We start from the raw sequence: 115,343 nt of genomic DNA, 5'->3' as shown, positions 1-115,343 counted from the left end.
AAGAATAAAACAGGAGATATTATTTGTGAGCTAAACGGGGACCCAAGTTTAAGGATAGCCATTGAATGCAAATTTGATAAGAGTATAAGGCTTGGGGATATTGAGTCCAAGGATATTTTTACAAAAAAGATGGACACAGCTTGGAGTCAGTTATTAGAAGCCCAAGTTAACAGGGACTCTAAGGTTGGCATAATTGTTTTTGATATATCGTTAATTGATAATAGCATTCTGAAAGCATATGAAAATGTTGGTTATATTAAGGGTATTGGTTTCGTTGCAGTGATCAATTCTCAGTCCGGTGACTATTCGAACCTTGCGATCGCATATATGTTGGCTCGGGATATTGCGTTGAATGCCAAAGGCGTGGAATTGGATACGAAATTTCTTTCTATGATTATCAATCGCATTATCAAGGACATTAATGATATCTTGAACGTTAAAAGACTTGTAGAGGCGAATATAGCAAACAATAAAGAGATTTTGAAACAGTTAGAAAGAAGTATGATGCTTATGGAATTCAATCAGGCATATTTAACCAAGTTTCTTAAAGATGGAAAATTAAGTAAGAAGGATATGCTCGATTTCTACTTAGGCGAAGATGTTAGAGACAAATACCGTGCTTTAGAAAAAGAGATAGATAATATTCAATAATATAAAGGGCAAAGATATCTAAATTCTCGGTAATAGACGATCGATTTCTTTTCGTCGTTCTTTCTCGGTTTTCAGGCGAGAGATTTGCAATAGTCTTCGACCGGTGAAGATTTTTAGGATTTCCGGATTGTCGCATGATCTCATGTTTTCGACGAAATCGGCCGGTAACTGATTGATTATTTTCAATAAGTGTGCTAACTTGGATTCTGAAATTTTTAACTCTTTACGGGTTTGTGCCCAAGTTATTCTGGAAGTACCGTTATTAATGAAGGCTTGAAGTTTGAGGCCTTCGTAGATAACATTTTGATAAATTCGCTTTGCCCGCTGAGGTTTCTCAGGCAAAGGATCGCCAAAACGGATTAATTGTTTCTTGCTCCTGCGAGTGTAAATTCTCACAACCATATGTATCACTTGGAGTTGTGAAGTTCGTCTGGCGTCCAGTTCGGGCAGTTTTATTTATCTAACTCTCTGTGATTTAATAAATTACAGAGAGTTTTGTTCTGAGGAAAGAGATGAAAAGGATATTTATGTTAGGAGCTGGATTTTCTGTCCCGGCAGGTCTGCCTGCTATCAGCAATCTCTTCGCAGAATTAAGAAGATTTTACTGTGAGGATTTAAGAGACAGAAATTTGCCATGCCTTCAAGAATTTGAAAAAGAATATGCCGTCGTGGATGCGATGCTTTATCCATCTGGAGAACCAGAGACTAATTTTGAAAAATTCATTAGTTTGTTAGACGCCGGTTTAAAAGAAGGAATACTGGTAGAACAATATTCCTTTGTTAGGAAAGGCTGGTTATTGATTCTTGCCTTCTATCTTAATGAAAAAGTTGAAAATAAGCAGAGAACGGATTTTTATAATTCATTTGTTGCAAGATTGAATCCTGCTCAAGATCTAATTTTTACATTTAACTGGGACTGTCTCTTAGAATCAGTGTTGGACGAGCTAGGCATCGGTTGGCAGTATAGGAATACACAAGGATATTCTGGCAGAGAATTAACGATTTATAAGTTGCATGGCTCCGTTAATTGGTTTTTCTTCCCTCCACATTTAAGGCCGAGAGGCGATTTTTATAAACAAATGCAAAATGACGATATTAGCAAGGGTCGTATATATTATTGTGCGTTACGAGGATTGAGAGATACCATCGAACAGTTTGAGTTACAAACAAACGCAATTCCCTTCATTGTTCCACCCACTTACTTTAAAGTTTTTGAGGGGATTCATGATCTTTGGTCTAAAGCCTTCGAAGAATTAAAGAAGGCAGATGAAATTAATATAATAGGTTATTCTTTCCCCGAATTAGACTTCTTCGCCGAGCTCACTATTAGGATGGGCATATCAAGCAATAGGACTACTCATCTGGAGGAAGGCCAGTATATTCGGCCAATTAAAGTTAAAGTATTTGATCAATCGCAGCAAGTTGCTGATAACATAGGGAAAAAGGTTAGTTGTAGGGGGCTAACTTTTGAGCCAAAGCAAATGGATTTTCTTGGGGTAGCCTCTTGGGATGGCTCGATAACTTAGAACACAGAAGAATATTCTGGCTGGAGCAGCCAGTTGCGAAACTCGTCCAATAGGGGCAGCCAAATTTTTACTCTGTAAAAATTTGGCGTCCTTCGCAAGGCCAAAAAATCTCAGCGGATTTTTTGGCCGAGAGTGCGAAGGGCAGCCAAATTTTGAGCCTCGGGTTTATCCCGGGGCTCAAATTTTTTAAAGGGACCCGCTTGGAAAAAAGGGTTGTTAAGGGGAAAGACCGTTTCCCCTTAAGAGGCGCTGAGAAGATCGAGGGAGGGGTGACAGGAGCGAATCCGCGCAAGCGGATGAGCCCGCCAGAGGGGGGACCGTTAGGTTCCCCATGGGGAGCGAGGTGGAAACCGAGCGACCCAAGCGGGGCAGCCATTCTTGCCCCCTGCGATCCAATCCATCGCAGGGGTTTTGTTTTGTCTTGACGGGGTGCCAGAGAGGTGTTATTATTGGCATATGCCAATAACTAACGGGACGGGATATGCCCAGACCTTGCCGTTGTAGACGAATAAGATGCAGCCCTGATACGAGCTACTTCAAGCCCCGCGGCATTCCGGTGGATGACTTAGAGGAGGTCCACCTGACCTTAGACGAGCTGGAGGCAATAAGGCTTGCAGATTTTGAAGAGCTGTATCAGGAAGACGCAGCCAAGAAAATGAACATCTCCCGCCAGACTTTCGGCAACATCATCCAGGCGGCCCATAGAAAGATCGCGGATGTTCTTATCCATGCCAAGGCATTAAAGATAGAGGGCGGCGTCGTCAAGATCGACAAAGGAGGACGGCGATGAACAAGTCGGTTAAAGGGTCAAAGACGGAAAAAAACCTTCTGGCGGCATTTGCCGGAGAATCCCAGGCCAGGAACAGGTATACGTATTTTGCTTCGGCCGCCAGAAAAGAAGGCTATGAACAGATCGCCAATATTTTTATCAAGACGGCGGAAAACGAAAAAGAGCACGCCAAGGTATTTTTTAAATACCTGGAAGGCGGAGACGTAGAGATCACGGCGTCCTATCCCGCCGGGGCGATCAGGGACACCAGGAATAACCTGCAGGAGGCCGCGGCCGGCGAAAACCTGGAATGGACGACGCTTTATGCGGATTTCGCCAAGACGGCCAAAGACGAAGGCTTTCCGGAGATAGCGCGTTCTTTTGAGCAGATCTCAAAAGTAGAAAAATTCCACGAGGCAAGGTACAGGAAGCTTATCAACAACATCGCCCATGGCGAAGTCTTCAGGAGACAGATGGTGGTCAAGTGGCATTGCATCAATTGCGGTTATGTCTTTGAGGGCCCCGAAGCCCCCAGGGAGTGCCCTGCGTGCAAACACCCGCAGGCGTTTTATGAAATTCTAAGCGAAAATTACTGAACAAGGGAGATGAAATGAAAATCTGCATACCGACAGGAAGCAGGGAAGGGTTGTATGCCAAGGTGCATGGTCATTTTGGCAGCGCGCCGTTTTTTACGATTTACGATACGGAAAACAAGAGTGTCCGCGTCGTCGATAATACGAATGCCCATCACTCCCATGGGATGTGTCATCCGATCGGCGTCCTGGGGACCTCGTCGATAGACGCCGTTGTGTGCCTGGGAATGGGGGCAAGGGCCGTGCAGAAGCTCAACGAAGCCGGCCTCAAGGCGTTTCGCGCGAACGCCGAAACGGTCGCAGAGATCATAGAAAAGTTTAAGGCGCAAGAGCTGGAAGAGGTAACTGTTGAGAATGCCTGCGCGCAGCACGGCTGCCACCCGCATGAATAGGATCGTTATGATTAACGAAGAACGCTGTATCGGCTGCGGGGCTTGTGTATCGCTTTGCCCGAAGAAAATCCTATATATCGATACAAAAGGCGGAAAATGCAAGGTCGCCGATGAATCGAAATGCGACCGCCTGCGCGGTTGTGTCAAGATTTGTCCGGTTCAAGCCATGAAGATCGCTTAAACCAGGAGGTTTGGATGAAGATCGGAATTATCATCTCAACCAACGATGCGGAGACCTGCTGGAATGCCCTTCGGTATGCGAATTTCTGTCTTGGACAGAAGGACGAAGTTAAGATTTTTTTGACAGGAAAGGGCGTCGAATACCAGAAGATAAGCACCGAGAAATTTAATACGATCGATCAAGCCGAGAAATTCTTGGAATCCGGAGGCAAGATTCTTGCCTGCGGCACATGCATCAAATCCCGCGATCAGGAAGGCTCGGAGATGTGTCCGATCAACACTATGAGAGACATGTATGAGATCATCAAGGAAAGCGACAAAGTTGTGACGTTCTGAAAAGAACACGACAATGAAAAAGATCATAATCAGGCCGATTGGTATAATTCGAACGCCCTATAAGACGCACAAAGGCATGCCCATCCAGGGAAAATTCAAGCCAAAAATTAAAGGAAAGGCAATTCTTTTGCAAAAATACGTGGAAGGATTAAAAGACCTAGAGGGTTTTTCTCATGCGATTCTCCTTTGGCATATCCACAAGTCTAAAGAAGAAAGGCTGCTGACAAAACCATTCATGGAAGACGTTATCCATGGAGTCTTCTCTACGAGAAACCCCCACCGGCCGAACCATATCGGGTTTTCCATCGTCAAAATAGAAAAGATAAGAAATAACGTCATGACGTTCTCTGAAGTGGATATGCTGGATGGAACGCCCTTGCTTGACATCAAGCCCTACATGGCAGAAGTGGATACAAGGGAAAATGTTAGGACCGGCTGGGCACAGAAACATCTGACAAAGGGCAGGCTGCCTACAAAGGCCATTCATGGTAAGCTGGTCGATCAACGCGTTTGAGCGACAGTCGCACGCGAAGGGCGCTTGAGCTTCCTAACCCCCTGCAATGAAATACGTTGTAGGGGGTTTTGTTTTGGGGTAAAATAAAAAAATCGTATTCCTTAGGGGCCAACTGTTGCCTTCAGCGAAAAAACATATGCCTTCTCTGGTCAGCGTCATCATTCCTACATATAACCGGGCCGCCGTCGTTACGCGCGCGATCAAAAGTGTCTTGGCGCAGGAATACGAGCCCCTGGAGATCATCGTGGTCGACGATGCATCCGCTGACGAGACACACCAGGTGGTCGATGGGCTGCGGGATGCGCGGATCCGCTATATTGCCCGCAGCGAAAATAAGGGCGCCGCCGCCGCGCGCAACACAGGCATCCAGGCGGCCCAGGGCACGTTTATCGCCTTTCTCGATTCCGACGACGAATATCTCCCGGGGAAGCTGGGCGCGCAGGTGCGCGCCTTTGAAGCGCTGAGTGCGGCGACCGGTCTTGTCTTTGTGAATTATTGCGAGATCGGCCGCAACAAAAGCGCCAGATTTCCCCCAGAAATCAAATCCGGATACGTCCATGTCGGCCGGCATTTTCCCGCTTCGATCTATTGTAATCCTCCCAGCGCCTGGATGGTGCGCAAGAGTTGTTTTGATAGCGCAGGACTTTTTGATGAGGGGCTCTGGACCTTGGAAGACCTCGATATGTTCGCGCGGCTGGTGCGCAAGGTCCCGGCGTATTTCCTGGCCGACATCCTGCTGCGCAAACATGTATACACCTGCCAGAAGGGCAAAGTCCCGGACAAATACGCCGAGCAGACAGGGGAACGCATCCTTCAAAAGTGGCTGCCGGAGATGCGGCGCGACAGGCGCTTTCTTTTTAAATTCTACACCATGATGGCCAAGGACATGGCGCGCGCCGGCAAGACACAGAAGGCTTGCCGTTTTCTGCGCCAGGCGTACTTTCTTAATCCGCTGAGATTTGATATGTTGGGGAGGATGGTGAAGCTGATCCGCCGAAAATAAGCACTATCGTTACCTTTTGTCAGAATTTCCCGGTCGCCGCGGACGGGCGAGGCTTGCCCGCGGGCGCCAGGAAGAAAGACATACTGAAGCGCGCCCGGACGGGCGCGCGAGAACAGCCTCGTTCTTGACAAAATAATTCCTTTTTTTATAATTAAAAGGATGATTACTTCAAAAAATCTTTCCATGCATTACGGCTCGACCATCGCCCTCGATGACGTCTCTTTCGACGTCAACGAGAAAGAGATCGTGGGTCTACTGGGGCCCAATGGCGCCGGCAAAACCACGCTCATGCGGATCCTGACGACCTTTATTTATCCCACCCGCGGGACGGCTGTTGTGGACGGCCACGATGTGACGCAAGACCCTTTGGCTGTCCGCAAGATCATCGGCTATCTGCCGGAGACCCCTCCTTTGTATATGGACATGCGCGTCGATGAGTTCATTGATTTTGTCGGCCGTTCGCGCGGGTTGTCCGGCCACGAATTGAAGAAGAGGATAGACTGGGTCGTTGAAGCGACAAAAATAGCCGGTGTCTGGAAGCATGTGGTCTGCGAGCTTTCCCTGGGATACCGCCAAAGGGTGGGCCTGGCGCAGGCATTGGTTCATGACCCCCGCGTGGTGATCCTCGATGAACCGACATCGGGCCTGGACCCGATGCAGATCATCGGCATTCGTCAGCTTATCAAAGAGCTGGCCAAGACGAAGACAATCATTTTTTCCACCCATATCCTTCAGGAGGCGTCGGCCGTGGCGGACAGGCTTATCATCATCGATCGCGGCAAAGTCATCGCCAACAATACCCCCGCTGAATTGAAGAAGATCAAGGGCAAGGAGAGCCTCGTCTATGTGACGCTCACGGCGCCCAAGAACGAGGCGTTTGTGGTTCTAAGGTCTATCCCCGGCGTCAGAGACATTAAGGTTGCCGGGGAGTCTGGCTCACATGTGAGATTTTTGTGCACGACCTCCTCGTTTGACGAGGTCGGCATCTTTGTCAATCAGGCGGTTAAGCAAAGAGGATGGGTTTTGAAAGAGCTCGCATTGCAGGAGCCTTCCTTAGAGGAGGTTTTCCTGAGTCTTTTTAAGACGGCGGACAAATGAACATCGCAAATATCGGGACCACTTTCAGAAGGGAAACGGGCGCTTATTTCAATTCCGCGATCGCCTACATCTACCTCGTTGTGTTTGTGGCGATCAACAACGGTTTGTTCATGACGCAGTTTTTCCTCTTGGGCAAGGCGGATATGAGGTTGTTTTTCAACAATTTGCCGTTCACCCTCTTTATTTTTATCCCGGTGATCACGATGCGCCTATGGGCCGAGGACCGCAAAGAGAATACCTTCGAGCTCCTCATGACTTTTCCGATGAACCCCCTGGAGCTGGTGATCGGGAAATTTTTGGCAAGTCTCGTTTTTTACGCCGTCGCATTGCTGAGTTCCTTCGCCATTCCCGTCGTGCTGTTGATGACCGGAAAACCCGACATGGGCGTGGTCTTCAGCGGCTATCTGGGGGCGCTTTTTGTCGGAGGGCTCTTTCTTTCGATCGGCATTTTTATTTCCGGGCTGACAAAGGAACAGATCGTGGCGTTCGTCCTGACGGTCTTGAGCTGTTTTATGGTCTATTTTCTCGGCACGGATCTTTTCGCTTCGTTGATCGACGGATGGATCGCGGGCGCGGGAACGTTCATCATGAATACCCTTGGCGCCGCCTCTCACCTCGATGGTTTCCATAAAGGCGTTATCGACATCAAGGACATCATTTACTTTGCCGTGGGTTGCGGCATCTTCATTTTCCTTAACAGCTTGTTCTTCGAGGGCCGGTATCGTCCGAAATCACGGCTTGTTTTCGGCACCGCCGTCGTCGTCGGCCTGGCCATCATGGTTGTCTTCAATTGGCTGGTCCATGATCTCCAATGGGGCCGTTTTGACGTGACGGAAGGGAAGATTTATACCGTTTCCCCGGCCTCCAAGAGAATCCTTGATCAGCTGAAAGCACCCGTGGAGATCAGGGTTTATCTGACGCCGCCGGCCAAAATGCCGACCATGATGAAGACGATGGAGGAGGAGATCGCCGGAAGGCTCAAAGAGCTCAAGCTTGTTTCCGACAATAAGCTGGATTACAAGATTATCCATATCGACGCGGCCAAGTTGATCGAGCAAGCCAAGGGGCCGGACGAGAAGGTCGCCGCTGTGGCAAATAAGCAAGAGGAAGGTTCCTTGGAGCGTTCTTTGGAAGAAAAGGGCATTGTGCCGTTCCAGGTGGAGAGCATTGACAGGGATGAGGTGGGCGTCAAGCTCGTCTATGCCGCCATGACCATCGATTATAAGGAAAAAGGCGAGGAACTCCTGCCGCGCATCGTCCCGCAAACGCTGCCGGACCTCGAATATCTTCTCTTGTCGCGCATCGTCAAGATGACATTCGACCACAAGCCGAAGATTGTGCTGTTCTCGCCCTTGAGGGGGGCCGACGTAACCCCGGAAATGAACCAGCTCTTGTTCAAGCTCGGCAAGGCCTCGCCGCAGTACGAAGACGATTACAAGAACATCGCGCCATTGGTCAGCAATAACGGCTATGATTATCAACGCGTCGCCTTGACCGAGGGAGATCCTCTGCCGCCGGATGCGACCGAACTTTTGGTGATCAATCCCGGTTCCCTCAATGCCCGCCAGTTGTATGAGATCAATAAATATCTCTACCAGGGGGGATCGGTCATTGTCGCCGCCCAAGGATATGATTATGCTTTCCAGATGGTGCCGCCGCGGGGTGTCCAAGTCCAGCCGTTCAAGCTCAGCCTCGATATCAATAATCTTCTTGGTAAATGGGGGATAAAGATCAACGAAGATATGCTGATGGACGAGAGCAGCGATATCGTCAATGTTTCGACGGAGCAGCGGGTCGGCCCGTTTGCAGTTTCGATACCCGTCAAGGTGCCGAACCAGATCCTGGTGCGGCAGGACACGATGAATTCCAAGCTGCCTTTGATGCGCCGTCAGCCCGCTTTCCTTTATATGTGGGGATCGGCTTTGGATGTGGCCGACGAAGTGGTCAAATCGTTAAATTTGAGCCCCACCGTCTTGTTTACCTCCAGCGCCGAGAGCTGGAAGGTCCCTTATACCGGCGGATTACTGAAGCCGGATGCCCTTGGATTTTTAAAAGCGGACACCGGGGGAAAATTCGTTCTAGGCATGATTTTACAGGGTCAGTTTACGAATACATTTGCAGACCAGGGTGTGCCGCCGTGGCCCAGCAAGATCGATGTGTCGTCGAATGCTTCTCAGGCAGAGGCGGTGCCGCCTCAGAAGGCAGAAGAAAAGCTTGAGCCCAGGCCTGGTAAGCTTGTTGTCGTGGGTTGCTCCAAGATGTTCTCGGACAGTCTGATCGGCAATCCCGCCAACCTGAGTCTTTTTGCCAATCTGGTGGATAGCCTTGCGTTGGGAGAAGATGTGGTCCAGATCCGTTCCAAGACCGAAGTGAGCCGCGATATCAAGAAGCTTTCCGATGCGCAGAAGCTGGGGCTAAGGTTCATGGCCGTCGTTCTTGTGCCGATCCTGTGGATCGGCTTTGCATCTCTGAGACTTTTCCTGCGCCGCAAAGAAAAGCAGTTCTATCTCATGGCGCACAGCCGTTAGCCCGCAACAGATGCCGGATCCTATGAAGTTTAAAAAACTGATCATCCTGTTTGTTGTTTTAGGGGCCCTTGTTCTCCTGGCCGTTGTGAAAAAGACGGTTGTCAAGCCGCGGGCCATCCCTTTTGAAAAAGCCGAAGAAGCTACGCTCTCCGAGTTGACGCCGAGGATCACGGCAGATTTTATCTCCAAGGTCATTGTGTATCAGGGGAGAAGCGAGGCCAAAAAGGTCGTTTTTTCCAGGAACGCGGCCAAGGAATGGATCGTTGAAAACAAATTTTCCGCACCGGCCAGAAAGAACGTTCCCGAAGAGCTGATCAAATATCTTTCCGGGCTCAAGGGGGAGTTGCGCACGGATTCCAAGGCTGTGTTTTCTGACTTCCAGATCGCCGATAACGAAGGTCTGCACATCGTTCTTGTGAACACGGCCGACAAAGAGGCCGTTCATCTGGTCGTAGGTCTCACAAAGGCGGCATGGAACGAGAGTTTTGTCAGGGTATTGGGTGCCCAGAAGGTTTTTCTTGTTGAAAAGAATTTTTTGATGGTCCTCGGTTTGTCGTCGGATCCAAAGGCCGAGCTTCGCGCCCGATCGTACCTGGATCTTAAAATATTTCCCGGCGATCTCGCCGCGGCAGCAGACCGCCTCGAGATCAAGGCGGCGCCGGCGGCGCGTCCCTTTGTCCTGAAAAAATCAGGAGAGGGCCCGTCCGCGGCCGCCGGTTGGCAGCTCGATCCGCCGGATCCCCGCGCTCCGGTCGACCAGGCCAGGATGGACGAGTTTTTGCGCACAATCTCCGATCTCCAGGCCCGGGATGTCATGGACCCTAACGTCACGACCTACGGTTTCGATAAGCCGACGTCCACGATCATTGTGAACGCCAAGAAGAAAGAGGTCGCGGTCTCATATCGGCTGGAGATTGGCAATTTCGATGCAGCGCAAAAATCATATTATGCCAGGCTTGTGCCTGGGAATATCGTTTACCGCCTCCCTGAAGAGACCGCGATGTTTTTAAAGAAAGACAGATCGTTTTTCCTGCAACAAGCGTCCAAAGGAAAACAGAGGGGCGCCGCCGCGGGTTCTTGACGAGGCGGACAGTGAGGCCGGCTGGTCCATTCCGGAAGCCGTCCCAGTCTTTTTGGCCCTCTGCCATGAAAATGTGGCAGAGGGTTTTTTGGTGTGGCCAGCCTTGAAAAATCGATATCCCCCTGTCTCTTCAGAAAGAATGGGCGTTCGCTCCGCGCACGGCGGGATTCGGCGGACGTGGTCAAAATAAACAATGATGTATATGAATATGCGATAGGATGCTAAAATAGAGCCGATCGTCCCGGCAATAACCAACGGGCATCTGTCCGGTTTAAAACAAGGGCATTGAATGAACAAAAAATATCTCATCGCGATCATTGGCGCCGCCCTTTTGATAAAAGCCTTTTTGCTTTATTTTTCCATCGTCCATGTTCCCCACGCCAGGCTTGTGCGCGATTCTTACCAGTATTTAGATACAGGAAGGGCGATCGTATCGGAGGGGGTGTTTGCCAGCCACGGAGCAGACGGGAAGCTGGAGCCCAATTTTTTTATAGCCCCCGGCTATCCGTTTTTTCTCGGCGTTCTGCACTGGTTGTGGGGGATCCCCTTGGCCGGCGTGATAGCGATCCAGGTGTTTCTGACGGTTCTTGCCGCCCTCATTACATATAAGACAGCCATGGAGATAGATCATCGGCTGGGCTTCTTGGCTTTAGCGATCTTTCTCTATTCGCCGGCCGTCACCATGTTTTCTTTGCTGATCTTGACGGAATCGCTGTTTTTGCTTCTTATCACGTCGGTGATGTTTTGCTTTATTAAATACCTGAAGACCGGCAGGATGAAATTTCTGGTGCTCACCGGCTTGGCGTTTGCCGCTGCTGTGTATGTCAGGCCGGGCCCTTATTTTCTTGGGATGGTCATGGCGGCCTTCATCGCATATGCAAACGTCACCGGCAACAGGAAAAGGGCGGCCGGTCACGCCCTTGTTTTGCTGGTGGTGGCCTATGGTTTGCTGGGGTTGTGGCAGACAAGGAATTACTTGATTTTTCATAAGGCCGTATTCAGCAGCATCATCTCCATGGAGACTGTTACCGGCGGGGCCTTTGGAGGTTTGTTTCACAGCTATTCAAGAAACCAGGATCCTTCCACGCTGGGGGCGCCGCCCCTCCTTTATTATATCAATGTGAGCTGGCGCTGCGCCCTGTCTCTCTTCACGAGGCCGGGAACTTTCAAATACCTCCATTGTCCTCTCTTGGCCGTGATAGGAAAAATATTCAGTTATATCGTGATGGTCTTCTGGATGGGCGGTTTTCTTTACGGCGTAACGAAAATAAGGCGCAACGTCTATTATCAATTTTTGCTGCTGATCGTCATCTGTTTTGCCTGCGGGACCATTATCGTCGAGATGTGGAACGTCGGGGAAAGATACAGGGTGCCCATGATGCCGTTCATTGCCATCATTGCGGCATATGGATGGGCCTCGCTCTTTTCGTTAAAAAACGGTCGGGGAGAGTTTCTGAAGACCAAAGAACTCTAGGGGGCGTCTCCGCTCTGACGGAAGGGGAGCAAGAAGGTGCCGGCCGGTGTTATCAATTGGGGGAGATATGCGGTGGTGGAGACTTGCGGCGTTATTGGTGCTGGGAGGGTTTGGCGGGGCAGGTTTTTCCTTCGGCGAAACCGGTCTTTCCGTCACGACGGATAAAAAAGAGTACAGGCCGCAAGAGATCGTTACGATCCGCTTAACGAACGGATCGCCGGAGAGTATCTTTTCTCACCTGGGAAGCCAGACTCCTGTTTTTGCCATTGAGGGTGTTGAGATGAAAAATGTCCAGGGGGGCTGGGATAGCTTGTCGGCTTGGTGTCGTCCTCCATTTTGCGTCTATGATATGGATGCCCCGGCAGAACTTAGGCCCCAGGAGAGTGTGTTCTGGGCGTGGGACCCTTGGATCTATACAGGCGGCGCCCATGAAAGAGTCCGGCCGGCGGCCGGAACATATCGCCTTCGCATTTCCTACCGTGCGCCGGCAACCCCTCCGATAAATCAGGGGCCGTGGCTGAGCGTCGTGTCTAATGAATTTACGGTCAGATAAAATGGCAAAGAACAAGAAAATATTCTTGCGTTCCACCTATCCGGAATGCACCCGAAATTTATTCGATACCACGCGTTTTTATAATTATTTCCGGGAGAATGGGTTTCAGCTCGTCAGAAATCCTTCGTTTGCAGACGTCATTGTCTTGACGACATGCGGTTTTGACCGTATCAAAGAAGACAGGACGATGCGGATGATCCGGCAATATTACGAGAAGTATCCCAAAAAAGAGATGATCGTCTGCGGCTGCCTGGCTTCGACCAGGCGCGGACTTGGGGCGATGTTTGCGCGCGCGCTGATCGTCCCCGTCGAGCAATACGGACTTTTCGATAACATCTTTCATCCCCGGATTTCCTTGGATGTCATCAGGACCAATGCATTGACCAGGAGGTTTTTCGCCCGCGGACGCGCCGTTGTCAGAAGTTATTGCATCCATATCTGTGAAGGCTGCCTCAACAACTGCACGTATTGCGATTATAAAGAGATCAGGAGTTGTGTCAAGAGCAAGCCGCCGGCTGAAGTGATCTCGGAATTCCACGACGGGCTTAAAGCGGGTTACAAGAGGATCGTCCTTCTGGCCGATGACTGCGGCAGTTACGGCGTCGACAAGAATACCGATTTCGCGAAATTGTTGAACCTGCTCGCCGCTTTCCGGAACAAAGACTTCCGGTTGAGCATTAATTTTTTCGAGCCCCAGCGTCTGGCCAGGCTTTATCCGGCCATTGACAAGGAGATCATCCGCCAGAAGGTGGCCGAGATGTGCATTCCTCTTCAGTCGTGTTCTCCCGGGATCTTGAAGCGGATGAACCGCCATTATGACGTGAAGGACGTCTTGAAGATCATCGACGATATCAGGCGGTTAAATCCTGCGATACACCTGATCACACACATCATCTATGGCTTTCCCGGGGAGACCCGCCAGGACCTTGCCGCATCGTTTCAGCTCGCCGATCATTTCGACGAAGTGAATTATTTCTGCTATCTGGACAAGCCGGAGATGAGGGCTTTTCGGCTGGATCGCAAAGTTCCTCGCCGGGAAATATGGTCACGCACACGCATGATCCAGGATGAAATGAAGAAGCTGAGGCGGGCCGGCAGGCCGTGTCCGCTTAAGATGGCCTACACGGACCGGGAGATCAGGATGCTGTGGCCCGCGCACAGCTGAAATTTTTGTATTTTGTCCTTTCCGGGAACGGCGGGGCTGCGTTTTGAAAGCGGCCGCCGCCCGCGGCTCAAGGCGTCTGACATGAAGATATATCTTGTGCCCATAGGTTCGGTTCACGGGCAATGCCTGGATTATCTGGCAGAGGTTTTGTCCCGCTTGTTTTCGGCGGACGTTGCGGTGACGCAAAGCTGTCCTTTGCCGCAAGGAGGCTTTGACGAAGACAGGGGGCAGTATGACGCCGCGGCGGTTTTTCGCGGGCTTGCGGCGTGCGCCCCTATTTGTAAAAAGGAACAGAGGGTCTTGGGGATCATCGACGCCGACGTTTATGCGCAAGGCCTTGATTTTGTTTTCGGCCTGACAGATCCCCGCACCGGTTACGCGCTGATCGCCTTGACGCGCCTGAGGCCGGAATTTTACAGCGCAGCCGGGAATAACGCTTTGTTTTGCGAGAGGGGCGTCAAGGAGGCCGTGCATGAAGTCGGGCATAGTTTCGGACTTGCGCATTGCCCGCAGGCGTCCTGCATCATGCATTTTTCTAAAACCATCGCAGATACCGACAGAAAGGATTTAAAATTCTGTCCCGCCTGCCAACAGAAGATCCCGCAGAAAATATCCGCCCGAAAACTCCCCATCTTTGAAGCCCCCGCCAAGACGCGCCGTAAATTCTATTGACAAAAAAGTCGCGGCGACTAAAATATTCATGTTTGTTTTCCCTGCGGCCGCGCATCCCCTGCATGACAGATGGGGCGGGATGGAGACGGCCCGTGGACAGGAATCCAAGCCGGACGGAGTGCGACGTACAGGTAAGTTGTTAAGCCGTTTATCGTATAGATTGGGACCATAGGCACCGGCCTCGTATTTTTCCCTGCCGCGTTTTCAAAAAGACCCCCTGTCTTGTCAGGAACATGCATGTTTTTCTTGAGTCAAAATAGCCGATGGTGTTTTGACCCGCTGGCCTTGTTTTTTCTCGGCGTCATCGTCGTGGTCAGCCTCCCGTCTCTTCTCTTCTCGGCAGGATATCTGCGCAGGCAATTTTCCAGGCGTCGGACTGCGCTTGCCACAGGCCTGACGGCCCTTTTTGTCATTTCCATGGCGGCGGTCGTCGCCAGCGCCAATCTTATCCTTTTCCTGTTCGCTTGGGAATTCATGTCGCTCGTGTCGTATTTCCTCGTCGTCTTCGAACATGAGCATGAGGCGTCCGTCAAGGCGGGCACAATCTATCTGGTCATGACCCATGTCGGCACCGCGTTTCTTTTGGCGGCCTTTCTTCTGATGCACGCCCAGGCCGGGACGTGGGATTTCGAGGGGATCCGTACCGCAGCCCCCGCATTCCCGGTTGGTTTAAAGAATATTCTTTTCGGTCTTTTTCTTGCCGGCTTCGGCATGAAGGCCGGCATCGTTCCTCTGCATATCTGGCTGCCGTATGCCCATCCACAGGCCCCGGCATCGGTCTCGAGCATCATGTCCGGCGCCATGATCAAGGTGGCCGTCTACGGCATCCTGCGTTTTATCGCCGGGATGCTGGGCGTGCCGCCGGTGTGGTGGGGCAGTGCGATCCTTGTGGCGGCAGGCATCTCGTGTCTCGTGGGCGTCATCTATGCCTTGATGGAACACGACATCAAAAAGCTTCTGGCGTATCATAGCGTCGAGAATATCGGTATCATCCTTTTGGGCATTGGCGCCGGCATGATCTTTTGGCATTGGGGCTGGTGGGTTTTGGCATGTGCGGCCTTTGCCGCAGGCCTCTACCATACGGTCAACCACGCGGTTTTCAAAGGGCTCTTGTTTTTGTGTTCCGGAAGCATCCATGTGGCAACAGGCACCAAAGATATCGAGAAGCTGGGTGGATTGATCAAGCGCATGCCGCAGACGGCCGCGTCGTTTCTCGTCGGAGCCATGGCCATCTCGGCGCTCCCCCCTTTGAGCGGTTTTGTCAGCGAGTGGTTGATCTTCCAGGTCTTTTTTGCCGGGTTGCGCGATGCGGCCTCGGGCGGAAAGCTGTTTTTTGCCGGCATGATGGCGTGTCTGGCGTTGACAAGCGCCCTGGCCGCCGCCTGTTTTGTCAAGGCCTTCGGCGTGGCGTTTTTGGCCATGCCCAGGAGCCGCGCCGCCGCAGAGGCCGGGGAAGTTTCCTTGAGCATGAGGAGTGCCATGATTTTTTTGGCGGCGTTGACCGTCGCCCTAGGGATAGGCGCCGGCCTCGTCTGGAAAATGCTCTGTGCCGTGGCGGCGAGTTTTTTAAAACCGCCGCCGGCCGTCTGGGACGGGCTTTTGTCCGGTTCCTGGGGGCTGATCCGGTTCCCGGGCACGGATGCCTGTCTGCGTACGCCCATGATTATGCTGGCGTTGAGTGCAGGCATAGCTGCGGTTTATGCGTTCGTCCGTCTGGTCTCGCGTAAACATTCCGTCACGGTCGGCAGGACGTGGGGCTGCGGTTATTACCGCCTGGATCACCGCACGGAATACACGGCCACGGCATTTTCAAAGCCGTTTCGGATCGCCTTCGGCTTTTTCCTTCTGCCCTACCGCAAGACCGAGAAGATACGGGATTCTTTTTATCACGTCAAGGAATTCAGCTACGAGACGTCCACAACGCCAGTTTTTAAGAGATATCTATATGATCCCGTGGTTGGCGGTCTCTTCAGGCTGGCGCAGTACGTCCGCGGATTTCAGATGGGCAGTATCCATTGGTACCTGGCTTATGTTTTCGTGACGATCCTGGTGCTGGTCGTTATTTTCGGGAGGCCCTGACAGTAATGAAGATACCCTTGCTTTTATTGCAGGCAGGCATCGCGGTTCTCGCTGCGCCGTTGGTCAGCGGTTTCGTCCGCCGGGTGAAGAATGCCCTGCGGATGCGCCAGGGGGCTGCGCTCGTGCAGCCCTACCGCAACATCGCCAAATACATGAGAAAAGAGGAGGTCGTTTCCGAAACGGCATCGTGGATTTTTCGCTGGACACCTTCCGTGGTCCTGGGTTCGACGCTGGCCGCGCTCATGTTTGTTCCTGTTTTCTCGTTTTCCCTGTCTGCGGCGGGTATGGGCGATGTCTTGTCGCTCTTTTTCCTTTTTTCTCTGGGGCGTTTTTTTCTGGCGTTGGCTGGCCTGGATGCGGGCAGCGCCTTCGGGGGGATGGGGTCTTCGCGCGAGATGTTTATCGCCAGCTTTGTGGAACCTGCGGCTGTTCTGGCCGTCGCCGTTGTCGCCGCGCACAGCTCTTCTTCCGCCGCCGAGCCGTTGGTGCGTTCCATGGGCATGTCTTTTTCCGGCATGATCGCAGCCGCCTCGCTTTTCATGGTCGTGCTTGCGGAAACATCGCGGATTCCCGTCGACAACCAGGAGACGCATCTGGAATTGACGATGATCCACGAAGCGATGCTCCTGGAATATTCAGGACCGTCGCTGGCCATGCTGGAGACGGCCGCGCACGCCAAACAGTTGATCTGGTTTTCGCTCCTGGGGGCCATCCTCTGGCCGTGGCCGATAGGGAGTTCTTCGGGGTTGTCTGCTGTCGCCTGTGCGGCATTTTTTGTTTTAAAGATAATCCTTTGCGCCATCGTCGTGGGTTTGACGGAGATCGGCCTCGCAAAGATGAGGCTGTTCAGGGTTACTGATTTTTTGGGGCTTGCTTTCCTGTTTTCCGTCCTGGCCTTGGTGGTCTCAGGCCTGGGATATTAACAGAGGTATGACACAATGACGCTTTTTTTGCTAACGGGAATCATGATCTTGACGTACGCGATGCTTGTCTGTCACAGGATCCCGGCGTTGATCCAGAATTTCCGCCTGCAATCCTTATTTCTTTTCCTGGTCACGCTTGATTTTGCCGTGCGGCAAAAGGAAGCAGGCGTCTTCGTCGTCGCCGGGCTCTTGCTTCTGGTGAAGGTGATCCTGATTCCGTCATTTTTGAATCATCTTGTCAAAAAGATCAGGGTGGATGAACGCTTGGGGTTGTTCCTGAATCCTCTTTTGTCGTTGATCGCCGCCTTGTTCTTGACGTGGGGGGCTGCGGTTTTTTGCGCATGGTTGGTGAGCGACAGTCCGGCCGTCGTCTTTGCGGCCTTTGTCGTTTCCATCACGGTCGTTTTGGTCGGGTTTTTCATCATGGTCTTCCGGATGAAGGCCCTCACACAGATTGTCGGGCTTCTGGTGATGGAGAACGGTATATTCCTTTTGGCGAGCTCCATCGCCGGCGGGATGCCGTTTTTCGTCGAGATCGTCATCGCCTTTGACGTTTTTGTCTGCGCGATCATCACGGGGATTTTTATGTACCGCATCAACAAGGTTTTTACGCACATAGAGGTCCACCGTTTAACGGATTTAAAGGGATAGGGGCCGATGTTGCTTTTTTCGATCGTCATTATTCCGGTGCTGGCCGCTGTTCTCTCGGCCCTTTTGCCTGCGCGTCTGCGCGGTATGGCCAATCTTGCGGCGCATGGCGTCCTCCTCGCCTTGGCAGGTATATTGGCTTATCGCATCTCCCCGGGAAGCGGCATTGTTGCTTTCGGCGGCGTCCTGCGGGCCGATGCCTTGAGCGCTTTTTTCATTCTCCTGATCAGTTTGATCAACTTGGCGGCCCTTGTGTATTCCCGGCCTTATCTGCAGGAAGACATCGATGGAGGCGCCCTGTCCGTCAGGCAGGCCCGCGGCTACGATATTCTTTTCAATGTCTTTGCCGCCACCATGCTTTTGGTGCCCCTTTTGGACAATCTGGGACATATGTGGGTGGCCGTGGAGCTGACAACACTGGCATCGGCATTCCTCGTCGGGTTTTACAATACGAAGGCATCCGTTGAAGCCGCATGGAAATATGTCATCATCTGTTCGGTAGGGATCACGCTCGCTCTCCTGGGGACGGTCCTGGTCTATTATGCCGTGGCCGCCCAGGCGGGCACAAAGACCCTCGACTGGTCCGTCATCATGGGCCGCGCAGCAGGCCTTAATCCCCGGATTATGAGCGTGGCCTTTTTGTTCATCTTGGTCGGATATGGCACAAAAGCGGGCCTGGCGCCGATGCACACCTGGCTGCCTGACGCCCACAGCCAGGCCTTGACCCCGGTCAGCGCCTTGCTTTCGGGCGTGCTTCTGAAGACCTCTCTCTATGCGATCATCCGGTTCGCCATGATCACCAACAAGGCGATGGGGCCGGAATTTACGTCGCGTCTTTTCATTTTCTTCGGGCTCTTCTCGGTCGCTGTCGCCGGAATTTTCTTGCTGGCCCAAAAGGACTTCAAGCGCCTTTTGGCGTACAGCAGTATCGAGCATGTCGGCATCATCGTTTTCGCCCTGGGCGTGGGGACGCCCTTGGCAGTTTTCGGCTCCATGTTCCATGCCTTGAACCATGCGGTGACCAAATCGCTGGTTTTCTTTGCGGCAGGCAACGCCGTCAAGAAATACAAGACGCATCATCTTCACATGATCCACGGTCTGGTCCAGACGCTTCCCTTTACGGCGGCGGCGGCCCTTGTCGGGCTCCTCAGCCTCGTTGGGATGCCGCCATTTGGGATTTTTATGAGCAAGCTCATGATCCTCTCGGCCTGCTTCCAGAAGGGGCTCTACGGCCCGGCGGTCCTGCTTTTGCTTTTTCTGGCGGTTGTTTTCGGCGCCCTGATGTTCCATTTGAGCGCATCGATATTCGGACATAAGCCCAAAGGGATAGAGTCCGGCGGTGAGGCCCTAAGCATGAAACTGGTCTTTGTGTCCTTGGCGCTTCTTCTGGTTCTTTTGGGCGTCATGATGCCGACACCGTTGCAGGCATTGCTTGTTGCTGCATCCCGCCTTGTCACGGGAGGGGGGCTATGAAGACATTCATGGGCGTGATAGAGGAATTAAGGGCACAGGGCGTCATGATCGTTGAGACCTTCGAGCTTCATCCCGATGAGGTTGTTATCCGTCTCAAGCTTGAGGATTTTCATCGCGCCTGCCTTTTTGCGCACAAGACGTTTTCATCGGCGGTCATGGCCATGTTTGCGGCCGACGAAAGAGTTGCCAAGAATGCGTTCGAGATTTATTGCGTTTTTCTGGCCCGCGACTTCCAGAAATGGTGTATCTTTACCGCCGATATCCCGCAGGACAGGCCGTTGTTCCCATCCCTGGCACGGGATATTCACTCGGCGAGTTTTTTTGAGCGCGAGATCCAGGAGATGTTCGGTCTGGAGCCGCAGGGGCATCCTGATAAGAGACGCCTGCATCTGCATGACGAGGTCTGGCCGAAGGGGTTGTTCCCCCTGAGAAAAGATTTTGTTCTTCCGGCGCATGTCGCGCCGGATGGTGTCTACGGCTTCAATCGCGTCGCCGGCGAAGGGATTTTTGAGGTGCCTGTCGGTCCGGTCCACGCCGGCATCATCGGTCCGGGCCACTTCCGTTTCAGCGCCGCCGGCGAGCCGATCGTCAATCTGGAGATCCGCCTGGGTTTTACGCATCGCGGTGTCGAAAAAGTTTTTGAGCATAAGACGTTTGACGATGCGGTCGGGCTGGCCGAGTGCGTGGCCGGCGACACCGCTTTCGGCCATAGCTGGGCGTTTTGTCAGGCTGTCGAAAAAGCATCGGCCCTGAAAGTTCCTGCCCGGGCGCTGTACGAACGGGCGATCTGCCTTGAGCTGGAGAGACTTTATAATCATTTCGCCGATATCGGCGGTATCGCCGTGGATGTGGGATTCAGCTTTGCGGCGCAATTCGCCTCTGTTCTCAAGGAGAAGATCCTGCGGTTGAACCAACGTTTAACCGGCAGCCGCTATCTTAAAGGTGTCAACCGCATCGGAGGGGTTCGCCGCGCGTTTTCGCGCCAGGATATCCAGGCGCTGTTGTGCGAGATTTTGTCTGTTTGCGACGATCATGGGGAACTTAAGCAGATGCTGTTGGCAAGCGTCTCGTTCATGGATCGCGTTGACGATACCGGCGTTCTGCGTCAAAAGACGGCACGGGACTTAGGGATTGTGGGCCTGGCGGCCCGCGCCTCCGGGATCGCCGTCGACCTGCGCAAGACCTTTCCGGATGTCTATGCGGGGTCCGATTTCCGCATGATCACGCAGGAAAGAGGAGATGTTCTTTCTCGTCTCCGAGTCAGGATGGAGGAGGTTGATGAGTCGGCGCGCCTGATCATCTATTTTGCCGACAGGCTGGCGGACATAGAGGGGGCCTTGGCCGCGAATTTTTCTCTTGCCGCGCCGGCATGCGCCCTCGGCGCCGTGGAGGCATGGAGAGGGCCTGTTCTTTATTGGGTCAAGGTGGCCGACGGACAGATTGATCGCTGCAAGATTGTCGACCCCTCATTCCATAATTGGCCCGGTTTGTCGTTTGCCGTCCTGGGGAATATCATCCCTGATTTTCCCGTCTGCAACAAAAGTTTCGATTTGTCTTATGCAGGTAACGATCTTTAATAGGACATCTTTCATCAACAATGAACCTTTTGATTCAATAAGATTTTTTTGTCGGCCATGTCGTTTTTTGGATTTGGTAACGGCTACGGTGATGACCCAGGGGCACGATGTTAACACTACGCCTCAAGACAGTTTCGAATTTCTAAGTTCCAATGACAAATAAAATCCAAATTCCTAGGGACAAAAATACGGAAAGGTTTCGGTTTTGAGAATTCGGCATTTATTAGGCATTTGGATTTAGGAATTCGTCATTATATATACTTTAAACGGGCCTTATGACCGTTACCCAGAGACATAGTTGGTCCTGTGCCGTCTCACCGGCAGGCAATGAGGTAAATAAGAAATGTGGACGATAATAAAAAACAGTATTTTGAAAGGCCTTTTGACCGAAAGAAAGACCTTGCCGGACATTCCTTCCTGTTCCGAGGTTGAGGATATCGGCCAAGAGCTTAAGAAAACCATCCTTTCCCTCTACGGCCGCTCTCTGCATCTGCGCGAGGTGGACACAGGCTCTTGCGGGGCCTGCGAGTCAGAGATGACGGCATTGAGTAATCCTGTCTATGATATCCAGCGTTTCGGGATTGATTTTGTCGCCTCTCCGCGCCACGCCGACGCCCTTGTGGTGACAGGCGCGCTCTCGCGTAACATGGCGCTGGCCCTCAAAAGAACCTATGAGGCAATGCCCGGCCCGAAATTCGTGATTACCGTTGGAGACTGCGCTTTGGACGGAGGGGGGTTCGGCGCCTCCTATTACCGGCATCCTGAGGGCATCCGGGGCCTCATCGGCGCCGTCGTCCTGCATATCCCCGGCTGTCCGCCATCTCCCGCACAGATCCTTTCCGCCATCCTGGCCTTCCTTAAGAAAGCTTAGCCCGGGGAGCCCGGCCTTTTAGGGCCAGGCCCTAAGGGCCCAGTCTTCATCCTGTCCCGATACAAACAGAGTGCCCTAAAAAATTCATTGACAGCAAGCCCTCGGCCTTGTAGAATACTAAAAATACCAAATCAGTATTATAGGTTTACTCCGTTAGAAAATATCGTTCTCTAGCGGAGTTCTCTCCGGGAGGTTCCCATGATCCACGCATCCTCATTAAAGGAAAAAATTTTAGACGCGGCGCAGGCGCGCATGATCCGGTTTGGTTACCGCAAGGTGACGATGGACGAGATCGCCCAGGATCTGCGGGCGAGCAAAAACACGATCTACAAGATATTTGTCGGCAAGGAAGAGATCGCCAAGGGGCTGGTCAAGCGTCTGCAGGAAGACATCAACAGGGGCCTCGATGATCTGGAGCGGCGGGAGAAAGATCCCTTGAGGGTATTCTCCGGCAGCATCCTGCTTTTGCGCAGGACCCTCGGGCCCTGGTTCGAACATTTTTTCAAGGAGATCGCGCTCGAGCTCCCCGATCTATGGAAAGAGTTCCTGCGTTACAGGAATGAAAAGATCCTGGAAATCCGGTCTCTTGTGGAAAAAGGGATCAAGAGGGGGGTTTTGCGTAAAGTTCCGGCTTCGGTGGCTGTCCAGGCGTATCTGGGGTCTGTCAAGGCCATCATCAGTCCGAGATTTTTGGAACAGGAGCGCTTGAGTTTTGATGAGGCCCTCCAGGCTGTTTTGGATATATGGGCGCATGGCATCTTAAAGAAAGGAAGATAGGTCATGAGGAAAGGTCTTGTTTTGTTGGCCGTTTTGTTCGGGCTCATCGCGGGGATTGCTCCTTCTTTTGCCCAGGAGACGTCGTCGGCGGGGCAATTTCTGCAGTGGCGGACAGCCTGGAATGCCGAAGACAGGTTCCGTTATGAATACAAGCATGATTTTGATTTCGACAAAAGCAAAAAAGATACGGGCAGCCAGTTTTATCAGCGTTTGCGCGTCGGTTTTGATGCGGCGCTGACGGATGAATACCTTGACCCCAAGGTGGATATTTATATCGAAATGCTGGATGCCCAGACAGGCGCCTACCAGATCAAGGCGAATTCCGGCCAGGTGGATGATTTTGACCTGCACCAGGCCTTTGTGAATTTTATCGACATAGGAGGCTCTGGCGTTGATGTCAAGGCCGGCCGCCAGGAATTCAAATACGGCAAGGGCCGCCTGGTCGCCGCGCCCACATGGGCCAACCGCATCAGGTCTTTTGACGGCGGCGTCATCCGTTATCACAATGACGCTTTTTATGCCGACATCCTTTACGGTCAGGATGTCAAATACAACGATAATAACCTTAATGTCTCAAGCCATGTTGAGTCTCTGACCGGTGTTTACGGGGGCTATAAGGCGCAAAAGACGAATGTGACGACAGAAGGGTATTTTTTGTCCCAGGATGTGACGTCTTCTTCGCCCAGGACGCGCCGCTATACGATAGGCTTTCGTCTCACCGGCCGCGCGCTTGGTCTGGATTATGACATGGAAGCGCCGTATCAGTTCGGCAGGACGCAAAACCGGGACATCAGCGCGTATGCATTCCACCTGGATGTCTCCAAGACTTTTGGAGAGATCGCCTGGAAGCCGCAGGTGGCTGTCAGCTACGACGAGGCCTCGGGCGACAAAAAAGTAGGCGACGGCACGACGAATACTTTTAATCCTCTTTACCAGTCTACCCACGATCCCTACGGTCTTCTGGATTTCTTCCGGTGGCAGAACGTGCGCAATCCCGAGCTTAGCCTGACGCTTTCTCCGACGAGCAAGTTGAAGCTCAAGCCCCAGGTCGATCTTTTTTGGCTTCAGAACACCAATGACTCCTGGTATAACTCCAGCGGCGTGGTCGTGCGGACCAAGACGAGCGGCGACCGCAGCTCTTATGTCGGCACGGAAGCCTCCTTGCGCGTATTTTACGATTTCAGCAAGAACGTGAAGGCCGAATGTGGTTACGCCCACTTTTTTTGCGGCGGTTATGTCAAGGACACAGGATCCCACGACGATGTCGATTGGGTTTATTCACAGATAACGTTAAAGATATAATCGGTTACAGAAAATAAGCGAGGTTGGTCGTGAAGATTTTGTTTGTGACGCCGCAACTGGGTTCGTGGGCGACGCACGGACACCATGTCGCCCCCAATCAGATGCATGCCCAGTGGGCGGCTTATGTGCGCGAACACGGTGCCGCAGAGGTGGAAGTTTTGGATTGCAAGGTCTTGAGCATTCCCTTCGAACATATGCTGGAGATCGTCAAGGATAAGAATCCTGATGTCGTCGTGTTGGGCGATATCCTGCATTCTTACGGCGGGTTTGCCGTCCAGAAATATTTCAATGAAGCAGCGGCGGGAATAAAGAAAAAACTCCCGTCGGTCAAGATTGTCGTGGGAGGACTCTGGTATTCCTCTTTGAGCACGGAGACGCTCGAACAGAATCCGGCGATAGATTTCGTCGTGATGGGCGAGGGAGAGATTACCTTTTGCGAACTGGCAGAAGCCCTGCAAAAAGGACAGGCCCGTTTCGAGGATATCCCGGGGCTGGCCTCAAGGAAAGACGGAAAGGTCGTCTGGGGACCGGTGCGCGAGCTCATAGAAGACTTGGATATTCTGCCGTTGCCTGCTTACGATTTGTTCCCGATGGATAAATACGTGGGCCATACCTACTGGAAACCATTCGTCGAGGTCGTCACATCCCGCGGCTGCACGCATGGGTGCGCGTTTTGCTATGAATGGAGCGAGCACGACCCCCGTGCCATCAAAAACTTTAACCGCTGGCGCGCCAAATCCGCCAAGCGCGTCGTTGATGAAGTGGAGCTATTGGAAAAGAAGTTCGGAACGAAGGTGATGGTGATCCAGGAGGATAATTTCAACATCAACGGCAGGAGGGTGCGGGAATTTTGCGAAGAAAAGATCAAAAGGGGGCTCAGCATGAAGTGGGTGAGCCTCGGCTGCGCGAGCGATTGGGTCAGGCTCGAGCAGGATGTGCCTCTCATGAAAAAGGCCGGTATGTTCATGGGGGTCTTCGGTATTGAAGTGGCCAATGACGACGAACTGCGCCGTCTGGACAAAGGCATCACGGTCGGCCAGATTTATAAGACCATCAATATCCTGCGCAAGAACGACATCGCGATCGTCGGGGATATCATGATCGGCTTCGATTACGATACCGAAGAGATCGTCAAAGAACGCTTTGCATTCGCCGAAAAGGTGGATCCGGACGTGATGTGGGTGGGGTATCTGACCCCTCCGCCGGGTTCCCCCCTCTGGAGAGATGCTGTCCGGCGTGGCTGGGTTGAACTCAACAAGATGGATATGCTCAAATGGGATTTCCTGCATCCGGTCGTTCCGACGGAACATTTATCCATAGAAGATTTGGGCCGCCTGGGCGCATGGGGCATGAGGGAGTTTTATGCACGGCCGGGCCGCATGCAGAGGATCTTCGGCAGTCACTTCGACGAGCTGGCGAAGTTATGTTTTAAGGATGTCATGGCCGGTGTCGGCAAGTGGGAAGCCGGCGCCGTCAAAGGAGAGAAGCATATTTAAACCGTGTTTAGCGGTGACTGCGCCGCCGGGGCATTCGAAGGATCTGTCGGTTGACCCGCGCGGCGGAATTCCGTCTCAGAAACCGAGTGTTTCCATGTCGTTTATCTCCGGCTATAAGAGATTTCTCCGCGCCGCAGGGCGTCATGCATTATTGCAGGGTCGTCGGGTTGTCCGCCGGCTTCCCGACCCCGCCTTCAAGATCTTCATTCCTTTTTTCGCCGCTCTGGGGTGGCTGCTCATCGAAAGAAAAAAGCGTGTTATCCTGGAGAATCTGCATATCGCCTTTGGCGCCGAAAAGACCGAAAAGGAGATCAAAGATATTTTCAGCCGCTATTTTGATAATGTCGGCTTCGGCATGGTTGAGCTTATTTATTTTCTCGACCGGCCGCAAAAAATCGTGGAGAGCGTGGCCATTGAAGGCAGGGAGAACCTGGATGAGGCGCTTTGCCGGGGGCACGGGGTTATATTGCTCAGCGCCCATTTCGGGAATTTTATATTGATGTACCTGCGGATGGCTCTGGCCGGGTATAAGACCAATTGTATTATGCGCCGGCTGAAAGACGAACAATTCGAAGGTCATGTTTCCGATTATCTCGATCAAAACGGCATCCGGAAGATTAATTCTCTTCCTTACGGCCGATGCGTGGCGCATTCGCTCAGGAGCTTGCGTAATAATCAGGTCTTATTTATGCTCTTGGATCAAAATTACGGAGCGGGTGGCAGGGTCTTTGTTGATTTTTTCGGTCGTCAGGCGGCAACGGCCACAGGGCCGGTCGTTTTTTCCTATCGGTCGGGAGCGCCGATTTTGCCAGTTTTTATCGTGCGTGATGGGGCAAGGGGCAGGCACAAGATCCTTATCGATGCGCCCATTGAGCTTGAGGTTGCCCCGGATGAACCGTCAGGATTGGTGCGCAATACCTCTCAGTTGACGAAAATTATCGAGGGCTATATCCGCCGCTATCCTTCCGAGTGGGGCGGATGGATGCACCGCCGCTGGAAAAGTAGGCCGGCTTTTGCGTGAGACAATTTCTGCGGGGAGTCGGCGCCGTTAAATCCCGTTTGCCGGAATTCCCTGCCCGCTTGGGCGGGCGAGGCCCAGCCCGTGGGGCTCCAGAGGAAAAAGCACATATAGTTTCCAGAAGAGAGGAGAATCATGAAAAAGTGGATCACGGCAATTTTTCTGCTTCTTATTTTTCCTGTTTCTGTTTTCGCCAAAGACCTGACGGTCGCCGTAGCGGCAAACCTGCAGGTGCTGATGGATGAGCTGGTGACGACGTTTGAAAAGGAATCCGGTTCCAGCGTGGATGTCGTTATCGGGTCTTCCGGAAACCTGACGGCGCAGATCGAGAACGGCGCCCCCTTCGATGTCTTTATGTCGGCGGACATGTCATATCCCGAGGTCCTTTTTAAAAAAGGCCTGGCTTTGGAGAAACCGAAGGTGTATGTGTACGGACTTCTCGTATTCTGGACATCAAAGTCCCTGGATTTGTCTCGTCCTCTCGGCGAGGTCCTGGAGGATCCTTCGTTGAAGAAGATTGCGCTTGCCAATCCCAAAACAGCGCCTTACGGCCGGCAAGCCGTCAACACCATGAAAGCGCTGAATGTGTATCTTGGCACCCGGCCCAAATTGGTCTATGCCGAGAATATCTCTCAGGCCAACCAATTTATCCTCTCGGGGGCTGCAGACGGAGGTTTTACCTCGAAATCTTCGGTGGTGGATGATTCGGTCAAAGATAAAGGGCGCTGGGTGGAGATCGACGCGTCTTTGTACGAGCCGATCGCCCAAGGCGCCGTGGTCCTGGCGTATGCCGCCAAACACAACCCTCGTGCCGCAGAGGCGTTTTATCGTTTCCTTTTTTCCGAAAGCGCGGCCGATATTTTCAAGAAGTACGGCTATCGTCTCCCTTCTTAGGGGCGAAAACAAGAGAAAATGACCTACGATCTTACGCCGCTCTGGCTTTCTTTAAAACTGGCGACAGTGACGACGATCGTGTTGATCCTCGTCGGCATCCCTTTGGCTTATAGCCTGGCCTTCAGCCGCGGCCGCACCAAGCCGTTCTGGGAAGCCCTTGTGAGCATGCCCCTTGTCTTGCCGCCGACGGTATTGGGGTTCTATATCCTGGTATTGTTGAGCCCCGGGCATGCCTTCGGTGCATTTTTGGAACGCGTCCTGGATGTGAGAGTTGTGTTTTCTTTTACAGGCCTTGTGATCGGTTCGGTGATTTTCAGCCTTCCTTTCATGGTTAATCCCGTCAAGGCGGGTTTCCAGAATTTTCCCCATGCCTTGATCGAAGCGGCCTATACACTCGGTAAATCCCGCCGTCAGACGCTTGTGTCGGTCATCATCCCTAACACCAAAGCTTCTTTATTGACGGGGATCGTGATGAGTTTTGCGCATACGATGGGGGAGTTTGGCGTTGTGCTCATGATCGGCGGCGGCATCCCCCACCAGACACGCGTCGCATCCATCGCGATCTACAATGAAGTGGAGGCCATGAATTACAGCGCGGCCAATTTTTATTCGGTGATCCTGGTTGTTTTCTCGCTTGCGGCCCTTGTGTTGTTCCATGTCCTGTACCGGCGGCATGGGGAGGTTGTGTGAAGATCTTCCTCAAAAAAACGCTGATGGCGCCCGAAGGTCCTTTTGACCTGAGCATCGACGTTGAGGTCAGGGATGGGGAGTGTGTTTCTTTGTTTGGCCGCTCCGGTTGCGGCAAGACCTCGATCTTGAGGATGATCGCCGGGCTCCAGGCGCCGCAGGAAGGCCTCGTGAAGGCGGATGGCGAAGTCTGGTTTGATAGCTCGGCTGGGATTAATCTGCCGCCGCAAAAAAGAGCGGCTGGTTTTGTCTTTCAGGAATACAGCCTGTTTCCCAACATGACGGTGGAAGAGAATCTGAAGTTTGCCCTGCGCCGCGGCGAGGAGGCCGTCCGTGTCCAAGAATATCTCGGCCTTGTGGGATTGAAGGGTTTGGAACGGCGCTATCCGTCGAAGCTGTCCGGCGGCCAGAAACAAAGGGTGGCGCTGGCGCGGGCGCTCTTGCGTCACCCCAAGGTCCTTTTGCTTGATGAGCCGTTGTCGGCGCTTGATGTCCAGACACGGTGGCGGCTGCAGGACGAGGTGTTGAGGCTCTATGAGAAGACCGGCATCACCATGATCCTTGTCAGCCACGACCCTTTTGAAGTGATGAAACTTTCCGGCCGTGTGTTTATGCTGGAGGCGGGCCGTATTGTTAAATCGGGAGGGCCGCAAGATGTGTTCTGCGGCTCGGAATGGGAGGTGTTTTTTCAGTCGGCCAAAAACGGTCCTCGGGCGGTGCGCGGGTTTTGATTGACAAACGACCCCCTTAAGGTAGAATAAGATTCGATTGGAGGGGACGAAAAACAAAGTCTGACTGGAGAATGAGAGATCATTCTCTTTTTTTGTGTGGCCGCGGCACAAGGTGCTGCGGCCTCTTCTCTAAGGGTGAGGGGGGGTGAGTTGGCATGAAGAGGCTCGTTGCTGTTTTTATGATGTTTTTTCTGATGCTGGGGGTTTGCGGTGCGCCGCGTCTGGCCTTGGCGCAGGACAATGAGACGGCCGCCGCCAATGAAGTTTACGGCACGGTCACTTTTGTCGATCCTCAAGCTCAGAAGTTGATCGTCGTGTCGGCCTCCGATGAAGGACAGAAAGAAACGGCCCTGATTGTAGACGATTCCACCATGATCGAGAAGGACGGCAAGGCAGCTACTCTGGTTGATGTCGCGACAGGGGATGACGTCACGGCCAGCTACAAGGCGGCTGATAACGGCCAGAACGTTGCGGCAAGTATTTCCGCATCATCTCAGCAATGAACTGCAACAAAAAGGGTGGCGCGTGGCTTCGCCGGGGCCGGCAGAATCCGGCCCCGGCAGGGGCAAGCGCCCTGTCTTCACAAGAATCATGAGAACAATACTCCTTTTATTGGCTTCGAACGTCTTCATGACCATCGCTTGGTACGGTCACTTGAAATATAAACAGGCGCCTTTGTTTTTAGTGATCGTGGCCAGTTGGCTGATCGCTTTTCTCGAATACTGCTTTCAGGTCCCGGCCAACCGCATCGGCCACGGCGAATTTTCAGCCGCCCAGCTCAAGACGATCCAGGAGGTCATCACCCTCCTTGTCTTTTCGGTTTTTTCCGTTGTCTACCTCAGGGAATCCCTGCGCTGGAATCACGCGGTAGGCTTTCTTCTGATCGTGGCCGCCGTCCTTTTTATTTTTAAAAGATAGGCCTTCCGTTCCTCAATCACTTCCCGGTGTCATGCGCGCCGGGGACCAAGGAGGGGTGTCATGAAAAGATCACTTTCTGTCGAAAAAGCCATCCGTATTCTGGCAGGGACGCTTGTCCTTGTTTCCGTCGCCCTGGCAGTTTTCGTGAACCGCTGGTGGCTGCTTTTGGCCGTTTTTGTCGGCTGCAATCTCATCCAGTCGGCTTTCACGGATTTCTGTCCCGCCGAGAAAGCCTTTTTACGGCTCGGCCTCAAAAAAGAACCGAACACCTGATATTCCCCGATAACCCTTGACAGCCGAGTCGCCCTCTGTTATAGTAACACGAAAATATAAATCGTAACACAATTTTACGGCCGGTGGGAGACGTGAAAAATTTTGTCGTTTTTGCGGTTTTCGGGATCCTTGCCGCCTGCGCGCGGCCCGCCTGGGCGGACGAGGAATCGCTGCGCGCTGTCATCGCTGATCTTCAGGCAAGAGTGGAGGCCCTGGAAAAGAAGGCGGCGGCGCAAGAGGCCCGCATCCAGGATCAGCACAAGTGTTTTCTGGAGCAAGAGAAGACAATAAACAACCAGGAGAAGAATCTGCGGGATTACAAGGCGACTGTTGAGGCGCTCGACCAGAGATTGCACCGCCAGGAGCCTTCGGCCATCGAGATCGGCCGCGGTCTTGAGATTGGCGCCGGGGCGACGGTGATCGTGCAGGGGACCAATAATGCCAATGCCGGCGCAGGGGAGGACCGGGCCGACGCTTCCTATTCGGCTGACGTGACGCTGGCCAAGGAATTTGAGTCTGTCAATGGCAGGGCATTTGTCCACCTGGAAGCAGGAACGGGCGACGGCCTGGAAGACAACCTGGCGTTATATTCCAATGTGAACCGGGATGCGGACAACAATAACGACGTCCATCTGACAGAGGCCTGGTATGAGCAGGGCAGCTGCCACGATCGCTTTGCCATTACCTTTGGCAAGCTTGATCCGACGGTCTATTTTGATACCAACGAAGCGGCCAACGACGAAACAACCCAATTCTTGGGCAGGATCTTCCGCAATAACCCTGCCATCGAATTTCCGGATAATGCGTTAGGTGTCCGCCTGGCTTATATGCCCAAGGAGTGGGTGGAGTTCAATGTCGGTGTTTTTGACGCCAATGCGGACTGGGAAAAGGTGGGCGACGACGCCTTTTGCGCAGGCCAGGCAGCTCTTAAACCAAAGGTCTTTGGCCGCCAGGGCAACTACCGCATTCTGGGGTGGTATAACGATCTGCCGCATACCTCTTGGTTGACGCCGACGAATGACAAGGAACCTGCTTTCGGCTTTGCCTTGAGCTTCGACCAGATGGTGACCGACGAAGTGATGCTCTTCTGCCGTTATGGTTGGCAGGACCCGCGTGTTTACAATCCGTCTTTGGCCGCGACAGGCGATAGGATATTTTCTCTGGAACAATCCTGGAGCGCGGGTGTTCGGGTCGAAGGCGGGCTTTGGGGCCGCGAAAAAGACGTATTAGGTCTTGCCGTTGGCCAGGCCATTGCCTCTGGCGATTACAAGAAATCCAACAGCGCCCTCGCCGCCAAGTCCGAAGGCCACCTGGAGGCGTATTATAATATCCATCTGAATGACCATCTATCCATCAGCCCGGATTTCCAGTATATCTGGAATCCCTTCGGGCAGGATGTCATTGGGAACACGGATCCCGTGTGTGTCTGGGGCTTGCGCAGCCAGATTGATTTCTAGAGAAAATATATTGATGATCGTTTAACACTAAAAAAAGGCCCTTTGCCAAAACGTCCGCCACTAGTTCTTCGGCGGACGCCCGCCGACGCAGTGGTGGCGGGCGCTTGTCAATTTAGCTCCTAAGCGCCTCGGCCCTGGCCGATAGGCCGGGCCAGGGCAGTCGCTAAATTGACCTGCGCAGGCTCGCCTGCCCGTCAGGTGGGCAGGCAGGGGTTAATCCGCCAGAGGCGGATTAAGGAGGCGTTATGCATATTCCCGACGGGTTTTTGTCTCCTCCTGTTTGGGGGTCCGGCTGGGCGGCTGCAGCAGCGTTTTTAGGCTGGGGCGTCCATAAAACCAGGCAGCTTCTGCAGGAAAAGATGGTGCCGCTGATGGGCGTCATGTGCGCGTTCATCTTTGCGGCGCAGATGTTGAATTTTCCCATTATGGGAGGCACTTCAGGGCATCTTTTGGGAGGGGTTCTGGCCGCCGTGCTTTTGGGTCCATGGGCGGCATCTCTTGTCCTGGCCTGCGTTCTGGTGATCCAATGTTTGGTGTTTCAGGATGGCGGGCTATTTGTCCTCGGTGCCAATATTTTTAACATGGCCGTGATGGGGACATTGGGGGGATACGGTCTTTTCAGGATCCTCTTTCGCTTGATGCCTTCCTCTAGAGGATTTACGGCGGCCGTTGCCGTCGCTGCCTGGTTTTCCGTTGTCTTGGCGTCCGCATCCTGCGCCATTGAGCTGGCCTTATCGGGTACGGCCCGCTTTGGGGCTGTGTTTGCGGCCATGGTCGGCGTACATGCCCTGATCGGCATCGGCGAAGCGTTCATCACAATGCTCGTCGTCGAGTTTGTCGTCAAGGCCCGGCCGGATCTGGTATACGGTTTACGAGCGAAAAATTTGAGTTGATTTTGCGAGGAAATCACCCTTTATAGGCAACCAGGCATCAAGGAGGGAACCGTGAAATCGAGAGATATTTGGTTTGGGGTGGTTGCCGCGCTTCTTCTGGCTATCTTTTTCAGTCCGTTTGCTTCGCAATCGCCGGACGGCCTGGAGCGCGTCGCAGAAGACCAGAAATTCCTTGAAAAAGGAGAAGGCCGGCCTGCCGTGAGCGCCCCCGTTCCGGATTACGTCGTGCCCGGAGTGAAAAATGAGTCAGTGGCGACATCCCTGGCAGGCGCGCTGGGCGTTGTTGTCGTTTTTGCCGCCGGCTATGGGTTGGCGAGCTTGTTAAAGAAGCGAGGATGAGAGTCGTTAGTATCCCGAACTTGAAAATGGCCCGCCGGAAAGGCCGACAGACCCGTCCATGTAGACCTTGACGAAGATTTCGTTGTATTCCGAAGGGTTGACCGGTCGGTACGTGAGATACCAGAATTGGCCCTGGGATGAGTTGGAGAGCGTTATGCTGTAGAGATAATATTGCAGCAGGTCAACAGAGGTTTTATTTAAGGCCGTCTCCGCCAGGTCGATGGACTTTTTGAGGGATAGGGTGGGCGCCTGGGCGTACGCCGAAGAAATCAAGACCAGGGCCACAGCCGCCGTCCAGATACAAACCGCAAAGTGTTTTTTGCCTTTCATGACTTCCTCCCCGTACCGGTTTATTCTTCTTCGCCGAATACCCCGCGGCAAGCCGTGGGGACGTAAAGTCCCTTTGGGGCAACGTCCCTATACGGGATGAAGGCGAATGAAGAACTCCTGCGACGCAGGGTCATCCGGGTATTCGGCTTCGAAGGAATTTCGCTTTCGCATGCACGATACCCTGCAGCTTGCCGCAGGGAGTCTCATTTTTTTCTTGTCTTCTCTTTTTAAAGCATTATAATATCATTCATTCAGACTGTCTATGGGGGTTGTTTTTCGCCGGATTCTATGGATATCAGAGACTTATTGAAGCATATCGTGGCCAAAGGGGCTTCGGACCTGCACTTGACGCCGGGATTGCCGCCGATGATGCGTTTGAACGGCGTTTTGGAAAGGCTCGAGGATGAGGTCCTTGAAAGCGCCCAGATCCTGGAGATGGCCGCAAAGATCCTTCCGGAAGACAAGAAGCTGGTGCCTGGAGAGGAAATCGATCTTGGCATCGAGATCAAGGGCGTGGCCCGTTTCCGGGTCAATATCTATTATGACCGTAATGGATTGTGTGCGGCCTTCCGTCTTGTTCCGGCCCTTATCCGGACGTTGAGTGAGCTGGGTGTTCCCGAGGTCGTCGGCAAGGTCAGCGAGATGAAGCGCGGCCTGGTGCTGGTGACGGGTGTCACGGGCAGCGGAAAATCGACGACATTGGCGGCCATCATCGATATGATCAATGCCAGGAGGCATGACCACATCATCACCATCGAAGATCCTGTGGAATTTGTCCATGCCCACAAAAGATGTATCGTCAATCAGCGCGAAGTGGGGACACACACCCGTTCTTTTTCAGAGGCCCTGCGCAGCGCCCTGCGCGAAGATCCCGATGTCATTCTGGTCGGCGAATTGCGCGATTTGGATACGATCTCTATGGCCATGACTGCGGCGGAAACAGGCCATTTGGTCCTGGGGACGCTCCACACGCGCGGTGCGGCCCAGACCATCGACAGGATCGTTGATATTTTTCCTCCGCATCAGCAGGAGCAGATCCGCACCCAGCTGGCCGAGAGCCTTGAGATGGTCGTCTCGCAGGTCCTTCTGCCTTCCGCAGAAGGCGGCAGGCGCCATCTGGCCTGCGAGATCATGGTTGTGACGACGGCGATCCGTCAATTGATTCGCAGCAGAAAGACACACCTCATTGCAACGGAAATTGAGACAGGCGTCCAGTTGGGCATGCAGCCGATGGAGAGGTCTTTGCGGGCTCTCGTCGCTGCGGGAAAGATTTCCCAGGAATCGGCCCTGCCGTGGATCCACGACAAGAAGCTTTTTGAAAGCGCATAGTTTCCGAATGCCGGTTTGCGGCCGACGAAAATTTTGTGTCCAGGCCACGTCCGGGGGGTGTGACATTTAGGATTTGCCGGGATGGTGGAATTGGCAGACACATACGTTTGAGGGGCGTATGCCGTAAGGCGTAAGGGTTCGACCCCCTTTCCCGGCACCAGTTTCATTAACGGCTCACCGCCATGATGAGGTGAGCCGTTTTGATTTGTGAGATAAGAACCCTTACGCCATCAAGGTGAGGGTTCGCGACTCAAGCGAAAGCGAAGGAGTCCCGAGCGAAGTCGAGGGGACCCCCTTTCCCGGCACCATATCAGAGCTTGGGCTGTCCCAATGATCGGGGCAGCCCAACTTGTTTGTAGGTCGACCGGCTGTCGGCCGGGGACGGCAAGGAACAGAAACCTGAAACCCCGTTACCCGGCACCTGGTTTGCTGCGTAGCTTAAGGAAGGCGAAATAACCAAAGAATCTCTCGGTGCTAGGCACCATTCTTCTTCGCCGTGGTGCTTTTGCCCACGGCTACGAAGCAATGAACGCGAGGGAATTGCTGCGGAGCAGAACCATATCAGAGCTTGGGCTGTCCCAATGATCGGGGCAGCCCAACTTGTTTGCCCCGCCTTTGCGGCGGGATGTCGCTGGATGCCTGCCCTCTGTGAATACAGTTTTTCAAGGCAGACAGGGGTCCTCCGTAGGTTCACCGGCTGTCGGCCGGGGACGGCAAGGAACAGAAACCTGGAACCCCGTTACCCGGCACGGGAATAAAAAAACCCGCATAAGGACCTATGCAGGTTTTTATTTATTACCGGCGTCATCGATGATCAGGTTCTGAATTCCGTTCTTCTGTCTTCGACTCTTCTGTCTTTGATATAGCTGGAGCGATCGATGCGTTTGGCGGCTTCCTTGAGTTCTGCGCCGATCTCGGCGATCTGGGCCACGTGCGTCAGCTGCCGGTTTTCGTTGGTCACGATCCCCATGGAGATGGAGAGGAGCCCGAATTTTTGCTCGACTCCCTTGCGGTCCTTTCCCATGATGTATCCGGCCTGCCGGTCTTCTTCCGTATAGAAGGACGGCGAGATCTTTTCGAATCCTTCGATCACTTTCGTCGAGATCGCTTCGCACTTGTCCGGCGTGGTCATGACGACAAAGTCGTCTCCGCCGATGTGGCCGATGAAATCATCGGCATTGCCGCATTCCTGTGTCGCGCGGATGAGGGACCTTGCCGTTTCCCGGATGACTTCGTCGCCGCGGGTGAATCCATATTTATCGTTGTAGACCTTGAATTTGTCCAAGTCGGCATAGATGACGGCGATGGGGCCCTTTTTGTCGATCCTGTCCTGGAGTTCGTTCAGGATGGAGACGTTGCCGGGGAGCCTCGTGAGAGGATTGGCGTCGAGATCGCGTTCGGATCGCCGCAGGATCATTTTGATGCGCGCCAGGAGTTCCTGGGGCTCGAAGGGTTTGACGAGATAATCGTCGGCGCCGGCGTTGATGCCGGAGACTTTGTCGGAGACGTCGCTCTTGCCCGTCAGCATGATGATGGGCAGGTGGCTCAGCAGGATGTCTTTCTTGATGATCGCGCACAGCTGCGGTCCTGTCATCTTCGGCATGTTGTAGTCGACAATGACGAGGTTCGGCGCCTTGTTTTTGATGATCTCAACGCCTTCCAGGCCGTTTTCCGCCTCCAGGATGTCGTAGCCTTCTTCAGTCAAGGTCAGACTCAGGACATCCCGGATGTCCGGGTCGTCGTCGATGACGATGATGCGCGTTTTAGGCATGGAGCGAACCCTTGATTTCTTTGACGAGATCGTCGGCGGAAAAAGGTTTGGTGAGATATTTTGCGACTCCCAGCGTCAGGCCGTGACGCTTGTCTTCATCGGAGATGTAGGTGCCGGTAAGGACCACGACAGGGATATCGCAAGTTGCGGGATCGAGTTTCAAGTGCCTGATGACTTCGAAGCCGTTCATGCCGGGCATATTGATGTCCAAGAGGATGAGATCGACCTTGTTTGTCTTGACTTTTTGCAGGGCCTCTTGCCCATTATATGCTTTTTCTGGATTGAGATTGTTGTCCTTGAGGCAGATGGCGATGATGTCGACAATGTCCGGATCGTCGTCGACGACAAGAATGGTCTTTTTCGGGCTCTTGCCGTTCACTTTTGAGAAAATGCGTCTGACGGTGGCCACGAGCTCCTCCTGACGGAAAGGTTTTGAGATATAATCCAGGATGCCCTGGCGGTACTGGGAGTCCTGGGCCAATACGGACAGGATGATGACGGGGATGTCCTGGGTGTTTGGGTCGTCTTTGAGGTGCTTGGCCACCTCGAAACCGTTGATTCCGGGCAGCATGATATCGAGCACGATCAGGTCCGGTTTTTCGCTCTGGGCCTTTAAAATGCCTTCTTGGCCGTTGGAGGCCTCGATCACTTCACAACCTTCCTCTTCAAGGTAGATCCGGACGATCTCCCTGATGTCCGCCTCGTCGTCGATCACGAGGATTTTCTTTTTTGTAGTCATATACACTCCTGATGGTGGCCACGGTTGTTCTCACGGGCTCTATAAAATATCATAGCATATTTTTGGCGTTTTTTGACACAATTCTGTTGTAAGCCACGAGTTGCCGCGGCGGCGTCAGAAGGGGCCGTAAACGGCAAGCCTTTTAATCAGGAGAAACCCCGGTCTAAAGGCCGGGGAGGCTTCACATCTTGGGCAGCGTGAAAGAGAATGTGCTGCCGTGGTTGAGCTGGCTTGAAATGGAAAAGGTTCCCTGGTGGGCTTCAATGATGCGTTTGACCAAAGAAAGCCCCAGGCCTGTGCCCTTGACTTTGGCATTGACGTCGTTGTCGACGCGGAAAAATTCTTCGCCGAGCTTCTTGAGGTCGTGCTCACTGATGCCGATGCCTGTGTCACTGACGCCGACCTGGATCATGGCGTTGTCCACGGGCCTCGCCGCTACCGTGATCTTGCCGCCCGGCGGCGTGAATTTAATGGCGTTGCCGATAAGATTGATAAAGACGCGTTCCAGTTGTCCTTTATCGGCCCTGACCTGCGGCAGCCCCTCGGGAATATCGACGACGAATTCGACATTTTTGTCTTTCATGGGCGGCGCCAGCATGTCAGCGAGCGACTGCGCCATGTTCAGGAGGTCGAGAGGCTCCAGCTTCATCTCCACGCGGCCGGATTCGATGCGGGAGATGTCCAGGAGCCCGTTGATAAGCTCGGAAAGATTGTCGGAATGTTTGTTGATCTTTTCAACCCTTTCCTTGGCCGCGGCAGGCAATTCACCCAGCTTGCCTGCGGCGAGGATCGAGGCGTAACCTTTAATGGATGTCAGGGGTGTGCGCAGTTCATGGGAGACCGCATTGATGAAATCTGATTTTCTTTTGCTGACGACCTTGATCTCTTCCAGGGCCGCCGACAGTTCCTTTGTCCTCAGCTGGATCTTGTTTTCGAGTTCCTGCTGGGCGTGCCACTGTTCTTCAAAAAGCTTGGCATTCTCGATGGACTGGCCGATTTGCGTCGCCAGGATGTAGACGAGGTCTTTATCGCCTTCGGTCATATGCGTGTAGGGGGATTCGCTGCCCATCAGGAGAAGGCCGACAGCGCCTTCTTTCTGCATCATGGGGGCGCAGACAAAGGAGGAAAGCCCCAGCATGGAGAGCAGGTGCGGCGTTTCCTTGGCGGCGCGGTCCATCTCCAGGGTCGAGAGGACCTTGTGTTTGTTCATGACGGTGTCCATGAGCAGGGGCATGCCCGTCATGAGTTTCATGATGCGGTCCGCCTCCTCGGCCGTATAGCCGATCGCGGCCTTCAACAGGTAGCCTTTTGTTTCATCCCGGCAGAAGACGACGGCCCGGTCGAACCCCAGTTCGGTGATGTGTTTCTCGTCGAGCTTCTGGAATATCTCTTCTTCGTCGAGGGTCGTCGAGATCAGGCGGCTGAGTTTTTGCAGGGTCACAAGGCTGGAGATTTTTTTGTCCAGCTCTTCCTGGGCCTTGTGGAGTTCGACGTCTGTCTGGACGATCAGTTTGGCCTGGCCGTCGAGTTCTTCAAAGGCCCGCTTGAGTTTGGCCAGCTCGGTCTTCAGCTCTTTGATCTTTTCCATCTTGAAGACCAGGATGATGACCAGGACGATGACGGCGATCATCCCGAACATGCCCATATAGCTGATGAGGATTTCCAGGGAAGAGGGGGTGTTAAATGTGCTTGTCGGCGGCATGCGATTCTCCAATGGCCAGGATGGCCAGGGTTTCGTTGTGGAAGTAGGTCTCCCCGTAATGTTCCAGCGATTTCAGCGGCGCCTGTTCGCCGTAACTGCAGATGCCCAGGATCGGGACATTGCCCAACACCTTTTTTATACGCGATAACTCTCTTTCTGTCAATCGTCCCAGGAGTTTGTTGCGGGAGATGGATTCGAACACAAGGGCCCCCTTGACTTCTTTGTCCTTGAGAGAGTCTTTGGCCTCTTGGGCAGCCTGCGTTGCAGCATTGAGCGCCCATTCCTTCGTTCCCATCATCAGGCGGACTTCGCTTCCGACGGAAGCATCGCCCTGACAGACAAGCCCGCCGTCTTCGTCAATCCTCAGGACGTTGCGCAGGAGGTATTCCGTTTCCCCGGGCACATAGAGCCCGAGGGGATAGTAGATGCTCATCTCGATGAGGGTCTTTTCGATCTCTTTCCTGGATTTCCCGAAGTATTCTTCATAGATGGTCACGGCCGGTTTTTCTTCAATGGTCTTGATCACATTGCCTTTGACGCCGGTGATGGTGTGCGGTCTGCCGAGAGGCTTCCAGCCATGCCGTACCCCCATGCCGAAAATATTCTCGCCGGAAAAAATGAGGCCTGCGACGCCGTCCGTCAGCAATTCCTTGTCAAAATACTGGTATGTCTGGTGGAAACGGAAGTTGTCGGCCGCGGAAGCGCCGAAGATAGGGAAGCTCAATCCCAGAATGTCCTTGATGCCTTTGAGGAGATCGGATCCGTTCTCGACGATGCCGTCGCAGAAGATGAGAGCCAGGTCCCGCTGGGGCGTGCTCAGGTTCTTGAGGGCCTGGCGCGCGAATTCTTCTCCGATCTGGCGCGCCCCTTTGGTCTTGATGCCGACGCTATGGGCCTGTCCGAACGTGACGTGGTCCATGCTGATGAGCATAAGGCCGACGCCGTATTTGTTGATCGCTTCGGGCCAGATAACGCTTGAACCCGTGCATCCCAGGAGTTTGATATGCCCCAGGGCGTAATAGATGCCCTCGAGAAGACGCTGGTGTGCAAAGTGGATGGTGGAAAACAGGAAGGCGACGGTGATGGGCCGGTGATGAATCTGATAAAGGGCCATCTTGGCTGCCTCGGAGGCGGCCAAGAAAGGGTCTTTTTTTTCGCTGAACCCAACCCCGATCAGTGTGCTCATGGTAATGAATCTCCGCATTCCACATAAAGGAAGGGTTTAATCCGCACCTTGATTAAAAATATCAAAAAAAGGCACCATGTGCAACTAAATATAAAAAACAATGGCGCAGACAGTCGTCGATAAAAAAGAGGCCGGGAGGCGTTTTTTCTTTGCTGATCAAGAGGGAGGCCGCCGTCCAGTAAGGTTCCTTCTGGAAAAGGAAAAGGCCCTCGTCAAGAGGGCCTTTGAGATTTTAGCGTCCCCAACCGGATTCGAACCGGTGTCGCAAGCTTGAAAAGCTCGTGTCCTAGACCAGGCTAGACGATGGGGACGAGAGGTCTATTAACCGAAGATAAAAAATATCTTATATCTTTGTGCCGCTTGATTTCGTTCTCTCGTTTTCGGGCCGCCGTTGTGTTGTCGAAAGATTCCTGGTGAATAATCTTCCACGGCCCCTTGTTTTTGGTGGATCTTACGCTGTTCTGGTTATGTTTTTTGATCCTCGTATCTAAATCTTTGCAGCTTCCTGTATAATGTTGTCCTGCTTTGTTTTCCAGGATATAGACAAAACACATAGAGTCTCGCAAGCTTGTCCCGCCCTGCTATTTTGTTTGAGGGCGGGATCCCGCCAGCCGTTTTGTCTGCCTGGCGGGAAAAAGCTCGTGTCCTAGACCAGGCTAGACGATGGGGACGGAAGGTCAAAACCGGCGTTCGGTTGTCGGCCGATCCCGGTCGCGGTGCGAGAAATTTTACATAGGAAAAGGCCCTCTGTCAAGGGAATTCGCGCACAGGATGGGTCCGAGTGTCGGGCCTTTCTGCGAAGCCTGGTTTCTTGACGTCTGCCGGTTGAAGCGGGGTTTGCATTTTTGGTTCGAGACGAGGGAAAATTGTTGACTGGTTGTCCCTAACAATCTATTATATAATAATCATTTAGAAGAATTAATGAAAGAGAGGAAGACGGATGCAGCAGAGCGCGGAAATCCTTCTGATCGAGGATGAGAGCGAGGCCTCTGAAAAGCTGGGGGCGGTCCTTTATGCCGCGGGTCATAATGTGAACGTGGCCTCATCCGCGAAAGAAGGTTTAAAACTTTTAAAAGACCTTAAATGCGCGGTTGTCATTACAGAACTGCGCCTTCCGGATATGGGGGGCGTTGAACTGATCCGGGCCATCAAGAACATGGATGCCAAGATCAGCGCCGTCGTCATTACGCCCTACCTTTTTATCAATTCCGCCATCGAGGCCATGGAAAATGGCGCCTTCGGCTACATCACCAAGCCCTTTAATCCCAGCGAGATCCGTATAGTTGTGCAGCATGCCGTTGAGCGTTATTTCCTCATGGATGAAGCCAACAAGAAGTCTTATTATTATGACTTGTCGATCCTGGACGGTCTGACGGGGGTATATAACCACCGCTATCTTCATGAGATCCTTGACCGGGAGTTGATGCGCGCCAGGCGCTATCCTCAGAGTCTCTCCTTGATCATGGTCGATGTGGATAATTTCAAAAAATATAACGATACCAACGGTCATATGGCTGGGGACGAATTGTTGAAAGGCCTGACGAATCTCTTCGTGCGTTCGCTCAGGAACCTCGATATGGTCTTCCGTTACGGCGGCGAGGAATTCTGCATCCTTTTGATTGAGACCAACAAGGACGGGGCGCGGCTGGCGGCTGAACGTCTCCTGAATCTGGTGCGCTTGAGCCTTCCGGCGACCATCAGCATGGGGATCGCGGAATTTCCGACGGATTCCAAGGAAAAAGACATGCTGATCGACAAGGCGGACAAGGCGCTTTACCAGGCCAAGACCACAGGAAAAAACAAGGTCATCCTGGCGTAAGCCCCGTTAGAAAAGACCCCCGTCCTTTCTAGCGAAAAAGCCGGCACGGGGCTTTCCGGCGGGGTAAAGAACGATGGCATGCTGTGTCGTCGGCGAGCGTTTTGCGCGGGTTTATGAAGATCCAGATCCTGAACGCGACAGGGAAAGTGTTTGAAGGCGCCGTCTCGGAGGCCGTGCTTCCTGGTGTCGACGGCGAGTTGAGCATCATGGATTATCACGAGCCGATTTTTGTGGCGCTTAAAAGAGGATGGATCCGCCTGGTTCCCCTGGCCAAGAAGTTCGGCTTCGGGATTTTGTCCAATGAGGGGCCGCGAGGCCAGGTCCAGGATTTGCGGCCTATCAAGATCCAAAGGGGTGTCGCCCACATGAAGGGCGACAATGAGCTCGTCATCCTGGTGGAATAGCTCCGTCGGGGAGGATGGAATAGAGCTTCGGATGCGGCGGGGCATGGAATTTTTGAGAGGGGCACGGCGCTTTGGATCTTCCGGGCCGTCCGTGTTCAGGGTCTCATCATAGCGGGAGCAGGGGGAAATGCAGAATCTCACGATCGCCATCTTGATGTTCATCGGTACCCTTGGGCCTTCTTTGATCATCGCCTTTGTGGGATATGCGGCCATTCGCGCCTTGGGCCGCAACCCTTCGGCGTCAGCCAAGATCATGGTCGCCATGATGTTCGCATTTCTTTTTGCCGAAGGCATCGCCGTTATCGCTCTTGTGTTGATCTATAATCTTTTTAAATAAGGTCCTCGCGCCCGTTCTCGTGGACAGGCGGGCCGCGCGGACGAAAAGGAGGGGTTTTTGGAAATCCTGCAGCTCATCCTGTTCCAGGTCGTGACGTTTGTCGTCATCGTCATTGTTCTTCGTTTCCTTTTCGGGAGTCAATTAAGGGCGGCCCTCAACCGTCTTCAGGCCCTTCATCAGGAAAGCCTCGAGAAGGAGGAGATCCTCAATAAGGAGATTGAAAAAGCCCGGATCCAGGCGAAGAATGAGATTGAGCGCAGCGAACAGGAAGCCAGGGCCATCGTCGATAACGCCAAGAAGGAGGCGGAAGTTGCTGCCCAGGAAACGATCCTGGCGACGCAGGCCCAGGCGGAAAAGATGGTGCAGGAGGCTGTGGAGAAGACCAGGCGCCTGGAAGCGGAGGTCATGGCTACCGTCGAAAAGCGGGCCCTTGAATTTTCGGTCAAATTGATCCAGGAGACGTTTACGGCCAAGGGACAAGAGGCCTTGCACAGGCAATTGATCGACGAGCTGATCGATGAGCTGACCAAGGTGGACCGCGAGCGTCTGGCTGTCAAGGTCGACCGCGCCGAGATCGTTACATCTGCAGAGCTCTCTCCCCAGGAAAAAGAAAAGATCAAAAAGGTCCTTTCGGCCAAGCTCGGATTTGATGTCCCCCTGGATGAGAGCGTCGATCCTTCTTTGATCATCGGCATGATGATCAAGCTCGGCGGGCTTGTCGCAGACGGCAGCCTGAGGAATAAGTTGAGCCGTGCCATGGCAGGCCTGCATGCAAAAAGCGAAAAGAATAATTCCTCGTCGGGCACGGGGGAATAAACATTGCGGATCCCATAGGGGCCTACTCTATGCAAAAACCGGCTTTTAATCTTGAGGCTTTTGAAATCAAAGAAGTCGGCGTTGTCCGCGAGATCAAGGGCGGCATCGTCAAGATCCATGGTTTGCCGAATTGCATTTACGGTCAGTTGATCGAATTCAGCGGGACCGATCGCAAGGGCCTCGTCATCGATTTTAACGATAAGGAGGTCATGGCGTTCATCCTGGGGGACGAGAAAGATATCATCCTCGGCAGCATGGTCGTCAGCCGCAACGAGGTCTTTTCTCTTTCCGTCGGAGAGAGTTTCCTCGGCCGTATCATCAGCGCCATCGGCGAACCTCTTGATGACGTGCATAAACCGTTGGAAGGCGATACGTTGTGTCCCGTCTTCCGCCGGGCGCCGGGCATGCTCGACCGCGTGCCGATCTTCGAGCAGTTTTTCACAGGCTCCAAGATCCTGGACCTCACGATCCCCATCGGCAAAGGGCAGCGCGAGCTGATCATCGGCGACAGACAGAGCGGGAAAAGCACGATTGCCCTTGATGCGATCATCAACCAGAAAGGCAAGGGTGTCGTCTGCGTGTATTGCTGGTGCGGCGGTCCCTACGCATCCCTCACGAAAGTCATCCGGACCCTTCAGGAGGCCGGCGCCATGGATTACACGATCGTCGTGGCGGCCTCGGCTTCCGCATCGGCCGGCGAGCAATACCTGGCGCCGTACGTCGCCGCAGCCGTCGGCGAATATTTCATGTATTCGGGCCGGCATTCTCTTGTCGTGATGGACGATTTGACGAAGCATGCCTGGATGTACCGCGAATTGTCGCTTCTTTTGGAACGCTCGCCGGGCCGCGAGGCCTATCCCGGCGACATCTTCTATCTTCATTCGCAACTCATGGAACGCGCCGGACTCCTGAATGAAGAGAACGGCGGCGGCTCCATGACGTTTTTGCCGATCGTCGAGACCCTGCAGGGCGATATCACCGGATATGTCCAGAGCAATCTCGTCTCGATGACGGACGGCCAGATTTACATTTCGACCAGCCTTTTTCATGAAGGTTTCAAGCCCGCCGTGGACCTCGGTCTTTCGGTCTCGCGTATCGGTTCCAAGGTCCAGAGCAAAGCCCTGCGGGAGGTGGCTTCGACGCTGCGGCTGGACTATGCCCAATATAAGGAACTGGTGCGTCTCATGCGTGTGCGCACGAAACTCTCGACGGAAATTTCCGAGAAGATGCGCCGCGGCGCAACCCTGACCCACCTTTTTGTCCAGGAGGCGCATAAGCCGGTCGATGAGCTGACGATGATCGTGTTTTTCTATGCATTCCAGAGGAATATCCTGGAGATCCTCTCTGCCGACGGGCTGAATGTGTTTTGCGAAAACATCATGTCTTACCTGAAGAAGTCCCGGCTGGAGGTGATGAAGGATCTGTCCGAAAAAAAAGAGCTGACGGCCGACATCAAAGAGGGGCTGGACAGGACGTTTGTGGATTTCTTCAGGGAAAAGAAAATTGTATAACAGCAGATAGAATGATGACATTGAATGATCAAGTTCCAAGATATCTGCCTTCGCGGGCTACGCCCGCAGGACAGGCAATCATCGAACAATGACCAAATAGTTGAATTTTTGGTGGTTGGTTATTGAATATTGTTTAGGATTTGTTTCTTGTCTGCCTGCCGGTAGGCAGGATTATTGGTGATTAGTCCATGATTCCACTCATTAAATTACGCGAGGACCTGAGGTTTGCGCGCGAGCTTCTGGAGATGATCGACGTCTTGAAAAGCGCCACATCCAGCCAGTTCCGCACGTTCCAGTCCAAGCGCAAGGGCTTCGACGATTTTAAGTTTATTCTCGAAGATTTTCTCGCGGCCCTGGGGACGCAAAAGATCACGCATCCCTTTTTAAAAGAGAACAAGGATCTTCCCAAGGCCGTTCTAATGATCACCTCCGACGAGGGTTTTCTCGGCGGGTTGAATTCCATGGTTTTGATGGACGGCTTGGAGCAGGCGTCGGCAAGGGACGAGATCATCGTGATGGGGGAACGGGGCTCGCGGTACATGTCGGAGACGGCGTCCCGGCCTTTTTCTTTTTTGCCCGGGATCGGCGACGACATCAGTTACAAGCGCGCCGGCGCCATCCGCGATCTTTTGATCGGCAAATTCCTGCGCAGGGAGATCGGCAGCGCGCTGGTGGTTTATCCGCGCTTCCTGTCTTTTACGGCCCAGCGCATCGAGATCGTCAGGGTCCTGCCGAGCGGGGATATTTTGGTCAGAAAAGACGAGGGGAAGAAGATCCGCCGGGCCAGGCCCGACATCCTGGTCGAACCCGACAAGGGGGCCGTGATCGACTACCTCGTGCGCGCGCTCCTCATGCAGAAATTTTATGACATTTTTTTGGATTCCAAGCTTTCGGAGTGCGCGGCGCGCATCATGCATCTTGAGGGGAGCCTCGAGGAGATCAAAACCATGAACCGGAGGCTGCTGCGCGATTATTTCAAACATTTGCATGAGAAGAGCGACAAGAACATCCGGGAGATTTTCGCTTCGCGCCTGCGGTGGCGCGAAGCGCGGGTGGCGGAGATCCTTCAGGGGTGGCAGGTATCCGCTTTTTTAAAGGACAGCAGATCCTATGACGACAGACACACAGACGCTGCATAAAGGAAAAGTCGAGGCGGTTCGCGGCCCGGTCGTCGACGTCCTTTTCGATACCGAAGAGGACCTGCCGGCGATCTATGAGATCCTCCAGACGTCGACACACGACGGCCAGGAGGTGGTGCTGGAGGTTGTCGAGCATCAACCGGTCAATATCGCTCGTTGCATTTCGCTGACGCCCACCTACGGCCTCAAAAGGCATATGCTTGTGGAACGGACACAGCGCCCCCTGGTGATCCCCCGGGCCAAGTTAGCGTTGGGCCGTGTGGTCAACGTCCTGGGGGAGCCCATCGACAAAAAGGGGCCCATCTTGGCCAAGGAGCTTTTTCCCGTGCGCAAGGCGGGCGAAGAGCAGAGCGTTTCCCTCGAAGAGAAAATGAAGGGGGAGTTTGAGGTTATCGAGACGGGCATGAAAATGATCGACCTTTTGTTCCCCCTTGTGAAAAACTCCAAGACGGGGATTCTCGGAGGCGCCGCGCTCGGCAAGAGCTTGTTGACCCTGGAGATCATCCATAATATCGTCCGAAAACAAGAGTGGCTTTGCGTTTTCACCGGCGCCGGGGAGCGTGTGCGCGAAGGCAACGAGTTGTATTTTGAATTTGTGCGTTCGGGCATCCTGCCCAAGTCCATCCTGATCTATGGCCAGATGGATGAATCTCCAGGCGCCAGGTTCGAAGTCGTGGCGACGGGCGTCGCGTTCGCCGAGTCGCTCCAGGCCGAAGGCCATAGCATCATATTCCTGATCGACAATGTCTTCAGGTTTGCCCAGGCGGGCAGCGAGCTTTCCGCCCTCCTCGGCCGTATTCCGTCGGAAACGGGGTATCAGCCGACGCTGACCAGCGAGATCGGCGAATTCCATGAACGCATCCGTTCGCGCCACGGCGCATCCATCACGTCGATCGAGGCGGTCTATGTCCCGGCGGATGACCTGACGGATCCGGCCGTTGTCTGCATCTTCTCGCACCTGGATTCTATTTTCGTTTTGTCGCGCGCGCGCGTCCAGAAGGGCATGTATCCGGCCATCGATCCTCTGATGTCTTCCTCGGCGTTCTTGACCCCCCGCGTCGTCGGCAAGAGGCATTTCGACATCGCGCAGGAGTCCATCAGGCTTTTTCAAAAATATGAAGAGCTGCAGCGCATGGCCGCCATCATCGGCGTCGAAGAATTGTCCAAGAACGACAGGATCATTTTCCATCGCGCCAGAAAGCTCGATAATTTTCTGACGCAGCCGTTTTTTACGGCGGAAGTATACACCAACCGCAAGGGCCAATACGTGCCGCTGGATCAGACATTGGACGGCTGCGAACGCATCATCAGCGGCCGCGTCGACAGCATTCCCGACGAGGATTTTTATATGAAAGGGGCCCTGACGTTCGGGCCGGGCGGAGAGAAGAAGGAATAGATAGAAAATATAATCACCAAAGTCCAAGATACGATAACAAAACAATACCAATAACCAATAACCAAAAACCAACGATGATGGCTAAAGAATTTGGCTTAGAAAGAAGAACAACTGAGTTTGCCAAAGTCGTCATCAGGGAATGTATAATTTTACCGAGGAATCCGATCAACGATAGGCCCGTAGGGCAGACGGTTGGGGCGTCGGGTTCCATAGGAGTAAATTATCGAGAAGCCAATGATGCCTTGGGAAAGAAGGATTTTATTCTACGGTTGAAAATTGCCAGAAGAGAGGCTAAAGAAAGTTTTCATTGGTTGGAATCACTGTTGGAGGCCAATACAACTAAAGAAAAAGCAATTAAGCCGCTCCTGAGAGAGGTGGAGGAGTTAAAAAATATTTTATCGTCTATCATCTTGAAGTCTGAGTAGTTGTTTGAAAGTTGGCCATTGGAATTTGTTTGGTGTTTGTTTCTTGGTTATTGGTGTTTTTTATAGAGGATCGAATATGCTGAAACTCGGAGAATTGCTCATCAAGCGCGGCGTCTTGTCGCAGAAACAGCTGGATGTCGCGCTCAAGGAGCACGAAAAGACCGGAGAGCTTCTGGGCAAAGCCTTGGTCCGCTTGGGCTTCATCACGGAAGAGCAGCTCCTGGTGACCCTTGCCGAGCAGCTTTCGATCCAGTATGTCCCGTCGCTGAAGAACAGGAAGGTCCCGGAGGCGGTCATCAAGGCGGTCCCGGCGCGGTTTGTCTGGCACTACAAATTCATGCCGCTGGCGCTTGCGGAGAACCTGCTGACCATCGCCGTCTCCAACCCCTTAGATGTCTGGCCGACGGAGGACATCAAGTTCCATCTGGGGTTCAATGTGGAGGTTGTCCTGGCTCCCGAGGCGGAGATCATGGCCGCCCTGAGGACCTATTACGGCGTCGGCGCCGCTCTCGTCGAAGATATCCTGAACAAGGACAAGGCCGCAGAACCGCAAAAGAAGACCGAAGAGACGACGGGCGTTACGGTCCTGGATTCCGCCGAAAAAATGGCGCAGGATGCTTCGGTTGTCAAGCTTGTCAACCAGCTCCTGGCGGAAGCCATCCAGGCGCGCGCCACCGATATCCATATCGAACCCTACCGTGACAGGGTCAAGGTCCGCTACAGGATCGACGGGGTGCTTTACGATGTCCCTGTTCCAGAGACGATGAAACAGCTGCACATGGCCATCACCTCGCGCATCAAGATCATTTCCAACATGGACATCGTTGAGCGCCGCCTTCCGCAGGACGGCCGGACCAAGGTCAAGCTGGGAGGGGCGGATGTGGACCTGCGCATTTCCATCATCCCGACGCTTTACGGGGAGAACATGGTCATCCGCATCCTGCCGACGGGGATGCTCTTCAACATGAAGGACCTGGGGATTTCAGAGCACGACCTGGAGCTGATCGGCGAGCTCCTGAAGAAACCCCATGGCATCATTTTCTTGACGGGCCCGACGGGCTCGGGAAAGACGACGACCCTGTATTCCTTTTTGTCCTATCTCAACCGGCCGCAGATGAAGATCATCACGATCGAAGATCCCGTGGAATATGAATTGACGGGGGTGACGCAGCTGCAGGTCAATCCGCGCATCGGCCTGACGTTCGCCAGCGCCTTGCGTAATCTCCTGCGCCATGACCCGGATATCATGATGGTGGGCGAGGTCAGGGATCTGGAGACGGCGGAACTGGCGATACGCACGGCCCTGACAGGTCACCTGGTCTTTTCGACGCTCCATACCAATGACGCATCTTCCGGGGTGACGCGGCTTTTGGATATGGGCTTAGAGCCGTATCTGGTCGCATCCTCGGTCCAGGCTTTCATCGCCCAGCGTTTGGTGAGGACTGTCTGTCCGGAGTGCAAGGAGAAGGTCCCCTTCAAGGAAGAAGAAAGCCTCAGAAAGATCACCACAGATGTCCATGAACAGATCGAGAAGCCTTCCCATATTTTCCACGGCCGCGGCTGCGAAGCGTGTAAATTCACCGGCTACCGCGGGAGGCTTGCTATTTACGAGATCCTTGTTATCAATGAAGAGATCCGCCAGATGGTCATCGACAAGGCCAGCGCTTCACAGGTCAAGCAAAAAGCGATCAAGATGGGTTTAAAGACGCTTCTCAGGGAAGGCTGGGAAAAGATCCGCGAGGGGCTGACGACGCCGGAAGAGGTCCTGAGGGTGACGGAGATCGGTTAAGGACAGAAGACGGAAGGCAGAGAACAGAGAACGGAGAACGGAAGATCGAAAATGCCTAATGTCTAAGTTCCAATGACGAATCAATGGCGAAAAAGAGAAAAAAAGAATGTCTAAAAAAGGCTTAAAGAAAAGATTAAAAACGACGGAAAGACAGATCGGGTTTCTTTGGTTATTGAGATATTAGGTATTGATTAGACATTTGAGCTTAGGAATTCGACATTGACGGTGTCAAAGCGTGCCCTCCGCGGTGCATTTTTTATTTTTACTTTGACACGATGACACTGTGATGCTCTGATACTTTCAAGAGGAGTCAGCATGCCGACCTATACCTATTTGGCCAAGAAGAACCTGAAGGAAAGTGTGGAAGGTATCCTCGTTGCGGATTCGCAGGAGCACGCCGTTGACAAGCTGATCGAGATGGGATTGTCGCCGGTACGCGTGGAACCATTGATACAGGCAACGGCCAAGCCGAAACCGCCGTCGGGGACCGCGTTCTTTTTGCAGGGAGGCCTGACCCAGAAAGATCTGCAGGTGTTCACCAGTCAGTTGAAGAGCCTGATGAAGGCCCGCGTCGATCTTCTGAAATCCCTGAGCATCCTTTACGGCCAGGCAGAGAAGCCCAAGTTTAAAGATCTCATCCTGGAGTTGCACAACACGATCAAGAACGGCGCAAGTTTTTCCTCCGCCCTCACAAGATTCCCGAATTTCTTTTCCAGTCTTTATGTCAACCTGATCAAGATCGGCGAAGCCTCGGGCCGGCTGGATGATGTGCTGGCCGAACTCGATGATTTTCTCACCCGCGAGCAGGAATTCAAGATGCATATCAAGACGGCGATGGCGTATCCTGTGCTCATGATCTGCGTCGGCATCTGCGCTGTTTTCGTGCTTCTCACCTATGTCATTCCGAAATTGAGCGCCATCTTCGCCGATTTCGACTATCGTCTTCCTCTGCCCACCCAGATCATGCTTGCCGTCAGTTCCTTCTTTCAGGCCTGGTGGTGGATGATCCTCCTGGCCGCGGCTTTTTTGGTTTTTTTTCTTTCCCAGTTTGCCAAGACGCCCGCCGGCAAGATACAGATGGATTGGGTCAAGCTCCATGTTCCCGTCTGGTCAGGGCTGATTTTAAAGCAGGCCCTGGCGCGGTTCTGCCGGACCTTGTCCCTGCTCATCCGCAGCGGGCTTCCGGCGTTCCAGTCGTTGCAGGTGGCGATTCCGACCTTGGAGAACACCATCTTGACGCGGGAGCTGGAGGGAGTCAAAAAAGACGTCCTCGAGGGGACTTCCATGGCTTCGAGCATGAAGAAGGTGTCTTTTTTCCCGCCGTTCCTGGTGCAGATGGTTTCCGTCGGAGAAGAAGGAGGCAAGCTTGAGGGCGTTTTGAACGAGGTGGCCAATATTTATACCGACGAAGTCGACGCGCGCCTCAAGGTGGTCACCTCGCTGCTGGAGCCTGTCATCATCCTGTTTTTGGGTGTTATCCTGGGCGCGATCGTTATGGCCATGCTTCTGCCGATCCTGCAGATCAACCTTCTGATCAAATAAAAACAGGGTCAAAGCATCAGAGGGTCAGAGGGGCGGAGAGCCGAGGCAAGAGATAAAAAATGGAGAAAAGGGATACGGAGGTCCTTCCTGTGGGGAAAATCCCACAAGGCCGCCATAGAAGTTCATCCCGCACCCAGATGCCCGCCGCTAAAAGCGGGGATTGGCGGTGCTCAAAGGCATCTCCCTGGGCATTCGGGCGGGATTCCCTAGGATTTTTGAGTTTCCTGAATACAGGTAACCGTTCTCTGGTTTAAACTGGATACTTGTTGGAAGCCGCTCGAGAACCCGGTTATTGGGATCCAGCGGTTAATCGGTTATTTGTTTTTTGCTTTGACTCTATGAGTTTTTGATCCCATCCCTTACATGACGACAACAGTTGTTTTGGAGATCGGCAATATCTGGCTTAAAGTCGTCGTATTCAAGACGGCGCTGGGCGCTGCGCATCTGCGGGGCGTTTTGGCCAAGGACATCAACGGCCAGGACGACAATGCCATCGGCCGCCAGATCGCCGAATTCTTGAAGGGGCTGAACATCAAAAAGCCCCAAAACCTCGTCATATGCTTTTCGCGTAATTCCGTCACGCTGCGCAATCTCCGTATCCCATCGGTCAATCCGTCGGAAATCGACGATATGATCAAACTCCACGTGGGGCGTCAGGTCCCCTATGCCAAGGAGGAGATTGTCAACGGTCACAGCCTTATCGGCCGGGATGCGATGGGGTATTCCAAGATCATGCTCGCCATCGTCCACCGGGAGAACATCCGCCGGATATTCCGTATTTTGGAGAAGGCCGAGCTTTATTCCGACAAGATCGAATTGAGTTCGGAAGGCGTCCTCTCGTGGCTCAAGGGCGCCGTCAAGATGTCGGAGATGAAGGCGGAGGACGCCTGCCTCATTCTCGATGTGGACAGCGCCTATACGGATTTCATCGTGGCGTCGCCGGCCATGATCCTTTTTTCCCGCGTCATCGCCAGCGGCGCCGAGCAGCTCAAGGACCCGGAAAAATGGCCGAGGTTCTTCGGCGAGATGAAACAGACGATGGTGATCTCGCAGGGCGAGGAGATCTTGCAAAAACCCGTGCGCGTCTACGTGGTGGGCGCCGTTGGCCAGCTGAAAGGTTTCATCTCGCAGGTCGAAACGGAATTCAACCTTCCGGCTTCCGTGGTCCAGCCTTTGGAAGGGGTCCAGGCCGACAAGGACATCGTCAAGTCGCCCCCCGAGGCCCTGGATCAGACGTCTTTTTCTTCTCTTTTCGGCCTGGGGCTCGACTTGGCGCGCAAGAAGATTAATTTTGTCCTCCCCGAGGCGCAGATCCGCCGGGCCCTGCGGGAGCGCACGCGCGACATCGTCCTTTTCGGTTCGGGGATGATGTATTTTATCCTTATCGTCTGCGGCATCTATTCCGAGAAGCTCTATAACCGCAAGGCGTACCTGAAGCTTTTGAATGAACGGTATAAGACCATTGCCGTCCAGGCGGACAATCTCAATGAGGAACTTGAGAGGCTCAAGAAGATCAAATCCAAGCTGGATACGAACACGATCGTGCTTAATTATCTTTCGGGTCTGTCTAAAATCCTGCCCCCGGAAATCCTGGTCGTTAATCTTTCTTTTCAGAAGGACGAGCGCATGGTCATCAAGGGTCAGGCCGCGCAAATGTCGGATATCTTCAAGTTCATCACCACCCTGGAGGACTCACCGTATTTTAAGGATGTCGAGACCCGTTACACCACGCGCAAAAAGATCAAGGGCAAGGACATCAATGAGTTTGAGTTGATCTGCCCGCTCGAGGGCGTTCAAGACAGCAAGGCCGCCAAAGGCGCGGCCGCCGCCAAAAAGGCCCAGGGCGCGGCGGAGAAAAGCGAGTTATGAAGGGTTGCGGGCATCCGATCCGATGAGGACGGTGCCGCCCCCGGAGTCATCTTATGGCCATTGATTTTAAAAAACAGCAATACACGATGATATATGCGGCTGTCGGGGCGGTTGTCATGCTGTTGGTTTTTAAGGCCGTTATCGGCCCGTTCCACCAGAGGCTGGCGTTGGCCAGCAAGCAAGTCATGCTCCAGGAGGCCAAGTTGAAAAAGGGGATGTTCTTGATCGATAACCAGGAGGCGATCAAGAACGAGTACGGCAAATACGCCAGTTATTTTTCCATGCAGAATTCTTCCAACGAGGAGGCGGTGGCTGAATTCTTGAGGGAGATCGAGAAGATCAGCCGGAGCTCCGGGATTTTGATCGTGGACGTCAAACCCCAAAAGGACGCGGAATCCGACGCCATCTCCAAACAGTTCCAGATCAATATCAAGGCCGAAGCGACGATGAAGGAACTCGTGACCTTTTTTTACGGCCTCTACACCTCACCTTTGCTTTTCAGTATAGAAAAGATGACGCTGGTTCCCAAGAGCGAGGGGGCGTCGGAATTAAGCGTCACTCTGACATTGATGGGCGTGTCGTTTGTATAACACAGACAAGATACCCGAAGGTCGAAGCGCCCGGCGGAAAAGATGAAATTCCCGCCGTTGTTACGCTCCAAAACAGGAGGTTTTATGGGTAAGCGCGGATTCACGCTGATCGAGATCATGCTCGTCGTCATTATCCTCGGCGTTCTGGCAGCCATGGTTGTCCCGCGGCTGGCCGGCCGTTCCGAGGAGGCCCGCAAGTCCATCGCCAAAACCGACATCGAATCGAACATCCCGCTGGCGTTGGATCTTTATGAAGTGGACACCGGCGGTTTTCCGGCGTCGCTCGACGACCTTCGCGTTGCGCCGTCGGGCGTCGAGAACTGGAAAGGTCCTTACCTGAAGAAGAAACCCATCGATCCGTGGGGCCGGCCGTATGTTTATAAATATCCCGGCGAGCACAATGCGGGCAGTTTTGATCTTTATTCCTTGGGCAAGGACGGCGTGGAGGGCGGCGACGACGATGTCGTCAATTGGGACGAGTAAGGTGTTTTGTGAAATCGAATAATCAATGATCAGTGATCAAAGGGCAAGCGAAGCATCCTTTTTTGAAGATTGAATTTTGGTGCTTGGTTATTGTTTGGTGATTGCCTGCCTGCCGTCAGGCGGGTTTCTTGGGATTTGGTTATTTTTCTCATCGACAATCGCAATATCTGTGTTTAGGGATAGGAATATGTGTCGTTTCTGCGGGAAAAGCGCTTTTACTCTCGTCGAGCTGATGGTGGCTGTCGTGGTGACGGCGATCGGCATGGTCGTCGTCCTTTCCGCCCTCCGTCAGTGCATCCTGGTCATGACCGCTTCCGAAAAACAAATCACGGCCAACGAACTGTTGAATCGCAAGCTCTGGGAATCGACGCAGATGGTACGTAACAGTTCTCTGAAAGAGGGCGAGACATCAGGACATTTCGATGCCCCCTATGAGGATTATAACTGGACGAGGGCCGTGATTGAATTTCCCGAGGGTTTCGAGAATGAATCGGCAACGCTGAAAAGCCGCTTGTGGAAGGAGACCTTGACGGTCGCCTGGCAGGCGCGGGGAGATGTGCGAGACATCACATTGACGCGCTATGTGCCGAGAAAATGAGGCGCGTCGGGATGCAGCATTGAGGGGAAGGGATATGATGCTGTTGCAGAAGAAGGGCCGCGGGGGAAAGGGCGGGTTTACCCTGGTTGAAGTTGTCGTCGTTGCGGCCATTTTCGGGATATTGGGCACGACACTGGTTGCGTCTTTTTCCACAGGCATGAGCGTCTGGAAGAGGGCGGCGGGCCTGACGTATTCTTACCGCCAAACGATCGTCGGGCTGGAGCGCCTGGCCATGGAACTGCGCCGGGTCATGAATTACCCGCCTGTCGGGTTTTTCGGGACAGGCACGGACTGTTATTTTGCCAATATCGCATCGGACGGCGTCAAGAACGTTTCTTACCGCTACGACAGCCATGACGGCGCGCTGTTTCGTTTGAGCCGCAATCTCAGCGCCGGCGAAGAAGATGTCCCGGAACGCAAGGTGATCGCCGGCATCGGGAATTTTACGATGGCGTATTACGGTTTTAATTCGGAGACGGGGAGTTACGGATTTTTGCCGCAGTGGAATTCAACGGCGCGCGGCCTGCCGATGGCTGTGAAGGTTTCTTTCGCTTCGGTGGACGGAGGGCGGACATTTGAAAAGGTCATCATTGTTCCGGCGGCCCAATAAAAGAAGTCTTGCGGACGCAGACAGGGGGAGCATCCTTTTTTTGGCGGTCGCCGCCCTGGCGATCCTGACGATCCTGCTGGCCGGCGTCTCCTTTAGCGTTTCCCAAGAGTGGAAGCTGGCGTCGTTTGTGACCGATGCCAACACGTCGTACGATTACGCGCTCTCCGACGTCACGTTGATGAAAGAAATCTGGGCCTCGCGGCCGCTGTCTTTGATGATGACGTTATACGACCTGCGGCCCCGGACCATGGTTTTGGACGGCAGGACCATCGAGGCCAGTTTTTTTGACGAAGAGGCCTTGGTCCATCTGAAGTGGTCCGACCGCAACACGCTTTTGCGCTTGCCCGGCATTTCCGAAAACGAGTCTCTTGTCGATGCGATCATCGCCGCGCCCATCTATGCCAAAGAGGATCTTTTGGCGGTTAAAGACATGACCATAGACGTTTATGATCTCATGAAAGACCTGGTGACGGTTTACGGAGACGGCCGCATCAACATAAACACCGTTTCTCCCGAGGTGCTTTCCGTTCTCGGCGCTTCGCAGGGGTTCATTTCCGCCGTTGAAGAATACCGGGCGGGAGAAGATGGGGTGGAAGGGACGGCGGACGACCGCGTTTTCAACAACGTCTATGAGATCGGCAACGATCTGGCGGCGTGGGGCCTGGGCGCGGCGGATCAGACATGGCTCCAGACGCTTATCGTGGCCCAGAAATTGAGCGTTGGTTCCGCGACCGTCCGTTGTGAACTGAAGGTGAAGAAAGGCCAGCGGCTCCTGAAAAACTTCCGCATCATCATTGATCTGACGACAGGCGTTATCCTTCGCTGGGATGAGCAGTAGCATTTGCGGAGAAATATGAGATAATGATACGCGGAAGAATTTGCGGAGGGCCGGTGAGGCCGGGTACCTGCCGCTCGCTGCCGAAAATACTATTTTTTAGAGGTGCTGCCGCATGAGCTATTATCAAATTTTAGGATTGGAGAAAGAACCGTTTTCAACGAGCCCCGATCCTGATTTTTTTTACCAGTCCCAAGAACACCAGGCGGCCTTGACGCGTCTGATGATAGAGATCCGGCTGCGCCGGGGCTTGAGTGTTATTTTAGGCGACGTGGGGACAGGGAAGACGACCCTTTCGCGCAAGATGTTCCAGATGCTCAAGTTGCGTGACGACATGATCTTTTTTATGGTTCTTGACCCGACCTTTGAAACCGAGGAGGTTTTTCTCGAATCCCTCATCCGGACCTTCCAGATCCAGATGGATGCGCCTCCCGGATCCGTCCTTAACATGAAAGAGACGATCAAGAAATATCTCTTCCAGAAGGCGATCCAGGACAACAAGACCGTCATCCTCCTGATCGATGAGGCGCAAAAACTCAATCCTTCGTCTTTGGAGATATTGCGCGTCCTCCTGAATTATGAGACCAATGAATACAAGCTTCTGCAGCTGGTGCTCTTGGCGCAGCTGGAACTGCTGCCTAAAATCCGCGAGATGAAGAATCTCATGGACAGGATCAGCATGAAATATATCATCAATCCGCTCGATGATGTCGAGACGAAAGAGATGATCGAATTCCGGATCAGGCAGGCGGGTTACCGGTCGCACCTGCCGTTGTTTAAGGAGGACGCCATCGCGGAGATCTACCAGCATACGCAAGGATATCCGCGCAAGATCTCCATGCTTTGCCACAACGCTTTAAAAACGCTGGTCATGGACAACAAGATTGTCGTCGACAAAGACGTCGTGCGCAAGGTCGCGGCGCAGAGCGCATTTTAAAAAAAGTAGATAGCACATCTACTGACTACTTATTCCTATGGTTGACCAAGGCATGACGCCGGAAGAAAAATTGCTGCGCATCATTGAATCGCCCGGCGGAGAAGCCCCGCGAAATCTTCCCCGGGCGAGAATGAACGTGGGCACCAGCGGGCTTTTTCTGAAAGCGTGGCTGACGCACTATCGCGCCCAGTTTACGAAGAAGATATCGTTAAAAGTCGCCAACCGGGCGGTCGTGGTTTTGTGCATCGCAGCGACGGCTTATCTTGTCCTGGATTTTTTGATAGGGATGCCGAATGCGGCGCTCATCGAGCGCCTGGAGAAGGCGGCGAGAAAGACGAGACTCGGCAATATCGGCGTCGAGGCGCTCAGCCCCCTTTCTTTATATCTGCAGGAGATCGGCCAGGAGAGTATTTTTTCTTTGCCGCAGCCCCCTGCTTCCTCGGCCACTCCGGCCCAGGCCGAGGCCGCGGCAGCGCTCAAGAATATGGCCCAGACATTGCGGGTCGTCGGCATCATTTGGTCCGATATTCCCCAGGTCATGATCGAGGATACCAAGGAAGGCCGGACGTATTCCCTTAATCGTGGCAGCCGCTTTAAAGATGCCATCGTAAAAGAAATCTTGAGAGACAGGGTCATTTTGAGTTATGATAATCAAGAGATAGAGTTGCGTTGAAGTCCGAGGAAACGCAGGGCAGGAAAAAGGCACGCCCTGTCTTAACGCTTTTAACGGCAGGCTGTTAGCTTTATGTTTTAATCCCTGTCCTGCGGGCGTAGTCCGCGAAGGCAGGGAAATCCCCGGATTTTAGGTTGGGGAGATTTGCTCTCTCGACAGGAGCTCCGGATGGATTCGATGGCCCCCTGCGCTTGAACGCGGGGAGAGTCATAGGAAACGGCACCACATGGGACAACAGTCAATTTTTAAAAAACGGTGTTTTATCCTCGTTGCGGCGTTCTTGTGGGCGTCGAGCGCGTGGGTTGCGCCGGCGGACAATTATGCGCAGGACAGCGCGGCGGCTTCCCAGACGCCGTCTGTCAAGGACGCGGCGCCGGGGCGCATCTCGCTCGATCTCAAGGGCATCGATATCGTCGAATTGCTGAAAATCCTGTCTTTGAAGATGAACGTCAATATTGTTCCCACCAAGGAGGTCACGGGACGCGTCAATATTTTCCTCAACAACGTGACTCTCGAAGACGCCCTCGACATCATCCTGATCAATAATGCCCTGGCGGCGGTGAAAGAAAAAAACATCATCACCGTCATGCCTTTAAAGCAGTACACCCAGCTCTATGGCCGCGCTTATAATGAGCCGCGCAAGGTCAGGATGTATAAATTGAAGAATGCGACGCCTCGCGATGTCGCCGCGGCCCTCGCCCAGCTCAAAAGCGAGATCGGTAAAGTCATTACCGACGAGCCTTCGGGAACGGTGATCCTCATGGACACCCCCGAGAATATCGACGTCATGGAGAGGGTCATTTTGACGCTCGACCAGGCCAAGCAGACGGAGATTTTCGACCTCAAATACGCGCGGGCGGAAGACATGAAGAGTCAGCTCGCCAACGTCTTGACAGGGGGCGCCAGCGAGGTGGACTTAGACGCCCGCACCAACAAGATCGCCATCAGCGATCTGCCCGGCAAGATGGAAAAGATCAAGAAGATGGTCGAGGCGTTTGATACGGAAACGCGTCAGGTCCTGATCGAGGTCCAGATCGTCCAGATCTCGTTGTCGGACCAGACCCAGGAGGGCATCAGCTGGGAGAGGCTTTTCACCACCGGCAATATCCGCGATGCTTCCATCTCTTCTCTTCTTCCGATCACGCCGGCTGTCGCGAGTTACGGCCAGCTCAGTCTTGGGACCCTGGCCCAGAACGATTTTAATGTCGTCATCCAGGCGCTCAATTCGTTTGCGAAGACCAATATCCTCTCGCGGCCGCGCATCGCCGCCGTCAATAACCAGGAAGCGACCATCCTGATCGGTTCCAAGGAGGTGTACTTCTCGCAGACGCAGAGCCAGTCCCAGGTCACGACAACGACGGCGGAATCCGTCAACTTTGTCGATGTCGGCGTGAAGATCAACGTCACCCCGACGATCACCGCCGACGATTACATCATCATGAAGATCCGGCCCGAAGTGAGCTCTGTGCGCGAGTACAAGACGTCGCCTTTGGGGTCGTCGGTGCCCGTCGTGGAAACCTCTCAAGCCGAGACCACGGTCAAGGTCAAGGACGGCGCCATGATCATGATCGCCGGCCTGATGAAAGACGACGTCCGCGACACCCGCAGCCGAGTGCCGTTTTTTTATAAACTGCCTGTCATCGGATGGATTTTTGGTAACCGCAATGACCAGCGGACGAAGACAGAGCTGGCGGTTTTTCTCACGCCCCATATTTTTTCCGGGGACAATGCAAAGCCCGATGCCGAAAAGGAGCTCGTCAAGGAAAAGGGCGTGCTGACAAAGAAGCCGAAGCTTGATTTGGAGTGATCGCCACCGCAAACTCTCATGAATAACAAATTTACTTTAATGGCCACAGCCGCCGCCGCGTTCTTGGCGGCGGCTGTGGCTTTTGTCTCTTGGGGGATCGAAGCCAGGAAAAATGCGCTCTTGCGCGATGAGAATAGCAAGACGATCGAAGAAATGAGGACAGAGCTGGAGACAGGCCGCACAGAAGTCCGCCAGATGGCCGACAAGTACCTGCAGGAGAAGAACAAGCTGCTGGTTGAGATCAATAGTCTCACGGCGGACCGCGACAAGGCCGAGGAAGAAACGGCGAAAGTGAAGAAGCAGATTTCCAGCGAGCAGGATATCAGCAAGAGCACGAACGAAGACCTGGACAAGGTGAACAAGGAGCTGGCGCACGTCAGAAAAGAACGCACGGAGATCGCCAGCAAGCTGGAGACGGGCTTCAAAAAACAGAAACAGATGTTCGAGACCAAGATCCTGACTCTCGACGCGCAGCTGGCCAAGGCCAAAAAACGCCTGGAGGACGAGGCCGAGAGGTATCACTACAATCTGGGCGTCGTTTATACGCGCGCCAAGGATTACGAGAATGCCGTTGAGGAATTCAAAAAAGCTCTTGGGTATAATCCCAACAACGCGCGGGCGCACTATAATCTGGGGATCCTCTACGACGACTATTTTAAGGACAAGAAGCAGGCGCGTTATCATTATCGCACCTTTCTGGAGCTCCAGCCTGAGTCAGACGATGCCGAGTCCGTCAGGGAGTGGTTGGCCGATTTGGAACGCTAATGGCCGTTGATAGAGAAAATTTGAATCCCTGCCGATCCTTCGCGGCCATCTCGTTTTTGTATTAGCAGAAGCGAGCTTATCCGTTTATGGAACAATTCCGCTTTTCCAGAAAATTTTTGGATTGGGGCGTGATGCTCGGCTTCGCCGGGTTGTTATGTCTTATCGTGGCCATTGGATTCGTCGGGATCCGTCAGGTCGCGGCGTTGAACCGCATCGCGGTGTCCCTGGCGCGCGTTGACATTCCTCTTCAAAACACCATTTTTGAGATGAGGATCGCGAATGCCCGCTATATGATGGCTATCCGGAATTATCTTTTTTGGCACGATGCCCGTTATCTGGAAGCGGCCGGGATCGTCCAGCGCCAAGACTCGGTGCAATCGGCATCGAAGAATTTCGAGACGTATCTGGCGGCCTATTTTTCTTTGGTTTCTTCTCCCGAGCAGCGCCAGTGGGGCGAGACGGTGCGTGCAAGCGAAGAGGAGTTTCTTAAACTCGGAGACAGCATCGTCTCCCGGGCGGACAATCTGAACCGCCTTGCTTCGGAGAATGAGAAGGCGCAGTCCCGTCAGGTCCTGGACCGGATCCAGCGGGAACTGGAGAGCAAGCTTTTCTGGATCGATGCGTTCCTTGAGAATCCCATGCAGCGCGATATTCTCCAGAGGCTTGATCGTAAGCTCGAGGCGGCGGAGGCGGAACGCCGCCGGGCCGTCACCCTCCTGGTATGGTCTTTGGCGATAGCGATCTTGCTTGGTTTGGCAACGGCTTATCTGACTTACCGGCGCATGAAACAGGACCAGCGCCACAGGGAAGAGCTGTGGCGCCGGTTTGTCACGGCGCAGGAAGAGGAGCGCAACAATCTTTCTTTGCAGATCCACGACGAGATGGGCCAGGACTTGAGCGCCCTCAAGATTTACCTGGGGCTGCTGGAAAAAGAAGCGCCGGGCGATCCGTCCGAGACAAAAGAGAAGATCGAGAAGGCCAAGGCGATCTTGGATGCCCTGATGAACAAGACGCACAATATTTCCACGATCTTGAGGCCGCCGGAGATCGACGAGGTAGGTTTGCTGCAGAGCATCAACGGCCTGGCCGTCCAGAACAAGGAGATCACGCAGGCCCATTATACGTTATCGATGCCTCCGGAGGAGCCGGCGATCTCGGCGGAGGAAAAATTGGTTCTTTACCGCGTCGTTCAGGAAGCCTTGACGAATATCGCCAAGTATTCCCAGGCCCGCCATATCGATATCCTCTTGGGACAGGACGACAAGAGCGTGTTGTTGACCATCGCGGACGACGGGATAGGATTTAATCCGGAGGCGCAGCAGGCGCGGCCGGCACGGCGCAAGGAAGATAAGCTGAAGCTTGGGCTGCGGGGGCTAAGAGAGCGCATCGAGCTTTTGGATGGAGAGCTCCGCGTTCATTCCGTGCCTGGAGAGGGCACCCGGCTTGAGGTCCGTCTGCCGATCCATTGAGGACATGAAGACACATACTATTTTTATCGTTGACGATCACGATATCATCCGCGAAGGGATCAAGGCGATCCTGCGGCGGCAGCCCGAATATGAAGTCGTCGGGGAGGCCAGGGACGCGGAGACGGCGTTGGACAAAATACGCCCCCTGAAACCCGATATCCTCCTGTTGGACATCACCATGCCGAAAAAAACGGGCCTCGAGATCATCGAAGATGTGCTGAGGATCAGCCCTTCGACAAAAATCCTCATCATCAGCGTGCACAAAGCCAATGCCTATGTCATGAAAGCCCTGCAGTCCGGCGTGAAGGGATATTTGAGCAAGGAGAACGCGGCGGACGATCTCCCTCAGGCCCTGCGCAAGATCGTCTCCGGGCAGGTCTATCTGGACGCCCAGGCTTCCGATTATCTGCTTAAAAAAGTTTCCGGCCCGCAGGAAGAGACGCAGGGCCCCGGCCTCTTGACCGAAAGAGAGCTGGATGTCCTGCGGCTGGTGGCGGAGAGCAAGGCCGCCAAGGAGATCGCGTCCCTGCTTTCCCTGAGCCCCCGGACGGTCGAAAATTACAAAAACAACATGCTCAAGAAACTCGGACTTCACCGCACCAGCGACCTCATCAAATACGCCATCAAGAACAAGATCGTCGATATCGAAGATTTTTGAACGCTCATTTCCGCTAATGAGACAAAATGGGACAGACCCATTCAGTCTCATTATGAAGACTAGGACAATTCCCACTCCCTGATTCTTCCTTTTCAACGTCCTCAATCAGGCTTCCCAAGTATCAATTAATGAGACTTTAAGGCCAGACCTTAAAGTCTCATTAAGAAGCTCCAAGTTACCTTTTAGCTCCCCTATTTCTTCCCTCACCTAAAAACAGAAAAGCATTAAGACAAACTAGTTCCAATATGATTATCTGTAATGAGACAAACAGGTCTGGCCTTAAAGTCTCATTAAGAAAGGGAGCTATGGATATTTTGCAGGGGTTAAGCGAAGGGGAGATAAGACGGCAATTGACAATACGTCAACGTATCATTTTTGAGGGAGCTGTTTATCATATAACGCAGAGGGCTCCTGGTACGGAGCGTATCTTCTTGGAAGAAAACGACTACTTGTATTTTTTGAAAATTCTTAAAGATATCGCTCAGGAATTTCACGTTAAACTTTTTTCTTTCACTCTTCTTACAAATCATCTCCATCTTCTTCTACAGATTACCCAAAAAAATTTGTCATCCGCCATGAAAAACTTATTTGAGCGTTATGCCATGTACTTTAATGAGAAATACCAGCGTAAGGGACATGTTTTTTGCGGGAGATTCAGGGCATCGCTTTGTAATGATGATGCTTATTTTCTTGCGATTTCAGTTTACATACACCTCAACCCATGTCGCGCGGGTTTATGCAAAGATTTCAGGAGTTATCGCTGGAGTTCCATCCGGTTGTTTACAGATATTACTGCGGCGACCTTTGTTGATTATCAACAGATTCTTTCCATGATAGACCAGGATATTCACCGGGCGCGCCAGAAATATCAACAGATATTGTCAGATAGCCTGCTTCATATTGAGAGTTGCGGCATTTCAGGAACGCTGTCGTTAAAGCGTGTGGCAGGACAGATCGGGGAGGTCATTCAAAAAATCACCAAGCGGCATGAAGAAAAAAATTTGGAAGCGATGGTTGAAAAAATCAAGTCAAAGCAAAGAATGAGAAAAATCGAAGAGCGGGATGCGAGAAAATACGCCATTGGACAGTTATTGGCCAACGGGTATACACCCGCAGAGATAGAGAAAATGCTGGGGATAAGCCGGGCCACATTCTACCGAACAATTGCGTAATGAGACTTTAAGGTCTGGCCTTAAAGTCTCATTAAGGCGGTAGCGGGGGTAATCTTTGCTGAATTTCGCGGTTTCCAATAGAGTAGTTTGTGCAATAAGAATGTATATTAATACGGGTTTATCTTTCCGGCGGTTTCAGGTACATTTATTGTGGAAAATGGCTAGGTGTAAATAGACAGGCTTGATATGCAGAGATTTAAGTATTTGTAAATCAATAAGTTATGTTTCTAAAATAGAAATTTGACGGCAAGGATTATGTTGATTTTGGATTCAAGGAAGTTTACGGCGTTTGTCAAGGGGGATGCTCGAAAAAAAGTATGCGCAAGGCACTCAAGGCAAGCGGACTAAAGGCGGCCAAGAAGATTTAAGGCCCGGCAAAGGACAGGAAAATGACAATAGCGTATTTTAAAACAATGGCAACGGCGGTGCAGAGAAGGCATTTCGGGCCTTGCTTGCAATGTTCACCGGCCGTCAATGGCGCTCGGCGCATGGAAAGAGTTGATTTTTCGCCAGCGTTTGCTACAATAAATTCCAAGAGTGAATTTAAGGAGGCATTCGTCCACAAAAGTGAAGCCCTGATGAATATGCATGGATTACAGGAAGGCCTCGATCATCACGGCGCGTCATCTTCCCTGAAACAAAAAAAACTTAATGAGACTTTAAGGTCTGGCCTGTTTGTCTCATTAAGAAAATGCGGCACCCTGAGATTTTTCTCAGGGTGTTTTGTTTTTCTGTTTTTCTTTTCTTCTGCGGTGTGCGTTTCTTTCAATGCCGAAGGGGCCATGGCCGCCTCCGATTTGATCGCTTATCAATCGCCGTTTGTCTGGCGCACGGACGGCAGGGGCGATTTTCTTCTTCCCGTCATCGCCGAAAAGATGGAATACATCAGCCAGCCGGTGAATGTCAACGGTGTGGTTACGTCCCTGACGGCGAGTTGGGAGGCGACGGGTCCCGTGGCCTTGCTGGTGAGCGCGGATGCGGGGCTTCATTACACGCCCGTTGTCAACGGCGTTCCGGTGAGCTCCGAGCTTGTGAAAGGCGAGGCGTTGAAATGGAAGGCCGTCCTGGGCGCAGAAACGGCTTTGTTGGAGGTGACGCTTGCTTTTGCTACCGAGAACGGTATCGCCGGCACTTTCGGCGAGCCCGCGCTTTCCAGGTTCCTCTACAGGAAGCCGTTCAAGATATCGGGTTCTTCCTCGGGTGCGCTTTACAATTACCAGCTCATGGTGCGTGTGGGCGAGTCTTCAGGGTCGGCCTCTGCAGACATTGTCTGCGACGGCCACATTTTAGCGGATTTCAATGATATCCGGTTTACGTCGGCCGACGGCGAGACGCTCCTGCCCCATGCATTGATCAGCATAGAAGGAAAGAAGCCGAACCGGACAGCCGCCTATTTTGTCCGTTTCCCTGAAATCCCCAAAGACGGCATTAAGGCATTCCTGTATTACGGTAACCCTGTGGCGATGTCGCTTTCTTCCCCGGCGGATACATTCGATTTTTATGAAGATTTTACGTCACTCAAGGGATCTCTGGCTCCGGAGAAGTGGTCGGTGACGCTTGGGACAGGCGGCAGCGCCCAGGCGGCTCCGGAGGGGCTTCTGCTCGACGCCGCGGCCGTCTCGGCCAAGACCTTTGAGTTCAAGGAGGGCATCATTGAGTATGTGGCCGCCGCCCAGACAGGTTATGAGACGCGGCTGATTGCGCGCGACCCCGACCCGGCATCGGCGATGGACGCGACGCTTGTCGCCTACGCCTCGGCGTTGGACGGTGCCCAGCACTGCCTGGTCGTCGACAATATCGTCAAGGCCAATACGCCCGCACCCATCGTTGCGGGCGTTTATTATGGCTATCGCCTGACCGCGGACAAGAACAATCTGCTGACCTTTGAACGCTACGACGCTAACTTCTCCAAAAAGCAGGCCGCGGTGAGCTATCAGGACACGGAAGGCCCTGCCAAGGGGTTCGTGGCGCTGAAGACCACGGGCGTGGGTCTGGGCAGGAGCCTGACCAAGTTCCTGTGGATCCGCGCGCGCAAATATGCCAGCCCAGAACCCAGGGTTGATGTTTCCGCCCCGGCCGCCGAAGAAACGCCGTCCTTACCTATATTCCACCATATCGTCCTGGATGCCAAAAAGAACCTCGTCCTCGAGGCGTCCGCCAAGTCGGGCTATTACATCATTCCGGGGATCAAGACGGATTACCTCATCCGCATCATCGTGCCCGCATGGGAAGGCCAAGGAGCCAGCGTTGATGTTTCAGCCGACGGCGGCAAAAATTATAAAAAAGACTGCGTGAATGACGCCTATTATTATGTTTCCAAGGGCGACTTTTCTGCCGGACAGACCTTGCGCGGCCGCATCAATCTCAAAAAGGAAACCGATGCAGCGCCTTACATGGCGTATGCCTCGTTTTCCTACAGGCCGGGTAACATCGTGCTGTTGGGCCCCAATGGCGGCGATTCTGTCACGGCCGGCTCGCACGTCATCACGTGGACAGCATGGGACTATGAGTCGTCTTACCCCATGAAGCTGGAGTATTCGTCTGATGCCGGCAAGACTTATCAGTCCGTATCGGAAAGGGTCGCCAATACGGGATCTTATCTCTGGACCGTTCCCCAGGTGACGACCGATCAGGCCCTGGTGAGGATCTCCGATGCTTTTGACAAGACGGTTTCCGATACGTCCGATGGCGTATTTTTTATAGAGAAGAAAACGGCGGAAAAGAAGGGGGCCGCCGTAAAAGGTGTCGGCGGTTTTTAATCGAGACGCAGAATGCGGCAAAGATCAGACCTTTCATTGAGGTGAAAAATGAAGATGGAGCCTAAATCATTAAGGTATATCGCGGCAGGTGTTCTGGTTGTGGTTTTCGGCGTTGCGCTCTTTTTCATCGGCAGGACGTCCGGGGCGGCGCGCAGACCCTCGGATGCTTCGCTCGAGCAGGAATTCAGCCAAAAATTAAGCGTGGAGAGAGAACGGATAAAGAAAGACCTGGACGAGAAATACCGCGCCGACATGGTTTCCTACGAGGCCATGGCCAAGAGACTCCAGATGGAAAAAGACAAGGTCAAGGAGCTGGAAGAAAAGGCGAAAAAATAGAAGTGTCGGGGAGCAAGGAGAGTTTTTAGGAAAGGTCAAGGATATGAAGAAGCTAATCGCCATCACGCTGGGTCTCATCTTTCTGGGCAGCCCGCTCTGTCTTTCGGATGCGGCGGCCGGGGCGAAGACGCGCATCGTCAGAGGGGGAGGGGTGGAGGTGAGGGTCCCGGACAACTTTCCTCCTGAGATCATCGGCGGAGACAAGAGGGATGGCTACATCAAGCTCGATGTCAGGGGGCAGCAGGGGATGTGCGACGATTTTTTTGAAATACACTGGTCGAACAAGGAATTGAGCTATCAGGACATATTGTCCAAGGAAGGCTATACTTTTTTATTTGAGACGCCGCTGGAGGGGCTCAAGGCCAAGGTTTCGGGAGCCGAGGTGGATTTTGCCGAGGTCGTCATGAGGATCAAAGATCCAAACGGCGAGGTCAAAGAGCAGAATTTCCTCCTGGCCGGTTTTTATTGCAAAAAGACCGGGAGGCATTTCCTGGCCCTGGCCTTTTTGAACACATTGCCGCATCTGGAATTCGTGAATGTGTTGAAGACATTGAAGTGCAGTTAACGGGAGAAGAAGATGAAAGGCCCGGTTTTGATGAAAACTGGATGTGACCAAGACACCCGCAGGCAGCATCCTATGCCGGCGATGGAAGGATATTGCCATGCATCCGCCAGGGTGATGCGGCCAGGGGTGTTGGGCCTTGTGTTGGCCGGGATGTTCGTCCTGGGGCAGGCGGTTTTGTGCATAAACATGTCCTTTGCCGCCGATCAGTACAACAAGTTCGAGCAGAGCGATTGGCGCGGGGGCGCATCGGCAGATAATGCCACAGACCCGGCCAACAAGACCGGCTGGACAAAATATTCTTCCGCCGGCGCAAATGTGGACACCGTTTCGTCGGCCGGCGTGAAGCTGCTCCCCAATCCTTTTTCCCTCACCGATGACACGGATGCCGATTTTGCCGAGGGGAGCGGCACCAATACCATTGTCGCCGGCACAGGCTCTGCGGCCACCCTCGGCCTGAACACGGTTTATCAGGATCCCTTCTGCAGCGCCCTCGGCGAATGGGCCAACCTGCCTTTTACGCCTTACATGGGCGCGGTCGCCCCCTTGACGCGGGCCGGCAATTACATCTATTCCCTCTGGGTCTCCTGGGGGAACAACATGTCTTTCATGCGCTGGTCCATTGCGGACGAAAAATGGGAGATGATGGCGGACATCCCCATGTCTGTGGGCCTCGGCGCGGCCTTGGCTTATGACGGCAACGACGTCATTTATGCTTTGGTCGGCGGCAACCGCAAGGAATTTTACGCCTATCAGATCTCCACCAATACGTGGTATGCGAAGAAAAACATCTCGGCCGCCGTCGGCTACGGCGGGGCCCTGGTCGTCGTGCCCTCCATCAGCAAGGCCTTTGCTTTTTGCGGCAATGGGTCCTCGGTCTTTTACCGTTACAACATACCCACGGGTATCGCAGAGGCTGGTTCGTGGTCTGCTGTCGAGTCCACGCCTTTTGCCGTCGGCATAGGCGCATCCCTGGTGTACCCGGGGTCTGGAAACCTGGTCTATGGTTCGGCCGGCGGCGGTTCGACCTCGTTTGCCAAATTCGACGTGAATGCTTCTTCCAACGCGTGGGTCAGCTTGCAGAATTGCCCGTTTGCCTTGTCATGGTATTCGGATGTGGTGTGGCCCGGGACAGGGGATTATCTCTACGCCTGGAACGGCGGCAGCAGGTATTTTGCAAGGTATTATATTTCTTCGGACACTTGGGAAAGCTCTTATTATACCTCCACGCTTTCCAAAGACATCGAAATGCCTGCTTTGCCTTTTACCATCTACAGCCGGATGTATCTTTATGACCCTGATGGGGGCGGCACAGAGCTCAGGCTTTTAAGCAATCACAGCTATAGCTCGACTTATCGCTATTATCCAGCGACCAAAAAATGGCGCGAAGAGTCATATCCCCGTTCCAGCGGTTATTGGGGCGCAGATGCGGTTTATGTGGCTTCGGAAAATGCCATTTACTACATCCCAGGCAACGGCTATAAATATTTCTATAAGTATTATTTGACCTTTACTCCATTTTCTTCGTCTAATACAGCTGTGGCTTATCAATGGGAAAGGCTTTCTGATGCCACCTTCGCCGGCAATACGTCAGGTATTTATGTAGGAGGGGGCTTGGCTTATAAACCGGGAGATACCTATATTTATTGCATGCAGGGATATTACCAGAATGGATTCAGCAGGTATAACCTGACGACCAAAGCCTGGGAACAACTGGCGCCTCTTCCGCAAAAGGCTTATTGGGGCGGCACCCTTGTGGTCGCAGGGAATTTTGTTTATGCCACAGGCGGCTACAATCAAGACACGGGAGCCTATACTAATAATCTTTATCGCTATAAACCGCAAAACGATACCTGGCAAAGTATCAGTCTCTGTCCTTTTGGTAATTTTTACTATGGCGCGTGCTCGGTCTATCCTGGCTCGGGCGATTATATCTATTTCTTGCGCAGCAATTCTAGGACAGTATTTATGACTTATCAAATCTCAACCGATACTTGGACCCAAAAAGCAAATTTGCCGGATATGTATCCAGGCTATGGCGGAAAGTTTGTTTATTCTTCTAGCGAGAATGCTATCTATTATCTAAACGGCCATGACGGTAGCCTCTATTATACGGGTTTTGCCAAATACGATATTGCTACCAATACTTGGCAGAGTCTTCACGCGCCCATTTTTCAATACACGCAGATAGCGGCCTGCGCCAGCGACACAAATCTCTATCACATCGGTACACAATATGCCTCTGGAGTCGAGACCTATGTTTTCAGCACAGGCCAGTGGAAGAATGAGATTGTCAACGCCCCTTATGCCACATCGCGCCTCAACTTCGGCAGTGTCGTCAAAAAAGGGGATTATGTTTATTTGTTCATGAACTACCGCACGAACTATGCCTGGAAGTATTCCCTCACCCAGAACAAATGGGTCAACCTGATAAAACTGCCTTTTGTCACTTCTGGTACGGGGCATAGGGCGGTTTATCCAGGCACAGGCGACTACATCTATGTTTCCGAAGGCAATATGTCGAGGAATTTCTGGAAGTATAATACGGCAACCGGCACCTGGACGCAATTGGCGTCTTCTCCTTACATGTTCTTCTGGAGCGCGAGGATGGTGGCTGACGCCAGCGGCATCTATGTCTGTCCCGGCTATTATAATTCCTCGATCTTCCTGAAATTCAACGACGATGCCTACGGCGGTTCCTGGACGACCCTGCCCAATATGCTTGAGTCGGCGTATTCGGAAGGCAACGGCATGTGCATCATCTCAAGCGGTTCTTATAAAGGTATCTATGTCCTTAAACAGTCCGGCACCACAAAATTCACCAAGTTCAATCTGGACGACGAGACGTGGGGCTACTTGGCTGATGCGCCATGGGCCATCTCGGATTACGGCAGCCTGGTTTATCCGGGCTCAGGCGATTTCATTTATTGCTTGAAAGGGAGCGGCAGGGATTTTGCCAAATACTCTTTGAGCACCAATACATGGACGATCCTGACAGACGCCTCTATCTCCGTCGGCGGCACCTCTGGCGGTTTTTATCCGGGCACAGGGGACCTTTTGTATTTTTATCTGGGTGTCAACCACGGTAACTTGGGTGTGAATTTCAACAGGTATTCCATCTCCACAAACAGGTGGGATGAGCCCATCCAGTTCCCGGCGAGTAATTCCTACGGTTCCCAGATCTGCGCCATGCCTTCCGGAGAAGAGATCTTCTATATGCGCGGAGGGTCCAACGAATTTTACAAATACAATATCACCAATTCCGTCTGGTATACGTTGAATCCGCCGCCGTCGTCGGTTACAACCGATGCCCGCGCCGTTTATCCGGGTTCCGGCGATTATATCTATGTGACCAGGGGCACCGGCTATTACGATATCTGGGCCTATTCGGTCAGCACAGACCTGTGGACGAACCTGGCTGTGCCGCCGGCCACATTTTCCACAGGCCAGACCCTGGCGTATCGCGACGGCTATCTTTATGCCATGAGGGGCGGCTCAACCATAACGTTCTGGCGCTACTCCATCGCCGGCAACAATTGGAAAGAATATGCGACCACGCCCACCGTTGTTTCCCGCGGTTCGAACCTGATCAATCCGGGAACGGATAAATATCTGTATGCCACGGCCGGCGGCGGCTCCGTCGCTTTTTGGCGTTATAACGCGGACACCACCGATACCACGACGACAGACGGCGACTCGGCCTACAACACCTGGGAATCGCTTGCACCTCTGCCCCTGCCCAGCATGGGGGGTGTTCTTTTCAGCCCGGGTTTTGGAGACTATATCTATTACTTTGTTTCCTATAATTACGATCTTTCCTACGGGACGAATTATTTCTACCGTTATTGCATTTCGACGAATACCTGGGACACGCGGCCGGACCTGCCTTTTGTCCTCAACGGCCAGGCGGCCGCCATGTATCCGGGCACCGGGGATTATATCTATCTCTCCAGCGGCTACGGCACCTCGTCTTTGATGAAATACCTCCTGTTCTCATCCGGCATATATATTTCGGACATCAAGGAGATCGGCAACAATGCCAGTCTCGCCAATGTGAGCTGGGTCAACAACGGCCTGGGCCAGATAGACATTAAAGTGCGCACCGGCAAAAAATTCGACCTCTCGGACGCCCTGGCCTGGTCTTATGTGGACAAGACGGTCAAGAACGCCGACCTTTCCGCTTATGCCGGAGTCAACGACGGCGATCAATACCTGCAATACTACATCAGATTTTTCTGTTATGATTTGACTCAGGTTCCCCTAATGGATAAAGTCACCATCGGCTGGACCAAGTATCCCTTGAGCCAGGAATTGGTTTCTTCGCCGTACAACACGACCTATGCCACCAACCGTTTGAGGAATATCTCTTGGACCGCGACACTGCCTGCCGGCACCGACGTGCGTTTCCAGGTGCATACTGCGCCGGACGACAATGGAGAGCCGGGGACATGGGGGCCGTGGTATGGGCCTGCCGGCATCCAGCAGATCCCCTATGAATTCACCAACAAGGAGGAATATGCCAATACGTCGGAGGTCGTGGTCAGCAACGGCACAGCCAAGCTCTCCAAGGTCCTGCAGGATTATCTCTATCGTCAGAAGGTCATCATAGACAACACGTCAGGGGCCACGGCCTATACCGATTGCACCATCAGGGTCGAGGTACCCTCGGCCAACATCGATTTCTGGAACCATATTTCCAGCGATGGTTCTGACATCCGTTTTGTGGATTCCGACGGAAAGACGCCTTTGAAATACCGCGTTGTCGGTTTCAGTAAGAACAAAAAGACCGCCACCTGCTGGGTCACGGTGCCGACCATTCCCCTGGGCGCGGCCAAGACCATCTACATCCTTTACGGCAAGTCAACTGCCACCACAGAGTCTGATCCTACATTGGCCGAGTCTTTGATCGGGACGGACTTTTATGCCTTCATGTTCGCCTTCTTCGACATCGTCACCACCGACGCGCCTAACCGTGTCACCATCGAGAAGCTGGATTCTTCAGGCCAGGTCATTGCGTCGTCATACCGCGATTTTACCGCTGTCGGAGAAAAACAAAGATATGACGATACCGACCTGACGGTCTACCACGTTACCTCCCAGAAGCCGATCACCATCTTTACCTCTGCCATTGAGCCGGCTTCCTACTACGACGACGATTTTTACACGGTTTGCGGCAATGACCTGTGGCTGTGGATGCCGTCGAACAACTACGACGGCGATGTGATCATTACCGCGTATAACGACGATACCCAGGTAACGATCACCGACTACGGCCTGGGAGACGACACCCAGAGCATCGCGCTCGACAAGGGCAATTTCTGGTTTGGCTGGAACCGGGTGGATTCCCGCGGCGAAGTCTGGCATATCGAGGCCACCAAGCCCATCACCGTCATGGCAGGGTTGATCAATCACGGTGAGGCTTCGGAACAGATCCGCTCCCCTGACATGCAGGAGTATTATTTTTACTGTCCGGATTCCATCATTACGCTGACGGCCTATGAAGACGGCACCAATATCATCATTGACAACCTGGACAGCACAACCGGCGACTATAGCGGGACATTGAACAAAGGGCAGAGTTATAAACACCTGCCCAACGGCGGGACCGGCGCTTTGAGCATGCGGACCTATGTTTCCGCGGACAAGCCGATATGCGTCGTGGCAGACGATTCGGGCGGCGGCAAAGGCCAGATCTACCAGAGCGCCGATACCCTGGTGGGCGTAGGCAAGGAATATTACATCAATACCGCGGCGACGAGATATTTAAGGCTGGTGGCCCTTGAAGACGGCGGCACCAGCGTTACGATCACCGGCGACATCAGCCCTTCTCCGAGTTACGTCAGCCTGGGCAGCAAGGGGAGCTCGACAGCCGTGGACCCCGGCGCGACTTGGAGGAACCTGCAGGTGGTGGGCGACAAGAGGTTCGCTTTATACACCTATAACAGCTACTCGGAAGCCATCACGCCGGTGTTCAAGATCGCGGAATTCAATTACCGCATGTCCACGTACATGTTGGCGGAAGAGACCGCGGCAACCAGCGGCAATCCCCAGCTTTCCGCGTGGCAGTATAAGGAGACGCTGAACATCGACAACACGGCCAATGACGCGGCATTGGCCGATTTCCAGGTGTCTGTGGACATAGACAAGAGCCATAAGGATTTCTGGAGCCATGTCAAGAGCGACGGGTCCGACGTGCGTTTTGTCGACAGCGACGATACGACGCTCCTGCCTTATTACCTGGATACCTTCAGCACCACGGAACAGAAGGCGCGCTTCTGGATCAAGCTTCCCACGCTTTCCAATACGGCCAAACAGACCGTTTATATGTATTACGGCAATCCCGCGGCCGTCAGCCAGAGCAACGGAGACAATGTCTTTGAATTCTTCGACAGTTTCGACGGCGGGCTGGACAAATGGGACACGCAGTATTGCAACCTGGTGACCGTGTCGAGCATCTTCGGCATGGACAGCTCGACCTTGACCATCGCCACGGGCACGACGACACCATCCACTGACGTGGTCATCCCTTCGGGGATCATCTCCGGCCGGACGTATGACTGGAATTGGGAGCTGCGTTGGGCCAACGGCGCTTTGGTGCAGGCGCAGGATGTGGTCCAGCCGTTTACCTTGTATTACGGCTTGGTGAGCATGACCGCCGGCCCGTTCATGGTCAAGAGCGTTGTGCCGGGCCAGGTCATCAGCACCCTGGGAGGGACTTTTACCAACAATGAGACATACGATCAGCAGGGCCTCAAGCTCCGTTTCAAATTCACCGACGTAGATTCAGGGGCTGTTTTTGACCAGGTTGACAGCACCACATTCGATCTTCCCCATGGCGCCACGACGACCATCAATAATGCATCCATCACCATGCCCGCAGGCTTGATACAAGGGCACCTTTATTACTGGTCGTGGCAGATATTGAATTCAAATAACAACGTTATCCTTAGCAGCGACTCTGCGCCTGCCGCGCTTTTCAATATCCAGGTCGGTTTTGAGATGACAACGGACCCGACTTTGCCTGAAGCGCCCCTTGTCGGCGGCACGACCCGGTCGGTCAGCGCGACCTTCTCCAACAACAGCGGCATTTCCCTGAACAATCTGATCTGGCGCTTTATTTTGACGGACACCAGCCAGGGCGGCCGCACCGCGGTCAAGGTGGCGCATAACGGTTATTTGCAGGCAAAGACAAATATGGCCCCTAATTATAATATCACCTCGCAGGTTATCTGGCAGACAGCCAACAAGACCGGCCAGCATTTCGTGGGCATCTGCGACCCCAACGCCAAATATGCGACGAGCCAGGGGACATCCAGCTACCTGGCAGGCTACAACGTCTTGATGTGGAACAACGGTTATTTCTACGACGAGTCCGGAGACGGTTATACTTCCTGGGAATCCATCCGCATGGCTTATACGGCCACGATGTGGAACACGGAAAAAATGACGTGGACCCCGCACAATCCGGGCGGGACGCCTCCGACGAGCGGCAAGGTCGTTTTTGAATTGTCCAGCGGCGACAAGCTGACGTACAATGCCGGCTTTGTGGCAGGCCCGAACCTGTCCATCAAACCGACGGTCAGGTCGGCCAAGGACGCTATTTTTATCGACAAGTTCATGGTTTACAAGAGCGCCACCGTTGCTCCTTACGTAGGTTTTGTCTACAGCGAGACAGCCAACCCCACGGGCATGGAGGTTTATTACAAGACCAATCCGACGATCCAGCCGATTTTGGGTGTTTTCTATGACAATAACCTCGTGGATTTCACCGACGTGATCACGACGCCGACGAATACGAGCATCAAGTACCAAGTCTCCTCCGACGGTTATAACTGGTATTGGCATGACGGCACCAAGTGGACTCTTGTGAGCGCCGGCTTAAACCAGGCCAATACCTCGGTGGAGATCAGGGCCCACCTGGTTGATTACGTGACTGCTTTCCCCAAGGGAGAATTCTGGTACCGGGTGTATCTCAGTTCCAGCGACGGGGTCTATACACCGGAGCTCGACAAGGTCACCATCACGACGACCACGGATCCGACATATTATGTGGCGCCCGCCGGCAGTCTCATCAATGTTTTGAACCGGGACGCCGAGGATGACCAGTGGTTCCAGTATAGGGTCCTCCTGAGTTCCGTGGGGCAGGATACGCCGATCTTGACGAAAGCGGGCGTCGAATACATCAAGTCTTTCATCACGGTGACGGCGCCCAACGGCGGTGAGACCATAAATTCCGGCTCGACGGCCACGATCACCTGGAACGCGCAGGCGATCGACGGCAACACGGGAAAGGTGAAGATACAATATTCGACGGACAACGGCGCGACCTATCCCAACACGATCGTCAGCAATCTTAACAACACAGGCACTTACAGTTGGCTTGTGCCGGACAATCCCAGCCAGACCGCAAAGATCAAGATCGTTTCCGAAGATTTCCCTCTTGTCTACGATGAGTCGGATGCCAGCTTCAGGATATTGTCCCTGGAGGTGAGCTCTCCCAACGGCGGAGAGATCTGGGAGGTCGGCAAACCGCACGGCATCACATGGTTTGCCTCGGGCACGCTGGCGCACGACCTGACGATCAAGTATTCCATCAACGGCGGGACGACCTGGAGTCTGGTGTCAAACAACAGGCCGCCCAGCCCGGCCATATATACGTGGACGGTCGCCAATACGCCGTCGGACACCGTCAGCCTGAGGATCTATGATCCGTTGAACGAGAACATCACGGACACATCGAACCAGCTGTTTGCCATCGTTCCGGCGCCCAAGATCACGGTCAATTCGCCCGTGCAGGGCGACGTGTGGAAAGAAGGGTTGACGAAGACCCTCTCCTGGACGGCCAACCAGAATTGGTTCTGCCCGACGGTGGATATTGAATATTCCAACGACGATTTTATTTCAGATGTGCATGCCATTGCGGCCGGCGTCAGCATCGGCACGCCCGTGGGGAGCAACCCCAACGACGACATCAACGGTTCCTACAACTGGACCGTGCCGAGCGCGTTTTCGGATTCGATGAAGATCCGCGTCAAAGAATCGGCCCTGCCGGCGGACCGCAACGGCCAGCCGCGCGATACGCAGTTGATCATCCAGGGTTTGTCCGGCGTCTTCACCATCGCCGCTCCGACCGTCACCTTCACCGCGCCTGTCTCTTCGGATGTCCTGGTGGCCGGAGAGAATTTCAGAGTCATCTGGATCACCGACGGGACCATCAGCAACGACCTGCTCTTGGAATACTCCAAGGACGGGAGCACGTGGACGACCATCGCCACCGGCGTTTCCAACGAAAACAAGTATTATGACTGGATGGTGCCTCAGGATGCCGTCGGAGACAGCGTCTTGATAAAGATCACCGATAACTCGAATCCGCAGGTCACGGCGACCTCTCCCGCTGTCCAGATCTTGGGATATCCGGCCATCAAAGTCTTGGCGCCCAACGGCACCGAAAACCTGGTCATCGGCGAAACATTCAATATCAAATGGAAGAGCTGGGGCGCCAAATTGCAGTCGGGAGGCAGCGACTATCAGGCCATCAGGCTTCTTTATTCGGACGATAACGGCGTTACCTGGACAGAGATCAACAGCCAGCAGGTCAACGACGGCGATTATCCTTGGGAGATACCGGATGCAGAAAGCAGCCAGTGCTTGGTCAAGGTCGAAGATGCGAGCGACACCCAGATTTCAGACGTTTCCGACGCGGTGTTCACCATCACTATTCCGTCCGTGACCGTGATCACCCCTAACGGCGGGGAGAGTTGGTTTGCCACCGGCAATTACAATGTTACCTGGACGAGCAGGGGGTATGTCAATCCCGATAGCTTGCTGTTGGAATATTCTACGGACGGCGCGACATGGAATACGATCAAGAGCGGCCAGGCCAACACCGGCACTTACACCTGGAAGGTGGCGGACGTGCTCTCCAGCACGGTGCGCGTCCGGATCACGGACGCCCAGCGTACCACGGTCACGGACACGTCGAATAATCCTTTTACGATCAAAGCGCCGACGATCACAGTGGTGTCGCCCAACAACGGCACCGAAGAGTGGGTCGCGGGCCTTGTCAAGGAGATCAAGTGGACCAGCGAAGGTTATGACGTGGGGGCCGTGAGGGACAACATCAATATCCGGTATTCCGCAGACGGCGGCACGAGCTGGCTGGATACGAACTTGCCGTCGGGATCCGCCAACTCCGGCTCCTATATGTGGCTGGTGCCCAGCACGATTTCCAATACCTGCCTTGTCAAGATCTATGATGCCTCCAGGCCGGCAACGGTGGATACCTCCGACCAAAACTTCAAGATCGTCCTGCCGTATGTCCGCGTTTTGACCCCCAACGGCGGGGAGAGCTGGCCTATCGGCACCAAAGACAAGGTCATCACCTTCAGGAGCGTCGGCGACATCTCCAACAACCTCAAGATCGAATATTCCAAGGACAACTTCACCAGCGATTTCCATACCATCGCCACAGGGGTGTCCAAGGGCGAGCTCCAGGAAGACGGTTCTTTCCTCGGTTCTTACGGCTGGGGGGCGACCGGCGACGGCATCCCCGACGATTATTCTTCTTCGGTCAAGGTCAGGGTCACCGACAGCAACTGGCTGGCCATCCACGACGAATCGGACAATTTCTTCACCATCGCTTACCCGATCCTCAAGGTCACGCGGCCCAACGGCGGGGATCTCTTCACCGTCGGTGACGCCGAGAACATCACCTGGACGAACACGGGAAGCGTGGGCAACAGCCTCAAGATCGAATATTCCAAGGACAATTTTGTCACCGACGGCATCCTCATCGCCGACAACGTTCCTAATTCCGGGGAGGGCGGGACCTACAGCTGGACGGTGGTGAATGATATCTCGGCCACAGCGAGGGTCAGGATCACCGATAACAGCAGGCCGTTGATGGTCAACGACAAATCGGACGCCACGTTCAGCATCCTGCCTACGCCGGTGATCACCATCGACAAGCCCAACGGCTCGGAGATCTGGCGCGTGGGCACCAACCAGAACATCACATGGCACGACAACGGCGGCGTCATCTCCAACAACCTGACGCTGGAATATTCCAACGATGTCGGCGCGACCTGGAAGACCATCGCCGCTGGCGTGGCCAATACCGGCGGGTATGTCTGGAAGGTCCCCGATGACGTTCTCGGAGGAGGCGACGGGACCAAGACATATTTGGTGAGGATCACGGATATTTCCCGTCCGACGACGACGGATGTCTCCGACGATGTCTTCACGATCGCCCCGCCGAAGATCACCATCACCAGCCCCAATGGCGGAGAGATCTGGGCCATCAGCGATAAGGCGCCCGTGACCTGGACCAGCGAAGGGGCCGTGTCCGATTCCCTGTCGCTGGAGGTTTCTTGCAGCGGCGGTGCCGAGGGGACGTTCGTTTCTTTGGCGACCGTGACGAACAGCGGGGCCTATCTCTGGGAGATAAAGGATGACAAGGTCACGGTGACGTCGAACGCCATCTTCAGGATCAGGGACATCACGCGGCCGGCGACTTACGATATCTCGGACAAGTCCTTCACCATCGACCCCTTGCCGACCATCACGATCATGACTCCGACGGGCACGGGCGAGGTTTACGTCCTGGGAGACACGACAGACGTCACCTGGACATGGACAGGTCTGTCCATCTCCAATAACCTGATCATCGACATCTCCCTGGACAACTTTGCGACGCACCAGATCATCGCCAGCGGCGTGCCGAACAGCGGCAAATTCGTTTGGAATATCCCCGATTCTACGCTGACGGGCACGACATTGAGATTGCGCATCACCGACGGCAACCGGACGCTGATTACGGACACCACGGACGGGACGTTCAGGATCCGCGGCGGCTTCACCGTGATCACCCCCAACGGCGGGGAAAACTGGGTGGCAAAATCGCCCCAGGCCATTACGTGGTCGACCCGCGGCTACATCCCGAAGGTGAATCTCGACTATACGACGGACGGCGGCCTGAACTGGACGACCATCGTCGCCGGCCTCACCAACAGCAATTCCTATACGTGGACGCTGCCGGACATAAAGTCCAGTACGGTCAAGGTGCGCGTTTCCAACCAGGACGACACGACGGTCAACGACATGAGCGAGGAGGCCTTTAACATCATCTATGCTTCGGTGAAATTCAACGTCCTGGACTTTGATACCTTCCAGCACCTCTCGGAACTCAGCGCCGAAGAGCCGGCCACCGCCTGGAGCACCGGTTACGAGCTGACGTCTCCCGTCACGCGGACGGCGCAGTATCCGTACGGGACCTACACGACCTTCTTCAAGAAAGACGGCTTTATCGACAACAGCGTCAGCTGGACGGCGCCCAAGACAGGGACTGATCCTTATGTGGTCACGCTCTACATGGAAAGCACGGCTTCGGCGCAGGTCAGTTGGGAGGCCATTGCGACGTATAGTTACGCCCCGGCGGACGATTCCTTGAGCGCCGTCGGTTCCCTGCAAAGAAAAGGTAAATTGGTCGGCACCAGGGCCGAGGAGCGGGCACAGATGGGCGCGGCGACCTTCACCATCTATGAGTCCGACGGCGCGACGCTCAGGAAGGAACTCATCACCACGGTCAATGACAGCGGCATGTACGTCTTCCCGATTTACGCCAACACCGATTTCCAGTCGGGCAAGGTGTATCCGGCGACCCTGACGATCCTCTATAATGACGTGGCTTATACGTCGACGGCGAACATCGATGTCGGCAGCGAAAAACTGCAGTATGAATTCTTCACCCAGACGGCAACGCAGCTGGCGGATTCCGTCGAAAAGATAGAACAGGCGGTGGGCACCGGCTTGGCCAAGACAGAGGGGGTCTTGAAAGACAAGATCTCCTCCAGTGAGGAGGCCATCAAGGCGCACACCACCAGCACGGTGGCGGCCACGGAGAAGAAGCTGGATACGTCGATCGACGAAGCCAAGACCCTGACGGAAACCGCCATGAAATCCGAGATCCTCAACCGGGAGAACACCGTCCGTTCGGGCCAGGATTTGATGATCAGGTACAGGACGTATTCCGGCTTGTCTCCCGTCATCGATGTCTATGACGCCAATAACGTCCAGCGGGTCAGCAAGGGCGCGATGATGGAGATCGGCGCGACAGGGATATATGAATACGACCTCACGTTCGTCCTCGGCTGGGGCACAGGCGACTTTACCATCGTCTGCTCTGAAAGCAGCTATGGGACCCTGGATGCGCTGACGCTGACCGTCAGGATGGACGATCTCGAGAGCGTCGCCAGCGACCTTTCGGCGGTCTTGGGCAGCGTCTCGCCGATCAAAGACATGCAGTCGAAGGTGGAGGCGTTTTCCGCGGCATTCCATGTCGTCGAGCAGAATATCCAGAAGGCCTCTGAGGTATTGGCGGGCGTCAAGGGCGGTTCCGAAGCGATCCTTTCGGCAAGCAAGCAGATGGAGACCGTGCACAGGGTCCTCCAGGACATGAGCGACAAGATCCACAAGATGAGCACGTCCACCGACATGCAGAATATCGAGAGGCTCTACGAAGTCTCCGAGAAGGGCGCCCAGAACATCGATTACCTCCGCAACAAGACCCAGGAGCTCAAGGCCCTCATGCTTTTGAATCAGAAGATGGTTGAGAACGTCGCCAAAGAAGAGCCTGTCGTGCAGACGTGGTATGAGTACTCATGATGAGGCATGACGGGGTTTAGAGGGCGAGGGAAATAAGGGCCCGGTCGAAAATGGGCCCGGTAAAGAGTTGTGCGGATGAGAAGAATGAAAAAGAGTTATTGGAAGAATGTGACCAAATTGGTAAAATGATGACGGGCTTAATCGAGACGCAGAATGCGGCGGAGATCAGACTCTTTCTTTGTGTGGAAGAAGGAAGGTTTACTCTTTCTGGGTAACCCTGCGAGTATCGGAAAAATATCGAAGAGATTTTTCCGATATCTTACGATGCGGGGTCATCCAGGAAAGAAACCCCTGGCTAAAGCCAGGGGAGATTCATTCAGGAGTTTGAGGTAAGCATCCGTTAACTCCCGGCATCGCGTCCCCAGGACTTTAGAATGAAAGCTTTAAGATACGGCATAGCTGTGGTTTTTTTATTGTTAAATCTGGCTGTGGCATTCGATGCCATGGCCAATATCGTCGTGCGGGCCGCCGTCGTTAATCCTTCAGAGACCCAATCCAGAAAAGTCCCTTTCAAATCCTATCTGCCCAAGGAGGTCAAGCCGGAGAATATCGTGGACATGGGGGATTTGAATATCGCTTACGATCCCAAAGAGTCCGCCTATTATGTTTATAAGGATTTTGATTTGGCGCCGAGAGAGTCCGTCCTCGTAGAGATCGAGATGGAGGACGTCTGGAAGATTCCTGCCGAAGAGCTTTCTTCGATCAGGACGGAAGTGGACAAGGTCGCCAAGATTTTGGAAAACACGGACTATCGCGAACGGGCCAAGTATTTGAAAGAAAGCATCCTCCAAAAACTGGACCATATTGAACGTACGCAGACCGTCGTGAACTCCAGCCCGGGGGGCTACATTTCCGATTACCGGGAAAACCTGAAGTTGCTGGACGAGGTCAAGACCGACCTCCAGTCCGCCAAGACATTGATGGTTGAAGCCAAGGGGTTCTCGCCCATGCTGACGTGGAAACTGATCGTCGGCGTCGTGGCTTTCCTCGGCATCCTGGGATTGATCTTTTTCGTCATCTGGCTGAGGCAGATCAAGACGATGTCGAATCTTACGGAAGATTTCAAGGCCCCTTCGCAGGATATGCAGCCGGAACCCCTGGCGCCCGAAAAAGGCGAACAGTGGCAGGGGGAAGAGGAGAAGAAGTCCGACCTTTCCGATATCGAGCAGCGCCTGAAGCAAGAGAAGAAATGAGACAAACAGGTCTGGCCTTAAAGTCTCATTAGACCCTTCCTTTATGTGGAAGGAGGAAGGTCTACCATTTCTGGGTTAACGAGATACGATCGAGTGGAGTCAATGATGTTTCATAGAGGGCTTGCCATAGAAGGCAAGCCTTTTTTGTGCCCGTATAAGGAGTGTTTTGTTGTCCTGGAGCGCCGCAAACCAGAAGGAATCTTATTGAAAAGCTTTTTCTGGTGGGCTATACTTAAAGACGGCAAAAGCCTTTTTGTTAATTGTTGCCAGTTCTTGTGTCCCGTCCAGCGCCGAAAGGGAGATAATGAGACTTTAAGGCCAGACCTTAAAGTCTCATTAGAGGAATTACCTTGGTATAGGCAACCTGCCTTCGCGGGCTACGCCCGTGAATTGGTTATGCCTGCGGCTTTGGCCGCTAGCATAACCATGGCGGTTCGGGACGTCGCCCCACCGGGGCAGACAGAAAAGGACCCACGGGTCGTGGGGCTCCAGGGAGGGAATATGCAGATATTAAAGATGGTGATGAGCGGTGTTATGGCTGTCGCTCTGGTTCTGCCCTTGGCGGGCTGCGACACCATGGGCGAGAATACCAAGACGGGCGCGTTGGGCGGTGCCCTTGTTGGTTCTGTTGCCGGCGGCGTGATCGGCCACCAGTCGGGGCACGGCGTCGAAGGCGCTCTTATCGGCGGCACGGTCGGCGCGCTGGGCGGGGGTCTCATCGGTCATTCCATCGACCAGAAGCGCACCAAAGAACAAATCATGTCCGGAAAAGAAAAGCTGGGCATATCCGATGTGATCGTGCTGGCCAAGTCGGGGATGACGGATGACGCCATCATTGCCAAGATCGCCGAGACAGGTTCCGTCTATAACCTTTCCGTAGAAGAGATAACGACTCTGCAGAAAGAAGGCGTCTCCAACCGCGTCATCAATTACATGATGACGACGGCGAAGAAATAAGCGAGAGCATAACTTATGGAGGCATAACGCCTCCATAAGTTATATGCTCGAGCTTACCCAGCACCAATTTTACCTAGAGAGGTCCAAAGAAAAAAGAGAAGAGATTGGTATGGCAAATAGATCGGTAAAATTAGTGCTGGGTTTAATTCGCGCAGTGACTTATGTTCACTGGGCTCCATAAGTCACACGCTCATTTAAAATACTTGACAATTTTTGTCGGATATAATAATCTATGCCTAGATGCATACAACCCATTGCGACACCCCGCGCTTATCGTGCCTGGCGCTTATGGAATGGCGCCAGCGTCCGCCCTGTGGCGGAGAATGGCGCAGGTGTTTCGCTTTCTGCGACACCCTGCGCTTATCGGAATGGCGCAGGTGTTTCGCTTTCTGCGAAAGGAGTTTGTTATGAGACTCAGACCGCGTTACTTCCTGCGGGCGATAGCTCATTGCAAAGAGGGCTGCTGTCCAAGCCTATCTATGGTTCATCGGAGTTTTGGCCGTGACGATTTTGGAGCGAGACAAGGAGAGAGGACGCTGGCGTAGCCAAAGCGCTACGCCAAGGACGAACGACGCAGTCGCAGCCCAAAAGCGGCCGGCCCCTTGGTTTCTAACTAAGGGGAAGGCGTCTTTTGACCGCCTGCTGCGTTGCTCCTCCTCGACGTACCACAGCGGGTACGCCATCGTCGTCGCGCCTTGCATGCGGCTAAAATCCGCTCTTCCAAAATCTCCGAAGACCATAGATAGGCTTGGACTACTCCCGGACACGAGCCTAAACTGTCCCAGAGCGATGCGCCCCGTTAGAGACAAGGATCTCGTATCCATGTTTTAACGGGGCCTTTGCTTTCTATAAACGCGGTTAATTTCTTCGGAACCATTCTGAGAGAGAGTGGAGGGGATCATGCGTGTAGATATCGACAAAAACGGAATGATCGTTATCTTTGATTTCAGTCCTGTCCAGGCTTTCAAAGTGGCTGTGCGCATGGAAGAGGATGGGATACGTTTTTATGAAGACTTGGCCAAAAAAGTGAAAGACCAGGAGGCCAGGCACGAGATCAGCTTCCTTATTCAGGAAGAGAGAGAACATTTGAAGACGTTCCAAAAATACCTGGATGCCGTCAAGAGCGGCGCCGACGATGCCTTTGAAGAGGATGACATCGTCCAGTATGTTTCTTCAAAGGTATTTGATACCTCTCAGGAGCTGCAGGAGGCTTCACGGATGGACCATCGTCATACGGCCCTGGAAGAGGCCCTGAACATGGAGAGGCGTTCCGTTGTTTTCTATGAAGCATGTTTGTCCCGGACGTCGGACCCCAAGGCCAAAGGGGCTTTTGCAAAAATTCTCTCCGAAGAAAGGGAACACTTGAAAAAATTCGGCGAGCTTCTGCGCATCAAATGCATCAATTCGCAGGAAGGTTGCCTTCTTTAACGCACTGTTGAGGATGTGGTGTTTTTTGGTTTTGAGATATCGGGGGGTGGAATATGCATGACATGACAGCGGCAAATTTACGTTCGGCATTCGGCGGAGAATCGCAGGCACACATGCGCTATAAGATCTGGGGAGACGTGGCCCAAAAAGAAGGTTTTCCAAAGATCGGCAAGCTTTTCCATGCCGTTTCCTTCGCCGAACAGATCCACGCGACCAGCCATTTTTCCGTCCACAAAGATCTGACCGGGGCTTTTTTGGTCAACGCCATGGCCGGTTTCGGCATCGGCCACACCAAGGAAAATCTGGCGAATGCGTTGGAAGGCGAGAATTTCGAGATCAACGAGATGTACCCGACTTATAAAAACACGGCGGAATTCCAGGGCGAGAAGAACGCCGAGCGTTCTTTTTTGTGGGCCTTGGAGACGGAAAAGGAACATGCCAAGCTTTTTCAGAAGGCCAAAGAAGCCGTGGAAGCCAAAAAGGACATGGATTATCCGTCCCTTTATGTGTGCAAGGTTTGCGGGTATACCCACGAGGGAGAACCCCCGGGCAAGTGTCCTCTCTGCGGCGCCCCGCGGGAGAGGATAGAGGTTTTTAAATAAAGACAGTATTGAAGAGTCAGAGTAAACGGGTTGGTGGAAACGGCTTAGGGAGACAAAATAGGTCTGTCCTGAATAGCCTCATTATTAAAGTAACGGTTAGATTTCTGAAGGTTTTTCACTCTGCGACTCTTTGTTTCTACGGCACCGTGATTATTTACCTCTTGTGTGAACACCACAGAAATTTCGACGGTTCGAAATTTCTGTGGTACACTCGGGGTTAGTTTTGTAAGGAATAACACCTATTCATAGGGGCAAAACTAATGTGCGGCATAGTCGGATACGTCGGGAAAAAACAAGCTGTTCCGTTCCTCCTCTCCGGCCTTAAACGGCTGGAATACAGAGGATATGATTCGGCCGGGATCGCCGTTGTCTCGGGCGCAGAGGTCTTCCAGCGCAAGACAAAGGGCAAGATCCATGACCTGGTCCAGTTGATCGGCACAAGACCCCTGCCGGAAGCGACCGTCGGCATCGCCCACACGCGCTGGGCCACGCACGGCGCCCCCAATGACATCAATGCCCACCCTCATGCCAGTTGCGACAAAAAGTTCATGGTTGTCCACAACGGCATCATCGAGAATTACCTGAAATTGAAAGAGGCCCTTCTGCGGCAGGGGCATCGTTTTGTTTCCCAGACGGACACTGAAGTCCTCGCCCATCTGATTGAGAAATATTACCGTGGCAACCTCGAGAAGGCCGTGATCCGCGCCTTGCAGGATGTCGAGGGCAGCTTCGCTCTGGGCGTCGTCTCAAGTTTAGAGCCCGGCAAGGTTGTCTGCGCGCGCCAGGACAGCCCGCTCATTGCCGCCGACGGGCCAGAAGGCCTGTTTATCGCTTCAGACGTACCGGCAATCCTGGAACATTGCCGCCGCGTTGTTTACCTCAAGGACAAGCAGGTGGCCGTGCTTTGCGGCCGCACCTTGACTGTCCTGGGGTCCAACGGCAAGAAGATCCCTGTCAAATTCGACAAGATCACGATGGACGCCGAGAGCGCCCGCAAGGGGGGATATCCGCATTTCATGCTCAAGGAGATCTATGAGCAGCCGCAGGTTTTAAGAAAGCTTTTTTCCAGCGGCCGCCGCGAGATCAAGTCGTTGATGTGCCCCCGCGATATCAAGCAGATCGTTGTCGTCGCTTGCGGCACCGCCTACCACGCCGGGCTGGTAGGAAAGTATGTCATCGAATCATTGGCACGGCTTCCGGTCTGGGTGGATCTGTCTTCGGAATTCCGTTATCGTCATCCGCTCGTGGACAGACGGACACTTGTCATTGCCGTCAGCCAGTCGGGGGAAACGGCTGATACCCTGGCCGCTGTGCGGGAGGCCAAAAAAAACGGCGCCAGGATCGTTTCCATCTGTAACGTCGTCGGCTCAAGCCTCACGCGGGAGTCCGACCAGATTTTTTATACGCTGGCAGGGCCGGAGATCGGCGTGGCTTCGACCAAAGCCTACACCGCGCAGTTGGGCGTTTTTTACATGCTGGGGCTGGAATTGGCTTTGCGGCGCAAGAAGATGACGGAGACGTCTTACCGGCAGGCGTGGAAGTCTTTGCTCCGCATCCCGGCGCTGCAGGAAGAGGTCTTGCGTTCCCGCAGTCAGATCCAGAGAGTCGCCTCTCGTCACCACCATTTCGGCAGCTTCCTTTTCCTGGGCCGCAACATCAACTATCCTTCAGCCCTTGAAGGGGCGTTGAAACTCAAGGAGATCTCCTATATTCCGGCGGAAGGGTATGCGGCCGGAGAGATGAAACACGGTCCCATCGCGTTGATCGACGAATACCGGGCCGTCGTCTGTATCGCGGTGCAATCGAAGATCTACGACAAGATGATTTCCAATATCCAGGAGATCAGGGCGCGTTCCGGCAGGATCATTGCGATCGCCACAAAAGGCGATCATCATATCCGCCTGCATACGCCAGAAGTGATCTATACGCCTAAGACGGACGAATTCCTTTCGCCTCTTCTCGTGGCCCTGCCTCTGCAGATCCTTGCCTATGATATCGCGGTCTTCCGCGGGTGCAACGTCGACCAGCCGCGGAATTTAGCCAAGTCGGTCACCGTTGAATAAATAAGTAAACGAGCGTATGAATAAGCGAGCGCATAAATCTTTAACCCGTCAACTCGTTAACACGTCAACACGTTAACTGCCTTATGTTGTATATTGTTTCGACACCTATAGGCAATTTGGGCGACATCACTTACCGCGCCGTCGAGGTGTTAAAGTCCGTCGACCTGATCGCCTGCGAAGATACCCGTCGCACGAAGATCCTTTGCGAAGCCTACGGCATCAAGAAACCCTTATGCAGCTATTATGAATATAACAAGATCGTCCGCGGCGAGCATCTCATGGGGTTGCTGCGGGAGGGCAAGGCGGTCGCCCTTGTCTCTGATGCCGGCACGCCCGGCATCAGCGATCCAGGATTCAACCTTATCCGCTCCGCCCTGGACGCAAACATCCCTGTAACACCCATCCCGGGGCCGACGGCCCTGATTAGCGCCCTTTCCGCCAGCGGATTTCCAGCCAACCGCTTCTTCTTTGAGGGTTTCTTGCCCGTCAAATCCGCCGCCCGCAAGAAGCGGCTCAAGGAATTGGCAGTCCTCAAGGCAACCGTCGTTGCTTATGAATCTCCGCACCGCATCCTGTCTGCGCTCGAAGATATGCGCGAGGTCCTTGGGGAGAGGCCCATTGCCGTTGTCCGCGAGATCACGAAGAAATTTGAAGAGGTGCTGCGCGGCGATGCCGGTTGCGTTGCGGACCAGCTGCGTCGGCGGTCGAGGCCAAAAGGTGAATTTGTGGTCGTGTTCTGATGAGCTTACGCGCGCATTCTAAAAAGGACCTGCCGTTTTACTTCGTATTGTTCCTCTGCCTGGCCGCCGTCCTTTTGCCGTCTTTTCTGACGGCCTTTGTCCTCGACACGTCTGTCTATAACAATTCTTCGGATACCTTCCTCTATCTTGATATCGCGCGTCACCTTCAGTCAGGCGAAGGATTCCTCTGCACATTTAATGTTTATCAATTTTGGAAAGGCATCGCCGCGCCGGCCCTGCCTTTTGTCCATGCGGGGTTGTCTGTTTTGCTGGCAGGGGCATTGTCCCTGGGGTTTTCGCTCAAGGGCCTGGTTCTGGGCGGGTTTGTGCCGGCGGCCGTCAACGGCCTGCTTGTCGCTGCGATCGCCATGCGCATATACCGGGACCGCGGCGTGGCTTTTTGGGCATCCGTTATTCTCGTCGGGAGCGTTTGCACCCAGATCACCCTGCTGAGGATTCTTACGGAGCCGTGGAGTCTCTTGGTCACCCTCTCGGCTATCCTGATGTTTGTTTCAAGGGAAAAGTGGGACAGGTTGTTTCTAACAGGGCTGGCGGGTCTCTTGTTTTTTGGTTTTTTGGTCCGCTCCGCCGCCGTTTTTTATCCCTACGTCTTTGCCCTGGCCATGGTCATGGCGCGGCCCGGCGAGGCCAGGCCCTGGAGGCATGCCGCCTTTTTTGCCGGCGTCTATACCGTGCTCCTTTTGTTGTGGGAAGGGTTTATCTGGCGGCGTTACGGCTCTTTCTTTCCTCAATACCCCTTGGCGTTCAAAAATTATTTTTGGGCCACGCGCCTGACGGGCGGCATATTCCTGGACAGGACGCCGGCGCTCCTGCCTCTTTTGCGGGGCGGCTGTTTTGCCTCCCTTGCGGGAGTCAACACGGCGCAGATGTTTTATGTTCTGTTTTGCATCTTGCGGGTTCTTGTGGTTCCTGCTCTTTGGGCGGCGTTCGGCATTCTGCGCCGGGGCAGCCGCGCAGAAAAGCTGCTGCTATTTCTGGCCATCGCGCAGATGGCGGCGAGCGTCGGATTTTATCCCTACATGATGATTGGAGAATTCAGCTGGACGCGTTTTCTTCTTTTGCCTGCGGCGTGTCTATTGATCCTCGGAGGAATGGGCTTGAGAGATTTCTGCGTGAAGTTCCTGCCCAGGACCGGAAAGGTTTTCTTTCATATTGTGTTTGCGGTCATCCTGCTTGCCAATATGTACCAGGCTGTCCGCGTCCTGGATGTTTACTGGCAGGAGGACAGGGCCCATGCCAAAGAGACAAGCCTGAAAGCGGCCAAAGAATGGGTCCTTTCCCATACGAAAAAGGACGATCTCATCGCAACCACGGAGTATGTTGTCGGCAACATCGGCCTGGAGAGGTCTATTGTTGTTCTTCCGAGCCATAACACATTGTCTTCAAATAACTTAAAAGATTTTTTGAGAATATTTTCCCCGCAAGTCCTTTTGTTTGAATGCACCCTTCCTTTGGACAGGCATCTTTTGGCTTCAAGGGGGTTTGTCAGGGCGCCTCAGGGATCTATGGCCGCCAGCCCCCTGGTCATCTATTGCAGAGATAAAGATATGCCCAGATAAGACGAGGGGGGGGCGGGAAAATCGTCTTGACAGTGCGGCTAAAGCGTGTTATATTTTTTGAAATGCCTTTAAGCCGGTTCAGAGAAACCGGCAAGGATGAGATGAATCATGACGCATTATATTCAGGATAATTTGAGAACCCGCGCCCCAAAGACGCGGGTGTTTTTTTGAAGAACGATTACGCAGATTATTAATTCTGATTACACGGATTAAAGCTAGAGGCGTAACAGTTAAGGGCTTATGGCGGGAATTGATGATTCTCTAACTGAAAAAATTATCGGATGTTGTTTCAGGGTTCATTCGGAATTGGGCCCCGGCTTTAATGAGAGAGTATATTCCAACGCTCTAAAGTTGGCATTTGAAGAAAAAGGTCTGCAATACGCAGTGGAAAAAGATTACCAGGTTAAATTTAAAGATAAAAAGGTGGGTTCTTTAAGGCTGGATTTAGTTGTAGAGAATAAAGTCGTTCTTGAAGTAAAAGCCGTCACCGGCAATATTCCGGATGTATTTGGACATCAAATATTGTCTTATTTGAAAGTTTCTCGGTTGCCTGTCGGGTTAGAGGTTAATTTTAATAATAAGAGCTGTCAAATCAAGCGGTTTATTTTTTAATCTGTGATATCAGTTTTTAATCGGTGTAATCAGGCATAATCCATGATTATGTCGAGGATTATATCGGGAAAATGGATTATGCCATGAAAGAAAGAGCCAGGATCATGGACAAGGCCGGTTTGAACCGCGTTCTTTTGCGTATGGCGCATGAGATCGTGGAAAAAAACAAGGGGACGCAAGACATCGCCATCGTCGGCATCTGCACGCGCGGGGCGTTTTTGGCGCAGAGGCTGGCGGCCTTGATCGGCAAGGTGGACGGCGTGACGCCGCCTGTCGGGCTCCTCGATATCACGCTTTATAGGGACGATCTGAGTTCTATCGCCCAACAGCCGGTCGTCCATAAAACCGAGATCGATTTCGATATTTCAGACAAGAAAGTGGTCCTTGTTGACGACGTGCTGTATACCGGCCGCACCGTGCGGGCGGCCTTAGACGAGATCATTGATTTTGGCCGGCCGCAGTTCATCCAGTTGGCGGTTTTGGTCGACCGGGGACACAGGGAGCTGCCTATCCGCGCAGATTACGTCGGTAAGAACATCCCGACCTCGCCGAAGGAAACCGTCGAGGTGCGGCTGGAGGAATCCGAAGGCCGCGACGAGGTCGTAGTCCTGGAGAAAGACGCATGAATATGACACGGAATCCTTCCTGGGAACGCAAGGACCTGCTGGGTTTGAAAGAGCTCTCGGCCGGCGAGATAACGCTTATCCTTTCGACCGCGGAATCTTTCAAAGAGGTCATCGGCCGCCCGATCAAGAAGGTGCCGGCGCTGCGCGGCAAGACCATTGTGAACCTTTTCTACGAGCCTTCCACCCGTACGCGTATCTCGTTTGAGATCGCCGCCAAGAGGCTTTCGGCGGACGTTATCAACATCGCGACGGAGACGTCGAGCGTGCGCAAGGGTGAAACCCTGATCGATACCGGCCGCAACATCGAGGCCCTGAAAGTCGATATGATCGTCATGCGCCACTCCTATTCCGGGGCGGCCGTCATGCTGGCGCGTCATGTGGGGGCGAGTGTCGTCAATGCCGGCGACGGATGGCACGAGCATCCGACCCAGGCCCTCCTGGACATCTTTACCTTGAAGGAAAAACTGGGACACATCGAGGGGGTCCGTGTCGCTATCGTCGGGGATATCGCCCATTCGCGCGTGGCCCGTTCCAACATCTGGGGGTTGACGAAACTGGGGGCCCGCGTGACCGTCTGTGCGCCGCCCATGCTGATCCCGCCGTGCATCGGAGAGATGGGGGTTTCGGTGACGCATGACATTCAGGAGGCGCTCGCCGAAGCCGATGCCGTCAATGTTCTGCGCATGCAGTTCGAGCGCGATTCGGGCGACGCCTTTCCGCAGCAGCTGGAGTATTTCAAGAATTTCGGCATTACGGAGGAACGGCTCAAGAAGGCCAAGAAGAACATCATCGTCATGCACCCCGGTCCCATCAACAGGGGGATCGAGATGTCGAGCGAAGTGGCGGATGGAGCGAACTCCGTCATTTTAGAGCAGGTCACCAATGGCATTGCGGTGCGCATGGCCGTTCTTTTTCTGGTGTCCCAGGCCAATGAAAGCCGCAAGGCGAGGCGAGCAAGGCCCGCAAAGACGGAAGTCCACGTTCCTCCGGATGGATCATCGGCGGGCGGGCCGAGTGTCGGAGTATCGGAGAGTCAGAGTGTCAGAGATTACACTAAGCGGGTGAGCGGGTTAACGGGTGAGCCGGTAAGCGGCCAAACAAGTTAATGAGACTTTAAGGTCTGGCCTTAAAGTCTCATTATTTAGGGTGAGATGGATATCCTTATTAAAAACGGACACTTGATCGGCGCGGCGACAGTAGTCGACGGAGCGGCGGATATTCTGGTTAAAGACGGTGTTATTGCCGAGATCGGCAAGGGCATTCCGGAAGGGACGCAGAAGGTCATCGACGCGTCGGGCAAGATCGTTCTTCCCGGGCTTGTGGATATGCATGTTCATTTGCGGGAGCCCGGCCGTGAGGACAAAGAGACGGTGGCGACCGGAACGAAAGCGGCCGTCAAGGGCGGCGTGACGAGTGTTTTGGCGATGCCAAACACGACGCCGGCCATGGATTCGCCGGAGCGCCTGCGCATGCTCCAGGAGATCGTGCGCAAGACGGCCTCAAGCCATGTGTTTGCGGCGGCGGCCATCACCAAAGGCCGGGCCGGCACGGAATTGACGGATTTTGCAGCCCTCAAGGCCGAAGGGGCCGTGGCTGTGACCGACGACGGTTCCTCCGTCGACGATGATGGCCTGATGGAAGAGGCCTTTCGCCTGGCTAAAAAGTGCGGGCTTCTGGTGATCTGTCACTGTGAAGACAAGCGTCTCTCCCAGAAGGGCGTCATGAGCCTCGGGCTCATGTCTACGGAGCTCGGCCTCAGAGGTATCCCGAAAGAAGCGGAGTACCGCCGTGTGGAGCGCGACCTCCGTCTGGCAGCAGGGGCCGGATGCCCGGTCCATATCGCGCACGTCAGCTGCCGGGAGAGTGTCGATCTTATCGCCGCGGCCAAAAAACGAGGGGAACCTGTCACCGCCGAGACGGCCCCGCACTATCTGATCTTTACGGACGAGGCTCTGGAGACATACGACCCCAATTTTAAAATGAATCCGCCTCTGCGGACGAAGGCCGACAGAGATGCGCTGCGTCAAGCCGTCAGAGACGGCGTGATCGACGCCGTCGCTTCCGACCATGCGCCGCACACGGAGAGTGAAAAGGATATCGAGTTCGACCATGCGGAATTCGGAGTCACGGGGCTGGAGACGGAATGCGCGAGCCTGGTGTCGGAATTTATCGCATCGGACCAAATGACCTGGATGGAGCTGGCACGCCTGTTGTCGTCGGCGCCGGCGAAGATCCTGGGCATCGATAAGGGAAGGCTTGAGGCGGGCAGATGCGCCGATATCGTCATTATCGATCCCGCCAGGGAATGGGTCGTGACCAAGGCGGCCTTTGCGTCCAAATCCAATAATTCGTCCTTTCTCGGCCGTAGGCTTAAAGGGGCCGTGGAGTGCACCATCTGCGCGGGAAAGATCGCGTATACATCGAAGAATATTTCTCATAAGGGCTGAACATGAAGTTTCTCCTGACGCGGGAACTCGGCCGGCTGAGCCGATGGCTGCGGATCCTGGGCTTCGACGCCCGTTATGAGCCGTCGGGTTCCAAGGCCTTCTGCATGCTGGAGGCGCTCAAGGAGGAACGGGTCGTCGTCACGCGCAATATGCGTTTCGGCCGGCGGCACGGAGGCAGCGTGGTTTTCCTGCACGCCAACGACCTGAAAGGCCAGATACTGGAACTTCAGGGCCAGCTGGGTCTTGCCGTTGACCGCAGTCTTTTTTTCAGCCGCTGCATTCTCTGCAACGAGCCTTTGGCCGCGATACCCAAGGCTGTCGTCGAAAAAGAAGTGCCGCCGTATGTCTTTGAGACCGTGGATGTCTTCCGGCGCTGCCCCGCCTGCCGCAGGGTATACTGGAAAGGCACGCACTGGGAAAATGTGGAAGAAATTATTACAAGTTTACTCTGCGCGGCCTAAGGCTCCGCCCTTCAGGGCGCAAGAGTGTTGTGGCCGCTTAGAGGTACCCGAAACAAGCCCCGGCCCTGGCCTTGCCCGAAAGGCAGGCCGAGGCCGGGGAATATGGGTTTACAGAGAACAGAAGACGGAGAACAGAACAGAAAACAGATAACAGAGGATGAGGGACGAGAGAATGCGGAGAATAGAGGGTAATAATTCTTTTCTGTCATCTGTGTTTTGTCATCTGTCCTCTGCCGAGCGAAGTGAGGGAAGATGGAATTCGTAGCGGATTTCCACGTCCATTCCAAATACAGCCGGGCCACGAGCCGCGATATGGATGTCGAGCATATCGCCCAGTGGGCCAAGCTCAAGGGGATATCCCTGATGGGGACGGGCGACTTCACGCACCATTTGTGGCTCGAAGAGCTCAAGACGAAGCTGGAGCCGACGGGCAAGGGGCTCTTGGTCCACCAGGGGGTGCATTTTGTCCTGTCCGCCGAGGTCTCGAGCATCTATTCAAAAGGCGGGCGGACGTACCGCATCCACAACGTGATCCTGGCGCCTTCTTTCAAGAGCGTGGATGCGATCAACAGGGTGCTTTCAGGTGTCGGCAACCTTTCCAGCGACGGCCGGCCGATCCTGGGATTGGATGCTGAGGATCTGGCGAGGATCGTGTTCGAGGCCGACGAGAACTGCATCCTCATCCCCGGTCACATCTGGACGCCGTGGTTCAGCCTCTTTGGCTCCATGTCCGGGTTCGATAGGATTGAGGATTGCTTCGGCAAGCAGACACCCAGAATATTTGCGCTGGAGACGGGCTTAAGCTCGGATCCGGCGATGAACTGGCGGTTAAGCGCCCTCGACAGATTCAGCCTGGTATCCAACTCGGATTCGCATTCGCCGCAGAAGATCGGCCGCGAAGCCAATGTTTTCAATTGCGAGCTGGATTACCAGGAGATCCGCGAGGCCCTGCGCACAAAAGATAAGAAAAAGTTCCTTTATACCATCGAGTTCTTCCCTGAAGAGGGAAAATACCATTATGACGGTCACAGGCTTTGCGGGATCCGCTTTTCCCCCGAGGAGTCGCGCAAAAATGCCAATAAGTGCCCCAAATGCGGCAAGCCGTTGACGATCGGCGTCATGAACAGGATTGTCCAGCTGGCGGACCGCAAGGAGGGCTTTGTCCCGGATAATGCGATCCCTTACAAAAATCTCGTCCCTCTCGACGAAATTATTGCGGACGCCAAGCAGATGGGCAAGGGGTCTTTGGCTGTTGAAAAGGAATATCGCGGCATGATCCAGCGGTTCGGTACGGAATTCAATATCCTGACGAAGGTCCCCCAGGAAGAGCTTGACCGCGGAGCGCACCCCAGGGTTGCCGAAGGCATCTGCCGTGTGCGGGCGGGACGCGTCAAGGTGGAGCCCGGTTATGACGGAGAATACGGCAAAGTTTCCGTCTTTGGGGATGAGGGGCCGGTCAGGAAATCCGAAGAGCAGATATCTCTATTTTAGGGATAATCAAATGTCGAATGTCCAATGCCGAATCAATGTCGATAATCCCTAATGCCTAAAAGATTTTTTTATTGTTTTTTCATTTCGTCATTTGGATTTAGGAATTAGACATTTTTGTTTGAAATGCCCCCGTCGCCCAATGCCTGTCTACCGACAGGTAGAGATACCTGCCTTCGCGGACGAGTCCGCAGGGCAGGCAGGGGGCACCAAAGAGTTTTATGCGCCTGTAGCGCAACGGATAGCGCACTAGCCTCCGGAGCTAGTGGTGACAGTTCGATTCTGTCCAGGCGCATAAATTAATATTTCGGAGTTGGCCTTGCAGGTTCGATTCCTGCCGAGGGCATGGATATGTGTGCGTAGCTTGGATGCGGAAAGCTGCGGTTTTTGGCAAGAAGAGCGGGAATCGAACCGGAGGCCGCTGGTCGGCCGGATAAGGCCGACCGTTTAGCGGGGCCGCGAGTTGGTGAGCGGCCCGGTGGCGAGCGAGGCGCAGCCGAACGAGACCGATTCCTGCCGGGGGCATAATAAAGACTTCAGGATGATTTTTTAACATCGCTCGGGGTTCCGTCTTATCAGAGACGAGGAGCGGAGCTAGTGGTGTCAAGTTCCCTGCCTGCCGGCAGGCAGGGATTCTGTCCAGGCGCATAAATTAAAATTTGACGCAGAAGGAGACCTTGTTGTGCTTATAAAAAAACCGCGGTTTCAATTCAATATCATCGGTTTTTTCCTGGCAGCGGTCGTTGTTTTGGGCGCATCGATCACGGCTTGGGCGGAGGTCGTTATTTTGAAAAACGGCACGGTGATGCGCGGCAAGATCGTCGAAAAGACGCCGAAATATATTGTGCTGCGTTCCGGCGAGGGGGAGGCGGCGACGCGTGCGACGATCTTCTTGGAGGATATCAACCGGATGACGTCCGAGGAAGAATTTGATCAGGAAAGGGGTTATGTTCCTTTGTCTCTTTTTGAAGCCGACAGGACTGTTGTGCCTGTTGTCGAAAAAGAGCCCCTTTTTTCTTCCGTCTCCAGCGATGCAAGCAAGGAACATATCATGGCCATGGTCGCCTCGGAGGAAGAAGGCAGCGCGACCCCTGAGGCTGCCGCCGGGGGATGGGCGAGCGGTGAGCTCGAGCCCGGATCCGGGCAGGGCGCTTTCTTAAAAAGATTTATCGAACGCCAGCCGCATCCTTTAAAGCCGCCGCGACAAGAGACCCCTGGAGAGGGGAATCCTGTCAAGAGAGAAGGTGAAGGCCGGATATCGGGCGTTGTGACCTTGCCGCCTCTCAAAGGGGTCTCCGGCGATCTTTATGTTTATCTTTTGGAGGACACGGGCGACGGCAACTATATCTCGGCGTCCAAGATGATGTTTGACAAGATCGATGCCGCGGAAATCAAGGGGCAGAAAGTTCCTTACAGCATCGAGGGAGTCCCGGCAGGGACATATAAGGTCTTTGCCCAGTGGGATGTGGCCCGGCCGGCCGTCAAGATCACGACCATCGGCGAGAAAGTCAGTCTGGCTTATCTCGGCGCCCAGGGGGACTATTCAGGGACGACAAAAAATGCGCTGACGCTCGGCATCAATGAGCTCAGGGACGGCGTTAATTTTCCCTGCACGACCTTTATTGAGAGCGACAAGATGTCGTTCGATTGGGGAGCGAAACCTCTGTTCCGCATCGAGGATATCTATTATCAAAGAAACTATCCAGACGAAAACAGGTTTTTTTTGGTCATACGCAACCCGACCCCTCAACAGATCGATATCCTTCCTTTGGACATCTATATCAACGACAAAAAGATATTTTCTTTCCCGTGGGAATTCAGGGATATCCCGGCTAACGGTGAAAAGGAGTTTGATATATCGCAGGCTTATCAGGGGTATGTCCGCCTCATGGGGAATGATGCCGGGACGAGCTTGAAGTTCACGGTTTATTTTGCCAACTCCAAAGAAAAAGAGTTCGAGAAACTTATTTATGTCTTTAAATAAATCAGGGAATAAGAGGTTGATTATTGCTGTTGTTGGCGGTCACGCATGTGATGCCAAAGTGGAGGGAATTTCAATAAAATTAGGTGAATTGTTGGCAAAAGTGGGGGCAATAATAGTTACTGGAGGTTTAAAAGGGGTTATGGAGGCTGTTTCCAGAGGAGCAAAGAATGGAGGAGGCTTGACCATAGGCATCTTGCCTTCAGAAGACAAGAATGCCGCCAATCCCTTCATTGACATACCGATTCCTACCGGATTAGGCTATACCCGCAACACGATCGTGGCGGGTTGCGCGGATGCCGTGATTGCCTTGCCGGGAAAGTATGGGACGTTGTCCGAGATCGCGTTTGCCCACTGACCTATATACAAACCATCGGAGTTTTGGCCGTGACGATTTTGGAGCGAGACGAGGAGGAGAGGACGCCGGCGTAGCCGAAGCGCTACGTCAAGGACGAGCGACGAAGTCGCAGCCCAAAAGCGTCCGGCCCCCTGATTAAGAACAGAGGGGAAGGCGTCTTTTGACCGCCTGCTGCGTTGTTTCTCCTCGACGTACCACAAAGGGTACGCCATCGTCGTCGCGCTCGCCTGCTCTCTTGGACAGGCAGGCATGCGGCCAAAATTCGCGCTTCCAAAATCTCTGATGGTTTGTATATAGGTCAGTGATGAAAAAACCCGTCATCGGGCTGGGGTCCTGGTCTATCCCTGGCGTCGTTGAAGTCAAGACAGCTGAGGAAGCTGTAGAGAAGGTCCTTGAGTTGACGGACAGCTCGAAGGCGAGGAAAGGATCTTCCATCAAAAGGACATCATGAAAAAGGCTATTTTACTGCTTGAAGACGGTTTTGTGCTGGAGGCAAAAAGCTTCGGCGCAGAAGGCGAGACCTTGGGCGAGGTGGTCTTTAATACGTCAATGACAGGTTATCAGGAGATCCTGACGGATCCATCCTACAAGGGTCAGATCGTGACCATGACGTATCCCCTGATCGGCAATTACGGGACAAACAGCGACGATGTCGAATCGGCCAAGCCCTGGGCGGACGGCTTTATCGTCAAAGAAAAGTCGAAGATCTTCTCCAGCTGGAGGGGCTCGGTGTCCCTCGAGGATTATCTGGCCAAACACAACATCGTCGCAGCCGAGGGCCTCGATACGCGGGCGTTGACGCGGCGTATCCGCAGCTCGGGGGCCATGAGAGGGATCCTTTCCACGCGTGATTTCGATGTCGTTTCCCTCAAGGCTAAGGTCATGGCATCACCCGTGATGGTCGGCCGCGACCTTGTCCGGGACGTGACATGCAAACAGGCCTACGACTGGCCGGGGGCGGGGGGCCGTAAGGAGTTCTTCGTCGTAGCCTTTGATTACGGCATCAAATACAACAGCCTGCGGCTCCTTGACCGGGCAGGGTGCAAGGTGAGGGTCGTGCCGGCAGCGACGAAGGCGCAAGAGGTGCTGGCGCTTAAACCCGACGGGGTTTTTCTCTCCAACGGCCCCGGCGATCCGGCGGTCCTGGATTATACCATCCAGGAGATCAGGAAACTCATCGGTGCGGTGCCGCTTTTCGGCATCTGCCTGGGGCATCAGCTCCTGGGCCATGCCCTCGGCGGCAAGACCTATAAGCTCAAATTCGGCCACCACGGCGGCAACCATCCCGTGATGGACCTGGAGACGCGCAAGGTTGAGATCACATCGCAGAACCACGGTTTTTGCGTGGACATGGAATCGATCAAGGATAAGAACGTCGCCTTGACGCACGTCAACCTTTATGACAAGACGACGGAAGGATTACGTCACAAACAGCTGCCTTTGTTCTGCGTGCAGTACCATCCCGAGGCCGGCCCCGGCCCGCATGACGCGGGTTACCTGTTTGGCCGCTTCACGGAGATGATGAGGAAGTTCAGGAAGGGCAGAAGGAAATAGCAGACATCTTTTAGGGGAATTTATGCCAAAACGCAAAGATTTGAAGAAGATCATGATCATCGGCTCCGGCCCTATCATCATATCCCAGGCCTGCGAATTTGATTATTCCGGGACCCAGGCCTGCAAGGCCTTGCGGGAAGAGGGTTATAAGGTTGTCCTGGTTAACTCCAATCCCGCGACCATCATGACAGACCCTCAATTCGCGGATGCGACCTATATCGAGCCCGTGACGCCCGAGGTCGTCGAGAAGATCATTGCCAAGGAGAGGCCGGATGCGCTCCTGCCGACGCTGGGCGGCCAGACGGGGCTGAACGTCGCCGTGGAGGTGGCCAAGAGGGGCGTCTTGAAAAAATATAAGGTCCAGATGATCGGCGCGGACCGCAAGGCGATCGAGAAGGCCGAAGACAGGGATTTGTTCAAAAAGGCCATGCAGAAGATCGGTCTGGATCTGCCGCGCAGCATCAATATCAAGTCCATGCACGAAGCGAAGAAGGCCGTCGAGATCCTCGGCATGCCGATCGTGATCCGGCCGAGTTTTACCTTGGGCGGGACCGGCGGCGGCATCGCCTTCAACATGCAGGAATTCGAAGATCTTGTTTCGCGCGGCCTGGAATACAGCATGATCCACGAGGTCCTCCTGGAAGAATCGGTCCTCGGATGGAAAGAGTTCGAGCTGGAGGTGATGCGCGATCGCAAGGACAACGTCGTCATCATCTGTTCTATCGAAAATTTCGATCCTATGGGCATTCATACGGGAGATTCGATCACCGTCGCCCCGGCGCAGACCTTGACGGACGCCGAATACCAGACGATGCGGGACGCCGCCATCCGCGCCATCCGCGAGATCGGTGTCGACACAGGCGGCTGTAACGTCCAGTTCGCCATCAATCCAAAGAACGGCCGCATGGTCATGATCGAGATCAACCCGCGCGTATCGCGATCCTCGGCCTTGGCTTCCAAGGCGACGGGGTTTCCGATCGCCAAGATCGCCGCCAAGCTCGCCGTCGGCTACACGCTCGACGAGATCCCCAATGACATCACCAAGGAGACCCCGGCCTCTTTTGAGCCGACGATCGACTATTGCGTCGTCAAGGTTCCGCGTTTTACCTTTGAGAAGTTTCCGGGTGCCGACGCCACTCTCGGCACTTCGATGAAGTCCGTCGGTGAAGCGATGGCCGTCGGGCGCACCTTCAAGGAAGCCCTGCAGAAGGGCCTGCGTTCCCTGGAGATCAAACGCAACGGCCTCGACAGCGTGATCGGTGCGATGGAATTCGATTCTCCCCAGCATCTCCGGGAATTTGTGACCAAAAAACTTCGCCAGCCCAGCGACGCGCGCATTTTTTATATCGGCGACGCCTTGCGTATCGGCATGAGCGTCGGGGAGATCGGCGAGCTGACGGCAATCGACCGGTGGTTTTTGGAAAATATAAAAGAGATCGTTGATTTCGAGACGGCCTTGCGGGATGTGGCCGGCGCCAAGGGTGATCTCAAAAGCCGTCTGACGCCTGTGCTTTTGGAACAGTCCAAGAAGATGGGGTTTTCCGACCGGCAGCTGAGTGTATTTTTCGGCGTGCACGAGGACGAGATCAAGGAACTCAGGAGTCATTGCGGGCCCAAGACGACATATAAGCTCGTTGACACGTGCGCGGCGGAATTCGAGGCCTACACCCCGTACTATTATTCGACGTATGAGATGGAAGACGAGTCCAGGCCCGATACTAAAAAGAAGATCATGATCCTGGGCGGCGGCCCCAACAGGATCGGCCAGGGCATCGAGTTCGATTATTGCTGCGTCCATGCGTCTTTCGCCCTGAAGGAAGCCGGATTCGAGACGATCATGGTTAACTGTAATCCCGAGACGGTCTCGACCGACTACGATACGTCCGACAAACTCTACTTTGAGCCGATGACCAAAGAGGACGTCTTGAATATCGTCGACAAGGAAAAACCGTGGGGGGTGATCGTGCAGTTGGGCGGTCAGACCCCCCTGAACCTGACACTGGCCTTAAAGAAGGCCGGCGTCAACATCATCGGCACGAGCCCCGAATCCATCGACATCGCCGAGGACCGCGAAAAATTCAAGATCATGCTCGATAAGCTCAAGCTGCGCCAGCCGCCGAACGGGACGGCAAGGAATTTCGAAGAGGCCAAGAGCGTCGCCGGACGTATCGGCTATCCGGTCTTGGTGCGCCCTTCTTATGTTTTGGGAGGCAGGGCCATGGAGATCGTCTACGACGAAGACACCCTGGAGCGCTTTATCCTGGAGGCGAGCCGCGTCTCCGGCGAACACCCCATCCTGATCGACAAATTCCTTGAGGACGCGGTGGAGGTGGACGTGGACATGCTCGCCGACGGCGAGACCTTCGTCATCGGCGGCATTATGGAACACATCGAGGAGGCCGGCATCCATTCCGGCGATTCGGCGATGGTGCTGCCGCCCTACAGCCTGAGCGAAGAGATGGTCAACAAGATCCGGCAGTCGACCATTGCCATGGCCAGAGAGCTGAAAGTCGTAGGGCTCATGAACGTCCAATATGCCATCCGCGACAACAAGCTTTATTGCCTGGAGGTCAATCCGCGCGCTTCCCGCACCGTTCCTTTTGTTTCCAAGGCCATCGGCGTGCCGCTCGCCAAACTCGCGGCCAGGGTCATGGCCGGGGCGAAATTGAAAGACCTTGGGTTCACGCAGGAGCGCATTCCAGAATATTCATCGGTCAAGGAGTCTGTTTTTCCTTTCAACCGTTTCCCGGGCGTGGATATCATGCTGGGGCCGGAAATGAAATCCACGGGCGAGGTCATGGGGATCGACGATGATCTCGGCCGGGCCTACATGAAGAGCCAGCTCGCCGCCGGCCAGAACCTGCCGCTTTCAGGGACCGTTTTTGTCAGCGTGCGGGACAAGGACAAGCGCGCGATCGTCTTTATCGTCAAGCGTCTCATCGACCTGGGATTTGATATCATCGCGACACAGGGGACGGCCAATGCCCTCAAGAAAAACGGCATCAAGACCGGCGTCATCCATAAGGTTTATGAAGAGAGGCCCAATATCCTGGACTACATCAAGGACGGCAAGATCCATCTGATCATCAACACGCCTTCCGGCCGGATCCCCCGTGAAGACGAGGTCAAGATACGTTCCAACGCCATCATGCACGGCTTGCCGTGCATCACGACGATTTCCGGTGCGCAGGCTTCGGTCAATGCCATTGAGGTCTTGTTGAAAAAAGATTTAGATGTGACGCCCCTGCAGGCGTATCATAAAAGGTAATGCAGAAACGAAAGGGCGATATGCCAAATTATCGGATGAAGGCCATAGGAGGGGCGATTGTGGCCGGGTGCCTTTTGTTTGCCTTTCTGGCCCAGGCGGCCGACAAGATCATCCTCAAGAACGGCAAGGTCTATGAAGGCCGGATCCTGGGGAAGTCCGACCGCCGTTATCTTTTCGCCCTCGACACCGGCGGCACGACGATGCAGCTTAGCTTTTTCCTGGACGATGTCGACAAGGTCGAACTGGACAAGCAGACAGTCGACCGCCAGATCCCTTATTTGAAAGAGGTGGAGAGCCTTAAGGTGCCTGTGTCCGAGGGCAATGAGACCGTCTATGAGATGTCCATGTATAAAAAAGGGCAACTGGAGGGCGATCAGCAGTTTTTCACCATGGCCGAGATCAAGGAGATCCTGACCAAGGAAGAATTCGACTATTACAAGAAGTTCCTTGATATCACCACGCGATATGCGGACCGCCTGATCGCTATCGACAATCTTTATCAGAACCTTCCGACGGCGACGCGTGATGATTTTGCCAATGCGCGCCAGTCGTTGGACCTCGTTTATTCCGAGTTGAACGCCTTGACGGTGCCGCCTTTGTTCAAACAGGGCCATGAGGCCTATCTGGCGTATCTGAAGGCGACATACATGGTGTTCGGCGCCTTGGAGCGGGGGTTGCTCGACGAAGCTTCATCCCAGATGAAAGCCGCGGAGCAGGCCAAGCAGCAATCGCTCATGTCGTTCCGGCAGGTGATCATGCAAAAGAAGAATAAGGCCCTTCCCCAAAAGACGCCGGAGGGAACGGCCCCGCAGAAGCCTTGATCCTATGAAAGTTCAGATCGCAAGCAACGTTTTCTTGAGAGACAAATACCTGCTTTTGGAATTTTGTGCTCCGGCAGGATTTGCGATGCCCGAACCGGGGCAGTTTCTTCATATGCGCATCGAAGATTCTTTCGATCCCCTCCTGCGCAGGCCTTTGAGCATTCATGACGCCGTCTGGCAGGCGCATTCAAAGAACGGCCGGAAGAAACATGTCGTGAGGATCCTTTATGAGGTCGTCGGTAAGGGTACGGCGCTGTTGGCCGAGAAACGCCCCCTGACACAGATCGACGTCCTGGGGCCGCTGGGCCGCGGTTTCGATCTTAAAAAGATCGGCCGGAGCCGCTGTGTCTATATTGTGGCCGGAGGGATGGGTGTGGCGCCTTTGTTCTTTTTGGCCAGGAGACTTCGCGAAGGACGCAAAGAGAACGCAAGAGGGCCCAAGATCGTCGTATTTATCGGCGCAAGGAATAAAGACCATATCATCAGGGAAAAAGAATTCAAGGATTTGGGGTGCGAGATCCATGTGGCAACGGAGGATGGATCCAAGGGTTTTAAGGGCCGCGTGACTGATCTTTTGAAAACTATTCTGCCGCCGGCAACAGATGGTGCCGTCTCGGCGGACGGGCAAGAAGGTGCGCCGGTCATCTGCGCCTGCGGCCCCAAGGCCATGCTGGCGGCCGTTGCCGCGCTGGCGCAGCAAAGGGGTCTTGCAGCGCAGGTTTCTCTGGAAGAATTCATGGGGTGCGGCCTGGGGGCCTGTCTGGGGTGCGTCATCCGTACGGTGTCGGGTTACCGGCGCATCTGTCACGACGGCCCTGTCTTCGATGCCGAAGAGATCATCTGGGGCGATTAAGGGTTTATGAATGTCTTGATATTAACGATACTGATCGGCCTCGGTTCGTCCGTGGCAGGATATCTCGGTTCTTTGACGGGGCTGGGGGGCGGTTTTATCATCATTCCGATGCTGACATTGGCTTTCGGTGTGGATATCCGTTATGCCATCGGCACTTCGCTGATCGCCGTGATCGCTACGTCTTCCGGCGCCGCCGCAGCTTATGTCCGGGAGGGCTTCAGCAATATCCGGATCGGAATGTTTTTGGAGATTGCAACAACGGCGGGGGCGGTTGTGGGGGCGTTTCTGGCTTTGCGGTTGCCCACGCATGCGATTGCCGTTATTTTCGGCCTCGTCCTCATGAATTCCGCGTATTTGTCCAGCAGGCCCCAGGATGAAAGCCGCCGGACCCAGGCATCGGACCGATTCGCTGCTCTTTTGAAAATGAACGGGACTTATCCGACGCCGCATGGCCCAAAGTCTTATGGTGTCCGTTCTGTCCCGGCCGGATTCGGCTTGATGGCGATTGCAGGCGTGCTTTCGGGATTGCTGGGCATCGGTTCCGGCGCGGTCAAAGTCTTGGCCATGGACCAAGCCATGCGCCTTCCTTTCAAGGTTTCGACAGCCACCAGTAATTTTATGATCGGCGTGACGGCCGCGGCCAGCGCCGGCATCTATCTCAATAAAGGATATATCGATCCTGTCTTGACCATGCCGGTCGTCTTGGGGGTCCTGATCGGTTCGATGCTGGGGGCTCGGCATCTTTTCGGCGTGGAGACAAGGAAATTAAGGACGATTTTCGGCGCTGTGATCGTTGTTTTGGCGGCGCAGATGATCTATTCGGGCCTCAAGGGATGGATAATAAAATGAATACGGCAGTTCCGGCATCGATGAATCACCGCATGGAGGTCATTATCGGGGCCCTGTTGAGGGCGGGTGTCGTTTTTTCCGGCTCTGTGGTGTTTTTGGGAGGCCTCGTGTATCTGTCCCGTCATGGCCTCGAAACCGTCGATTACCGGGTTTTCCAGGGGGAACCCGAAGACCTGTGTCATGTGGGCGGGATCGCCAAGAACGCCCTGGCGCTGCATGGCCGCGGCCTCATCCAATTGGGCCTGCTGTTCCTGATCGCGACGCCCCTGGCGCGCGTGGCTTTATCGCTTTTTGCGTTCGCTTATCAACGCGACAAGCTTTATGTGGCCGTGACTTTATTCGTTCTGGGGGTTCTCATTTACAGTCTTTTGTACAGGTAGGAATATTCATGAGTAAGCCGAACCTTAAAGTGGCCATCGGCAGTTTGAAGCTGCAAAATCCCGTCATGGTGGCGTCGGGCACGTTTGGTTACGGACGGGAATATGCGGATTACGTCGATCCCGCCCGGCTGGGCGCGATCGTAACGAAGACCATCACCAAGAACCGCCGGGAAGGCAACCGGCCGCCGCGCATCTGCGAGACGACCGGCGGGATGCTCAATGCCATCGGCCTGCAGAACGAAGGACTGGAGGATTTTATTCAGGAGAAGCTGCCTGCGTGCCGGGATGCGGGGACAAAGTTGATTGTGAGCGTCGGCGGCGAGACGAGCAACGAATACGGCGAGGTCATCGAGGCGCTCAATGCCTACCCTGAAGTCGCGGCCTACGAGCTCAACATTTCCTGCCCGAACATCGAATATAAGGACAAGATCATCTCCCAGGACGAGGAACTGACGCACAAGGTCGTCCGGGATGTGCGCCAGAAGACGGACCGGACCCTGATCGTCAAATTGTCGCCGAACGTCAGCGACATCACGAGGATCGCCCGGGCCGTCCAGGATGGCGGCGCCGATGCGGTCAGTCTCGTCAATACCTTTTTGGGCATGGCCGTCGACGTAGAGACCCGCAGGCCCGTCCTGGGTAATATCACGGGCGGCTTGAGCGGCCCGGCGATCAAGCCCATGGCACTGCGCATGGTCTGGCAGGTCTACAACAAAATCAGTTTGCCTATCGTCGGCATGGGTGGTATCATGAATGCCCGCGACGCGGTCGAGTTCCTGATCGCGGGCGCCACTGCCGTCGCTGTCGGAACCGCCAATTTCGTCGACCCCCGCACTCCTCTCGAAGTCGTTGAGGGCATTGCCTCTTATCTGTCGCAACACCACTACAAAGACGTCAAAGAGCTTATTGGGAGCCTGAATGTCTCCTGATAGAACAGTAGACAGTGCAAAAGGGTTATGTTATGAAAACTGATTTGATTGTTGCCTTGGACGTTGAAAGCCTGCAGAAAGCAAAGGATATCGTCGGAAAGCTTTATCCTGCTGTGAAATATTTTAAAGTGGGTAGCCAGCTTTTCACGGCTTGCGGACCGGAGATTGTGCAATTTATCGGGAAGACGGGCGGGAAGGTTTTTTTGGACCTTAAATTCCACGATATTCCCAACACTGTTCGTCGTGTTGTTGCGACCGGCACAGCTATTTCTATCGTTTCTGAAACAACCATTGGTTCTCCTGAAGCTCCGGCGCCGACAGGCGATTCGGTGCGATATCCGGTTTTTATGATGACGGTTCATGCCGTTGGCGGCCAGGAAATGATGCGATGGGCTGCGGAAGCGGCCAGGGAACGCGCGGCGCAGTTAAAGATTGAAAAGCCGAAGATCGTCGCTGTAACGGTTTTGACGAGCGCCAAGGCAAGCAGCAATACACAAGAGACGGTTTTAGCCCTGGCGCGGGAGGCACAGATCAGCGGCCTTGACGGTGTCGTCTGTTCGGCGCATGAAGCTGCCGCCGTGCGCAAGGCCTGCGGAGAGAATTTTATTATCGTGACGCCCGGGATCAGGCTGCCGGATGGAGATGCCGGCGATCAAAAGCGCGTCGCAACCCCTGCTCTTGCCGCAGCCGCGGGCAGCAATTATCTGGTCGTCGGCCGGCCCATCCTTGAAGCGCCCGATCCTTTGGCCGCCGCGAAAAAGATGTTGGGAGCGCTATAAAACTCGGCACCAAGACCCGTCGTCTTTTTTCTTTGACACTCTGATACTTTGATACGGATAGGAGTTGATTATGGCACAGGAACTCAAAGCATTGTTAGATAAAATCCAAAAGGAAGGCGTGGAGTCCGCCCGGAAGGCCGCCGGAGAGATCGAGGCGCGCGCTCAGAAGCAGGCGGATGAGATCATCGCGCGCGCGGAAAGCGACGCCAGAAAATTGCTGGATGACGCCCAAGAGAAGATCCGTCAGGAAAAGGACGCCTCGGAGGCCGCCCTCAAACAGGCCGGCCGCGACCTTGTCTTGTCGCTGAAGAAACAGATCCTGACGACGCTTGAGAAGGTCGTCACGCTCGACGTGCGCCAGGCGCTTGGGCCCCAGGAGCTGGCGGCGTTGGTCAAGCTGGCCGTCCAGCAATACGGCGGCCAGGATGCGGGTCAGGTGACGGTGTCTTTGCAGGACGGCGACCGGAGGAAACTCGAACAGGGGTTTCTTTCCCGTCTGAAGGACGAGCTGAAGCGGGACATCGTCCTGAAGTCAACCGACGAGGTCGCCGGCGGGTTTATCATCAGTTTTGACGCGGGCAAATCGCATTTTGATTTCAGCGACAAGGCCCTGGCCGCCTACCTTTCCGGCCTGGTGCGTCCGAAGCTGGCAGAGCTTTTGAAATAAGGAATTTTCAGTTTTATCTTACCGCTTAAGGCTTACAACTTAAGACTGATTCTATGGCCGGACATTACACATATGTTGTTTCCGCGTTACCGATGCTGCACTTCGGGCAAAAATTGCCGTTAAGCTATGCCAAATTCCTCGAGGGCTGCAGGGGTTTGATCAGCGAAGAAGAGATTTCCGTCTTGGCGTCTCTTGAAGGCGCGGACTGGAGCGCCGGCGCTCCGGCGGACATTCCTCTGCTAAAGGCCTGGAAGCTTTTTGAGGTCGTCCTGCGCAACGAATTGGTCAAGCTGCGCTCGGCCCGCAAACAGACGGATGCCGGCAGATACCTGCGACATGACGGCTGGTGGGATTCCTGGGTGGTGCAGGTGGCGCTTAACGCGGTCAGACAGCCGGCGCCTCTTGAAGCCGAAAAGATCCTGGACGAAGAACGATGGAAAAAACTCGACGAATTATCCTTCGGGCATTATTTCGATTTCGAGGCCCTTTTGGCTTACGGCCTGAAGCTGTTGATCTTGGAACGCTGGGAGCGCGTCGCTTCGGCGGACAGGACAAAGATCCTGGAAGAGACGTTGGTCGTGAACTGAATGGAATGACCAAAGGAATGTTTGATAATTGAAATTTGATTACTGGTCATTGATTGGTTATTGGTTCTTGGATATTGGTTATTTGAGTTTGTTTTTTACTTATGCGAGGTTATTATGGCATCTGAAAGAAAAGGCCGCGTGGCGGCCATCAACGGAAACATGGTGGCGATCACCTTTGATGATTATGTCATCCAGAATGAAGTGGCGTATGTCGCCTGCGGCGCCGACCGCCTGAAGGCCGAAGTGATCCGCGTGCGCGGCGACAAGGCCGAGGCCCAGGTGTATGAAAGCACGACAGGGGTCAAGGTCGGCGACGCCGTGACGTTCACCGACGCCTTGTTGTCCGTCGAGCTCGGCCCGGGCCTGCTGGGTCAGATCTTCGACGGCCTGCAGAACCCATTGCCTGATTTGGCCAAGGAATGCGGATTTTTCCTCAAGAGAGGCGTTTATAAAGACCCTCTGCCGGACGCCGGCCAATGGGATTTTACGCCATCGGCAAAAGCCGGTCAAAAGGTCAGGGCGGGCGACAAGCTCGGCACCGTGCCGGAAAAGATTTTTAAGCATGCCATCATGGCGCCGTTCGACCTGAAAGGGGAGTGGGAGGTCGCCGAGATCGTTGGTGCCGGGCGCTATACCTTGAAAGATGTCGTGGCGCGCCTCAAGGACGCCAACGGCAAGCTCGTCGAATGCCGGATGGTCCAGACCTGGCCGGTCAAGGTCGCCATCAAGGCCTACGCCGAAAAGTTCATGCCGACGGAACCTCTGGTGACAAAGATGCGCCTGATCGATTCCCTGTTTCCTGTGGCGCGCGGCGGCACCTATTGCGTTCCCGGGCCGTTCGGCGCCGGAAAGACCGTGTTGCAGCAGCTCATCAGCCGACACGCGGACGTGGATATCGTCATCATCGCCGCCTGCGGCGAGCGCGCTGGCGAGGTCGTCGAGACGTTAAAGACGTTTCCGGAATTAAAAGACCCCAAGACCGGCAAGCCCTTGAGCGACAGGACCGTCATCATCTGCAATACGAGCTCCATGCCCGTCGCCGCCAGGGAATCCAGCGTCTATACGGCCGTGACCATCGCCGAATACTACCGCCAGATGGGGTTGAATGTCATGCTTTTGGCGGATTCGACCTCGCGGTGGGCGCAGGCCATGCGGGAGATGTCGGGCCGCCTGGAAGAGATCCCCGGCGAAGAGGCCTTTCCGGCCTACCTTGAGTCGCGCATCGCTTCTTTTTACGAGCGCGCCGGCGTCGTCAGGCTCTATGACGGCACAATGGGGTCTGTTACGATCGGCGGCACGGTGAGCCCTGCGGGCGGCAATTTCGAAGAACCGGTGACGCAGGCGACCCTCAAGGTCGTCGGCGCCTTCCACGGCCTCTCGCGCGAGCGATCGGACGCCCGCCGGTATCCGGCGATAGACCCTTTGATCAGCTGGAGCAAGTATCCCAGCATCATCGACGTCCGCGAGATCGCCGCCGGCCACGCGATCCTGCGCAAGAGCCACGATGTCGGCCAGATGATGAAAGTCATCGGCGAGGAAGGCACGTCCCTCAAGGACTACGTGGATTATCTCAAAGGCGAATTTTTCGATTTCGTCTATCTGCAGCAGAACGCCTTCGACCCTGTCGATGAGGCGACAAGCGCCGAGCGCCAGAAGGCCGTCTACGGCTTTATCTACAAAAACGTCCTGCAGGCGGATTTCGCGTTTACGGACAAGGAAGCCGCTCTGCACTTTTTTCACCAATTGCGTCAGCTCTTCCGCGGCTGGAACTCGGCGGCGCAGGACACTGGCGAATACAAAAAGATACAAGACGAGATCCAGGCTTTGATAGAGACCCAGCTTAAATCCAAAAAGGACGGCGAACGTGCATAAAGTTTATACGAACATCATCCAGATCGCAGGCGATGTCATCACCGTCGAGGCCGACGGCATCGGATCCATGGAGATCGCGCAGGTCATGACCAAGGGCGGCGTTTCTCTGGCGCAGGTCATCCGTATTGACGGCAGGCGGGTGTCATTGCAGGTGTTTGCCGGCAGCCGCGGCGTCTCTACCGGCGACCAGGTCAGGTTTCTGGGGCATCCCATGCGCGTGGCCTCCGGCGAAAACCTTTTAGGCCGCATCTTCAACGGGTCGGGCGAGCCGTTGGACCGCGGCCCGGCGCTTTCAGAGAACATGGTGGATATCGGCGGGCCATCGGTCAACCCGGTCAAGCGCATCATCCCCCGCCGGATGATCCGCACCAATATTCCCATGATCGACGTTTTCAACTCGCTGGTCGAATCGCAAAAACTGCCGATTTTTTCGATTGCCGGCGAGCCCTATAATGCATTGTTGGCCCGTATCGCCATCCAGGCGCAGGTGGATATCATCATCCTGGGAGGCATGGGCCTGAAACACGACGATTATCTTTTTTTCCGCGACACCCTGGAGGAGGCCGGCGCGTTGTCACGCGCGATATTCTTCATCCATACGGCCGCAGACCCGACGGTCGAATGTTTGCTTGTGCCCGATTTGAGCCTGGCGGTTGCCGAGCAATCCGCCCTGGCCGGAAAGAGGGTCCTGGTCCTTTTGACCGATATGACGAATTTCTGCGACGCCTTGAAAGAAGTCTCCATCACTATGGAACAGGTGCCGTCGAACCGCGGCTATCCGGGAGACCTCTACAGCCAGCTCGCCAGCCGTTACGAGAAGGCCGTTGATTTCGATACGGCGGGTTCCATCACGATCCTGGCCGCGACGACCATGCCAGGCGACGACGTGACGCACCCGGTGCCGGATAACACGGGATATATCACCGAAGGGCAGTTTTATCTCAAAAACAAGGTGATTGAGCCCTTTGGGTCGCTCTCCCGTCTCAAACAACAGGTCAACGGCGCCACGCGCGACGACCACCGCACGATCATGGACACCATGATCCAGTTGTTTGCCAGCTACAGGGAGACCCTGGAGAAGCAGGCCATGGGGTTCCAGATGTCGAACTGGGACAAGAAACTCCTGCGCTACGGCGGACTCTTTGAAAGCCAGATGATGTCGCTGGAGGTCAATATTTCGCTTGAGCGCGCGCTGGACCGGGGGTGGGAGATCCTGGCCGAATGTTTTTCGCCGGAAGAGACCGGCATCAAGAAGGCCCTGATCGAGAAATACTGGCCCGTTAGAAAAAATATGGAGTAGGTTTGAGACAGAAGCTTTGGTTGTGGGCGGTATTATTGGCAGGATAAAAAACGTAACGGGAAATTTTTTCTAACGGGGCGGGCCCCAAGAAATAAGATGAAGATTAAGCTGACCAAAGGCGAATTAAAGCGCCAACGGGATGCCCTCAAGAGCTACGAGCGTTATCTGCCGACTCTCCAGCTGAAAAAACAACAGCTGCAGCTGGAGATCCTGCATTTGAACGCGGCCCTGGAGGACCGGCGGACCAAAGAGAAGTCGAAGGTCGCGCAGCGCCAGGCGTGGGCAGGCCTGCTGACGGATAAAAGCGTCTCTCTGGAGGCGTGGCTGAGACCCAAAGAGGTCGTGCGCGGGATGCGTAACGTCGCCGGCGTCGATCTGCCCGTCTTTGAACGCCTTGTCTTTGACCCTGCCGAATACGATTTGTTCCTGACGCCCTTGTGGGTGGACCAGGCCGTGGATGCCTTGAGGGAAATCGTGTCTTTGCGCAAAGAAATCGAAGTCCTCAATGAAGCGCAGGCCATCCTGCGCCAGGAATTGCGGATCACGACCCAGCGCGTCAACCTTTTCGAGAAGGTCAAGATCCCCGAAGCCGAAGAGGCGATCCGCCTGATCAAGATTTACATCGGCGACCAGATGACGAATGCGGTCGGCCGTTCCAAGATCGCCAAGAGGAAGATAACTGAGGGCATGGCTTATGGAGCGTTAGCGAGCATAAGCCATTAGCCCGAAGCTACCCAGCACGAATTTTATGTACTACGTGTATGTTTTAAGAGATAAAGATAGCGGCGAGTTTTTATTACGGTTATACAAGCGATTTACAAAGACGTATCCGGCAGCACGATAAAGATCGTGCGGCATCGAAGCTCGTTTATTATGAGGCTTTTCTTTCGGAAGTTGACGCAAGGAGAAGAGAGACAAAGCTAAAGCAATACGGTCAAGCAAGGACATATTTAAAAGCGCGGATAGCAGAATCATTAAAAATATAAAATTCGTGCTGGGTTTAATTCGCGGACGTCCCGCAGGTGCGGGACTACAATTTACGCTTACTCATATTATTCGCTTCGCGTAAATTGTCCGCTCATTAAAGGTGCCGTAGCATGATTGTACCTATGAAAAAAGTCGGCATTATCGTCGAGGCCAAGGACGCGCAGCGGCTGGTGGAGCGCCTGCGTTCGCTGGGCGTCGTCCACGTCGAGCACGACAGAACGCCGGCAGGCAAGGATGTCGAGGCATGCCAGCGCGACATCGAACTTTTGGACGAGGCCCTGGTCGTCCTGCAGGAAGAGATCTTTGCCGATGAGACGAAAGCCCCTGCGGCTTCGAAGAAAGAGAAAGACTGGAAACAGGATGTGCTTCATGTCATCGATCTGGGGAAGCGCTATCAGCATCTCAAGGAATTTTCCCGGAGTCTGGCGGTCAATATCGGCGAATGGGAGCCGTGGGGCGATTTTGACCCCCAGCTTTTAAAGACGTTGCGCGACCGTGGTATCTATGTGCGATTGTATCAGGCGCCTGTCTCCGATCTGAAGAAGTTTCCCCGGGACATTGTTGTGGAGGTCCTGCGCACGCACCAGGGCAGCGCGCTATGCGCCGTGGTCTCGCGCGAGCCCGTCGCTGTCCCTTTCAAGGAGATCGTCCCGCCGAAGACGGGCCTGGCGGCCATGAAAAAACGCCGCGAAGAAGACCGACAGGTCATGGAGCAGCTGGTCCGGGAAGGCCGGGCTGTCCAGTGTCACAAAGAATGCTTTTTGCGCCAGAAGAAAGTTTTAGAGAGAGACCTTGAGTTTGCCAAGGCCGTCGCCGGCATGGGGCAGGAAGGGGCTTTGACGTATCTGACGGGATATGCGCCGTCTGATCAGATGGAGGTGTTGTCCGGCGCCGCCCAAAAGGAGGGGTGGGGCCTTTTTACAGACGATCCTTCGCCGGAAGACCGCGTCCCGACCTTGTTGCGCAATCCCCGTTGGATCTCTCTTATCCAGCCGGTCCTCAAACTTCTTGAGATCACCCCTGGATATAAGGAACTCGATATCAGTCCGACGTTTTTGCTTTTTTTCAGCCTGTTTTTCGGCATCCTGATCGGCGACGCCGGATACGGCCTGGTTTATTTTCTTTTGACCCTCTGGGCGTATCGCAAGTTCGGCAAAAACGTGCAGAACAAGGCGCCGTTCTTTCTTATGTATGTGTTGAGCTCATGCGCCATTGTTTGGGGGGCCTTGAGCGGCGTATTCTTCGGCCAGACCTGGCTCGTGAACTTGGGCATCAAGGCCCCGCTGCCTCAACTTAATGATGCCGGTTTTGTCCAGGCGCTCTGTTTCGGGATCGGCGCGGTCCATTTGACGATCGCGCACCTGTGGCGCTTTGCCGTCCTTCTGCCGTCGCCGGTCGCCGTGGCGGAGCTGGGGTGGCTGTCCATCATCTGGGCGGCGTTTTTCCTGGCCAAGACCCTGCTGTTGGGCGATCCTTTCCCTTCCGCGGGGAAATATTTCATCATCGCCGGGATCGCGCTCGTGGTCGTGTTCGTCAATTTCCAGAAGAATATCTTCAGGGCCGTCGGCTCCGGGCTGGGGACGCTGGCCTTGAGCCTCGTGAATAATTTTACGGATGTCGTCTCTTACATCCGTCTTTTTGCCGTCGGGCTGGCGACCATCGCCATTGCCGACGCTTTTAATTTCATGGCGGCCGGCGCCGCCGCATCGGGGATCATCGGCATCATCGGGGCCGTGGCGATCGTCATCGCCGGCCACGCGCTTAACATCGTCCTGGGTCCCATGTCGGTCCTTGTGCATGGCGTCCGGTTGAATGTGCTGGAGTTTTCGGGGCACGCGGCCGTGACGTGGTCGGGGACGCCGTATAAGCCGCTTGCAGAAGAATAAAGGATTAACCCACTCGCCTAAACGCTTGAAAATTTTTGCCACGACTCGGCCAGCGAAGCTGGCCAGTCGGCAAAAATTTTCTGCGCAGGCTCGGGGTTGATTTTGTAACGAAGAGTTACCCACTATAGGCAAAATCAAGGAGGGAACAATGGAAGGAAATGTGCTGGTGCAATTTAAAGATTTGGGGGCGGCGCTCATATTGGCCCTGGCGGCCTGCGGCTCTGCGATCGGCGCAGGCACGGCCGGCATGGCGGCCATCGGCGCCTGGAAAAAGAACTTTTCGCAGAACAAGACTGCGTCTTTTCTTCTCGTCGCGCTTGTCGGCGCGCCCCTGACGCAGACGATCTACGGCAACATCGTCATGAACAAGGTCCTGGAGTTGGCTAACAAGGGACAGTATCTGTGGGGTATCGGCGCTTTCTGCGGCCTGGCCATTGGTTTGTCCGCCTTATGGCAGGGTCGGTGCGCGGCTGTGGCCTGCGACGCGATGGGCGAGACGGGCAAAGGTTTCGGCAACTATCTGGCCGTGCTCGGTATCACGGAGACCGTCGCCCTCTTTGTCATGGTCTTTTCGCTTATCGCCCTGGGCAAATTTTCCGGAGCGTAACAGAGAAGAGAGGCATTGGGCGGTTAGTTTCCGCCAGAGGCGGACCCGCCTTAAATGATATTTTTGTGGCGGGCAGTTTTAGCTGGAGCCTGATCCATTCGTGGTGGAGGTTATATTTCGGGCGGTTGGCGTCCCGACGCTCACATGCGTTCGGTCGGGATCCCGACCTTGCCGGTGGCAAGCGTCGGGACAATTTCAGCCTCGGCTGCCCTTTGGGCAGGCCAGGGCTGATCCGCCTACGGCGGAGGTTAGGCTTTCGGGCGATTAGCTCAGCTGGTTAGAGCGTCTGCTTTACACGCAGAATGTCGGGGGTTCAAGTCCTCCATCGCCCACGAGATTTTACGAGCGCAGCGAGTAAAATCGAGTCCCAAGCTGCTGTCGGGAAATGAAGCGGCAGCGAGGGATAGTTGCGGTTGCGCTTTCTAAAATACCCCTTGCAAACGAAGTAAATTGTGGAGCCGCCGAAGGCGGGCGACAGAATTTACGAGTGTTTTTGCGAGGGGGAAATTTGCAGGGGACCAAGCACATAAAGAAGAGGCCGCACATTGTGCGGCCTC

Annotated in this window: 102 protein-coding genes and 4 tRNA genes (1 of these 106 running past the window's edge); 98 read left to right on the top strand and 8 right to left on the bottom strand. The window is 54.0% G+C overall.

The window, feature by feature from the left end; translation table 11 throughout:
- Positions 1-651, top strand: partial view of a hypothetical protein gene (locus tag BU251_RS08560; protein WP_128700766.1) — the 3' portion only. The gene continues 384 nt to the left of window position 1, outside the view; 651 of the gene's 1,035 nt are visible here — the last part of the coding sequence; the start codon falls outside the window, past its left edge; it ends in the stop codon at positions 649-651.
- Between the two features lie 18 nt (positions 652-669).
- Here the strand turns inward: BU251_RS08560 and BU251_RS08555 are convergent, their stop codons facing one another.
- A complete protein-coding gene (locus BU251_RS08555) occupies positions 670-1,053 on the bottom strand; it encodes a hypothetical protein (protein WP_128700765.1) in 384 nt (127 codons plus the stop codon).
- A gap of 110 nt (positions 1,054-1,163) precedes the next feature.
- Here BU251_RS08555 and BU251_RS08550 point away from each other — a divergent pair, with 110 nt between their 5' ends.
- From BU251_RS08550 to BU251_RS08385, 34 genes are all read left to right on the top strand, one after another.
- The gene (locus tag BU251_RS08550; protein WP_128700764.1) at positions 1,164-2,177 is read left to right on the top strand and encodes an SIR2 family protein; all 1,014 of its coding nucleotides are present in this window, start codon (positions 1,164-1,166) and stop codon (positions 2,175-2,177) included.
- A gap of 481 nt (positions 2,178-2,658) precedes the next feature.
- Positions 2,659-2,967 (top strand): DUF134 domain-containing protein, encoded by a 309-nt coding sequence (locus tag BU251_RS08545; RefSeq protein WP_128700763.1) that lies wholly within the window; start codon positions 2,659-2,661, stop codon positions 2,965-2,967.
- A complete protein-coding gene (rbr, locus tag BU251_RS08540) occupies positions 2,964-3,542 on the top strand; it encodes a rubrerythrin (RefSeq protein ID WP_128700762.1) in 579 nt (192 codons plus the stop codon). The genes BU251_RS08545 and rbr overlap by 4 nt, the downstream gene beginning before the upstream one ends.
- Before the next feature lie 14 nt (positions 3,543-3,556).
- Entirely contained in the window at positions 3,557-3,931 is a 375-nt protein-coding gene (locus tag BU251_RS08535; protein ID WP_128700761.1) for a NifB/NifX family molybdenum-iron cluster-binding protein, read from the top strand.
- Positions 3,924-4,112, top strand: coding sequence for a 4Fe-4S dicluster domain-containing protein (locus tag BU251_RS08530; RefSeq protein ID WP_164908941.1), 189 nt, complete (start codon positions 3,924-3,926; stop codon positions 4,110-4,112). Before BU251_RS08535 ends, BU251_RS08530 begins: the two co-directional genes overlap by 8 nt.
- A gap of 14 nt (positions 4,113-4,126) precedes the next feature.
- Positions 4,127-4,447 (top strand): DsrE family protein, encoded by a 321-nt coding sequence (locus BU251_RS08525; RefSeq protein WP_128700759.1) that lies wholly within the window; start codon positions 4,127-4,129, stop codon positions 4,445-4,447.
- A 13-nt stretch (positions 4,448-4,460) separates the two neighbouring features.
- Positions 4,461-4,961: a tRNA (N6-threonylcarbamoyladenosine(37)-N6)-methyltransferase TrmO gene (gene tsaA, locus BU251_RS08520; RefSeq protein WP_128700758.1), complete on the top strand. Its 501-nt coding sequence runs from the start codon at positions 4,461-4,463 to the stop codon at positions 4,959-4,961.
- A 136-nt stretch (positions 4,962-5,097) separates the two neighbouring features.
- The gene (locus BU251_RS08515) at positions 5,098-5,964 is read left to right on the top strand and encodes a glycosyltransferase family 2 protein (protein ID WP_128700757.1); all 867 of its coding nucleotides are present in this window, start codon (positions 5,098-5,100) and stop codon (positions 5,962-5,964) included.
- Positions 5,965-6,123: 159 nt separating this feature from the next.
- Positions 6,124-7,062 (top strand): ABC transporter ATP-binding protein, encoded by a 939-nt coding sequence (locus tag BU251_RS08510; RefSeq protein ID WP_128700756.1) that lies wholly within the window; start codon positions 6,124-6,126, stop codon positions 7,060-7,062.
- Complete coding sequence (locus BU251_RS08505; RefSeq protein WP_128700755.1) at positions 7,059-9,590, top strand: Gldg family protein; 2,532 nt, start codon at positions 7,059-7,061, stop codon at positions 9,588-9,590. Before BU251_RS08510 ends, BU251_RS08505 begins: the two co-directional genes overlap by 4 nt.
- A 22-nt stretch (positions 9,591-9,612) precedes the next feature.
- On the top strand, positions 9,613-10,671 hold the full coding sequence (locus tag BU251_RS08500; protein WP_164908940.1) for a DUF4340 domain-containing protein: 1,059 nt from the start codon (positions 9,613-9,615) through the stop codon (positions 10,669-10,671).
- A gap of 289 nt (positions 10,672-10,960) precedes the next feature.
- Positions 10,961-12,145, top strand: a complete 1,185-nt coding sequence (locus BU251_RS08495) for an ArnT family glycosyltransferase (RefSeq protein WP_128700753.1) — start codon at positions 10,961-10,963, stop codon at positions 12,143-12,145.
- Positions 12,146-12,212: 67 nt separating this feature from the next.
- Positions 12,213-12,698: a hypothetical protein gene (locus BU251_RS08490; protein WP_128700752.1), complete on the top strand. Its 486-nt coding sequence runs from the start codon at positions 12,213-12,215 to the stop codon at positions 12,696-12,698.
- 1 nt (position 12,699) lies between these two features.
- Entirely contained in the window at positions 12,700-13,863 is a 1,164-nt protein-coding gene (locus BU251_RS08485; protein ID WP_164908939.1) for a radical SAM protein, read from the top strand.
- Positions 13,864-13,944: 81 nt separating this feature from the next.
- Positions 13,945-14,535: an archaemetzincin family Zn-dependent metalloprotease gene (locus BU251_RS08480; protein WP_128700750.1), complete on the top strand. Its 591-nt coding sequence runs from the start codon at positions 13,945-13,947 to the stop codon at positions 14,533-14,535.
- A gap of 237 nt (positions 14,536-14,772) precedes the next feature.
- Entirely contained in the window at positions 14,773-16,614 is a 1,842-nt protein-coding gene (locus tag BU251_RS08475; RefSeq protein ID WP_128700749.1) for a proton-conducting transporter transmembrane domain-containing protein, read from the top strand.
- Between the two features lie 5 nt (positions 16,615-16,619).
- Entirely contained in the window at positions 16,620-17,537 is a 918-nt protein-coding gene (locus BU251_RS08470) for a respiratory chain complex I subunit 1 family protein (RefSeq protein WP_128700748.1), read from the top strand.
- A gap of 42 nt (positions 17,538-17,579) precedes the next feature.
- Positions 17,580-18,188, top strand: a complete 609-nt coding sequence (locus tag BU251_RS08465; protein WP_128700747.1) for a hypothetical protein — start codon at positions 17,580-17,582, stop codon at positions 18,186-18,188.
- 6 nt (positions 18,189-18,194) lie between these two features.
- The gene (locus tag BU251_RS08460; RefSeq protein ID WP_128700746.1) at positions 18,195-19,658 is read left to right on the top strand and encodes a hydrogenase 4 subunit F; all 1,464 of its coding nucleotides are present in this window, start codon (positions 18,195-18,197) and stop codon (positions 19,656-19,658) included.
- Positions 19,655-21,235, top strand: a complete 1,581-nt coding sequence (locus tag BU251_RS08455) for a hydrogenase large subunit (protein WP_128700745.1) — start codon at positions 19,655-19,657, stop codon at positions 21,233-21,235. Before BU251_RS08460 ends, BU251_RS08455 begins: the two co-directional genes overlap by 4 nt.
- A 343-nt stretch (positions 21,236-21,578) precedes the next feature.
- Positions 21,579-22,106 (top strand): NADH-quinone oxidoreductase subunit B family protein, encoded by a 528-nt coding sequence (locus tag BU251_RS08450; protein WP_128700744.1) that lies wholly within the window; start codon positions 21,579-21,581, stop codon positions 22,104-22,106.
- Between the two features lie 198 nt (positions 22,107-22,304).
- Complete coding sequence (locus BU251_RS08445; protein WP_128700743.1) at positions 22,305-22,883, top strand: TetR/AcrR family transcriptional regulator; 579 nt, start codon at positions 22,305-22,307, stop codon at positions 22,881-22,883.
- Between the two features lie 3 nt (positions 22,884-22,886).
- The gene (locus tag BU251_RS08440) at positions 22,887-24,185 is read left to right on the top strand and encodes an alginate export family protein (protein WP_128700742.1); all 1,299 of its coding nucleotides are present in this window, start codon (positions 22,887-22,889) and stop codon (positions 24,183-24,185) included.
- Positions 24,186-24,214: 29 nt separating this feature from the next.
- Positions 24,215-25,681, top strand: a complete 1,467-nt coding sequence (locus BU251_RS08435; protein WP_128700741.1) for a B12-binding domain-containing radical SAM protein — start codon at positions 24,215-24,217, stop codon at positions 25,679-25,681.
- A 94-nt stretch (positions 25,682-25,775) separates the two neighbouring features.
- On the top strand, positions 25,776-26,702 hold the full coding sequence (locus tag BU251_RS08430; protein ID WP_164908938.1) for a lysophospholipid acyltransferase family protein: 927 nt from the start codon (positions 25,776-25,778) through the stop codon (positions 26,700-26,702).
- Positions 26,703-26,834: 132 nt separating this feature from the next.
- Positions 26,835-27,593 carry a molybdate ABC transporter substrate-binding protein gene (modA, locus tag BU251_RS08425; protein ID WP_128700739.1) on the top strand — a complete coding sequence of 253 codons (759 nt, stop codon included), beginning with the start codon at positions 26,835-26,837 and terminating at the stop codon, positions 27,591-27,593.
- Between the two features lie 18 nt (positions 27,594-27,611).
- The gene (modB, locus tag BU251_RS08420; RefSeq protein WP_128700738.1) at positions 27,612-28,283 is read left to right on the top strand and encodes a molybdate ABC transporter permease subunit; all 672 of its coding nucleotides are present in this window, start codon (positions 27,612-27,614) and stop codon (positions 28,281-28,283) included.
- The gene (locus tag BU251_RS08415) at positions 28,280-29,011 is read left to right on the top strand and encodes an ABC transporter ATP-binding protein (RefSeq protein WP_128700737.1); all 732 of its coding nucleotides are present in this window, start codon (positions 28,280-28,282) and stop codon (positions 29,009-29,011) included. The genes modB and BU251_RS08415 overlap by 4 nt, the downstream gene beginning before the upstream one ends.
- Before the next feature lie 155 nt (positions 29,012-29,166).
- On the top strand, positions 29,167-29,514 hold the full coding sequence (locus BU251_RS08410; RefSeq protein ID WP_128700736.1) for a hypothetical protein: 348 nt from the start codon (positions 29,167-29,169) through the stop codon (positions 29,512-29,514).
- Positions 29,515-29,602: 88 nt separating this feature from the next.
- Positions 29,603-29,929: a DMT family protein gene (locus tag BU251_RS08405; RefSeq protein WP_128700735.1), complete on the top strand. Its 327-nt coding sequence runs from the start codon at positions 29,603-29,605 to the stop codon at positions 29,927-29,929.
- 60 nt (positions 29,930-29,989) lie between these two features.
- On the top strand, positions 29,990-30,202 hold the full coding sequence (locus BU251_RS08400) for a YgaP family membrane protein (RefSeq protein WP_128700734.1): 213 nt from the start codon (positions 29,990-29,992) through the stop codon (positions 30,200-30,202).
- Positions 30,203-30,294: 92 nt separating this feature from the next.
- Positions 30,295-31,659: a carbohydrate porin gene (locus BU251_RS08395; RefSeq protein WP_164908937.1), complete on the top strand. Its 1,365-nt coding sequence runs from the start codon at positions 30,295-30,297 to the stop codon at positions 31,657-31,659.
- Between the two features lie 245 nt (positions 31,660-31,904).
- Complete coding sequence (locus BU251_RS08390; RefSeq protein WP_128700732.1) at positions 31,905-32,552, top strand: energy-coupling factor ABC transporter permease; 648 nt, start codon at positions 31,905-31,907, stop codon at positions 32,550-32,552.
- A gap of 51 nt (positions 32,553-32,603) precedes the next feature.
- On the top strand, positions 32,604-32,891 hold the full coding sequence (locus BU251_RS08385) for a PDGLE domain-containing protein (protein ID WP_128700731.1): 288 nt from the start codon (positions 32,604-32,606) through the stop codon (positions 32,889-32,891).
- A gap of 6 nt (positions 32,892-32,897) precedes the next feature.
- Here the strand turns inward: BU251_RS08385 and BU251_RS08380 are convergent, their stop codons facing one another.
- Positions 32,898-33,221: a hypothetical protein gene (locus BU251_RS08380; protein ID WP_128700730.1), complete on the bottom strand. Its 324-nt coding sequence runs from the start codon at positions 33,219-33,221 to the stop codon at positions 32,898-32,900.
- 288 nt (positions 33,222-33,509) lie between these two features.
- Here BU251_RS08380 and BU251_RS08375 point away from each other — a divergent pair, with 288 nt between their 5' ends.
- The gene (locus BU251_RS08375) at positions 33,510-34,550 is read left to right on the top strand and encodes a type IV pilus twitching motility protein PilT (protein WP_128700729.1); all 1,041 of its coding nucleotides are present in this window, start codon (positions 33,510-33,512) and stop codon (positions 34,548-34,550) included.
- 75 nt (positions 34,551-34,625) lie between these two features.
- Positions 34,626-34,710 (top strand) — tRNA-Leu (locus tag BU251_RS08370).
- 654 nt (positions 34,711-35,364) lie between these two features.
- Here the strand turns inward: BU251_RS08370 and BU251_RS08365 are convergent.
- The 6 genes from BU251_RS08365 to BU251_RS09645 form a co-directional block, all read right to left on the bottom strand.
- Positions 35,365-36,321 (bottom strand): GGDEF domain-containing response regulator, encoded by a 957-nt coding sequence (locus BU251_RS08365; protein WP_128700728.1) that lies wholly within the window; start codon positions 36,319-36,321, stop codon positions 35,365-35,367.
- Entirely contained in the window at positions 36,314-37,060 is a 747-nt protein-coding gene (locus tag BU251_RS08360; protein ID WP_128700727.1) for a response regulator, read from the bottom strand. Before BU251_RS08360 ends, BU251_RS08365 begins: the two co-directional genes overlap by 8 nt.
- Before the next feature lie 181 nt (positions 37,061-37,241).
- Positions 37,242-38,762 (bottom strand): ATP-binding protein, encoded by a 1,521-nt coding sequence (locus tag BU251_RS08355; RefSeq protein ID WP_128700726.1) that lies wholly within the window; start codon positions 38,760-38,762, stop codon positions 37,242-37,244.
- A complete protein-coding gene (locus tag BU251_RS08350) occupies positions 38,740-39,948 on the bottom strand; it encodes an FIST signal transduction protein (protein WP_164908936.1) in 1,209 nt (402 codons plus the stop codon). Before BU251_RS08350 ends, BU251_RS08355 begins: the two co-directional genes overlap by 23 nt.
- 236 nt (positions 39,949-40,184) lie before the next feature.
- Positions 40,185-40,259, bottom strand: a tRNA-Glu gene (locus BU251_RS08345).
- Positions 40,245-40,502 carry a GIY-YIG nuclease family protein gene (locus BU251_RS09645; protein ID WP_128700724.1) on the bottom strand — a complete coding sequence of 86 codons (258 nt, stop codon included), beginning with the start codon at positions 40,500-40,502 and terminating at the stop codon, positions 40,245-40,247. The genes BU251_RS08345 and BU251_RS09645 overlap by 15 nt, the downstream gene beginning before the upstream one ends.
- Positions 40,503-40,888: 386 nt before the next feature.
- Between BU251_RS09645 and BU251_RS08335 the strand changes: the two genes are divergently transcribed.
- From BU251_RS08335 to BU251_RS08040, 61 genes are all read left to right on the top strand, one after another.
- Complete coding sequence (locus tag BU251_RS08335) at positions 40,889-41,767, top strand: GGDEF domain-containing response regulator (protein WP_128700723.1); 879 nt, start codon at positions 40,889-40,891, stop codon at positions 41,765-41,767.
- 113 nt (positions 41,768-41,880) lie between these two features.
- On the top strand, positions 41,881-42,171 hold the full coding sequence (locus tag BU251_RS08330) for an ATP synthase subunit epsilon domain-containing protein (protein ID WP_128700722.1): 291 nt from the start codon (positions 41,881-41,883) through the stop codon (positions 42,169-42,171).
- A gap of 127 nt (positions 42,172-42,298) precedes the next feature.
- Positions 42,299-42,508, top strand: coding sequence for an ATP synthase F0 subunit C (locus tag BU251_RS08325; RefSeq protein ID WP_128700721.1), 210 nt, complete (start codon positions 42,299-42,301; stop codon positions 42,506-42,508).
- A gap of 57 nt (positions 42,509-42,565) precedes the next feature.
- Entirely contained in the window at positions 42,566-43,324 is a 759-nt protein-coding gene (locus tag BU251_RS08320) for a F0F1 ATP synthase subunit delta (protein WP_128700720.1), read from the top strand.
- Between the two features lie 29 nt (positions 43,325-43,353).
- Positions 43,354-44,835: a F0F1 ATP synthase subunit alpha gene (gene atpA / locus BU251_RS08315; RefSeq protein WP_128700719.1), complete on the top strand. Its 1,482-nt coding sequence runs from the start codon at positions 43,354-43,356 to the stop codon at positions 44,833-44,835.
- Positions 44,836-45,023: 188 nt separating this feature from the next.
- Positions 45,024-45,974 (top strand): F0F1 ATP synthase subunit gamma, encoded by a 951-nt coding sequence (locus tag BU251_RS08310; RefSeq protein ID WP_128700718.1) that lies wholly within the window; start codon positions 45,024-45,026, stop codon positions 45,972-45,974.
- On the top strand, positions 45,946-47,370 hold the full coding sequence (atpD, locus tag BU251_RS08305; RefSeq protein WP_128700717.1) for a F0F1 ATP synthase subunit beta: 1,425 nt from the start codon (positions 45,946-45,948) through the stop codon (positions 47,368-47,370). Before BU251_RS08310 ends, atpD begins: the two co-directional genes overlap by 29 nt.
- A 74-nt stretch (positions 47,371-47,444) precedes the next feature.
- Complete coding sequence (locus tag BU251_RS08300; protein WP_128700716.1) at positions 47,445-47,795, top strand: four helix bundle protein; 351 nt, start codon at positions 47,445-47,447, stop codon at positions 47,793-47,795.
- Between the two features lie 76 nt (positions 47,796-47,871).
- Positions 47,872-49,584: a GspE/PulE family protein gene (locus BU251_RS08295; protein ID WP_128700715.1), complete on the top strand. Its 1,713-nt coding sequence runs from the start codon at positions 47,872-47,874 to the stop codon at positions 49,582-49,584.
- 315 nt (positions 49,585-49,899) lie between these two features.
- On the top strand, positions 49,900-51,126 hold the full coding sequence (locus BU251_RS08290; RefSeq protein WP_128700714.1) for a type II secretion system F family protein: 1,227 nt from the start codon (positions 49,900-49,902) through the stop codon (positions 51,124-51,126).
- 363 nt (positions 51,127-51,489) lie between these two features.
- The gene (locus BU251_RS08285) at positions 51,490-52,995 is read left to right on the top strand and encodes a PilN domain-containing protein (protein WP_128700713.1); all 1,506 of its coding nucleotides are present in this window, start codon (positions 51,490-51,492) and stop codon (positions 52,993-52,995) included.
- 53 nt (positions 52,996-53,048) lie between these two features.
- Positions 53,049-53,585 (top strand): hypothetical protein, encoded by a 537-nt coding sequence (locus BU251_RS08280; protein WP_128700712.1) that lies wholly within the window; start codon positions 53,049-53,051, stop codon positions 53,583-53,585.
- 84 nt (positions 53,586-53,669) lie between these two features.
- Positions 53,670-54,068, top strand: a complete 399-nt coding sequence (gspG, locus tag BU251_RS08275; protein WP_128700711.1) for a type II secretion system major pseudopilin GspG — start codon at positions 53,670-53,672, stop codon at positions 54,066-54,068.
- Positions 54,069-54,255: 187 nt separating this feature from the next.
- Positions 54,256-54,666 (top strand): PulJ/GspJ family protein, encoded by a 411-nt coding sequence (locus BU251_RS08270; protein WP_128700710.1) that lies wholly within the window; start codon positions 54,256-54,258, stop codon positions 54,664-54,666.
- 34 nt (positions 54,667-54,700) lie between these two features.
- A complete protein-coding gene (locus BU251_RS08265) occupies positions 54,701-55,276 on the top strand; it encodes a PulJ/GspJ family protein (protein WP_164908935.1) in 576 nt (191 codons plus the stop codon).
- The gene (locus tag BU251_RS08260) at positions 55,242-56,114 is read left to right on the top strand and encodes a type II secretion system protein GspK (protein ID WP_128700708.1); all 873 of its coding nucleotides are present in this window, start codon (positions 55,242-55,244) and stop codon (positions 56,112-56,114) included. The genes BU251_RS08265 and BU251_RS08260 overlap by 35 nt, the downstream gene beginning before the upstream one ends.
- 112 nt (positions 56,115-56,226) lie before the next feature.
- A complete protein-coding gene (locus BU251_RS08255) occupies positions 56,227-57,048 on the top strand; it encodes an ExeA family protein (protein ID WP_128700707.1) in 822 nt (273 codons plus the stop codon).
- A gap of 37 nt (positions 57,049-57,085) precedes the next feature.
- On the top strand, positions 57,086-57,721 hold the full coding sequence (locus tag BU251_RS08250) for a hypothetical protein (protein WP_128700706.1): 636 nt from the start codon (positions 57,086-57,088) through the stop codon (positions 57,719-57,721).
- Between the two features lie 226 nt (positions 57,722-57,947).
- A complete protein-coding gene (locus BU251_RS08245; RefSeq protein ID WP_128700705.1) occupies positions 57,948-59,528 on the top strand; it encodes a secretin N-terminal domain-containing protein in 1,581 nt (526 codons plus the stop codon).
- 18 nt (positions 59,529-59,546) lie between these two features.
- On the top strand, positions 59,547-60,293 hold the full coding sequence (locus BU251_RS08240) for a tetratricopeptide repeat protein (protein ID WP_128700704.1): 747 nt from the start codon (positions 59,547-59,549) through the stop codon (positions 60,291-60,293).
- Between the two features lie 86 nt (positions 60,294-60,379).
- Entirely contained in the window at positions 60,380-61,762 is a 1,383-nt protein-coding gene (locus BU251_RS08235) for a sensor histidine kinase (protein ID WP_128700703.1), read from the top strand.
- A gap of 4 nt (positions 61,763-61,766) precedes the next feature.
- Positions 61,767-62,420, top strand: a complete 654-nt coding sequence (locus tag BU251_RS08230) for a response regulator (RefSeq protein WP_164908934.1) — start codon at positions 61,767-61,769, stop codon at positions 62,418-62,420.
- Between the two features lie 305 nt (positions 62,421-62,725).
- Positions 62,726-63,592 (top strand): transposase, encoded by an 867-nt coding sequence (locus tag BU251_RS08225; RefSeq protein ID WP_164908933.1) that lies wholly within the window; start codon positions 62,726-62,728, stop codon positions 63,590-63,592.
- A gap of 488 nt (positions 63,593-64,080) precedes the next feature.
- Complete coding sequence (locus BU251_RS08220) at positions 64,081-66,351, top strand: DUF2341 domain-containing protein (protein ID WP_164908932.1); 2,271 nt, start codon at positions 64,081-64,083, stop codon at positions 66,349-66,351.
- Positions 66,352-66,399: 48 nt separating this feature from the next.
- Positions 66,400-66,687: a hypothetical protein gene (locus BU251_RS08215; RefSeq protein WP_128700700.1), complete on the top strand. Its 288-nt coding sequence runs from the start codon at positions 66,400-66,402 to the stop codon at positions 66,685-66,687.
- Positions 66,688-66,730: 43 nt separating this feature from the next.
- Entirely contained in the window at positions 66,731-67,252 is a 522-nt protein-coding gene (locus BU251_RS08210; RefSeq protein ID WP_128700699.1) for a hypothetical protein, read from the top strand.
- Positions 67,253-67,264: 12 nt separating this feature from the next.
- On the top strand, positions 67,265-80,911 hold the full coding sequence (locus BU251_RS08205; protein WP_128700698.1) for a DUF2341 domain-containing protein: 13,647 nt from the start codon (positions 67,265-67,267) through the stop codon (positions 80,909-80,911).
- A 374-nt stretch (positions 80,912-81,285) separates the two neighbouring features.
- A complete protein-coding gene (locus BU251_RS08200) occupies positions 81,286-82,104 on the top strand; it encodes a hypothetical protein (protein WP_128700697.1) in 819 nt (272 codons plus the stop codon).
- A gap of 501 nt (positions 82,105-82,605) precedes the next feature.
- The gene (locus BU251_RS09470; RefSeq protein ID WP_164908931.1) at positions 82,606-83,061 is read left to right on the top strand and encodes a glycine zipper domain-containing protein; all 456 of its coding nucleotides are present in this window, start codon (positions 82,606-82,608) and stop codon (positions 83,059-83,061) included.
- A gap of 900 nt (positions 83,062-83,961) precedes the next feature.
- A complete protein-coding gene (locus BU251_RS08190) occupies positions 83,962-84,489 on the top strand; it encodes a ferritin family protein (protein ID WP_128700695.1) in 528 nt (175 codons plus the stop codon).
- Between the two features lie 53 nt (positions 84,490-84,542).
- Positions 84,543-85,091, top strand: a complete 549-nt coding sequence (locus BU251_RS08185) for a rubrerythrin family protein (RefSeq protein WP_128700694.1) — start codon at positions 84,543-84,545, stop codon at positions 85,089-85,091.
- Positions 85,092-85,351: 260 nt separating this feature from the next.
- Positions 85,352-87,154, top strand: a complete 1,803-nt coding sequence (glmS, locus tag BU251_RS08180) for a glutamine--fructose-6-phosphate transaminase (isomerizing) (protein ID WP_128700693.1) — start codon at positions 85,352-85,354, stop codon at positions 87,152-87,154.
- Between the two features lie 83 nt (positions 87,155-87,237).
- On the top strand, positions 87,238-87,894 hold the full coding sequence (gene rsmI / locus BU251_RS08175; RefSeq protein ID WP_128700692.1) for a 16S rRNA (cytidine(1402)-2'-O)-methyltransferase: 657 nt from the start codon (positions 87,238-87,240) through the stop codon (positions 87,892-87,894).
- On the top strand, positions 87,894-89,474 hold the full coding sequence (locus BU251_RS08170; RefSeq protein ID WP_128700691.1) for a hypothetical protein: 1,581 nt from the start codon (positions 87,894-87,896) through the stop codon (positions 89,472-89,474). Before rsmI ends, BU251_RS08170 begins: the two co-directional genes overlap by 1 nt.
- Positions 89,475-89,714: 240 nt before the next feature.
- On the top strand, positions 89,715-90,086 hold the full coding sequence (locus BU251_RS08165; protein WP_128700690.1) for a GxxExxY protein: 372 nt from the start codon (positions 89,715-89,717) through the stop codon (positions 90,084-90,086).
- 83 nt (positions 90,087-90,169) lie between these two features.
- Positions 90,170-90,712 (top strand): bifunctional pyr operon transcriptional regulator/uracil phosphoribosyltransferase PyrR, encoded by a 543-nt coding sequence (gene pyrR / locus BU251_RS08160; protein WP_128700689.1) that lies wholly within the window; start codon positions 90,170-90,172, stop codon positions 90,710-90,712.
- A complete protein-coding gene (locus tag BU251_RS08155) occupies positions 90,709-91,818 on the top strand; it encodes an aspartate carbamoyltransferase catalytic subunit (protein WP_128700688.1) in 1,110 nt (369 codons plus the stop codon). The genes pyrR and BU251_RS08155 overlap by 4 nt, the downstream gene beginning before the upstream one ends.
- Positions 91,819-91,863: 45 nt before the next feature.
- A complete protein-coding gene (locus BU251_RS08150) occupies positions 91,864-93,159 on the top strand; it encodes a dihydroorotase (RefSeq protein ID WP_128700687.1) in 1,296 nt (431 codons plus the stop codon).
- 2 nt (positions 93,160-93,161) lie between these two features.
- Entirely contained in the window at positions 93,162-93,620 is a 459-nt protein-coding gene (locus tag BU251_RS08145; protein ID WP_128700686.1) for a Mut7-C RNAse domain-containing protein, read from the top strand.
- 252 nt (positions 93,621-93,872) lie between these two features.
- Positions 93,873-95,111 carry an endonuclease Q family protein gene (locus tag BU251_RS08140; protein ID WP_128700685.1) on the top strand — a complete coding sequence of 413 codons (1,239 nt, stop codon included), beginning with the start codon at positions 93,873-93,875 and terminating at the stop codon, positions 95,109-95,111.
- Between the two features lie 220 nt (positions 95,112-95,331).
- Positions 95,332-95,403: transfer RNA gene (locus BU251_RS08135), tRNA-Arg, on the top strand.
- A 387-nt stretch (positions 95,404-95,790) separates the two neighbouring features.
- Positions 95,791-97,092, top strand: a complete 1,302-nt coding sequence (locus BU251_RS08130; RefSeq protein ID WP_128700684.1) for a hypothetical protein — start codon at positions 95,791-95,793, stop codon at positions 97,090-97,092.
- Positions 97,079-97,447, top strand: a complete 369-nt coding sequence (locus tag BU251_RS08125) for a TIGR00725 family protein (protein WP_128700683.1) — start codon at positions 97,079-97,081, stop codon at positions 97,445-97,447. Before BU251_RS08130 ends, BU251_RS08125 begins: the two co-directional genes overlap by 14 nt.
- A gap of 304 nt (positions 97,448-97,751) precedes the next feature.
- On the top strand, positions 97,752-97,898 hold the full coding sequence (locus BU251_RS09465) for a hypothetical protein (protein WP_164908930.1): 147 nt from the start codon (positions 97,752-97,754) through the stop codon (positions 97,896-97,898).
- Positions 97,895-99,001: a glutamine-hydrolyzing carbamoyl-phosphate synthase small subunit gene (gene carA, locus BU251_RS08120; RefSeq protein ID WP_128700682.1), complete on the top strand. Its 1,107-nt coding sequence runs from the start codon at positions 97,895-97,897 to the stop codon at positions 98,999-99,001. The genes BU251_RS09465 and carA overlap by 4 nt, the downstream gene beginning before the upstream one ends.
- Positions 99,002-99,023: 22 nt before the next feature.
- Positions 99,024-102,269 carry a carbamoyl-phosphate synthase large subunit gene (carB, locus tag BU251_RS08115; protein WP_128700681.1) on the top strand — a complete coding sequence of 1,082 codons (3,246 nt, stop codon included), beginning with the start codon at positions 99,024-99,026 and terminating at the stop codon, positions 102,267-102,269.
- 20 nt (positions 102,270-102,289) lie between these two features.
- On the top strand, positions 102,290-103,090 hold the full coding sequence (locus BU251_RS08110) for a hypothetical protein (protein ID WP_128700680.1): 801 nt from the start codon (positions 102,290-102,292) through the stop codon (positions 103,088-103,090).
- A 4-nt stretch (positions 103,091-103,094) separates the two neighbouring features.
- Positions 103,095-103,943 carry a dihydroorotate dehydrogenase electron transfer subunit gene (locus BU251_RS08105; RefSeq protein ID WP_128700679.1) on the top strand — a complete coding sequence of 283 codons (849 nt, stop codon included), beginning with the start codon at positions 103,095-103,097 and terminating at the stop codon, positions 103,941-103,943.
- A gap of 6 nt (positions 103,944-103,949) precedes the next feature.
- A complete protein-coding gene (locus BU251_RS08100) occupies positions 103,950-104,792 on the top strand; it encodes a sulfite exporter TauE/SafE family protein (RefSeq protein ID WP_128700678.1) in 843 nt (280 codons plus the stop codon).
- Positions 104,789-105,172, top strand: coding sequence for a DUF1634 domain-containing protein (locus tag BU251_RS08095; RefSeq protein ID WP_228767806.1), 384 nt, complete (start codon positions 104,789-104,791; stop codon positions 105,170-105,172). Before BU251_RS08100 ends, BU251_RS08095 begins: the two co-directional genes overlap by 4 nt.
- A gap of 8 nt (positions 105,173-105,180) precedes the next feature.
- Positions 105,181-106,101, top strand: coding sequence for a dihydroorotate dehydrogenase (locus BU251_RS08090; protein WP_128700677.1), 921 nt, complete (start codon positions 105,181-105,183; stop codon positions 106,099-106,101).
- 32 nt (positions 106,102-106,133) lie between these two features.
- Entirely contained in the window at positions 106,134-106,880 is a 747-nt protein-coding gene (pyrF, locus tag BU251_RS08085) for an orotidine-5'-phosphate decarboxylase (protein WP_128700676.1), read from the top strand.
- A 70-nt stretch (positions 106,881-106,950) separates the two neighbouring features.
- Positions 106,951-107,547 carry a V-type ATP synthase subunit E family protein gene (locus BU251_RS08080; protein ID WP_128700675.1) on the top strand — a complete coding sequence of 199 codons (597 nt, stop codon included), beginning with the start codon at positions 106,951-106,953 and terminating at the stop codon, positions 107,545-107,547.
- Between the two features lie 53 nt (positions 107,548-107,600).
- The gene (locus tag BU251_RS08075) at positions 107,601-108,134 is read left to right on the top strand and encodes a DUF2764 family protein (protein WP_128700674.1); all 534 of its coding nucleotides are present in this window, start codon (positions 107,601-107,603) and stop codon (positions 108,132-108,134) included.
- 114 nt (positions 108,135-108,248) lie between these two features.
- Positions 108,249-110,006 carry a V-type ATP synthase subunit A gene (locus BU251_RS08070; RefSeq protein ID WP_128700673.1) on the top strand — a complete coding sequence of 586 codons (1,758 nt, stop codon included), beginning with the start codon at positions 108,249-108,251 and terminating at the stop codon, positions 110,004-110,006.
- The gene (locus tag BU251_RS08065) at positions 109,999-111,306 is read left to right on the top strand and encodes a V-type ATP synthase subunit B (protein WP_128700672.1); all 1,308 of its coding nucleotides are present in this window, start codon (positions 109,999-110,001) and stop codon (positions 111,304-111,306) included. The genes BU251_RS08070 and BU251_RS08065 overlap by 8 nt, the downstream gene beginning before the upstream one ends.
- Positions 111,307-111,402: 96 nt before the next feature.
- On the top strand, positions 111,403-112,029 hold the full coding sequence (locus BU251_RS08060; protein WP_128700671.1) for a V-type ATP synthase subunit D: 627 nt from the start codon (positions 111,403-111,405) through the stop codon (positions 112,027-112,029).
- Between the two features lie 50 nt (positions 112,030-112,079).
- Positions 112,080-112,292, top strand: a complete 213-nt coding sequence (locus tag BU251_RS08055) for a GIY-YIG nuclease family protein (protein WP_320416950.1) — start codon at positions 112,080-112,082, stop codon at positions 112,290-112,292.
- A 123-nt stretch (positions 112,293-112,415) separates the two neighbouring features.
- The gene (locus tag BU251_RS08050; RefSeq protein ID WP_128700670.1) at positions 112,416-114,179 is read left to right on the top strand and encodes a V-type ATP synthase subunit I; all 1,764 of its coding nucleotides are present in this window, start codon (positions 112,416-112,418) and stop codon (positions 114,177-114,179) included.
- 148 nt (positions 114,180-114,327) lie between these two features.
- Positions 114,328-114,786, top strand: coding sequence for a V-type ATP synthase subunit K (locus BU251_RS08045; RefSeq protein WP_128700669.1), 459 nt, complete (start codon positions 114,328-114,330; stop codon positions 114,784-114,786).
- Positions 114,787-115,044: 258 nt separating this feature from the next.
- A tRNA-Val gene (locus BU251_RS08040) sits at positions 115,045-115,118 on the top strand.
- Positions 115,119-115,343 lie beyond the last annotated feature (225 nt).

Origin of the sequence: Candidatus Velamenicoccus archaeovorus (genome assembly GCF_004102945.1) — a bacterium.
Taxonomy (GTDB): domain Bacteria; phylum Omnitrophota; class Gorgyraeia; order Velamenicoccales; family Velamenicoccaceae; genus Velamenicoccus; species Velamenicoccus archaeovorus.
Note: the sequence above shows the minus strand (reverse complement) of the source record. Positions and strands in the feature narration are given on the sequence as shown.

Coding starts and splice junctions, on each gene's coding strand:
- BU251_RS08185 (WP_128700694.1), top strand. CDS start 84,543: ATGCATGACATGACAGCGGCAAATTTACGTTCGGCATTCGGCGGAGAA.
- BU251_RS08390 (WP_128700732.1), top strand. CDS start 31,905: ATGCATATTCCCGACGGGTTTTTGTCTCCTCCTGTTTGGGGGTCCGGC.
- BU251_RS08350 (WP_164908936.1), bottom strand. CDS start 39,948: ATGAGCACACTGATCGGGGTTGGGTTCAGCGAAAAAAAAGACCCTTTC.
- pyrR (WP_128700689.1), top strand. CDS start 90,170: ATGAAAGAAAGAGCCAGGATCATGGACAAGGCCGGTTTGAACCGCGTT.
- BU251_RS08400 (WP_128700734.1), top strand. CDS start 29,990: ATGAAAAGATCACTTTCTGTCGAAAAAGCCATCCGTATTCTGGCAGGG.
- modA (WP_128700739.1), top strand. CDS start 26,835: ATGAAAAAGTGGATCACGGCAATTTTTCTGCTTCTTATTTTTCCTGTT.
- BU251_RS08140 (WP_128700685.1), top strand. CDS start 93,873: ATGGAATTCGTAGCGGATTTCCACGTCCATTCCAAATACAGCCGGGCC.
- BU251_RS08430 (WP_164908938.1), top strand. CDS start 25,776: ATGTCGTTTATCTCCGGCTATAAGAGATTTCTCCGCGCCGCAGGGCGT.
- BU251_RS08225 (WP_164908933.1), top strand. CDS start 62,726: ATGGATATTTTGCAGGGGTTAAGCGAAGGGGAGATAAGACGGCAATTG.
- BU251_RS08190 (WP_128700695.1), top strand. CDS start 83,962: ATGCGTGTAGATATCGACAAAAACGGAATGATCGTTATCTTTGATTTC.
- BU251_RS08380 (WP_128700730.1), bottom strand. CDS start 33,221: ATGAAAGGCAAAAAACACTTTGCGGTTTGTATCTGGACGGCGGCTGTG.
- BU251_RS08235 (WP_128700703.1), top strand. CDS start 60,380: ATGGAACAATTCCGCTTTTCCAGAAAATTTTTGGATTGGGGCGTGATG.
- BU251_RS08545 (WP_128700763.1), top strand. CDS start 2,659: ATGCCCAGACCTTGCCGTTGTAGACGAATAAGATGCAGCCCTGATACG.
- BU251_RS08110 (WP_128700680.1), top strand. CDS start 102,290: ATGCCAAATTATCGGATGAAGGCCATAGGAGGGGCGATTGTGGCCGGG.
- BU251_RS08375 (WP_128700729.1), top strand. CDS start 33,510: ATGGATATCAGAGACTTATTGAAGCATATCGTGGCCAAAGGGGCTTCG.
- BU251_RS08505 (WP_128700755.1), top strand. CDS start 7,059: ATGAACATCGCAAATATCGGGACCACTTTCAGAAGGGAAACGGGCGCT.
- BU251_RS08095 (WP_228767806.1), top strand. CDS start 104,789: ATGAATACGGCAGTTCCGGCATCGATGAATCACCGCATGGAGGTCATT.
- BU251_RS08360 (WP_128700727.1), bottom strand. CDS start 37,060: ATGACTACAAAAAAGAAAATCCTCGTGATCGACGACGAGGCGGACATC.
- glmS (WP_128700693.1), top strand. CDS start 85,352: ATGTGCGGCATAGTCGGATACGTCGGGAAAAAACAAGCTGTTCCGTTC.
- BU251_RS08165 (WP_128700690.1), top strand. CDS start 89,715: ATGGCGGGAATTGATGATTCTCTAACTGAAAAAATTATCGGATGTTGT.
- modB (WP_128700738.1), top strand. CDS start 27,612: ATGACCTACGATCTTACGCCGCTCTGGCTTTCTTTAAAACTGGCGACA.
- pyrF (WP_128700676.1), top strand. CDS start 106,134: ATGAAAACTGATTTGATTGTTGCCTTGGACGTTGAAAGCCTGCAGAAA.
- rsmI (WP_128700692.1), top strand. CDS start 87,238: ATGTTGTATATTGTTTCGACACCTATAGGCAATTTGGGCGACATCACT.
- BU251_RS09465 (WP_164908930.1), top strand. CDS start 97,752: ATGAAAAAACCCGTCATCGGGCTGGGGTCCTGGTCTATCCCTGGCGTC.
- BU251_RS08285 (WP_128700713.1), top strand. CDS start 51,490: ATGACGACAACAGTTGTTTTGGAGATCGGCAATATCTGGCTTAAAGTC.
- BU251_RS08280 (WP_128700712.1), top strand. CDS start 53,049: ATGGCCATTGATTTTAAAAAACAGCAATACACGATGATATATGCGGCT.
- BU251_RS08150 (WP_128700687.1), top strand. CDS start 91,864: ATGGATATCCTTATTAAAAACGGACACTTGATCGGCGCGGCGACAGTA.
- BU251_RS08555 (WP_128700765.1), bottom strand. CDS start 1,053: ATGGTTGTGAGAATTTACACTCGCAGGAGCAAGAAACAATTAATCCGT.
- BU251_RS08440 (WP_128700742.1), top strand. CDS start 22,887: ATGAGGAAAGGTCTTGTTTTGTTGGCCGTTTTGTTCGGGCTCATCGCG.
- BU251_RS08450 (WP_128700744.1), top strand. CDS start 21,579: ATGTGGACGATAATAAAAAACAGTATTTTGAAAGGCCTTTTGACCGAA.
- BU251_RS08230 (WP_164908934.1), top strand. CDS start 61,767: ATGAAGACACATACTATTTTTATCGTTGACGATCACGATATCATCCGC.
- BU251_RS08300 (WP_128700716.1), top strand. CDS start 47,445: ATGATGGCTAAAGAATTTGGCTTAGAAAGAAGAACAACTGAGTTTGCC.
- BU251_RS08485 (WP_164908939.1), top strand. CDS start 12,700: ATGGCAAAGAACAAGAAAATATTCTTGCGTTCCACCTATCCGGAATGC.
- BU251_RS08050 (WP_128700670.1), top strand. CDS start 112,416: ATGAAAAAAGTCGGCATTATCGTCGAGGCCAAGGACGCGCAGCGGCTG.
- BU251_RS08100 (WP_128700678.1), top strand. CDS start 103,950: ATGAATGTCTTGATATTAACGATACTGATCGGCCTCGGTTCGTCCGTG.
- BU251_RS08410 (WP_128700736.1), top strand. CDS start 29,167: ATGAAGAGGCTCGTTGCTGTTTTTATGATGTTTTTTCTGATGCTGGGG.
- BU251_RS08205 (WP_128700698.1), top strand. CDS start 67,265: ATGAAAGGCCCGGTTTTGATGAAAACTGGATGTGACCAAGACACCCGC.
- BU251_RS08515 (WP_128700757.1), top strand. CDS start 5,098: ATGCCTTCTCTGGTCAGCGTCATCATTCCTACATATAACCGGGCCGCC.
- BU251_RS08510 (WP_128700756.1), top strand. CDS start 6,124: ATGATTACTTCAAAAAATCTTTCCATGCATTACGGCTCGACCATCGCC.
- BU251_RS08325 (WP_128700721.1), top strand. CDS start 42,299: ATGCAGAATCTCACGATCGCCATCTTGATGTTCATCGGTACCCTTGGG.
- BU251_RS08075 (WP_128700674.1), top strand. CDS start 107,601: ATGGCCGGACATTACACATATGTTGTTTCCGCGTTACCGATGCTGCAC.
- BU251_RS08500 (WP_164908940.1), top strand. CDS start 9,613: ATGAAGTTTAAAAAACTGATCATCCTGTTTGTTGTTTTAGGGGCCCTT.
- BU251_RS08355 (WP_128700726.1), bottom strand. CDS start 38,762: ATGCCGCCGACAAGCACATTTAACACCCCCTCTTCCCTGGAAATCCTC.
- BU251_RS08455 (WP_128700745.1), top strand. CDS start 19,655: ATGAAGACATTCATGGGCGTGATAGAGGAATTAAGGGCACAGGGCGTC.
- BU251_RS08045 (WP_128700669.1), top strand. CDS start 114,328: ATGGAAGGAAATGTGCTGGTGCAATTTAAAGATTTGGGGGCGGCGCTC.
- BU251_RS08495 (WP_128700753.1), top strand. CDS start 10,961: ATGAACAAAAAATATCTCATCGCGATCATTGGCGCCGCCCTTTTGATA.
- BU251_RS08210 (WP_128700699.1), top strand. CDS start 66,731: ATGAAGAAGCTAATCGCCATCACGCTGGGTCTCATCTTTCTGGGCAGC.
- tsaA (WP_128700758.1), top strand. CDS start 4,461: ATGAAAAAGATCATAATCAGGCCGATTGGTATAATTCGAACGCCCTAT.
- carA (WP_128700682.1), top strand. CDS start 97,895: ATGAAAAAGGCTATTTTACTGCTTGAAGACGGTTTTGTGCTGGAGGCA.
- BU251_RS08215 (WP_128700700.1), top strand. CDS start 66,400: ATGAAGATGGAGCCTAAATCATTAAGGTATATCGCGGCAGGTGTTCTG.
- BU251_RS08470 (WP_128700748.1), top strand. CDS start 16,620: ATGAAGATACCCTTGCTTTTATTGCAGGCAGGCATCGCGGTTCTCGCT.
- BU251_RS08255 (WP_128700707.1), top strand. CDS start 56,227: ATGAGCTATTATCAAATTTTAGGATTGGAGAAAGAACCGTTTTCAACG.
- BU251_RS08155 (WP_128700688.1), top strand. CDS start 90,709: ATGAATATGACACGGAATCCTTCCTGGGAACGCAAGGACCTGCTGGGT.
- BU251_RS08090 (WP_128700677.1), top strand. CDS start 105,181: ATGAGTAAGCCGAACCTTAAAGTGGCCATCGGCAGTTTGAAGCTGCAA.
- BU251_RS08310 (WP_128700718.1), top strand. CDS start 45,024: ATGATTCCACTCATTAAATTACGCGAGGACCTGAGGTTTGCGCGCGAG.
- BU251_RS08295 (WP_128700715.1), top strand. CDS start 47,872: ATGCTGAAACTCGGAGAATTGCTCATCAAGCGCGGCGTCTTGTCGCAG.
- carB (WP_128700681.1), top strand. CDS start 99,024: ATGCCAAAACGCAAAGATTTGAAGAAGATCATGATCATCGGCTCCGGC.
- BU251_RS08105 (WP_128700679.1), top strand. CDS start 103,095: ATGAAAGTTCAGATCGCAAGCAACGTTTTCTTGAGAGACAAATACCTG.
- BU251_RS08245 (WP_128700705.1), top strand. CDS start 57,948: ATGGGACAACAGTCAATTTTTAAAAAACGGTGTTTTATCCTCGTTGCG.
- BU251_RS08445 (WP_128700743.1), top strand. CDS start 22,305: ATGATCCACGCATCCTCATTAAAGGAAAAAATTTTAGACGCGGCGCAG.
- BU251_RS08335 (WP_128700723.1), top strand. CDS start 40,889: ATGCAGCAGAGCGCGGAAATCCTTCTGATCGAGGATGAGAGCGAGGCC.
- BU251_RS09470 (WP_164908931.1), top strand. CDS start 82,606: ATGCAGATATTAAAGATGGTGATGAGCGGTGTTATGGCTGTCGCTCTG.
- BU251_RS08525 (WP_128700759.1), top strand. CDS start 4,127: ATGAAGATCGGAATTATCATCTCAACCAACGATGCGGAGACCTGCTGG.
- BU251_RS09645 (WP_128700724.1), bottom strand. CDS start 40,502: ATGTGTTTTGTCTATATCCTGGAAAACAAAGCAGGACAACATTATACA.
- atpA (WP_128700719.1), top strand. CDS start 43,354: ATGCAAAAACCGGCTTTTAATCTTGAGGCTTTTGAAATCAAAGAAGTC.
- BU251_RS08405 (WP_128700735.1), top strand. CDS start 29,603: ATGAGAACAATACTCCTTTTATTGGCTTCGAACGTCTTCATGACCATC.
- BU251_RS08530 (WP_164908941.1), top strand. CDS start 3,924: ATGAATAGGATCGTTATGATTAACGAAGAACGCTGTATCGGCTGCGGG.
- BU251_RS08125 (WP_128700683.1), top strand. CDS start 97,079: ATGTCTTTAAATAAATCAGGGAATAAGAGGTTGATTATTGCTGTTGTT.
- atpD (WP_128700717.1), top strand. CDS start 45,946: ATGACGACAGACACACAGACGCTGCATAAAGGAAAAGTCGAGGCGGTT.
- rbr (WP_128700762.1), top strand. CDS start 2,964: ATGAACAAGTCGGTTAAAGGGTCAAAGACGGAAAAAAACCTTCTGGCG.
- BU251_RS08465 (WP_128700747.1), top strand. CDS start 17,580: ATGATCTTGACGTACGCGATGCTTGTCTGTCACAGGATCCCGGCGTTG.
- BU251_RS08070 (WP_128700673.1), top strand. CDS start 108,249: ATGGCATCTGAAAGAAAAGGCCGCGTGGCGGCCATCAACGGAAACATG.
- BU251_RS08145 (WP_128700686.1), top strand. CDS start 93,162: ATGAAGTTTCTCCTGACGCGGGAACTCGGCCGGCTGAGCCGATGGCTG.
- BU251_RS08060 (WP_128700671.1), top strand. CDS start 111,403: ATGAAGATTAAGCTGACCAAAGGCGAATTAAAGCGCCAACGGGATGCC.
- BU251_RS08330 (WP_128700722.1), top strand. CDS start 41,881: ATGAAGATCCAGATCCTGAACGCGACAGGGAAAGTGTTTGAAGGCGCC.
- gspG (WP_128700711.1), top strand. CDS start 53,670: ATGGGTAAGCGCGGATTCACGCTGATCGAGATCATGCTCGTCGTCATT.
- BU251_RS08080 (WP_128700675.1), top strand. CDS start 106,951: ATGGCACAGGAACTCAAAGCATTGTTAGATAAAATCCAAAAGGAAGGC.
- BU251_RS08475 (WP_128700749.1), top strand. CDS start 14,773: ATGTTTTTCTTGAGTCAAAATAGCCGATGGTGTTTTGACCCGCTGGCC.
- BU251_RS08250 (WP_128700706.1), top strand. CDS start 57,086: ATGGTTGACCAAGGCATGACGCCGGAAGAAAAATTGCTGCGCATCATT.
- BU251_RS08460 (WP_128700746.1), top strand. CDS start 18,195: ATGTTGCTTTTTTCGATCGTCATTATTCCGGTGCTGGCCGCTGTTCTC.
- BU251_RS08365 (WP_128700728.1), bottom strand. CDS start 36,321: ATGCCTAAAACGCGCATCATCGTCATCGACGACGACCCGGACATCCGG.
- BU251_RS08200 (WP_128700697.1), top strand. CDS start 81,286: ATGAAAGCTTTAAGATACGGCATAGCTGTGGTTTTTTTATTGTTAAAT.
- BU251_RS08170 (WP_128700691.1), top strand. CDS start 87,894: ATGAGCTTACGCGCGCATTCTAAAAAGGACCTGCCGTTTTACTTCGTA.
- BU251_RS08220 (WP_164908932.1), top strand. CDS start 64,081: ATGGAAAGAGTTGATTTTTCGCCAGCGTTTGCTACAATAAATTCCAAG.
- BU251_RS08240 (WP_128700704.1), top strand. CDS start 59,547: ATGAATAACAAATTTACTTTAATGGCCACAGCCGCCGCCGCGTTCTTG.
- BU251_RS08270 (WP_128700710.1), top strand. CDS start 54,256: ATGTGTCGTTTCTGCGGGAAAAGCGCTTTTACTCTCGTCGAGCTGATG.
- BU251_RS08535 (WP_128700761.1), top strand. CDS start 3,557: ATGAAAATCTGCATACCGACAGGAAGCAGGGAAGGGTTGTATGCCAAG.
- BU251_RS08550 (WP_128700764.1), top strand. CDS start 1,164: ATGAAAAGGATATTTATGTTAGGAGCTGGATTTTCTGTCCCGGCAGGT.
- BU251_RS08265 (WP_164908935.1), top strand. CDS start 54,701: ATGATGCTGTTGCAGAAGAAGGGCCGCGGGGGAAAGGGCGGGTTTACC.
- BU251_RS08480 (WP_128700750.1), top strand. CDS start 13,945: ATGAAGATATATCTTGTGCCCATAGGTTCGGTTCACGGGCAATGCCTG.
- BU251_RS08490 (WP_128700752.1), top strand. CDS start 12,213: ATGCGGTGGTGGAGACTTGCGGCGTTATTGGTGCTGGGAGGGTTTGGC.
- BU251_RS08290 (WP_128700714.1), top strand. CDS start 49,900: ATGCCGACCTATACCTATTTGGCCAAGAAGAACCTGAAGGAAAGTGTG.